Raw genomic sequence first — 89,215 nt, 5'->3', positions numbered from 1 at the left:
GCTGGCAATCGCTGCAGATCCCCTGGTACATGACGTCCGCAATCTGGATGGTCATGGGACGGGAATCCTCATTCCAGTGCGGGGTCAGGCAGGGCGCATGGCCGACGGCGCAATCGACGTCCTCCACCCTGCCGCAGCTGATGCAGACCGCGTGGTGGTGGTTGTCGCCCACGCGGGTCTCGTACAGTGCGGGCGAGTGCGGAGGCTCAAAGCGGCGCAGCATGTGCAGGTCGGTCAGGTCACCGAGCACGACGTAGACGGACTGCGCCGTCAGTTCCGGCAATTCCTCGCGGGCAGCCGCCAGGATGCTCTCAGCCGGGGAGTGCGGGTTGTGTTCGACGGCGGACAGCACGGCCAGCCGCTGTTTGGTCACCCGGCGGCCGTGGGCACGCAGGGCCGCGGCCCAGGCTTCGTGGCTTTCCGGGTGCTCGGTCATGACTCCATTGAAACACTTATTTTGACAAGATCACAATAAGGCAAAGCTAACTTCCGTCCGCGGCTAGAGTTGCCGGGTGGGGAAAATACTGGCCGACATCACTCCGCTGCGCGAGAGCCCGGACTTTCGGCGGCTTTGGCTGGGCGGCGCCGTCTCCAACGTGGGATCCCAGCTGACCCTGGTGGCCGTCAGCCTGGAGGTGTACAGGCTGACCCAGGACAGCCTCTACGTCGGACTCCTCAGCATTTTTGCCCTGGTGCCGCTGGTGCTCGGCGGCCTGCTGGGCGGTTCCATCGCCGATTCCCACGACCGCCGCACGGTGGCGCTCCTCTCATCCTCGGTGATGTGGGCGGCCGTGGCCGGTCTGGCACTCCAGGCGTGGCTCCAGACGGGGAACGTCTGGCTCCTGTACGCACTCGTGGCCGTGCAAAGCGGAGCGCAGGCGATCAACCAGCCGGCCCGCAGCGCCATCCTTCCCGTGCTGGTGCGGAAGGAGCTTCTTCCTGCGGCCAACGCACTCAGCATGATCACCTTCGGCCTGGCCATGACGGCCGGGCCCCTGCTGGCCGGGGTGCTCGTGGCCACGGTGGGATTCGGCTGGACCTACACGCTGGACCTGGTGAGTTTCGCCTTCGTGTTCTGGGCGCTGCTGAGGCTGCCGTCAATGCCGCCCGGCAAAGAGGCGGGCAGGGCAGGCCTGCGCTCCGTGGTGGAAGGCTTCCGGTTCCTGGGCACGCGGCCCAATGTGCGCATGACCTTCGTCATCGACCTCGTTGCCATGATCCTGGCGCAGCCACGTGCGCTGCTGCCCGCCGTCGGTGCCCTCATGATCGGCGGCGGCGAAACCACGGTTGGCATCCTGCTGGCATCCACAGCGGTCGGTGCGTTCCTGGCCGGTCTGTTTTCCGGGCCGCTGGGCTCCGTGAGGATGCAGGGAACTGCGGTGGTCTGGTCTGTCATGGGGTGGGGCGCGTCGATTGCCGGATTTGGCCTGGTGGTGGTGCTGGCCGGCCGGTCCGGTTCCGGGGGAGTGACGCTGTGGCTGCTGCCCGCCGCCCTGTGCTGCGCACTGGCCGGAATCTCCGACTCCGTCAGTGCGGTCTTCCGCACCACCATTCTTCAGGCGGCAACGCCGGACCACCTGCGCGGCCGGCTGCAGGGGGTCTTCATTGTGGTGGTCGCGGGCGGGCCGAGGATCGGGGACATGCTGGCCGGTGCCGGCACTAAAATTCTTAGTGAAGGCTGGGTCCTGCTGCTTGGCGGTGTCCTGTGCATTGGCGTGGCCTGGACAGTCGCCAAGTGGCAATCCGGCTTCCTGAAGTACGACGCGCGGAATCCTGTTCCGTAGCGGCGCTGCTGGAGTTCTACGTGGAGCTAAGAGCTGTGGAGGGAAGAGTGCATAAACACTACAACGGCCTGAAGACCGCGGCGCTTTTTGGCGTGCTCTGGGCGGTGCTGCTGGGCCTGGGAGCCCTGATTGCAGGCAATACCCGCAGCACGGCCCCGATCGTCATCATGGCGCTGATCGGAGTGGTCACCACCGCCTACGGATACTGGAACAGCGACAAGATCGCGCTGCGTTCCATGCAGGCTTATCCGGTGTCCGAGGCGCAGGCTCCCCAGCTGTATCAGATGGTCCGGGAGCTGTCCGTGCGCGCCAACCAGCCAATGCCGCGGATTTTCGTCTCGCCCACCATGGCCCCGAACGCGTTCGCGACCGGCCGGAATCCGCAGAACGCTGCAGTCTGCTGCACCGAGGGCATCCTGCAGCTGCTGAGCCCCCGCGAGCTCCGCGGAGTCCTGGGCCATGAGCTCATGCACGTGTACAACCGCGACATCCTCACCTCGTCCGTGGCCGCGGCCGTCGCCGGCGTCATCACCTCGGTGGGACAGATGCTGCTGATCTTCGGCGGCGGGGACCGGCGGAACTCGAATCCGCTCGCCCTCATCGCCATGGCCCTGCTGGCACCGTTCGCGGCGACCCTGATCCAGGTGGCCATTTCCCGCACCAGGGAGTACGACGCCGATGAGGACGGTTCACAGCTCACGGGAGATCCGCTGGCGCTCGCCTCGGCCCTGCGCAAGATCCATCAGGGAGTACAGGCGGCGCCGCTGCCGCAGGACCAGCGGCTCGTCAACGCCTCGCACCTGATGATCGCCAATCCCTTCCGCGGCGGGGCCATGACCAAGCTGTTCGCTACCCACCCGCCCATGCAGGACCGCATTGCCCGGCTGGAGCGGATGGCGGGCCGGCCGCTCGGCTGACGTCCGGCCGTCGTACTCCCCGAATGCCTGGCGACGCTCGAAATGCCTGGCGACGCGCGAAATGCCTGGCGCGGCCGGAATACCCGTAGCGGGCGGTAATTTGCGCGTCGCCGGACAAGTTGTGCAGCGTCAGAGCGTCCGGGCGTAGCAGACGGACAGCGGCTCGCCGGCGTAGGGTCCGAAGTTGTCGATGAGCCTATAGCCCTCGCGCTCATAGAACCGGATGGCGTCTGGCTGGGCTGTCCCTGTCTCGAGCTTGAGCTCGTTCAGTCCAAGACGGACGGCCTCGGCCTCGAGGCTGCGAAGCACGGCCGGGGCCACTCCGGTTCCCCGGTGGCCGGGCAGCACAAACATCCGTTTGATTTCTGCCGAGCCCACGTCCAGCTGCCGCAGCGCGCCGCAGGCCACAGCCGTGCCCTGGACGTCGCGGGCAACGACGAAGAAGGTGATGTCCTCGGCGGTGGGAGCTGTGCCGGGTTCGTGGTCGTCGGAGCCGTACCTCGCGTCCAGCTCGGCGCGCTGCAGGCTTCGCAGCCGGGCGCCGTCCTCGGTATCCCACGGCTCAGGCCTCACAGAGAAATTCACGGGACTTCCTGTCCTTTTGTTCAGGACGCGCAAAAGACCTGGCGACACCCGAATATGGGTGTCGCCAGTCGATATGCGTGTCGTGGAACCACTCGCGGTCTAGCTGCGGAAGTTGACGAACTGGAGGTCGGCCTCGTCAAAGTCCTTAAGCAGGGCCATTGTGGCCTGGAGGTCGTCGCGGGACTTGGAGGTCACGCGGAGTTCATCGCCCTGAATCTGGGATTTGACGGACTTGGGGGCCTCGTCCCGGATCAGCTTGTTGATCTTCTTGGCGAGATCCTGCGCGATGCCTTCCTTGATGGAGCATTCCAAACGGAATTCCTTGCCGGACGGGTACGGCTCGCCCTGCTCAAGGGACTTCAGGGAGATCCCGCGCTTGATGAGCTTGGACTGGAAGACGTCCAGCACTGCAAGGACACGGTCCTCGGAGTTGGCCTTCAGCAGGATCTTCTCCCCGCTGAAGTCGATCTCGGCGCCGACGCCCTTGAAGTCGTAGCGCTGGCCGATTTCCTTTTGGGATTGGTGCAGCGCGTTCGCCACTTCCTGCTTGTCTACTTTGCTTACGACGTCGAATGTGGACTCGCCGGCCATGACTCTCCTTTTGCTCGTGGTTGCTTCGCCCGGACGGGGCGTTGATATCTGCATTCCAGCGTAGTACGGATGGGCCTGTCGTGACGGTGAATCCGCTTTCACAGTTCTCTCATATCTGAGGCACGGCGGGAACGGAGCCTGGCCGTGGACAGTTGTAGGAGTTGGAAGACCCCGGAAGGAACGCAATGACCCACCAGGCAGTCCGCTATGTCAGCCGATCCACAGCAGCCGCCGCAGGAGCGATCGCCACCGCCGCCACCTCGGTGACAGCCGCGGCCGTGGCCGCATCGATCATCCTGAGCCCGGCACCCGACGCGTCCTCGAGGCTGGACGGTGTCCATGCCGACCTCCAGCGGGCGGTGCAGCTGAACCAGATCACGGAGGAGCAGGCACTCCGCTTCGAGGCGAAACTCGCAGGCCGCATCCTCGGGGAAGCCTGAATTTCCGCGGATTCTGAGCGGTTTTCCGCTCGATTCGATTCTTCGGCAGAAGTTCTGTAAAGTTGTCTTGCCCGCGGTTACTGGAAGCAATAACCCGGGTAACTTCTTTGAAGTTCGGCAGATTACCCGAGCGGCCAAAGGGGGCTGACTGTAAATCAGCTGGCAACGCCTACGGGGGTTCGAATCCCTCATCTGCCACCCTAGTGATGTAGCGGGACATCCTTTACGGATATGTCGGGACATCATTGACACCCCCGGTCTTCGGACCGGGGGTGTTTTGTTTTTTCTCGTAGCCGCGGGCCCGTGAACTGCACACCCCATCTGACACCCGCGTGATGAGTCGAGACATCCTTCACAGGTGAGTCGGGTCATCGGTAGCACCCGGTCTTCGGACCGGGTGTTGTTCTTTGTCTGGGTGACAGTCCCAAGACCCCCCATTTGGGGGGGTACTGCTGCATTAATTGCCCTATTCCAAGGTTTTCCAAAGGGAGGTGGGGCACCATGACTGTTCCGTGCTGTGGCGGTCATCGTCGGGGGAAAGCCGCGGCTAATCGTTCACCCGGCAGATAGGCCGCTGATAGGCCGGGCCCACGACATTTCACTCTGGGATTTGGCCAGCAGTGGGCCGAAGCTGCCCGATAGAAACGGGAATAAGGATGAAGAAAGCCCTCTGCTGGCTGAGCCGGCTGGTTGTCTTGTCCGTTGTTGTTGCGGGTTGTGCGTTGGGCGCCAACACCGCAGCCCACGCTGCCACTGTTGGAACCCGGAGCATTGCCTATTCGGGCGTGAGTAACCCGCCGACTGCGGATAAACCGCAGAGCAAGCTGTGGTGGAATGACGGGTCTTGGTGGGCGAACATGTGGAAGACCGGAAGCGGATGGAGCATTTACCGCCTGGACCGGGCCAGGGACAAGTGGGTTGACACCGGGGTCCGGACGGACAGCAGGGCGAGCACCTCCTCGGACACGCTGTGGGACGGCACCCACCTGTACATCGCCTCCAACGTCGTGGCCGCCGGGAATTCCGCCTCCGGGAAACCGGCCCGGTTGTACCGCTACAGCTATTCCGGCGGGAAATACACGCTCAGCAGCGGTTTCCCTGCGACGATTTCGAACAAGAGCAGCGAGTCACTGACCATCGCCAAGGATTCCACGGGCGTGATCTGGGCGACCTGGACCCATGTCTCCGGATCCTCCGGCACGGTCTATGTGAACAACTCCCTGCCCGGCGGCAAGGGTTGGGGGACGCCGTTCATCGTGCCGGGCGCGGCGGATCCGAAAACGACGGCCGATGACCTCCCGGCCGTCGTCGCCTTCAAGGGTGATCAAATCGGGATCATGTGGACCGACCAGGCCACCGGGACGGCGTGGTGGGCGACGCACAGGGATGGTGCGAGTGCCCGGAGCGTCTCATCTTGGAAGGTGCGGGAAGCCATCAAGGGGAAAAAACTGGTCGATGATCATCTGAACATCAAGACGCTGCAGGCCGATCCGTCCGGCCGCGTATATGCCGCGGTGAAGACCAGTCGCAATCAGGGCTCGTCGGACCCGAATCTGGCCCAGCTGGTACTGGTGGTGTTTAAACCGGCCACGGGCTCCTTTAGCCGCACCACGATTGCCAGGACCAGGGATTGTGTTTCCCGCCCGCAGGTCATGCTCGATACGCATAATAATCTGGTCCGCGTGTTCTATACGGCGCCCACAGCCTCTGTCAGCGGCTGCCCCTTTTCCGGGAAGGCCGGAAGCATCTACGAAAAAACCGCCCCGATGGACAACCCGGTCTTTGGGTCCGGCCGGGGTAAGGCAGTCATTGAAGATGCAGCGTCCCCCAACATGAACAACGTGACAACTTCCAAGCAGAGCGTGAACGCCAAGACCGGGATCGTCGTCATGGCCAGCAACCATGTCACCAAACGCTACTGGTTCTCGGATCGCAGCATCGGCTCGACGAAGCAGGCCGGAGGCGGCATCTGACCGGGGATAGCTGTCGGAAGTTCAGCGACAGCGTATGCATCAATGGCCTTTCATGGAGCAGAGCCCACCCATCGAGTGCCGATGATGAGTAGATTCCGAATCCTTGTAGCTTCACTGCTCGCAGTGGCGGCGGTCGTGGCCGTAATAGTTTTGCTTGTCAGCGGCGGCGGATCTGAGACGGGCGGGCCCCCGACGGCCACGCCTGATGCTCCGCCGACGACGCCGATTCCCACGTCCGCTCCTGTGTCACCCGCTCCCAGTCCATCCCCAACTCCCAGTCCATCCGCCACACAGCGTCCAACCACCTCGACCGTGTTACCGGCAGTCGAACAGGCCGGGTTTTCCGGTTCGGGGGACATTTCAGACGACTCTGCAATTTGGATCAACCCAACTGACCCTGCCAACAGCGTGGTGATTGCAGACAGCAAGGCGTCATCCGGTGGCGGCATAGGGGTATTTGGGATGGACGGAAGGCTAATACAGTTCAGGCCCGACGGAATGATAGGGAATGTTGACCTGAGATCCGGCTTTCCTTTAGCGGGGCAGTCGATTGTGTTGGTCGGGGCAAATAACAGGACCGACAACACCCTCGCACTGTGGTCATTGGATACGGGGAGCAGGACCCTGTCACCCGCTGCCGCCCGCAGCATCACAACATTCGCCCCCAGCTACGGATTCTGCATGTACCACAGCAAGGTGAGCGGCAAGTTCTACGCTTTTGTAACGCCAAATGGGCCGGGTTCCATCCAACAATTTGAATTGGCCGACAACGGAGCGGGCAAGGTTGATGCAACCCTGGTGAGGACGCTGGGGATCAGCAGTATCACCGAGAGCTGCGTCGCGGACGACGAGCTAGGCCACCTCTACGTTGGCCAGGAGGACGTGGCCGTCTGGAAGTACGCGGCCGAACCGGACGCCGGCGAGGCCCGCGTGTCTGTAGATGAGGCGGGAGGCGGGCGCCTCGTGGCCGACATCGAGGGGATGGCCATTGCGTACGGTATGAACGGTTCCGGCCACCTTTTCGTTTCCAGCCAGGGCGATTCCACCATCGTCGTCTATGAGCGGGCCGGCGACAACCGCTTCGTTAAGAAGTTCGATGTCAGTGCCAACGGGGCCATCGACGGTGTGACTGGTACCGATGGGGTTGACGTCACCAGCCTGAACGCCGGGCCTCCATTCGAGCAGGGGCTTCTGGTTGTCCATGATGAAGCCAATGAAGGAGGGAAAACGTCCAACTTGAAATACATACCCTTGAATGACGTATTCAAATGATGCTGCCAAGGCGAAGTGTCATGTCCACCGGCGGATGGCGGAACGCTAGTTCAGGGCTATGACCAGCATCTGGGTGGTCCCGGGGATGCAGGTCTGCAGGACCGCCCGCGGGAATCCGCCGAATACGGCCGCAACATCGTTCGTTGTGCCGCCGTTGGGTACCTGGCTGCGTGCCGCCACGGTATAGGATCCATATCCCGCGAGGTCGACGCGCTCACCGACCTGGATGCCCGAGAAGCGGGCCCAGCCGCCGCAGAAGTCGTGTTCCGTGATGAAGAGCGAGTAACCGTCGGTCGGTGTGAAATGGATGGGCCCAATGCAACGGTCCACCATGTCCTGGCCTCCTGCGCCTGCCACATAGATGGTCCGGACCAGCGGTGCCGGAGCAGGTGCAGGGGCCCGTGCGGGTGCCGGAGCAGGGGCGGGTGCCGGAGCAGGTGCGGGTGCCGGAGCCGGGGCCGCGGCCTTCACGGCAGGGGCGGGTGCCTTCGCCGCCGGAGCCACCGCCGGGCCCGCAGCGGACGCGGCGGATGCGGCGGCCGGGGCAGCAGAGGCGGGCGGCGCCTCTGCAGCAGACGCTTTGGCAGCCGGTGCCGACGCGGCCATGTCCGTCACGGTGCCCGGCAGTCCGGCCCACGGAATGGCATCGTCCCTGGCCGGGGCCGAAATCACCTGGCCTGCCGCTGCGGGGGAGTCGTGGTCCGGAGCCGCAGACCAAATGGGGGTGGCGACACTGAGCAGCAGCACTCCTGCGAGCACAAGCGCCCTGATGTCGAATCCCGTGGTCGTCGTTCCGGGCTGCGGCCCAAAAAGATAGACCGCCCCGCGGTGCCGGCTGGCTTTTTCCTGCTGATCCATGGCTGACCCTGAACCGTCGTGCGGCTGCAGAATCTGCGGCCGCTAGCTGGGCGGTCAAGCGCAGACAAGGTAGCGCGCCCGCGCGGAAATGGCGGGACCGCTTGACGTTACGCCTGACCATTAAATTGAGAGAGGGACGCGCTCACTAACGCGTCTGCCCAGCAGTGTTGAGTGTAGGAGGGGCGTTTCCGCCGGCGCACGGGTAGGCAATACCTGTCTTTCCGCGCAGCCCCTACTTGAATCCCGCAGGCCGCACCGGCGAGGAGATGTCACAAGTGGCATGTTTGTTACCCGCGGGTAACATGTAGGTCATGCACTTGCTTCTGCGCACACTCCTGCTGCTCGTTACGTCCTCCAGGCGCCCGCCGCTCAGCGTATGGGAGGCGTCCTCCCTCCCTCTCCGCGTGCTTCCGACCGATATAGACATCGCCATGCATGTGAACAACGGGATGTACTTCTCGCTGATGGACCTGGGGCGTTTCGATCTGATGGTCCGCAGCGGCACCTGGGCGAGGATGCGGCGGCGGGGCTGGAGTCCGGTGGCTGCGGGTGAGACCATCGCCTTCCGCCGCTCGCTGCAGCTGTGGCAGCGGTACACGATCGAGTCCAGGATCATTGGACTGGATGCCAAGGCCATCTACTTTGAGCAGCGGATGGTGGCGGACGGTGAAATCTATGCCCGGGCCTACATCGCCACCCGGCTGGTGAGCGGGGGAAGGCCAGTCAGCCAGGAGGAGATCATTGCAGAGTTTGGTGCGCCCCCGGAAGAACTGGAGCTTCCGGACTGGATCCATGAGTGGCGGGAAAACAACGCGCTGCCCGGCTCACGCAGGCCGGCGCCGCACGCCTGGGCCTGATGTATTCCCGGTGACGCGTGTAGCGAACAAGGAGTGCCTCGAAGGGACATCCGGAGCTGGCTCGCGTACCGTGGACACATGGCAACCGTAGACATTACAGGTGAACAGTTCGCATCAACCGTTGAGAACAACGATATTGTCCTCGTTGACTTCTGGGCCGAATGGTGTGGTCCCTGCAAGCAGTTTGGGCCCACATATTCCGCAGTTTCCGAGAAGCACGGCGACGTTGTCTTCGCCAAGGTGGATACTGAGGCTGAGCAGCAGCTGGCCGCGGAAGCCGGCATCACATCGATCCCCACGCTGATGGCCTTCCGCGAAAAAGTGCTCGTCTTCTCCCAGCCCGGCGCACTGAATGCCCCCCAGCTCGAACAGGTCATCGACGCCGTCAAGGCGCTCGACATGGCCGAAGTCCACGCCCACGTGGCGCGCTCGCAGGCCGAGGCCGCCGCGGCCGCAGGCACGAGCGCAGGCACCAGCGCCGGTAACGGCACGGGCAAGAACACAGGCACCCAGGACGGATCGCAGATTCCGGACTTCTAAGGTCCACTGAAGCCTTCCAAGCTCCATCAAGCGCAAAGGCGGGGTCATTCCGCGCCCGGGAATATCGGTTCCGGGTGCGGCGTGACCCCGCCTTTTTCTGCTTCTGCTGACTACAGGCGTTCGAGCCTGACCGGCTCGGCGAGCAGCGCGCTGAGGGATTCATTCAGGTCCTGCACGGCGGTGCCCTTGGAGTGCTTTTCCAGGTCCTCCTCGGAAGCCCACCGTTCGGTCAGGACCAGCTTTTCTTCGGTGGCTTCGGTGAGCTCGTAGCGGATGCAGCCGGGCTCGTTGACCACTTCGTCGATGGCGATTTCCAGGGCGAGCTTCACGCGGAAGAATTCGCCGTCGTTGGGGATGAACGTTGCCTGCAGGTCGATGGGTGCACTCATGGCTTTCACAATACCGGCCACCGCAGGAGCTCCCGGACCTGTTTACGCCGGACACCCGACTGTTGCGCTTCTTTTGCCCGGGGGCAGTTGGTAGCGTGCCACCATGCGCGCTTACACAGCCGGGGACACTGACGTTCCGCTGCTTGATGAAACCATCGGCGAGAATTTCGAGCGGATCGTGGCCCGGTTTCCTTTCCACGATGCTCTGATCGAGGCGGCCGCAGTGCCCGGCGCGGACGCCCGGCGCTGGAGCTACACCAAACTGAACGACGACGTCGACCGCCTCGCCCGCGCGCTTCTCGCGCTGGGCGTCGCGAAGGGGGAGCGGATCGGAATCTGGAGCCCCAACTGCGCCGAGTGGACCATCCTGCAGTACGCGACGGCCAAGATCGGCGCGATCCTCGTCAATGTGAACCCCGCCCACCGCAGCCATGAGCTGGCATTCGTGGTCAAACAGGGCGGCATGCGCATGCTGGTCACAGCTCCGACGGACCGGAACAGCGACTACGTGGGCATGGCACGGCAGGCGCTTGGCGAATGTCCGGAGCTGCGCGAGCTGGTGTTCCTGCCGGACATCGAATCGGAGGGGCTCGACGCCGGCGTCCCCCAAAGTGAGCAGGAACTGACGTACGCGGAGCTGCTCAAGCGGGCGGACGACGTCGGGCATTCCAGCCTGAAGGCGCGCATGTCCGAACTGGACCCGCACGATCCCGTCAACCTGCAGTACACGTCGGGGACCACCGGTTTCCCGAAGGGCGCCACTCTCACGCACCACAACATCCTCAACAACGCCTACTCGATCGGGGAGCTGCTGCGTTACACCGAACACGACCGGGTGGTCATTCCGGTGCCGTTCTACCACTGCTTCGGCATGGTGATCGGGAATCTCAATGCGCTCAGCCACGGCGCCGCCACCATCATTCCCGGACGCAGCTTCACGCCGGCGGCGGCCCTGGAGGCGGTGCAGGATTTCGGCGGGACGTCGCTCTACGGCGTACCCACCATGTTCATCGCCGAACTGGCGCTGCCGGACTTCCCCTCCTACGACCTGTCGACCCTGCGCACCGGTGTCATGGCCGGTTCACTGTGCCCCATCGAGGTGATGAAGCGGGTCATCTCGGAGATGAACATGCGGGATGTGGCCATCTGCTACGGCATGACCGAGACCTCGCCGGTGTCCACCATGACCCGCAGCGGCGACACCCTGGAGCACCGCACCCGGACCGTGGGGCGCACCATGCCGCAGCTGGAGAACAAGATCGTGGACCCGGCCACTGGGGAGGTCCTGGAGCGCGGGGACATCGGTGAACTGTGCACACGCGGCTACGCGGTGATGCAGGGTTACTGGAACCAGCCGGACAAGACGGCCGAGGCCATCGACGCCGACGGCTGGATGCACACCGGGGACCTGGCCCGGATGGACGAGGACGGGTACGTGGTGATCGAGGGCCGGATGAAGGACATGGTGATCCGCGGCGGCGAGAACATCTATCCGCGCGAAATCGAGGAGTACCTTTACACGCATCCTGCCATCCAGGATGTTCAGGTGATCGGCGTGCCGGACACCAAATACGGCGAGGAGCTGATGGCCTGCATCATCCTCAAACCCGGGGCGGAGCCGCTCGACGCGGCCGCCGTGGCCGACTTCTGCCGTGGCAAGCTGGCGCACTACAAGATCCCGAAATACGTCGAGGTCCGTGAGAGCTTCCCCATGACCGTTTCGGGCAAGGTCCGCAAGGTTGAGATGCGCGAGGAAGCGGTGGCCCGGCTGGGTCTCTGACGGGGACGGGCTCAGTGGCGCCGGTGGTCCTGGATGGTCATCCGCGGCCCGAACATGGGTTTCCGGAAGCTGCTGAGCCCGATCATCCGGACCACGCGCTGCCGGTGGCCACGCCACGGCTCCAGCAGGGCCAGCATTCCGGCGTCGTCGGTCCGCCTGCCGGTCAGTGCAGCGCCCACGTCGGCCGCGAGATGGTAATCGCCCACCGCGATCGAGTCGGGGCAGCCATGCGTCCGCTGCACCACCTCGGCGGCCGTCCACACCCCGATGCCCGGGATGGTCTGCATCTTGGCAGCAGCCTCCGCCGCCGGCAGCGCCGCCAGCCGTTCAAGCGCGACGGCGGAACGCAGCGCCCGCATGACAGTGGCCGACCGCTGCGGCCCCACGCCAGCCTTGTGCCACTCCCAGGACGGGATGCGGAGCCACTGTTCCGGAGTGGGCCGTACCAGCAGCCCGGCCGGCGCCACCGTCAACGCCCCGGGGGCGGGAGTGCCGTGGCGGTACATGAGGTAGCGGAATCCCCGCCGCGCCTCGATGACGGTGACCTTCTGCTCCAAAATGGTGGGCACGAGGGAGTCCACCATCCGCCCCGTGGAAGGGAGACGGATCGCAAGGTTCCGGCGTCGTGCTTCCCGGACCAGCCGCGGGAGCGTCGCGTGGAAGCCGGGCTCGTCAAAAGCGGACCAGTCGTCGCCGGCCCCCAGCAGGCGCGGCAAGGCGGCCACGGCCGCCTCCGAGCCGGGACCCCAGGCCTGTGCATCGACATAGGGGTCCGGGCCCTGTTCGGCGCTGGTGAGGCGCAGCGTGACCGGGCCATCCGGCGTCGTGAATGCCATCCACAGGCCGTCCGGGCGCGATGCGAAAGAGGGATCGCCGTTGCCGCGCATGAGCGTGCCCAGGGTCTGGCGCAGGCTGTAGGGGCCGCCGGCATACCATCGCACTGAGGCGTCCGCGGCAGCGGCAACGCTGGCGGGGACGTCCGTGATGGTCATGGAATCATCGTCCCACGGACGGCTGACATCAGGACCGCTGACAGCCGAACCGCTGACAACCCGGCCGGCCGGCATTGCGCAGCAGGCCTTATCCGCCGCAACGGGGGAGGACTACAATCCCAGGTGTGGCGCGGGGCGTCCGCGCGGATCAGCCAAACCCAGGAGGGCACCATGGCAGGCATTGTGCATTTCGAAATACCCGCCGACGATCAGGGCAGGGCCACGGACTTCTACCGGGAGGCTTTCCAGTGGACCATCAACGCCATGCCGGAGATGGACTACAACGTGGTGATCACCACGCCCAGCGACGAGCAAACCGGGATGCCGAAGAGTCCCGGGGCCATCAACGGCGGCCTGTTCGCCCGCGAAGGTGAACTGAAGACCCCCATCATCACCGTCGACGTGGAGAGCATCGACGAAACGCTGGCTCAGGTGGAGAAGCTCGGCGGCTCCGTGGTCAAGCCGAAGGACGCCATCCCGGGGATGGGCTTCTACGCCTACTTCAAGGACACCGAGGGGAACGTTCTGGGGCTGTGGGAGAACCTCCCCGCCGGGGGTGCAGAGGGAGCGGGAGGCTAAGGAGCCAACGTCATCCTGAACCTCCGGGCGGCCGCTGCCGCCCGGAACGCCGGCCTGCGGGCAAGACGGTAAGTTGGTACCCATGAAGTACGCCCAGTCCGTTCTGGACCTTATCGGCAATACCCCGCTGATCAAGCTCAACCACGTCACCGACGGCATCAAAGCCACCGTCCTCGTGAAGCTGGAATACGTGAACCCCGGCGGATCCGTCAAGGACCGCATCGCGGCCAGGATGATCGAGGAAGCGGAGCGGGACGGCAAGCTCCAACCAGGCGGCACCATCATCGAGCCGACCTCCGGCAACACCGGCGTCGGCCTGGCCCTTGTGGCCCAGCAAAAGGGCTACAAGTGCATTTTCGTGGTCCCGGACAAGGTGGGGGAGGACAAACGCGCCGTGCTTCAGGCCTACGGCGCGGAAGTGGTGGTGACTCCCTCCGCCGTCGCCCCGGACAGCCCGCAAAGCTACTACAGCGTCTCGGACCGCCTCGTCACCGAGATTCCCGGTGCCTACAAACCGGACCAGTTCTCCAACCCCGCCGCGCCCCGCAGCCACTATGAAACCACTGGCCCCGAAATCTGGCGCGACACCGACGGCAAGGTCACGCACTGCGTCATCGGTGCCGGCACCGGCGGCACCATCACCGGCACCGGCCGGTTCCTCAAGGAGGTCTCGGCGGACCGCCCGGAGTCCGACGGCGGCCGGGTCAGGATCATCGGGGCGGATCCCGCCGGTTCTGTGTACTCGGGCGGCACCGGCCGGCCGTACTTCGTCGAAGGCGTGGGCGAGGACATGTGGCCGGCCAACTACGACAAAGCCGTTCCGGACCAAGTCATCGCGGTCAGCGACGCCGACTCATTCGCCATGACCCGCCGGCTGGCGCGCGAGGAGGGCCTCCTCGTGGGCGGCTCTTCCGGCATGGCCGTCGTCGCCGGGCTCCAGACCGCCAAGGACCTCCCCGCGGACGCCGTGGTGGTGGTGATCCTGCCGGACTCCGGCCGCGGCTACCTCGCGAAGATCTTCAACGACCAGTGGATGCGCTCCTACGGCTTCCTCTCAGGGGGCGAGGAAGCCTCCGTGGGCGAGGTCATCAAGTCCAAGACCGGTGAACTGCCGGACCTGGTCCACATCCACCCCAACGAGACCGTCCGCGACGTCATCAACATCATGAACGAGTTCGGCGTCAGCCACATCCCGGTGCTGTCCCAGGAACCGCCGGTGGTGATGGGCGAGGTCCTCGGCGCCGTGGACGAACGCTCCCTGACCGCCAAGCTGTTCCGCGGCGAAGCGAATCTGACGGACAAGATCTCCGAACACATGGGAAAGCCGCTTCCGGTCATCGGCTCGCTGGAAACCATCTCCGCGGCCCGTGAACTGCTATCCGACGTCGACACCGTGATGGTGACGTTCGTCGGCGCCCCTGTGGGCATCCTGACCCGCCACGACCTCCTCGCGTACCTCAGCAACTAGCCCAAGGAGCCCCATGTCTGTCTCAGAGAACCAAGGATTCAACACCCGGGCCGTGCACGCCGGCCAGGCTTTTGAGCCCCGCACGGGTGCCGTCATACCGCCCCTGCACTTCAGCTCCACCTATGCCCAGGACGGCATCGGCGGCCTCCGCGACGGCTACGAGTACGGCCGTGGCGGCAACCCCACCCGGGACGCCCTGCAGGAACAGCTCGCGGCGCTCGAGGGCGGCACGCACGCCTACTCCTTCAGTTCGGGGCTCGCCGCCGAGGACTCGCTCATCCGGGCCCTGATGCGGCCGGGCGACCACATCGTGCTCGGCAACGACGCGTACGGCGGCACCTACCGTCTGATCAGCCGGGTACTCGGTGACTGGGGGATCGGCAACACCCCCGTGGACATGTCGGACCTGGACGCCGTGGCGGCTGCCGTGGCCGCGCACAAGACTCGCTTCGTGTGGGTGGAAACCCCCTCCAACCCGCTGATGAAGATCACCGACATCGAGGCGCTCGCCACAGTGGCGCACGACGCCGGGGCCCTCCTGATCGTCGACAACACCTTCGCGTCCCCCTACCTGCAGACCCCGCTCGCCCTGGGTGCCGACGTCGTGGTCCACTCCACCACGAAGTACATCGGCGGCCACTCCGACGTGGTGGGCGGTGCACTTGTGGTCAAGGACGCAGGCCTGGCAGAGAAGATCGGCTTCGTGCAGTTTGCCGTCGGTGCGGTCTCCGGGCCCATGGATGCATTCCTCACCACGCGCGGGCTGAAGACGCTGGGGATCCGCATGGACCGGCACAGCGACAACGCGCAGGCCGTGGCGGAATGGCTCCTGGAACGTCCCGAGGTTGAGGCGGTGCTTTACCCGGGGCTGCCCTCGCACCCGGGCCACGATCTGGCCAGGAAGCAGATGAAAAAGTTTGGCGGCATAGTCTCGGTCCAGTTCAAGGGCGGCGAGGCGGCGGCCCGCAAGGTGGCCGAATCCACGTCGGTCTTCACCCTGGCAGAGTCCCTGGGCGGCATCGAGTCACTGATGAACTACCCGTCCGAAATGACGCACGCCTCGGTGAAGGGCACCGAACTGGCGGTCCCCGTCGACCTCATCCGGTTGTCCTGCGGCATCGAGGACGTTGAGGACCTCATCGCGGACCTCGAGCAAGCCTTCGCGTTCATCCAGTGAAGGTGACCCCGGAGGCCCCCGACCAGACACTGGCAGCACCTTCCGAGGCGGCACCTTCCACACCGGCAGCGCCGAAGGCTGGCCGGACCATCTTCGGATGGCTGGCGACGGCGGCCGGCGCAATCGCCGTCGTCGCCGCCCTGGCGGTGCTCTACTCCCACTACGCCCCGGTGATGAACGACTTCGAGGTGTATTACTACGGCGGCACCAAAGTGCTGCAGTCCGGTGAGGGCGGAGTCAGTGAACTGTACGCGGCCCGTGACGGGCTGCCCTTTACGTACCCGCCCTTCGCCGCGCTGCTTTTCGCCGGCCTCGCAACCCTGACGTTCGGGGAGAGCAGCGCGCTCTTCATCGGTGCCGCGCTCGGCGGAGCCGCTGTGGTATCCGCCTGGCTCAGCCGCCATTACTTCGGCCTGGGCCGCTGGCGCGAGGCAGCAGCCGACTGGCGGTTCCGGACCGTGGCGCTGGCCGGGACGGGGGCGATCCTGCTCATGGGGCCATGGCGCGACACGTTTGTTTTCGGACAGATCAACATCATCCTGATGGGTGTGATCCTGACCGACTTCGCCCTGCACGGGAAGTCACGGGCCGGCGAAATCCGGTGGCCGGCCGGTCTGCTGATCGGCGTCGCCGCCGGCATCAAGCTGACCCCCTTGGCGTTCGGCCTCTACTTCCTGGTCCGCCGCGACTTCAAGGCACTGGCCTGGATGGCCGCCGGATTCTTCGGCTCCATCGCGCTCGCCTGGGCGGTGCTGCCGCATGCCTCGGCCGCCTTCTGGACCAGTATCCTGCCCGACACCGGCCGCATCGGCGGCCCCGGATACGTGGACAACTTGTCCCTTAAAGGCCTGCTGCTGCACTTCGGGATGCCGGATTCCGGCGTGACCACCCTGGTGTGGCTGGTTCTCTCGCTGGCCCTGGTGGCCGTGGCCGCGCTCGTGATCAAGTGGGCACATGCGGTCGAGGAAAACTTCGTGGCAGTGTCCGCAACGGCCGTGCTGATGCTCCTGATCAGCCCGGTTTCCTGGTCCCACCACTGGGTGTGGATGGCCGTGGCGCTGCCCTCCATGGCCTTTGCGATGCACCGGGTCCCCACACGGAGCGGAAGGATGCAGGTGGCCGGCTGGATCATCGTGGCGGCGTCCGCCGTGGCTTTCTACCTCGCGCCCAAAGACCTGGCCATGATGGCCGGAGCCGAAGAGTGGGGCAAGGACCCTTCGACCCAATGGCCGTTGATGGCGGCCAGCCTGGGCGTGCTCTGCGGCATCGCCCTTCTGGTGTACTGGGCGTTCGCTTACCGGCCGTCCCGGACCCTCTTCTCCCCGCCGAGATGACACTTCGCGGCAGTGTTTCCGACGCAACACTGCCGCGAAGTGCCTACTCGATCCAGACGCAACCGCCCTCCGGCTTGGGCGGAAGGACGCTTCGAAAGTGGGGGACACGGGGCGCATGGCTTCGAAGGACGCCGCAGGCCGTTAGTACAATGAGCGCGGGTGCCGACCCGGGCACCTGACCCGGACGGGCCCCGCGCGGCATTGGCGGCATCACACAACGGGGGACACTCAATGGCACTGCTCGACGCCCAAGCGAAGGACAGGCCGCGTTCCGGCGCCCCGCTCGCTGATGCCCCGCTCACTGAGGCCCTGCATATTGATGCCCCGCTCACCGAAGCCCTGCACGCCGACGCCCTGAGCCGCGGAGCCCCGGCGGAAACTACCGGCCCGGGAATGCTGCGCGATCCCCGGTTTGCGGTGGTCGCCGCGGAGCTCCTCACCGTGGCCGCCGTGCTGGCCGCCGCCGTCTTCATCTCCGCACGGCTCGGCGTCTGGAGCGAGAAGGGCGGCCTGGACTTCAGCGTCTACTGGCATGGCGGCAAGGTGCTCCACGAGACGGGCCTGGGCCCGTCGGGGCTCTACCGCCTGACGCTGGAGTGGGCAGGCGGTCCGCAGCTTCCCTTCACTTACCCGCCGTTTGCTGCGCTGCTCTTCAGCCTGCTGGCTCAGCTGCCGCAGGCAGCCGCCCTGATGTTGTTCAACGCGGCCGGAGTGGCCATAGCAGTCTGGGTTGCGGCGAGGGCTGTCCGCTACTGGAACGCCAAACCCGACTGGCGCAGCACCTTCGCCGCGGCCACGTGGCCCTCCCTGCGGAACCGGCTCGGGGCGGTGGTGCTGCTTCTGGCCGTCCTGAATCTCGGCCCGTGGCGGGAAACCTTGGCCTTCGGCCAGATCAACATCCTGCTCATGGGGATGATGGCGGCGGACCTGCTGGGTCGAAATGCCCGCTGGAGCCGGGGCCTGCCCGGGAGCGGCTTCCTCGTGGGTGTGGCGGCGGGCATCAAGCTGACGCCACTCGTGTTTGGCCTGTACTTCCTCATGCGCAAGGACTGGCGCGGACTCCTGAACATGGGCGCCGGCTTCGCCGCCACCGTTCTGCTCGGCTGGTTCCTCCGGCCCGCGGATTCCGTGCGGTTCTGGCTTGAGATCCTTCCTGACACCTCCCGGATCGGCGGGGCGGGGTATGTGGACAACCTTTCCATCAAGGGGGCGCTGCTCCACTTCGGTGTCCCTGCCGCCGGCGTCACCATCCCCTGGCTGGTCCTGAGCCTGCTCGTGGTGGCATTGGGCGCGGCGGTCATCAGGATTGCCAGTGAGCAGGGCGCCAAGGTGGTGGCCATATCGGCCACCGCCCTCACCATGCTGCTCATCAGCCCTGTGTCATGGTCCCACCACTGGGTCTGGATGGCAGCGGTGCTGCCGGCATTCGCCTGGACCCTTCGCGAAATGCCTGGACGGCATCATGCGACGCGCTGGCTCATGGGTGGCCTGCTGGGCGTCTCGACTGTGGTGTTCTTCTTTTCACCCAAGACCATCGGCACGGCACTGGGAGCAGAGAACCTCAACCTCCAAACCCCCGGGCTGTGGATCATGGTCTCCAGCGCAGGCGTATTCTGCGCGCTGGCGATCCTGGCCTGCTGGTTCGTGGTGCTGCGGCGGGGGAACCTTAAGAAGCTGCCGGCATGAGCCACGGCGGGGAGCACCAGGCTGGAGAATACCAGCCTGCAGAACACCAGGCTGGAGGACACCAGGCTGGAGAACACCAGCGCAGGACGGCCCTCGTCACCGGCGTCGGCCGGCTGGCCGGGATCGGCGCCGGCATCGCCCGGCAGCTCGCCGCCGACGGCTGGGACCTGGTCCTGACATACTGGCAGGACTATGACGCCAGGATGCCGTGGGGAATCCAGCCGGACGACGTCGAACGGCTCACCGCGGAGCTGGAGGCCATTGGCGCCAAGGTGGTGTCCCTGCCCGCGGACTTTCAGGATCCCCAGGCCGTGGACCGGCTGATGGCCGCTGCCGCGGAGCAGGCCGGAACGCTCCACGGCATGGTGCTGAGCCACGCCGAGTCGGTCGACTCGGGCGTCCTGGACACCTCGCTGGAAAGCTTCGACCGCCACTTCGCCGTGAACACCCGCGCCAGCTGGCAGCTGGTCGCTGCCTTTGCCCGGCAGGCAGCGCCCGACGGCGGCGCAATCGTTGCGCTGACCAGTGACCACACAGCGTTCAACCTTCCGTACGGCGCGTCCAAGGGTGCGCTGGACCGGATCGTCATAGCTGCGGCCCGGGAGCTCGGGCCGCTCGGCATCACCGCGAACGTGCTGAACCCCGGGCCCGTGGACACCGGCTGGATGAGCCGGGAAGTGCGTGAGGAAGTCACCCGGCACCAGCCGGGCGGGCGGCTGGGAACGCCGGCGGACGTGGCCGGTACGGTGGCCTTCCTGCTTTCCCCGGCGGGACGCTGGGTCTCCGGCCAGCTGATCAAGGCGGACGGCGGCTTCTCCGCCTGACTTCCGCCTGACCGAGCAGGCCAGTGCCCCTCAGCCGGTTGAGGCTGCCGAAACCGGTTATCAGCGGCTCTTGCCTACCGGAAGGCGGACAGCCCTGTGATGTGCTGGCCGAGGATCAGCATATGGACCTCATCCGTGCCCTCGTACGTGCGCACCGATTCCAGGTTCGCCGCATGCCGCAGGGGAGAGTAGTCCAGCGTGATGCCGTTGCCGCCCAGGATGGTCCGGGCCTCACGGGCGACCTTGATGGCCTCGCGGACATTGTTCAGCTTGACCAGGGAAATCTGTTCCGGCTGCAGCCTGCCGGAGTCCTTGAGCCTGCCCAGCTGCAGGGCAAGCATGGTGCCCTTCTGGACCTCCAGCAGCATGTTCACCAGCTTTTCCTGGGTGAGCTGGTAACCGGCCAGCGGTTTGCCGAACTGCTGCCGGTCCATCGCGTACTTCAGGGCGGCCTCGTAGGAGTCGCGGGCAGCGCCCATCGCGCCCCACGCGATGCCGTAGCGGGCCTCGTTGAGGCAGGAGAACGGTCCTCTGAGTCCGCGCGCACCCGGCAGCAGGGCCTCCGGTCCCAGCCGGACGCCGTCGAACGTGACGTCGCACTGGACCGAGGCGCGCATCGAGAGTTTCCGGTCGATCGGCGCGGCGGTGACCCCCGCGGTGCCGGACGGCACGAGGAAGCCGCGGACGCCGTCGTCGGTCCTGGCCCACACGACCATCACGTCGGCAATCGATGCGAACCCGATCCAGCGTTTGGTGCCGTCCAGGATCCAGCCGGCGTCCTCGACGGTGCCGTCCTGCCTGGCCACAGTGGTCATGGAGGACGGGTCCGACCCGGCGGACGGCTCCGTCAGCGCGAAGCAGCCGATCAGCTCGCCGGCGGCCATGCGGGGGAGCCATTCCTGCTTCTGGTTCTCCGAGCCCCACTTGTGGATGGCGGTCATGGCCAGCGAGCCCTGGACCGAGACGAACGTGCGGATCCCGGAATCGCCGGCCTCAAGCTCCATCGCCGCCAGCCCGTATTCCACCGCCGTGCGGCCGGGACATCCATAGCCCTCCAGATGCATGCCCAGCACACCCAGCTCGCCCAGCTGCGCGGGCAGGTGCCCGGGGAAGACGCCGCGGTCGTACCAGTCGGCGATGTCCGGCCGGATCTGCTGGTCGGTGAAGTCGCGGATCCGTTGCCGCAGCGCCAGTTCGTCCGGGGTCAGCAGCGAATCCAGGGCCAGGATGTCAGATGGGTCCGGAAGACCGTACTCGGCCGATGCTGCCGCGGGATCAAGGGCGTCGTTGCTCATGCCAGCATCCTACGGCCCGCATCGGGCCGCCTTATCCGTTGGGGCTGCCCTGGGGCCTGGCCGCGACGGGCTGCCTGCCCTGGAAATAGGCCCGCGTCGACGGCAGGAACCGGCACACCACGGCCAGGACCACGCCCAGGCCCAGCAGCACCACGCCGCTGACGAACGCGCCGCCAACCCCGAAGATCTCTGTGTCTCCGTACGCCGGGTCCCACATCTGGACCGCCGACACAAAGAACGCGCCGGTCAGGGTGAGGGCGCCCAGCAGTGGCAGGATGCCGCGGAACCAGAGGTTCCTTGCCGAGTCGCGGAGGGTCCCGCGGAAGTACCAGGCGCACGCGAAGCCGGTCAGGGCGTAATAGAACGCGATGAAGAGGCTGATGGAGCTGATGGAGTCGGAGAGCAGGTTCTCGCTGAGGAAACTCATCGCCACGTAGTATGCGATGGCCGCGGCGCCCATCACCTGCGTGGAGAACCCGGGCGTCTGGTTCCGGGCATGGACCTCGCCGAACTTCGGCGGCAACGCCCCATGGACACCCATGGACAGGGTGCCGCGAGCCGTCGGAAGGATGGTGGTCTGCGTCGAGGAGAGTACGGACGCCAGGACGGCGACGACGATCAGCCAGCCCCAGGGGCCCAGCACCACGTCCTTCATGGCAAGGAACACATCGTTCTGGTTCTCGCTGTTGCCGAGGCCGATGCCCTCGGACCCCACCGTGGCGTACATCATCACCAGCAGTGCCACGGACACGTAGATGGCCACCAGGACGAAGGCCGAGATCACGGCCCCACGCCCCGGGGTGGTGGACGGATTCTCTGTCTCCTCGTTCACCGCCAGGCAGGTGTCCCACCCCCAGTAGATGAACAGGGCCAGCAGGGCTCCATGGACCACCGCGCCCGGATCAGCGAACGCACCGGCAGGATTGAACCACTCAAAATCGAACGCCTGGCCCTCTGGTGCCCCGCCCGCGATCCTGACGACAATGGCTACCGCGAAGACGCCCAGGGAGATGTACTGGATGTACGTCAGCACGCGCTGGACATGCTCGCCGAGCCGGATCCCGCGGTAGTTCACCAGGGTCATGAAGGCGATGAACAGCACGCCCGTCGCGGTAACCAGCACCGTGTTCTCCGCCAGGGAACCGTCTCCCACCAGCAGCCACAGATACTGTCCGGCCACCTGGGCAAGGTTGGCCAGGACGACGATGCCGGCCAGCGCCAGCCCCCAACCGCCGAGCCAGCCCGCCCACGGACCGAATGCGCGGCGTGCCCAGATGAACGTGGTGCCGCAGTCCGGCAGGGCGCTGTTGAGCTCCCGGAATGCGTAGGCGATGAACAGCACGGGAATGAAACCCAGGACCAGGATCAGTGGTGTGTAGTTGCCGTTCACGGCAACGATCAGGCCCAGGGTCGCAGCCAGCGAGTAGACGGGCGCGGTGGAGGCCAGGCCCAGCATGACGGAGTCGCCCAGGTCCAGGATCCCGGCGTGCAGCCCTTTGGCGGGGACGGCGCTGCCTGGCTGCTTCCCGGCGCCTCCGCCCGCCGTCGTGGTTCCGATGCTCATAGTGCGATACCTGCCTTGTTGGAATGGGCCTGGGCCGAAAGGGGCGCCGGTGCGTCGATGGTGTTCGGCACGAACCGGCAGAAGTAGTCGGTGATGGGGCCGTCGGATTCGCGGATGCCGCAGCCGACGGATTCCCCGTCAACCACCCAGAGGCCAAGGACGGGGTGGTTGCCGTCGAAGTCGGGGAGCGGGTGGAACTGCTGGTAGCACCAGCCTTCGCGGCCGTACCCGCCGGGCTGCTCGAGGCTGATGCCTTCGGCGTGGATCTTGATGTTGTCGCCCTCGCGGCCATGGAGCGGCTTGGCCGCCCACTCCTTCAGCGGCCCTGGCTCGTTCAGGTAGGCCGGCAGCAGGTTGGGATGGTCCGGGTACAAATGCCAGAGCGCGGCCAGCAGCGCTTTGTTGGACAGCAGCATTTTCCAGGCTGGCTCCACCCAGCGCGGATTGTGGGCACGCTGCAGGAGGCGGTGGCCGAACGGCTCCTTCAGCATCAGCTCCCACGGGTAGAGCTTGAAGATGGTGCTGATCATGAAATTGTCCAGGTCCACGAAACGGTTCAGATTGGGGTCCCAGCCGATGTCCGACATGTTGATGCCGATGGTGGTCCACCCTGCCTGGCTGGCCACGTCCCGCATGTAGGCCGCGGTCATCCAGTCCTCGCCGGATTCCTCGGCCTCCGAGTGGGCGACGTGGAGCGTGCTCATGCCCGTGCGGTACTGGAGTTTCTTCCACTGCCGGATGAGGGCCTCGTGGATGCCGTTCCATTGGTCCTTGTCCGGAAAGACGTCCTGGAGCCAGAACCACTGGGCCACGGCGGCCTCGATCAGCCCGGTGGGTGTGTCCGCGTTGTACTCCAGCATCTTGGCTGGGCCGCCCTGGCCGTCATAGATGAAGTCGAAGCGGCCGTAGATGTCCATGTCGCCGGCCTGCAGCGACTCGGTCGCCAGCTCCAGGCCCTGCTGGCCGATGCCAATGGGTCCCATGGCGCCGGTGGCCAGGAACTTCGCGGCCTCCAGGCACATCGCGTGCATCTCCTCGGCCGTGACCTCGAGCGCTTCCACCTCGTCCATGGTGAATTCGTAGTACGCGGATTCGTTCCAGTACTCGATCTTTCTGCCGTCGGGCATGCTGGTGGTCGAGAAAACCAGGCCCTGCTCTTCGATTTTCTGCTTCCAGTCCGGCCGGGGCGCAGCGGTCAGTCTCTTCACCCCTAGCCTCCTGTGCTTCCGCCCTTGGAGCTGCTGCCGAAACCGCCCCTGCTGACCGTACCGCCCTTGGTGCTGTATCCCGTGGATGCCTTGGCGCCCTGCGGAACAGTCCTGGTGAAATTCGGATAGGCGTTCCGGCTCTGGCCCACGCCCGGAACGCTGGCGCCGCGGGCGTAGAAGTACCAGGCGTAAAGGGCGCCGCCGCGCCCTGCGGTGCTGGTGCACTGGGTGTCTTCGACGCGTTCGCCGGTTTCCTCGTTGAAGCACACCTGTGCGTAGTCGGGCTCCTGTTCGTTGCTGGCCACGATCGCCGTGATGGTGCCTGCCAGCAACGCGGTCACGCCCAGGCCCACCACTACGGTGCGGCGCTGCGAGCGCTTCTTCCTCGCCGCTGCCGAGCTCAGTTCGCGCTCGCGTTCCCGGGCGAACGGGTCAACGATGGGGCTGGGCTGCCCGGGCTGGTCTTTTCCCGCTCCGTCTTTCCTTGCTCCGGGGTTCAGCAGTTCGGGGTTTAGCAGTTCAGGGCGGAGCTCCGGCTTGGGCACCTGCCAGGGCGGCGGCTTGGGGCCGTCGGCGCCGGACGCGTCCCCGCGCGCACCGTCGTCGCGGTCTTTGGACTGGTCTTTCTCCGGGTCCATGGTTCCCCCTGCTGGTCCATGCCGATCTGTTCCTGGCCGATCTGTTCTTGGCTGATGCGTTCCCGGCCGGGCGGGCCTCGCCGTTGGCGCTGCCGTCCTTGGCGGGACGGAACCGCACGCAAATCCTGCAGCCAGCCTAGTGTCTGCGCCGCCACGCCGCGAACAAAAAATCCGGTGATAACCCGCCAGGATTCCGCCGGACGACCCGGTGGGCCCGAGAACCTAGACTGTTGCCATGGACACAGCCACTCTGCTCGCCGTCTGCCGGGTACACCAGCTCCTGCCTGATGAAGGGAACGTGGGCGTCACCGCAATCGACAAGCGCCCCGTCGACGGTCCGGTGAAGGTGCACAAACTCGGCCTGCACGGTGACGTCCAGGCCAGCCGGATCCACCACGGCGGGGAGGACCAGGCCCTGTACGCCTATTCCCAGGCCGATACCGACTACTGGGTCGGCGAGCTGGAGCGTGAACTGCCGCCGGGCATTTTCGGCGAGAACCTGAGGGTTTCCGGCATCGAAGCAACCGGTGCCGTCATCGGCGAGCGCTGGAAGATCGGGCTGGACGTGGAAGTCGAAGTCACCTCGCCGCGTGTGCCATGCGCTGCCTTCCAGCGGCGCATGGGGGAGAGCCAGTGGGTCAAGCGCTTCACCGAGGCAGGCCGTGTTGGCACCTACCTCCGCGTGATCCGCACCGGATCCATCCAGGCCGGTGACCACATCCACCGGCTCTTCGTGCCGAGGCATGGTGTGACCATCGGACGCTGGTTCAGCCAGCCCGACGTTGAAGCCATGGAGGCGCTCCGGGACGCCGAGGCAGACGGCGAGGTCAGGCTCCAGCCCGAGTACCACGACGAGTTCGAGAAGCTGCTCCGGCGCGTCGGCAGCTGACCTGCCTCCCATCTGCCTCGACCTGCTGGCCACCCGTGCATTTCTGCACCACTTTCAGCAGTCCGGGTGCGGCTGGCCCGTGGTGCGGGCGCGGAGGCGGGATCCTCTGGCGCTGGAAAGCGGTGCAGAAACGCCGGAGTGCAGCTGGAAGAGGGGCGGAAAAGGCAGGTTGGCTGCTGCGGGTGTGGCCAAGGTCACCGGTGCTGCAGGGGCCCCGGTTTATCGATGGACGGAACTATGCCCTACACTTGAAATATCCCCCACTCCGGAAATCCCTTATTCCTGCCCAATTTTTGAGGCAGGACTGGCAAGTGTTGGAGTCCGCAACTGTGATGCGGGCATTTTCATAGGGAGAGCCGGCTAAAGAAAACGCTGTACAGACTGCTGGGATAGCAGCCAAGAGATGCAGCGGGAAGTCCTGCCACGGGATTGCGAAAGCGCCGGACTTCTACGTGACCGGCCGGTCAATGTATGCCCGGCAACCACGGCACATGTACTGCGGCTCCGCTCACCTCGGGTTGTGCCGCCTGGCCCCCTATGGATGAGGAAACTTCCCTATGCCCGAAAATCACAACGACGCCATCGACACCGAGAACACGGTCAACCCCGAGGCCGCAGCACCTGAAGCTGCCGCCACGACCGAAGAAGAAGAAGGCGTCCGCTTCACCGACCTCGGCATCGACCCCCGCGTCCTCGCCGCCCTGCAGGACGTCGGTTACGAAAAGCCGTCCCCCATCCAGGCAGCAACCATCCCGCTGCTGCTCGAAGGCCGCGACGTCGTGGGCCTCGCCCAGACCGGCACCGGTAAGACTGCAGCATTCGCAGTACCGGCACTGTCCCGCCTGGCAGAGCTCCACGACCTCAACGGCCCGTCCCGCAAGACGCAGGCCCTGGTGCTGGCCCCGACCCGTGAGCTTGCCCTCCAGGTCGCCGAGGCATTCACCTCCTACGCCAAGCACATCGAAGACTTCACCGTCCTCCCCGTCTACGGCGGCTCCGCCTACGGCCCCCAGCTCGCAGGCCTGCGCCGCGGCGCCCAGGTTGTTGTCGGTACCCCCGGCCGCGTGATCGACCACATCTCCAAGGGTTCCCTGGACCTGTCCGAGCTTCAGTACCTCGTCCTGGATGAGGCCGACGAAATGCTGCGCATGGGCTTTGCTGAAGACGTGGAGCAGATCTTCCAGCAGACCCCCTCGGACCGCCAGGTTGCGCTGTTCTCGGCCACCATGCCGAGCCAGATCCGCCGGATGTCCAAGCAGTACCTGAACAACCCGGCCGAGATCTCGGTGAAGTCCAAGACCACCACCGGTGCCAACACCAAGCAGCGCTACCTGCAGGTCATGGGCCCGCACAAGCTCGACGCGCTGACCCGCATCCTCGAGGTTGAAGAGTTCGACGGCGTCATCGCGTTTGTGCGCACCAAGATGGCCACCGAGGACCTCGCCGACAAGCTGAAGTCCCGCGGTTTCCAGGCTGCCGCCATCAACGGCGACATCCCGCAGCAGCAGCGCGAACGCACCGTTGACGCGCTGAAGGAAGGCCGCATCGACATCCTGGTTGCCACCGACGTCGCAGCCCGTGGTCTTGACGTAGAACGCATCAGCCACGTGATCAACTACGACATTCCGCATGACACCGAGTCCTACGTGCACCGCATCGGCCGCACCGGCCGTGCGGGCCGTTCCGGCGACGCCATCCTTTTCATGACGCCGCGGGAGAAGTACCTGCTGCGCTCCATCGAAAAGGCCACCCGCCAGCCGGTCGAGCAGATGCACCTGCCCACCGCTGAGACCGTGAACACGCTGCGTCTGGGCAAGTTCGCCGAGCGCATCACCGAGACGCTGGAATCCGAGGATGTCTCGGCGTTCCGCGACCTCATCGCCTCCTACGAGGAAGAGCACAACGTTCCCGCCGCGGAGATCGCTGCAGCACTGGCTGTCATGGCCCAGGGCGGACAGCCGCTCCTGGTCAAGGAACTGCCTGCTGCTCCCGAGTTCCAGAAGCGTGAGCGCTCCAAGGACGGCTTCGGCTCGCGTGGCCCGACCCGCGCGCTGACCGAGGGCAACGCAACCTACCGGATCGCCGTCGGACGCCGTCAGCGCGTCATGCCGGGCTCCATCGTGGGCGCCATTGCCAACGAGGGTGGCATCTCCTCGGCCCAGATCGGCGGCATTGACATCCGCTCGGACCACTCCCTCGTGGAGCTCCCGGCGGACCTGAGCCCCGAGCAGCTGCGCGCCCTGTCCCGCACCCGGATCGGCGGCGAGCTGATCCACCTCGAGCTGGACAACGGCCGCAAGCCGTCCGGTGACCGCGGAAGCTACCAGGGAAGCCGTGGCGGCGACCGCGGCGGCAACTTCAAGGGCAACGGCGGCTTCAAGAAGGAATTCCGCAAGAACGACGGCGAGCGCTCCTCGGCGGACCGCGGCGGCCGCTCGTACAGCGAGCGTTCCGAGCGCAGCTTCGGCGCTGACAGCGGTGCAAGCCGCGGCCAGGCCAGCGATTCCCGCTTCGGCGGCCATGGCGACGGCGCACGCAAGCCCCGCCACGGCAGCGAAGGCGGCCACCGCGACTTCAACCGCAAGGGCAAATGGTAATCGCAGCCAAATGGTAAGCACCGCCGGGTAAACGCGGGCCCGGGGGAGTAGTTCCCAGGCGGTGGTTTCCTGCAACACTCAGGGACCGGCTTTCGAGCCGGTCCCTGAGTGCTTTAACGGACCCGCACCGCGTGAAGCGGCCAGCCACGGGAGGGCTCAAACGGCCGATTTGAAGGCCACAAAAACCGTTCATGCGCAACTGTTTCGATGGCACTGGCGCCGTCCTTCCGCCGATTTGTTGAGGATGAAATCTTCCGGTAGAGTATTTACTCGTTGCCCCCCTAGCTCAGTGGTAGAGCGCGTTCTTGGTAAGAACGAGGTCACCGGATCGATTCCGGTGGGGGGCTCTGAATGAGGGCCTGTGTCAGGGCGGTCTTGACCGGCTTGGCGCAGGTTTTTCTCATTCGTGGCGGTGTAGCTCAGTTGGTTAGAGCGCACGACTCATAATCGTGAGGTCGGGAGATCGAGCCTCCCCACCGCTACAGACTAAGATCCCCGGAATCCGCGAGATTCCGGGGTCTTTCTGTATTGGGAGGCGACTCACCTACGAGAGGCGTCTCTTAGATTCTCTCAAAAAGCACCACATTCTCTGAGGGGTGGCTGTTAAATGGCTGCTCTTGGCCGCGGGGGCGGGTCGTTGAACTCCTTCCGTCCTTGGCACCCACGGATAGTGAGCGCGCACAGACCCTAGGGGCACTGTTGAAATCCCTGAGCGCGGCCAACATGCCAGCGCTGGCCGCTTTTACTGACAGCGCAGACTCTCGGCTGGTCCTCGGTGTCGTTGAGGTTCTGTCATCCCTTTCAGTCACGGACAGTGAGCGGGCGCAGGCCTGCGCGGCTGCGCTGGAGGCCCTGATCGCCACCGACAGCTTGGGCCAAATCCGTAACCTCGTCGAGGTCCTGCCGTCCCTGGCACCCACGGAGAATGAACGGGCACAGGCCTGCGCGTTAGCGCTCCGGGCGCTGACCGCCACCGGCGACCCTAGCCAAGTCCTCGCAATGGTCACGGCCCTGGAAGCCCTGGCAACGACGGATGGTGAGCGGGCTCGGGCCTGCGCGTTAGCGCTCCGGGCGCTGACCGCCACCGGCGACCCTAGCGAAGTCCCCGCAATAGTCCAGATCTTGGAAGCCCTTACCACGACGGATGGTGAACGAGCGCAGGCCCGTACGGCCATTCTTCGAGCCTTTGCCAACAGTGACGATGATTATGGTACCTATCGCCTGACAAAAGCCCTGAGATCCATGTCGTCGACTGAGGCTTGGTCAGCGTGGTTGGCCGACAGCCGTTGACCGGATTCAGCCTGACTTCAGTAAGTTGGAAGGCAACAACAGCCGATACAACCCGTCACAAGAAGCTGGGGCAAGGGACCTGATGGTGCCGAGTTTCTTTTCAAATGGGCCGACTAGCTGCCTAGGTCAGAAACGGCGTGGATCGGCTGTCTGGTCGGCCTTGATGCACTTCCTGGGTAAGTAGGAGGACCAATTCCTGCAAGAGCCCGGTGCCAGGCCTGAGGCGTCTCGCGGGCTCGGACCTGACGAGAGGAACCAAAAGGAGCCCGATTCAGGCCTTGACAGTCACAAGCTTTTTCAGCTTCTCATTCTGGATGGAGTCGAGTAGGGCGTCGAACTGCTTCTTGAATACATTCTTCTTCGTATCATCCTTTTCGCTGTCGATCTTCTTCTGAAGCTCGGCAGCGCGGTTGAGCATTGTCACGTCCGAGTAGGCGGTGAACACCTTCTCGGTGAGCTCTGGAACCTCACCGTCTTTGCTGTGGTTCAGGAATTTTGCGGCGAGTTCCGCGGTCACTGCGGCGGGCTTCCACTTTTTCAGGTCCTCGTCCTCGGCTCCGTGCACTTTTACGAGCGCATAAGGCCATGGGCCACGAACCCTTTGGCCGGCTTTGAACGTCCAGCCGGCGTCGTTCCAGCTGCCGTCCTCCACATGCCGGAGGACCTGGTCCTGTCCATCGACATAGAATGCCTTACCATCAACTTCGAGGAAGTCCTTCGGTCCGTCCTGGGCGTTTTTATACCCATCGTTTGACGTGTAGCCGGCGACTACGTTATCCACCTGCCCCTGCATCATCACCTCGCGGTTGTCCTCCGTCAACAACACGAAGCCCGCCCTCTGGGCAACGCTGCCCGGGTCGGCAATAGAAAGCCCCCAGTCCAGACTCGTCAAGCCAGCGCCGTCGATACCCCTGTCGAGAAGCGCGATACCGAGGTTGGCTCCAGCTTCCGCGACCCCGACGATGGCTTGGGCGCCAGCCACGCCGACGGGGCCTCCAAGTGCCATGCCGCCGATCAGGATGGGGAGACTGGCGATGTTCTTAGCGGCTTTGACCCACGCCTGGACTACATCACGTGGGAAATAATCGAACTTCAGCTTGACTGAAATGGAAAGGAAGGTGGCGGACTCAGCCGGGGAGTAGTAGATAACGCGAGTGCCGGCCGTCCCGTTGTTGAGCGCGACCATCTCCTGTGACTTAACCTTCTCGCCCCACCAGTTCATTGCAACGACAGATGGGGCTGTGGCCGGCCCGTCAGGATCCCTCGCTGTCGACATAACGAGCAACTCTCCGTCGTCTCTGCGGATCCGCCCGACATAGACCGATACCAACTCGACCTTCAACGGATTCCCTATTCCGATCGGTTCGAATTTCACGGTGTCGCCGCGCAAATCAAAGATGGGATCTGCCTGAAACATCTCGTGCTCCTAGCCTCTGGCCCGTATTTTGATCAGGCTAGCCCCGGCCGAAGACCTCTGCAAGGTCTGGCGTTGACTCATGGGAAAGGTCCGCGTAGCGGGCTACGTTGCCTCAGTGGAAAAGGTCCGGAAAGAGGTGAGGCGCGGACATCCTTGAGGGATGGGACTGATGATGAGCCAGCGCAAGGCCGTCACGGTGGTCAAGGCCGGGCGTATGCCCGCGGGAGCCGGACGGAGAAGGTGAGGATCCTTGATGACCTTGTGGAACTGACGGGCTGGAACCGGGACTACGCACGGCGGGCTTTGCGGCAGGCTTTGGAGCTGCACCCGGTGCGTGCCCGTCCGCGGCCGCCCCGGTTTATGGTCAGTGGGTGATCGAAGCGCTTGTGGTCTGCTGGGCGGTGCTGCGGGCCCCGGCCGGCAAGAGGCTGGCGCCGATGCTGCCGGTGCTCGTGCCCTTGCTACGCCGGGACGGGGAACTGGACCTGAAGGACGCGGAGGCCGTACTGCTGATGGGGGATGAGCGCGGCGACGATCGACCGGAAGGTGGCTCGACACCGGCCGCACGCGTTCAGGATAGGAGAGAAGGCATTCGATAAAACGGGTTGCAGGCGAATGGGAAACGGCAGTGGTGCGTGTGTCAGACCTGACTGCGGACCGGGGATCGATAGTCCCCGAACCCAACGTTTACCCAACGAATACTCTGAAATGCTGTGGAAGCAGTCGAAGACTGGAGAAGGCTGGCGGAGGCGTTCTCCCCTACGAATGAAAGCCATACGGCATATGTTGGAAGCTGGGAAAACGTGTGGCCATCTAATCGTGAGGTCGGGAGATCGAGCCTCCCCACCGCTACAGGCTAAGACCCCCGGAATCCGCAAGGTTCCGGGGGTCTTTCTGTTTGAGGTATGACGGGTGCCGATGCCATCGGGGGGCCGTGACAACGGCCCCCATTCGCCGTAGCTTTGCAGCACCGCACGAATGGGGATATCAGTGGAATTCCTCGAAACAATCCTGTCTCCGTTCACCTGGCTTGTGTCCGTCATCATGGTGGGCTTCCATGAGGGCCTGGGCGCTATCGGCCTGCCGGCAGAAAGCGGCTGGACGTGGACGCTGTCCATCATCGGGCTGGTGCTGGTGATTCGAGCGGCCCTGATTCCCGTCTTCCTCAGGCAGGTCGAGGCCCAGCGCCGCATGCGGTTGCTGCAGCCAGACCTGAAGCAGCTGCAGGACAAGTACGAGGGCAGGAACGACCAGCTGTCCCGTCAGGCCATGGCCCAGGAACAGATGGCCATGTACAAGAAGCACGGCACCAACCCGTTCTCCGCGTGCCTGCCGCTCCTGATCCAGACGCCGTTCTTTTTCGCGCTGTTCACCGTGCTGTCCGGCATAAGCGCGGCCCGTGAGAAGGGCAGCGGCCTCGGTGCGATGAGCCATGACCAGGTGGTGCAGTTCGATGAGTCCACCATTTTCGGCGCGGTCTGGCCGCATCGCTGCTCCACGGAGAAGGCAACCCGGCAGCGGTCGCTATCCTGACCGTCGTCATGATCCTGACCATGACCGCAGCGCAGTTCATCACGCAGAAGCAGATCATGGCCAGGAGCATGCCTGAAGAGGCCGTGGCTTCCCCGTTCATGCGCCAGCAAAAGGTGCTGCTCTATATCCTCCCGGTCGTGTTTGGCGTGGGCGGCGTTCTCTTTCCCATCGGCGTCCTGATCTACTGGACAGTCAGCAACCTGTGGACCATGGTGCAGCACTGGTTTGTCACCGATCCCCTCAAAGACGGGCAGGGATGACAGAGTATTCATAGTGATGATCCGGCAACGGGAGGAGAACGGGCAGTGACGTCGGCTGAGGGGAACCGGCCAGCTCCGGCCGAACCGGACCATTCCCGGCCGGAGAGCCGGACGGAACGCAGGCAGAGCCGCTGGGCCACGATACTGGCGGTGCTTCAGCGACTGCTGTACGGGGCCATCACGGTGGCAGTGGGCTGGGCGGTGTACTACTTCCTGCTGGCACGCCTGACGCGGGGTCCCGAGCAGGTGTGGGTGTTCCTGCCCGTGTGGCTGATCCTGGCCTACGCGCTCCTGCCACGCATCCACAAGATTCTCAGCAGCCTGTACATTCCGGACTACTTCATCGGCCGTGCGCGCACCGGTGACGGGGTGCTCGGTGATCCGGTCAATCTGGCGGTCGTCGGTCCTGCGGAGGAACTACGGCACGCCATGACGACGGCGGGATGGGTTGAGGCTGACCCCGTTACGCCCCGCACCGCCTGGCGAACCCTGGAATCGACCGTCCTGGGCCGCAGCTATCCGGCCGCGCCGGTGAGTTCCCTCTACGTTTTCGGGAACCGGCAGGACATGGCGTTCCAGCGTGAGATCGAGGGGAACCCCCGCAAACGGCACCATGTCCGGTTCTGGAAATGTCCGGATGGCTGGATGCTGCCCGGAGGGCTCGCCGTGGACTGGGTGGGTGCCGGCACGTATGACAGAAGCGTGGGCCTGTCCCTTTTCACCTTCCAAATCACCCACAAGATCGCGGACCGGACCGACGAAGAGCGGGATTTCATCATCGAAACCCTCCGGGTGGCCAACGCGGTGGAATCAGTGCACGTGATCCGCAACTTCTCCTCCGGCTACCACCACCGCAACGGCGGCGGTGACGCCATCCGCACAGACGGCCACCTTCCGATCATCGACCTGAACCCGCCGTCCTGAACCCGCCGACGCCTGGAACCGCCGACGCTTGGAACTAACGCGCGCGCCTGCAACATCCGTCGGCGCCTGAACCCCGCCGGCGCCTGGCACAAGCGCAGGCGCCCGGCATGAAGCAGCCCTATACCCTGGTGACGCTGACGCGCACATTCGGGCAGGAGTCCGCATAGCGGACCAGCGCGGCCTTCTCCGCGCTGTCCACCCGCAGGCCCCACCGGATCTTTACCGCAACCCACTGGCCGATGTAGGCGCAGCGGTTTGCGGGGGGCATCCACGATTCCGGCCCCCTGGCCTGCTTTGCGGAGTTCAGCGCCGCTGTCAGCGCGTTCAGGGATCGGGAGTCGCCGAGGTCGTTGTAGAACGCCACCCTCCGCGCCTGCGACCAGTAGCGCGCCCCCGAGCCCCACGCCTCGTGGACCGGCACGGTGTGGTCGATCTCCACAGCCGATGCCGAGGTGTGGGTCCGGTTGTCCCAGGGGGATACCCAGCGGCCCGTGCGCAGGGTGCACCGCCGCGCCGTCGTGTAGGTCACGGCCGACTTTGTCTCCTGGAGGAGGACTTCGGCCCTGGTGTTCTGGCAGTCGCGGTTGGCGTCATTCCAGTAGCCGAAGTAGCGGTTCCTGTCGTACCCGGTGTTGTTCTCGGCCGCCACGGCAAGGGACCGGGCCGCGGTGCGCAGCGGCGCCGAGTAGTAGGACGCGGCCTCCGCGGGGACGGCCACGCCGGCGAGCAGCAGCCCGCCCGCCAGAGCCGATGCGGCAAGGGACCTGCCCCAGGCGGCGGGGCTGATGAGTGCGGCCAGTGCTGCCGCCCGCTTTCGGACATGCTTGAACCGGTTTGCCGGCATGATTCCCCCATTACAGGCTCGTGAAAAGTGGCGCAAAAGTTGACGCGGAATCCAGCATTACAGCCGAGGCTGCCCCGGACCGGATTCTTGATGAGGTCCTGATGGAATCCTGTGCCATTGCTGAGGCGGGCCGCCGGAAGCCCTGGAACGTTGCCATCCCGAGGCGGGCACTCTAGGGTCGGGAGCCTAGGCTCGGACCGGATCAGGCACACCACAGGAGGCCCGGCATGGCCAAACTGATCTACTCATTCATCATGTCCCTCGACGGCTACGTGGCGGACCGCGACGGCCGCTTCGACTGGGGCGAGCCGGACGAGGAAGTGCACACCTTCGTCAACGGGCTCCAGCGCGGGATCGGCACCTATCTGTTCGGGCGGCGCCTCTATGAGGTGATGGTGGCGTGGGAAGACCCCTCCGCCTTCGCCCAGGAACCTCCTTACATCCAGGACTTCGCTGAGCTCTGGAAGGCGGCAGACAAGGTGGTGTTCTCCCGGACGCTCGACCGTCCGTCCAGCGAGCGGACCCGCATCGAGCGGGAGTTCGACGCCGGCGCCGTCAGGCAGCTCAAGGCGGACGCCGGGCACGACCTGGCCGTGGGCGGTCCGGAGCTCGCCGCCGCCGCCATCCGGGCAGGACTGGTGGACGAATTCCAGATGTTCCTCTCGCCTGTGGCGGTGGGAGGCGGCAAAAAGTACCTCCCGGACGACGTCCGCCTGCGCCTTGAGCTGCTGGAAGAACGGCGCTTCGGCAACGGCGTCGTATTCCTTCGCTACGCCAACCGCACCTGACCCCAACTGGGACGCAGCCGCACGCTGGGACAGAATGAGTGCATGACCCGCATCGCGATTATCGGCGGCCACGGCAAAGTGGCCCTCCAGCTGTCCGCCCTGCTCACGGACGAGGGGCACAGCGTCACGTCCTTCATCCGTAACCCCGACCACACCGCCGACGTCGCTGCCACCGGCGCATCGCCGTCGGTCCTTGACGTGGAAAATTCGACGACGGCGGAAATCGCCGCCGCGCTCCGGAACCACGACGCCGTGGTCTGGTCAGCCGGCGCGGGGGGAGGGAACCCGCAGCGCACCTACGCGGTGGACCGCGACGCCGCCATCCGCTCCATGGACGCCGCCGTGGAAGCCGGCGTGAACCGGTATGTCATGGTCTCCTACTTCGGCGCCGGTCCGGACCACGGTGTGCCCGCGGGCCACAGCTTCCACGCCTACGCCGAGGCCAAGGCGGCGGCAGACGAATACCTCCGCGGCTCCGGGCTTTCCTGGACCATCCTGGGACCCGGTTCGCTGACGGACGGACCCGGCAACGGGCTGATCGACGTCAACCCGTCCGACGCTTCCTCGGGCACCGCGACGTCCCGTGCCAACGTGGCCATCGTCGCCGCCGCGGTGCTGGACCTGCCCGGCTGCGCCGGCAGGACCATTCGATTCCGGGACGGCACCCTGCCCGTTTCGGCTGCGCTGGAACCCGTCAAGTAAGGGGCCCATGGACCAGCTCGCACTCATCATCGGACTCCTGCTCGCCACCGTGGTGGCCGTGGGGCTGGGGGACCGGCTGCGCCTGCCGTACCCGGTGCTGATGCTCCTCCTGGCCGTGGCCCTGACGTTCATTCCTGGCTTCCCGGACTTGCAGATCCCGCCGGAGCTGATCCTGCCCCTCTTCCTGCCGCCGCTGCTGTTCGCCACGGCCCAGCGCAGCTCCTGGGCGGTCTTCCGCGTCCGGTGGCGCACACTCCTCATGCTGGCTGTGGCCCTCGTGGTCATCTCCACGGCGGCAGTGGCCGGCGCTGCGTGGCTCATGATCCCGGGGATCGGCATCCCCGCCGCCATCGCCCTGGGCGCCATGGTGGCCCCGCCGGATCCGGTGGCGGTGGAATCTGTTGCCGGCCGCGTCCACATGCCCCGGCGCCTGATCACGGTGCTCCAAAGCGAGGGCCTGTTCAACGACGCGGCCGCCATCGTCATCTTCCAGGCGGCCGTGGCGGCCGCCGTCTCCGGCACCAAATTGGGGCCCGACGTCGTCCTCAAGTTCCTCGTGGGAGCGGCACTTGCCGTCGTGGTGGGCATCGCCATGGGCTGGCTGACGTCGCTGATCACGCGGCTGGTGGCCTCCATGGTCGCGCGCAGCGCGGTCACCCTGGTGGTGCCGTTTGCCGCCTACATCCTGGCGGAAGAATTTCACGCATCCGGTGTGATCGCCGTCGTGGTCACCGCGCTGGAAATGCAGCGGCACGCCCGCCCGAAGGACGCCGCCGAGCGGGTCACGCGAACGGCGTTCTGGGACGTGGTGGAGCTCCTTGTCACCGGGCTGGCCTTTGGCCTCGTGGGGCTCGAAATCCAGGACGTGATCCACACGGAGGGCACCGCGGTCTTCGGCATGGTGGGAACGGCCGTGGTGGTCTGCATCCTGGTCTTTGCGGTGCGGTTCGGCTGGCTGGGGCTGCTGGCGGTGTCCGCCCGCAAGCGGAAGCACGTGCTGCAGCCGACGTCGGCAAAAGAGGTCCTGATCCTGACCTGGTGCGGCATGCGCGGCCTCGCCACGCTGGCTCTTGCGCTGGCGCTTCCGCTCACCCTCGCCGACGGCACACCGTTCCCGGCCCGCGACCAGCTGCTCGTCATCGCGTGTGCGGTGCTGCTGGCCACGCTGGTGCTGCCCGGGCTGACGCTGCCGTGGCTGATGAAGGTCCTGAAGGCCATCCAGGACGGGACCCAGGAGCGGGATGCGGCACGGCTGCTGGCGCGGCGTGCGCAGGCGGCAGCCGTGGCGGCCCTGAAGGACAACGAGCTCATGAAGGAGCTGCCGCCCGAGAAGGTGGCCCTGGTGAAGGAGAAGATGACCAGGCTCCATGCCGAGCTGCTGGACGGCAGCCTCCGCAATGAGAGCCTGGCCGAGAAGCGCGAGCGGGGGAGGGAACTGGCCATCACGGTCCAGACCATCGCCCTGGATGCGGCGCGCCAGGAGGTCATGGCGGCCCGCAATGAGCCGGATATGGATCCCGAGGTGGCCGACAGGGTGCTCCGGCAGCTCGACCTGCGCACCATGATCATGCCGGAGTAGAACACCGGCTGTTGGCGCTGCGCTGTTCAGGCGGGCAGGGACAGCTCCAGGTCCAGGCTGTTTTTTTCCACATAATCCAGGGCACACCTGACGGCGCCCACGGTCACGATCGAGTCCCCGAGGGGGGAAACGGCAACCCGCGGCGGGGTGACCGTGAACTCCTTCAGCCGCTCCGCGATCGAGTCGAGCAGCACGCCTGCGGAGTTTGCCACGGCACCGCCGATGACCACCAGCTCGGGGTTGATGATGGTGGCCACGGCGCCGATGACGCGGGCCATCCTGTCGGCCAGCCGGTCCAGGATCTTCAGGGCAACCGCATCGCCGGCAGCGGCGGCGGCAAAGACATGCTCTGCTTCGGCGCCCTCGGCAGCATGCTCCCGGAGTGAGGTCTTGGCCTTCCCCGCAAGGGCTTCGGCCGCCCAGATCCGCGCCAGGGTGGCGATGCCGAAGGTGTCGCCCACACCCTCCACCATGTCAAGGAACGCCAGTTCGCCGGCGCCGCCGCCGATGCCGTGCAGCAGCCGCCCGCCGTCGATCACTCCGGAACCAAAGCGTTCACTGGCCAGGATGACGACGACGTCGTCCACGCCGGCGGCAGCACCGCGCCAGCGGTCTCCCAGGGCGGCCAGGTTGGCGTCGTTTTCGAGGAGTACCGTCCATCCGCGGAGGTCCCGGAGCGCGGCCTTCAGACCGACGTCGAACAGTCCCCAGAAGTGCTGGGTGACGAGAACGTCCCCGTTGCGGTCCACCGGCGCAGCGATGCCGGCGCAGACAGCGAGCACCGAGTCGGGCGAGGCACCCACGCTGTTCAGGGCCATCATGGCCGTCCGGTCAATGACGGCGATGCGTTCCTCGGCAGGGATTTCCGCGCCGGCAAAGGGCTGGCTGGACCGCCCCAGCGCTTTTCCGCGGAGATCGGACACCACCACGGTGGCCTTGGAGATGCCCACGTCCATGCCAAGGACATAGCCGGCTCGCTCGTTGAGCTCGAACCGCCGCGCCGGCCGGCCCTTTTGGTAGCCGCCGAAGGCCCGCTGGTTTTCCAGTTCCCTGATCCAGCCGCGCTCCATGAGGTCTTCGCACACCGAGATGGCCGTGGCCCGCGTGAGCCCCGTGGCCTGCATGACTTCGGTGACGGTCACAGCCTGGGATGCGCGCATGAAGTCCAGGACAGCCCCGGCGCTGACCCGCCGCAACAGCTGGGGCGTTGCCGCCGTCATCTCAGACATGGTGTTGACCTCCCTGTGCTTTTCACCACATAATACTTGAGGAACTAAATTTAGATTCCATATAAACTTGCCCGGTGGGCCGGACGGCCGCCGACCACTGGCTTTTCCTCCAGTCCTTCACCCAGCCTTTTGCAAAGGAGCAACCGTGAACAGCATCCTGAAGCACTGTCCGCCCGGACCCCCGACCCGCCTGCCACATACCGCCCGCACATCGGTTTCCTCCCTGTGAAGGCCGCCGCACGCAGCACTGAACTGCGCAGCAGAACCGCACCGCTGAGCAGGCGCGCGCTGCTGAAGGCTGCCGGCCTCGCCGGCGCCGCCGCCATGTTTCCCCTGGCCGGCTGCGGCGCGACGCCCAGCACACAGAACGGCATCACCACGCTGCGGTTCATGCAGAACAAGCCAGAGGTCGTGGCCTACTTCAACCAGGTCATCAAGGATTTCGAAGCCCTGAACCCGGACATCCGCGTGATCCAGGACTTCAACGAGGGCAACTTCGTCCCCGGCCTCGTGCGCAACGATCCGCCGGACGTCGTGACCCGCGGCTTCGCGCAGGCAACCGCCGACTTCGTCCGCAAGGGCGTTTTTGCCGACCTGTCCGACATGCCTGTCGCAGCCACCATTGATCCCAAGATCCAGGAGCTGGTCAGCTCCTGGGGCCAGTACAAGGGCAACGAAACCAGCGCCCTGCCGTTCTCGCTGGCCGCGGCCGGCGTCATCTACAACCGGGACATCTTCGCGGCCAAGGGCGTGCAGGTTCCCACCACCTGGGACGGGTTCGTGGCCGCGTGCGAAACGTTCAAGGCAGCCGGCATCACCCCCATCTACGGAACGTTCAAGGACAACTGGACGCTGGGGCAGGGCATGTTCGACTACGTGGCCGGAGGCACGCTCGACGTGGCGGACTTCTTCTCCAAGCTCACCGCACGGGGCGCCGCCATAACCCAGGACGCTCCGGAGTCCTTCACCAGCAACTTCGCTCCAGCACTGCCCAAGATGCTGCAGCTGGCAGCCTTCTCACAAAACGGCGCAGTCAGCAAGAACTACGCGGACGGCAATGCCGCGTTCGCCAAGGGTCAGGCCGCCATGTACCTGCAGGGCCCCTGGGCGCTGTCCCAGCTGGTGGCAGCCAACAAGAACGTCAGGCTCGGTTCCTTCCCGCTGCCGGTCACCAATGACCCCGCCGACACCAAAGCCCGCGTGAACGTGGACATGGCGCTGTCCATCACCCGCAACACGCCCAACATGGCCGCGGCCCAGCGGTTCGTCAATTACCTCCTGGAACCGTCAGTGGTGAATACCTACAACGAGAAGAACGCCGCATTCTCGCCCCTCAAGGACGCACCCGCCGTCGAGAACCCGCAGATCACCGGCCTGAGCGACTCCGTCAACGAGGGGCGCTACTACCAGGGAGCCACCACCTACTTCCCGCCGTCGGTGCCGCTGTACAACTACGTCCAGTCCTTTGTGTACGGCAGGAACGGCAAGCAGTTCCTCGCCGCCCTCGACGACGAATGGCGCCGCGTCGCCGAGCGCACCGCGGTCTGACCCCACCCCGACTTCAGGAGCCCCAATGACTATCACTTCCCGGGTGGCCCAGACAGCCCGTCCCGCAGGACAGAAGACCCCGACATCCGCCGTGGAAAGACCCGGAGCGTTCCGGTCCAGGAACGGCATCGATCCCACGTACTACTGGATGGTGGTGCCTGTCCTGGCACTGTTCGCCTTCTTCATCACCCTGCCGGCGCTCGTCGGCGTCTTCTTCAGCCTCACGAACTATGCCGGCTACGGCGACTGGAAGTTCATCGGACTGTCCAACTACGTCAATATCTTCAAAGACCCGGCAGTACTGCAGTCTTACATTTTCACTTTCGTTTTCGCCCTGACCACAACGGTGGTGGTGAACGTTGTGGCACTCGCCATTGCCCTGGGCCTGAATGCCAAGATCAAGTGGCGGACCGGCATCCGCACCGTGTTCTTCATTCCCATGGTGCTGTCCGCGCTGATCGTGTCCTTCGTCTTCAACTACCTTTTCTCCAACACCCTGCCGGTGCTGATGGAACGGCTTGGTTACACACCCCTGGCCACGAGCATCCTGGCCAACGAGAACCTCGCCTGGATCGCCATTGTGCTGGTCACGGTGTGGCAGGCCGCCCCCGGCGCCACCATCATCTACCTGGCGGGTCTGCAGAGCGTGCCCTCCGAGGTGTATGAGGCGGCGGACCTGGACGGTGCCGGCAGCTTCCGGCAGTTCCTGAGCCTCACGCTTCCGCTGATCATGGGGTACCTGGTGATCAACGTGATCCTCGGGTTCAAGGGTTTCCTGGGCACCTACGAGATCATCGTCGGCCTCACGGGCGGCGGTCCCGGCATGGCAACACAGTCCGTGGCCATGCGCATCTTCTCCGGCTTCACGGGCGGGGACTACTCCTACCAGATGGCCAATGCCGTCATCTACTTCCTGATCACGTTGCTGATCTCCGTCATCCAGCTGCGCCTCATCCAGCGCCGGGGGGTTTCTCTCTAATGACCGCATCCACACTTTCCAGGCCCGTGAACCCTGCGGCACCGCCGGCCGGCAGGACCCGCAAGTCCAGCCGCGAGGGCTACAAGGTCAACTGGTGGCTCACCGCACTGATGCTGGTGGCCTCCCTGACCGTCCTGCTGCCGCTCTACTTCACCGTGGCCATGGCCCTCAAGTCCCCGGACCAGATCGGCGGAACGGGCCTGGCCTGGCCGAGCCCGATGAACTGGGAGAACTTCGCCGCCGCGTATGTGGCCACCAACTTCCCGCGGGCCTTCATGTCCACCGCCTTCGTCACGGTCTTCAGCGTCCTGGGATCCCTGGTCTGCAGTTCGCTCGTGGCCTACGCCATCGCCCGGAACTGGAACCGGAAGTTCTTCCGCGGCTCGTTCGTATACCTGCTGTCGGCCATGTTCATTCCGTTCCCGGTGATCATCCTGCCGCTGATCAAGCAGACGGCGCTCCTTGGCCTGGACAATCCCGCAGGCGTCGTGTTCCTGCACGTGCTGGGCGGCATCTCCTTCAACACGCTGCTCTACATCGCCTTTGTCCGCTCCATCCCGGTGGAACTGGAGGAATCGGCCCGCATGGACGGTGCCACCACGTGGCAGGTGTTCCGCAAGATCATCTTCCCGCTGCTGGCTCCCATGAACGCGACCGTGGGCATCTTCGCCTTCCTCGGCTCGTGGAACGACTTCCTGCTGCCGCAGATGATGATCGCCGACCCGGCCCTGCAGACGCTGCCCGTCGTGCAGATGCTTTTCCAGGGCGAATTCAACACCAACTACAGCCTCGCATTCGCGTCGTACCTCATGGCCATGGCGCCCACCCTGGTGGTTTACATCCTGGCCCAGCGGTGGGTACTGTCCGGAGTGATGCGTGGTGCAGTCAAGTAGATCCAACATTCCATCCAGCAACGAAACAAACCACAAGTAAAGGAAGCATCCCTTGTCCACCACCGCCACACTGGCAACCCTGTCCGATGACCACCAGCTCGCTGATCCGAACTGGTGGCGCCAGGCGTCCGTGTACCAGATCTACCCGCGCAGCTTCTCCGATTCCAATGGGGACGGACTGGGTGACATCAAGGGCATCACCGCCAAGGTCCCGTACCTGAAGTCGCTGGGAATCGACGCCGTCTGGCTGAGCCCGTTCTACCCCTCGGCGCTCGCCGACGGCGGCTACGACGTGGACGACTACCGCGACGTGGACCCGAAGCTGGGAACGCTGGAGGACTTCGACGAGATGTCAGCGGCACTTCACGCCGCCGGGATCAAGCTGATCGCCGACATCGTCCCGAACCACTCCTCGGACCGGCACCAATGGTTCCGGGAGGCCCTCGCCTCCCCGAAGGGATCACCTGCCCGCGACCGCTACATCTTCCGCGACGGCAAGGGCCCGAACGGTGAGTTCCCGCCGTCGGACTGGGACTCCGTATTCGGCGGTCCCGCCTGGGAGCGCATCACCGAACCGGACGGCACTCCGGGCCAGTGGTACATGCATATCTTTGCCAAGGAACAGCCGGACCTGAACTGGGCCAACCGGGAGATCCGCGACGATTTCCTCAAGACCCTGCGCTTTTGGTCCGACCGCGGCGTGGACGGCTTCCGCGTGGACGTCGCGCACGCCCTGACCAAGGACCTCACCGAGCCGCTGCTGTCCAAGCTGGAACTGAGCGCAGCAAACACCGGCACGGACGGCTTCGCCGACGGCTCCCACCCGTTCTGGGACCGGGACGAAGTCCACGAGGTCTACGCCGAGTGGCGCGAGGTCTTCAACGAATACAACCCGCCCCGCACCGCCGTCGCCGAGGCCTGGGTGCACGCCACACGCCGTCCCCGCTACGCGAGCCCCCGGGGACTGGGCCAGGCGTTCAACTTCGACCTGCTGCAGGCCGACTTCGACGCTGAGGAGTTCAAGGAAATCATCACCCGCAACCTGGCAGAGGCCGCCGCCACCGGAGCCTCCTCCACCTGGGTCTTCTCCAACCACGACGTCGTCCGGCACGCCACCCGCTATGGCCTGCCCAAGGGATCCAAAGGCAAGCACGCCAAGGGCCAGGACGGCAAGGAGTGGCTGCTGGCCGGCGGTCCCAAGGAGGATCTGGACCTTGAGCTCGGCGAGCGCCGTGCCCGTGCGGCCACCTTGCTGATGCTGGCGGTGCCCGGCTCGGCCTACCTGTACCAAGGCGAGGAACTGGGCCTGCAGGAAGTCGCGGAAATCCCGGAATCCGAGCGCCAGGACCCCTCGTTCTTCCGCAACAAGGGCGTGGAAGTGGGCCGGGACGGCTGCCGCGTGCCGCTGCCCTGGTCGGTCGAGGGCACGTCCTTCGGGTTCGGCGACGGCGGGGCGCACCTGCCGCAGCCGGAATGGTTCAGCAAGTACGCCGTCGAGGCACAGGACGGCAGGGAAGGCTCCACGCTCGAGATGTACCGCACGGCGCTGAAGCTGCGCCGCGAACTGCAGGCCGCGGAAGAGCTGGAATGGATCGAAACCGGCAACCCGGAGGTCCTGCACTTCAGCCGCCCCGGCGGCTGGCACTCCGTGACCAACTTCGGCGACACCGCCGTCGAGCTTCCTGCCGGAACCGTGCTGGTCAGCAGCACCCCGCTGGAAGGCGGCAGGCTGCCGGCCAACGCCACGGCCTGGCTGCGCTAACCGCGCAGCAGCGAGACGGGCAGCGAACCGCAGCAGTAGCGAGACGCGCAGCAGCGGACAGCAGTGAAACCGCGCCGGTGGCGGTGCCCTGTGCCAGGGTGCCGCCACCGGCGCATTTAAACGCTGGGCCTTCTCCGGCGGAAGTGAAAGAGTGATGCAATGACTGAAGAAACTGCAACGGCGTCCGGCCGGGGGACCGCCGGCCGGCTGATCTATGGGTGCATGGGCCTGGGCGGGAGCTGGTCGGGGGCCCCGTACACCGTCACCGACGTTGAAACCGCGGCTGCGGCGGTGGAGGCCGCGATGGACATCGGGGTCACGCTGTTCGATCATGCGGACATCTACCGGAACGGAAAATCCGAGGCAGTTTTCGGCGAAGTCCTTGCCGGGTCTCCCGGGCTGCGGGACCGCATCCAGCTGCAGACCAAATGCGGCATCCGGCTCAATGAGCGGGGCCTGGAGACACACTATGACCTGAGCCGTGATGCCATTATCGAACGGGTGAACGGCAGCCTCGAACGGCTGCGCACCGACCACGTCGACGTCCTCCTGCTGCACCGCCCCGACCCCCTGATGGACCCGGCAGAGGTGAGCGCCGCCGTCGGGAAGCTGATGGCGGACGGCAAGGTGCGCGCGCTGGGCGTGTCCAACATGTCCGCTGCCCAGATCGAGTTCCTTCAGGACAGCCTCGAGACGCCCGTGATCGCCAACCAGCTCGAGCTGAGCCTGCTCAAACGCGACTGGCTGGAGAGCACTGTGCTGGTCAACCACCCTGGCGCCGCTGACTACAGCTTCCCGCACGGCACCCTGGAATACTGTGCCCGGCGGGGCATCACCCTGCAGGCCTACGGTGCCCTGGCGCGCGGCCACTACACCGGCAATCCGCCCGAACGGCCCACGCTTGCCGAAGGGGCCACGGCCCAGCTGCTCTCCGACATGGCACGGGACAGGGACACCACCAGGGAGGCCGTGCTGCTGGGGTGGCTGATGAAGCACCCGGCAGGGATCGCTCCGGTGATCGGCACGGCGAACGCGGACCGGATCCGGGCCTGCGCAGGGGCATCCAGGGTGGCGGAGACCATGACCCGCGAGGAATGGTACCGGCTGTGGGTCACGGCCCGCGGGAGCACCATCCCTTAAACACGTAAACCCAACTGGCTCGCAGTTGCGGTCGTTCTGAACGTTCAAAACGACACCTGCTGCGAGCCAGTTGGGTGTGGGTGCGTCCCTGGAAGTGCCGACGGCGGTGCGTCAGCTCAGCGGGGCAACCTCCGAATACGTGGACGAGTCGCCCTTCAGCGCCTGGCTCGGCGTGCCGTCCACGCTCACCGGAATCTCCCCGGCGATGGTGACGCGGTTGAGCTTGCGCTGCTGGCCGTCGTAGTTGTCCGGAGCGTAGTGCTGGGTGATCCTGTTGTCGAAGAGCACCACCTGGTTGGGCTCCCAGTCCACGCGCACCACGTTCTCGGGCCGCGTGACATAGGCCTGGAGCAGCCGGATGATGTCCCGGGACTCCGTGTTGGACAGTCCAACGATCCGCAGACGCTGTGCGAAGCCCCCAATGAACAATCCGCGCTCGCCAGTCAGCGGGTGGACGCGCACTACGGGGTGCGCGGTCTCGAACTTGAGCCGGGTGAACTCCTTGCGGCGCTCCTCGGCGTTGGCGTGCTCCAGGTTCTTGGGCACTGAGTAGTCGTAGTCGTTGGTGTGGATGGCCCACAGGGTGTCGGCGAAGTTCCGCAGCTCATCCGGCAGGTCCCGGTACGCGGCGGCGGAGGACGCGATCAGTGTCTCGCCGCCGTACGCCGGCAGGTCGATGCTGCGCAGCGTGGACGCCTGCGGCGGGTTGACCACGAACGTGACGTCCGTGTGCCAGTTGTTGGCGGCGCCGTTCTCGCTGTCCACGGGCAGGACGTTTTCCTCGCCCTCCACGGAGGCCACTGTCGGGTGGGCCTTGGTGAGGGGCCCGAAGTGGCTGGCGAACTTCACCTGGGCCTCGTCGGAGAGGATGTTGGCCTCCCGGAAGACGAGCGCCTTGTGCTCGTTCAGGGCCGCGCGGATCTGCGCCACGGTTTCGGCGCTGAGGTCCCCGCTGAGGTCAAGGCCGCGGATTTCGGCGCCGATGCGGGATCCCAGCTTGGCGAATTCGAGTTTGGTTTCAGTGATGGCGGTCATGGTTCTTCCCTTACTGTTGTGTTCCTTGCGGTGATGGAGCGGCGGTTTACTTGGAGATGAGGCCGTTGAATTCGTTGGTGTAGAGCTTCTTGGGGTCGAAACCGTCCTTGATGTTGCCGGCGGACTTCAGATAGTCGTTCCAGCGGGTGAAGTCCTCATCCTTGATCTCGCCCTTGGCGGGAACGCCTACGCTCTTCCAGTACTGCAGGGCGGCCGGGTTCTCATTGCGGCCGCGCTCGTTCAGGATTTTGGTGAAGCGGGCAATCACTTCCTTGCGGGGAGTGGTGCGTTCCCACTCGATTGCCTTCGCCACGGCGGTGGTGAACGTCCGGGTGGTGTTCGGGTTCTGGGCGATGAAATCTTCCCGCAGCACATACGGTCCGCCGGCGAAGCTGCCGAACAGGTCAAAGTCGCTGAAAACGGAGCGCAGCCCGCCGTTGGCAATGGCCCTGTCCTGGAGGACGCTGCCGAGGGAGCCGGCGTCCACCTGTCCGCGGCGGATGGCTTCCTCGGTGTCGTTGGGCGGGACCACGACGAGCTGGACCTGCTTGATTTCCTCCGCGCTGAGCCCGTTCTTGCGGAGGTAGGTGTTGATCACGGCCTCCGAATGGGCGCCCAGGGTGTTCACCGCGATCTTCTTGCCGATGAAGTCCCTGGCGGATTTGATGGGGCTGTCCTCCTTGACGTAGAAGCCGTTGAAGGTCTTGCTGTCCTCGCCGTAGTAATTGATCACGGCCTTGACCGGCGCCCCGGCCTCGACGAGCTTCACCACGGCCCCGGCAAACGCTCCGCCGAAGTCCGTCTGGCCGGTCGCCGCCGACTGGATGTCCTGCGGGCCGCTGATGGTGTTGCCCACCCAGTTCAGCTTCACGTCGCCCAGATACCCCAGGTCTTCGGCCAGTTCAGGGAGTGTCACGGTGTTGGCCCAGCCCTGGTAGCGGAGTTCCTTGACCTCGTTGGCGCCCGGTGCGCCTGTGCCGGCCACCGAGGGACCGCCGCAGCCGGTCACTGTCAGGGCGATGACGACGGCGGCCGCAGCACTCAGGATGGTCAGGTGTCGTTTCATGGAGGTTCCTTCGGTTTCGTTGCAGGCGTTCAGGTGTAACAGGCGCTTCCAGCTGCCGGTGGTCAGGTGCGGGCGGCCGGGGGCCGTTCCTGCCGGCCTCCGCGGCGGCCGATGGATCGATGTAAGCGCACTTCGGGTGCCGGGAAAAGCGCCCGGTTCACGGATGGACACCCTTGGAAATCCGCGGAAACAGGGCGCAACGGAGGGTCATGAGACATCCGGTTGCGGCGGATTATCCCCTGTGACGGAAGGCTGGCGGAACGTCCCTGAGGGAGCCTAGGATTGGGCTCTTGGTCGTATTGATCACCGCGGAAGGCCGGTCATCTTCGCCTTAGCAGGTGCAGGCCCGATACGGTATATGTATGACGTCTACTTCCACCGCCGAGATCACCCGGCACGAACGCAACATCCCTGCCGAAATCGCCCGTTCGTGGCTGCTGGTCAACGCAATGAAAACCGAACTTTTCGACCAGTCGGCGGTGTCCCGAGCGGACTCCATCATTCTCGACATCGAAGACGCGGTGGACCCGTCACAGAAGAACACGGCCCGCGATAACGTGGTGAACTGGCTGACAGGCGGCGGCCAGGCCTGGGTCCGGATCAACGACGCCCTCAGCCCCTTCTGGGCCGACGACCTCGCTGGCCTCCGCGGCACTCCCGGCCTGCTGGGCATCATGCTGGCCAAGACGGAATCCGCCGACCAGGTCACGGAGAGCTTCCACCGCATGGACGGCAAGACGCCCGTCATCCCCCTCGTGGAGAGCGCCGTCGGCATCGAGGAAGCCAACAACATCGCCAAGGCACAGGGCGCGTTCCGCCTCGCCTTCGGATCCGGCGACTTCCGCCGCGACACCGGCATGGCCAACACCCAGGAAGCCATGGCATACCCGCGCGCCAAGCTCGTGGTGGCCAGCCGCGTCGGCAACCTGCCCGGGCCCATCGACGGCCCCACCGTCGGCACCAACCACCCGATCCTGCGCGAACAGACCGGCGTCACGGTGATGATGGGCATGACCGGCAAGCTCTGCCTGGCCATTGACCAGACAAGCGTCATCAACGAGGTCATCAGCCCCACGCCGTCCGACGTCGCCTGGGCCACCGACTTCATGGCCGACTTTGAAGCCAACGGCCGCGTTATCCGCGACGGTTCCGACCTGCCGCGACTCGGCCGTGCCGAGAAGATCATTAAGCTCGCGGTAGCCTTTGGGGTGCAGCCGGCGCTGTAGCCGGCCCCAGTACTGCCAGGAGACCCCGTGACCGATACCAGCTATCTGGTGCACGGGGTCTTTTGGGATGGCCCGCCTCCTGCATCTGCAGCGGCCGACGGCGGACGTCCCGTGCTGCGCCTGCAACCGCTTTCGCCGAAGCGCGGATTTCGCGGGTTAAAGCTCGACGCCGGCACGCGGCTCGGCTTCCGGGTCGCGGATGGTGGGAAGCACTGCCTCGGGCACACCAGGGTTTTCTCCGCTTCGGAGCGGGAACATGTGCCGTGCCCGGACCGGTTCCCGGCGGCACGGGGCAGCCAGTGTGAGCGCTGCTTTGTGGTGGACGACTTCCGGCTCATCCACGACTTCCACCGGGGCAGCCGGGTGCCGCCCGGGCTGCGCAGCTACCTCATGCAGCCGCACTGGCTGTACGTGGCCACTTTCGCCAACGGCGCCAGCAAAATCGGCACGGCGTCGCAGCCCCGGAAATGGAACCGGCTGGCCGAGCAGGGTGCCGTGGTGGGCCGCTATGTGGCGCACGCCGACGACGGGCGCGTGGTGCGCCTCCTGGAGGACAGGGTGACGCGGCATTTGCAGGGCCGCCGTGCGGCATGCGTATCCGCACGGCCTGGACGGCGGCAGCCACGGCTTCACCCTCGGGGCACTGTGCGGAAGCCACGCCCTGGCTGTCATCGACGGTTCGGATCTTGACTTCGTGGTCAGCCTGGGGCAGCTGAAGGCCCGGCACGTGGAGCTGGGGGAGTTCAGTTCCGGCGTTCCGGCAGTGCAGGAAGCGCTGTTCTAATGGCCGCCGCTCCGGGACTTCCGTCATGAACTCCAGTATTCGGGCGGCTTGTAGACTGGCATGGTGCTGAACGAATTCTGGGCCACGGCCCCCGCATCCTACAAAGTCCTGGTATTCAGCGCTATGGGCCTGATCGCTGCGGGCATCATCCTCAACCTCGCCGGGAACGGCATGCACAACCAGGGGCTGATGATCGCCTCGCTGCCCGTGATCGGCCTGGGCCTGGTCCTGCACGTCGTCGCCCTCGTGGTCCGCGGCCAGCAGATCCGCAAGTCCTACAAAAGGTAGCGGCAGCCGGCCCGACTGGGTGGTCCACGCCCACCCCCGATAGGGTTGAGGCCATGACTATCAATCCGGATCTGCAGGGCCGGAGCTACCCTGCCGCAGAGGTGTACGACGTCGGCCGCGAGAAAATCCGCGAGTTCGCCCGGGCCGTCAAGGCCACCCACCCCGCCCATTTCGACGTCGACGCCGCACAGGGCCTGGGGCACCGCGATCTCGTGGCTCCGCCGACGTTCGCCATCATCATTGCGCAGCGGGCCGACGCCCAGCTGATCGAGGACCCGGAAGCCGGCATCGACTTCTCACGCGTGGTCCACGCCGACCAGCGCTTCACCCACCACCGCCCCATCTTCGCCGGCGACCGGCTGGTGGCGGAGCTGCATGTGGACGGCGTCCGCGCCATGGGCGGCGGCGCCATGATCACCACCCGGGCAGAGATCTTCGCCCTCACCGACGGCGACGGCCGGGAGCCCGTTTCCACCACCAAGTCGTCCATCCTGGTCCGCGGAGAGGGACAGTAACCATGAATGCCGTTTTCGAAAATCTGACCGTCGGCCAGGACATCGGCAGCCGGAGCATCGGCGTCACCCGCCAGGACCTGGTCAAGTACGCCGGCGCGTCCGGTGACTTCAACCCCATCCACTGGAACGAGGCGTTCGCCACCGGTGTGGAACTCCCCGGCGTCATCGCCCACGGCATGTTCACCATGGGTGCCGCCGTGCAGCTGGTGACCGACTGGGCAGGCGACCCGGCCGCCGTCGTCGATTACCAGACCCGCTTCACGAAGCCGGTGCTGGTCACCGACACCACCGGATCCCCCGATCCCGGGGCGGTGTTCGACGTCAGCGGCACCATCGGTGCGCTCGACGCCGATGCGCGCACCGCGCGCGTGGACCTCGCCGTCGTCTTTGACGGACAGAAAGTCCTCGTGAAGGCCCAGGCGCTCGTCAAGCTGCCTTGAGTTCCACTGCCATCCAGGCACCGGAGGTCACGCACTGGCGCAACGCCGTGGTGGTGGCCTATGCAGCGAGCGGCCTCGCTTTCGCCTCATGGGTCGCACGGCTGCCCGCCATCCGCGACGGACTGGACCTTACACCGGCGACCATCGGGCTGCTGCTGCTGTGCATGTCGGCCGGGTCGTTCCTGTCTGTCTCCGCGTCGGGGCTGATCGTGCTGCGGCTCGGTTCCAAGCGCACCATCCGCATCGGCAGCATCATGGTGGGCGCCGGGCTGGTCCTGGCCGGATTCGGCACATCAGTGCTGGCCAGTCCGCCGGCGGTGGCTGCCGGGCTGGTCGTGATCGGCCTCGGGACCGCGAGCTGGAACACTGCGTCCAACGTTGAGGGCGCCGCCGTGGAGCGCGCCGTCGGACGCCACATCATGCCGCGGCTGCACGGCGCCTTCAGCCTGGGAACCGTGGCCGGTGCCGGGCTGGGGGCCTGGGCGGCGGGCGCGGACGTGCCCGTGTTCTGGCACCTCGCGGCGGCGGGCCTGGCGGTGGCGGGTTCGGTGACGACGGCGGCCCGCTGGTTCCGTGCGGACATCACGCCTGTTGAACGCTCGGCCCCCTACCGTCCGGACACCTTCGAGGACCCGTCCACGGGACCGATCCCCATCATCCGCCCGGGAACCGAAGACGCGGATGCCCCGCTGGACAACAAGCGCAAGATCGCGCAGGCCTGGCGGGACAAACGGACGCTGCTGCTGGGTGTCATGGTGCTCGGCCTGGCACTGGCCGAAGGCGCGGCGGGGGACTGGGTGGCGCTCGCACTCGCGGACGGCCACCACCAGTCGGACGCAGCCGGAGCAGCAGGCTACGGAATCTTCGTCACTTTCATGACCATCGGAAGGTTCGCCGGAACAGTCCTGCTCGACCGGTTCGGCAGGGTGCCCGTGATGCGCTGGTGCTCCGCGCTCGCCGTCGCGGGGCTGGCCCTGTTCGTGTTCGCACCGGTGCCGTGGCTCGCATTCGCTGCCCTGGCCATCTGGGGGCTCGGTGCCTCGCTGGGCTTCCCGGTGGGCATGTCCGCCGCCGCCGACGATCCCGCCAAAGCGGCTGCCCGTGTGTCGGTGGTCTCGACCATTGGCTACGGTGCCTTCCTGTGCGGGCCGCCGCTGCTGGGTCTCCTGGCCGAACACGTCGGAATCCTCCACTCCCTGCTCGCCGTCATGGCTGTCCTCGTGGTGAGCTTCCTGCTCTCTCCGGTGGCACGGAAGCTGCCGTAGCCTCACGCACGGAGGGCCCGATAACAGGCACACCGGCAATCCAAGTTAAGCTGGACAGGTGACTCCCACCATGCTTTACGACCTGACCACCGCTGCCGTCGGCGGCCCGGCCTCCAACTACATCGAGGCCCGCACGGAAGCGGAGATCATCGAGGCGGTGCGTTCGGCGGACGCTGCGGGGGAGCGGGTGCTGATCATCGGCGGCGGTTCCAACCTGCTGATTTCCGACGACGGGTTCCCCGGGACCGTCGTGAAGATCGCCTCGGAGGGGTTCACCGTCAGCGCGGAGGACTCCTGCGGCGGCGTGTCCGTGGTGGTCCAGGCCGGCCACAACTGGGATGCCCTCGTGGAGCACGCGGTGCTGAACGCCTGGTCCGGGATCGAGGCGCTCGCCGGCATCCCCGGTGCCACCGGCGCCACTCCGGTGCAGAACGTGGGCGCGTACGGGTCTGAGGTTTCCCAGACCATCGCCGCGGTCCGCACGTGGGACAGGGAACGCAACGCTGTGAAGACCTTCACCAACTCCGAGCTGAAGTTCGGCTACCGGGATTCGATCCTCAAACAGACCACGGTCAACGGGTCCCCCCGCTACGTTGTCCTCACCGTTGAGTTCCAGCTTCCGCTGGGGAGGATGAGCGCCCCCGTCCGCTACGCCGAGCTGGCCAGGATCCTCGGTGTTGACCAGGGGCAGCGGGCCTACTCCAACGATGTCCGCCGGGAGGTGCTCCGGCTGCGTGCGTCCAAGGGCATGGTCCTGGACCCCGCCGACCGCGACACCTACTCCACGGGATCGTTCTTCACCAATCCGATGGTGCCCGAGGACGTCGCGGCCGGCCTGCCGGGAAATGCGCCCCGGTACCCGGGCGGCTCGGACGGCCTCGTCAAGCTTTCTGCTGCGTGGTTGATCGACCAGTCCGGGTTCGGAAAGGGCTTCGGGCTGGACGCCGGCAGCGTGTCCGGCGGTCGGGCATCCCTGTCCACCAAACACACCCTCGCCATCACCAACCGCGGCTCCGCCAGCGCCGCCGATATGGTGGCAATCGCGCGCGAGGTGCGGGACGGCGTCGTCGGGCGTTTCGGCATTGAGCTGCACCCGGAGCCCCTGCTGATCGGCGTCGAGCTCTAGGCACTGCTCCTGCACTAGGCACTGCTTCTGTGCCAGCCGGTGCCGGTGCGGCCCGGCCAGCCGGCAGTTCTCCGGTCTTAGGATGGGGGAATGGCATCGCCGGCGCGGACACGGGTCACTCCCAGGATCATCGGGCGGCTGCGGCTGGCATCGCAAGGGTTGCTCGGTAAGGGGTTCGCCGGCGTGCCCGAGGCCGTCCGCGGAATGACTGCGCTGCAGGCGCAGGATCTTCAGGCGGCGCTGTGGGCAGTTGGCCTGCGCGTTCCCGGGGCCGGACTCAGCGACGTTCGGGCCGCCCTGAATGCGGGAACAGTGGTGCGGTCCTGGCCTATGCGCGGTACCCTCCACCTGCTCGCCCCGGAGGATCTGCGGTGGATCCTCAACATCACCACACCGCGCCTGGTCCAGGGCATGGCGAGCCGCCACCGCCAGCTGGAGATCGCTGCCGGGGACGTCGAAGTCTGCCGGAAGATCGCCCTGGACCTGGTTTCCGGGGCGGGCAGTGAATCCGGCAGGCCGGCCGGGGCCACCCGGAGTGAGCTGCTCGCAGCCTTCGAAGCAGGCGGCCAACCGACCACGGGGCAGCGCGGCGTCCACCTGCTGGGGTTGCTGTGTCAAAGCGCGTCGCTGGTGCCGGGGCCGCTGGAGGGCAACCAACAGAAGTTCGTGGCATTCGACGACTGGATCCCCACCTCCCGGGACCTCGGACGCGAGGAGGGTCTCGCCGAACTGCTGCTGCGGTACCTGCGAAGCCATGGACCGGCGACGGTGCGGGACTTCGCCTGGTGGTCCAACACCACCCTGACGGGGGCGCGGGCAGCCCTGGCCAGGGTGCGCGGGGAACTCGTGGAACTGGAGTTTGACGGAACGGGCTACTGGCTCTCACCCGGGACAGCCGCGCTGCTGGACGACGGTGTGCCCGGGCAGCGCACGGTGCTGGCGCTGCCAGGGTTCGACGAGTTCGTGCTCGGGTACACGGACCGCAGCCTGGTGCTGCCGCCGGAGCACGCCCAGAAGATCGTCCCGGGCGGCAACGGGGTGTTCAAGAAGGCGATCGTCGCGGGCGGCGAAGTGGTCGGGACATGGGGGCGGCAGGGGACAGGGCGCGCTGCACGGTTCGTTCCCGAGCCCTTCGACGATACCGTGCCCTTCGGCCCCTCGGCCCTGGCAGCGTTCACCAGGGCCGTTGAGCGGTACGAAAGGTTTCTCGCGGCCTGATCGACCCTGCCCCGCTTGACCGGGGGGCAAGGCCGGTTATGCGGCGCAGGGCGGGCTAAAGCGTCCCGGTGGCGATGTTCAGCATGCGGCGGAGCGGTTCGGCTGCTCCCCACAGGAGCTGGTCGCCGACGGTGAAGGCGCTGATGTACTCCGGGCCCATCTCGAGCTTGCGGATACGTCCCACCGGAATGTCCAGGGTGCCTGAGGCCGCAACCGGAGTGAGGTCTGCCATCGAGGCTTCCTTGGTGTTGGGCACCACCTTGACCCACTCGTTGTCCTTGGCGAGGATGTCTTCGATTTCGGTGACGGACAGGTCCTCGCGCAGCTTGAGGGTAAGCGCCTGGGAGTGGGAGCGCATGGCACCGATCCGGACGCACAGGCCGTCCACGACAACCCGGTTGTCGGCGGAGGTGCCGAGGATCTTGTTGGTCTCCACCCCTGCCTTCCACTCTTCCTTGGACTGGCCGTTGCCGAGGTCCGCGTCGATCCAGGGGATCAGGGAACCGGCGAGCGGCACGCCGAACTGGCTGGCGTCGATGTCGGTGCGCTGGTGGGCCAGGACCTTGCGGTCGATGTCCAGAATGGCCGACGCCGGGTCGTCCAGTTCGGTGCTGACCTCGGCGTTGAGCGTGCCGAACTGGCTGAGGAGCTCACGCATGTGCCGTGCACCGCCGCCGGAGGCGGCCTGGTAGGTCATGGAGGTGCCCCACTCGACGAGGCCGTTCTTGAAGAGCCCGCCGAGGCCCATGAGCATGCAGGAGACGGTGCAGTTGCCGCCGATGAAGTCCTTGGTGCCGTTGGCCAGGCCCTTGTCGATGACGTCGCGGTTGATCGGGTCCAGCACGATGATGGAGTCATCGTTCATCCGCAGGGTGGAGGCGGCGTCGATCCAGAGGCCATCCCAGCCGCGGCTGCGCAGTTCGCCGTGGACCTGTTTGGTGTAGTCGCCGCCCTGGGCGGTGACGATAATCGGCAGCTTCGCCAACGTGTCGACGTCGAACGCGTCCTCGAGCTTGCCGGCCGCACCTGCGGCCGCGCCGGCAAGAGTCGGGGCGGCGCCGCCTGCGTTTGAGGTGGAGAAAAATACCGGGTTGATGTTGGCGAAGTCGCCCTCATCCTGCATGCGCTGCATCAGGACAGAGCCGACCATGCCACGCCAACCGACCAGTCCAACGGACGGAGTAGCTGCTGTAGTCATTTGGCCAGTTTAGACTTTGCAGCGCCGGGGCGCAGTCGGTTACGTCACTCGATGGGCCGCGAAAGATTCCGGGCTTTGCGCAGCCGCTCGGCCCGGCGCTCCTTGAGATAGCTCATCCACGCAAAAGTGAAGGGATAGATGCATGCGGGAAAGACCCACCACACTTCGCCAAGCATGTGCCATGTACCCTGGATCGCGACCTGGACCACGAAGTAGACCAGGACGCCCATGCCTACGGTTAGGAGGAGTGCGAGAAAAAGGATACCGCCGGAGCTGTTGACGGGCTTGATCAGGCCGCCGCCGTCGTCCTTGCGCACACCGTATTCGGCAGGAGTGTAGCCCACCAGCTCGCCGTTCTCCGCCCTGCGATGGATCAGCTGGTCATCTGAACGGTCGGACGGCACGTAGCCGGGATCCTGCGGGACGCCCTGGCTACGCCGCGCCACGGGCATCCTCGATCGCAGTCAACAGCGCGGCATCGTCCAGGCCCGCGGTCTCAGCGACGTCGTCCTTATCGAAGTCCGGGACGCCTGTGGTCCAGGTTTCGTCTTCACGCCGGACCAGAAGGTGCTGCTCGGAGTCCAATGTCTTGAAGACGAAGTACGCAGAGCCTCCGGGATTCTCGGCAACATGCTGTTGAACGATGCGCAGGGTGGCTTCTGCCGAGGACAGGGCGGGGTCCTTCGCGAACACAAACCAGGTTCCCAGCAGCCGGGGCTGCAGCATGATGGCTACGTCGGGCGCCTCAATAAAGGCGACATTATCCATGGTTTCGGCGGTCAGGAGGGAAATCTCAGTCCAGCGGGTGGCCTGCCCCAGCGCCGTGGCCACGGCAGCGGCCACACCCTTAACCCCCAGATTGCCGTCGTGGTCAACGGTGGCCAGGTCCCGCGCCAGGAGCGACGACGCGCCGGCTGTGGACAGGCTGACGTCATCCACCATCTCCTCGGCACGGAAGACAGCGACGGATCGGTCCCGTGCGGGACCTTCGAAGACGTTCAGAAGATACGCAAACTCGCCCACACCGAAGCCGATGACGTCGATGCCGAGGCGCGGCTCCTGCTGGGTCTGGTCCTGAACAGTCATTCTTCTCTCCTAATCGCCGAACCCGAGGAACTTGCCCACGGACTTACCCGCATCCACGAGGGTATCTTTCGTATCACTGACGAACTTACCCGGGTCCTTCACCGCGTCAGCGATCCCCTCGCCGACGTTCTTGCCCACGCTGCTGATGGTGTCCCAGTTCTCGTAAACAGCAATGCCGACGCTGGCGACCTGGCAGACCGTCCCGGCCGGAGGCGGCAGGAAGCAGCCGACGCCCAACATTGTCTTTCCCAGGTTGGCGGCGCCGCCCGTCAGGTCGCCCTTGGAGAAGCTTTGGTAGCTGTCGTAGGCGCTGAAGCCGACGCCGGCCCAGCCGAGCGTCCGGCCGAGGCCCGACTTGCCTAGCCACTCAAGCTTGCCTCCCGCACCAATCAGGGGCTTTTCTTCCAGCAACGGGGCGAGCCTGGCAAGTCCCGGGTAATTATGCAGGTTCTTCAGCGAGGCAAGATCCGACGCCTTGTCAATGAAGCCCAGAGTCCGGTTGGCCTTCGAAGAGTTGCTCAGAAGGCCTTCGAGCGCGGCGGTCCCTTTGGTGGTCTGCAGCAGGTGGCGGCTGTCAAAAACCGGGCCGCCGAGCCGGTGCCGGCCCTTCGTCAGCAACGCCTGGGCCAGCTCCGCCCGGTGGTTCTTCAGCACCCATCCGTACTGCCCTGCGTGCTTGGCCAGTGTGAGCGGAGCTTTGATGTACTTCTGGAACGTCAGGAAGGAACGGAGTCCGCCGAGCCCGCCGAGCAGCACCCCGCCCACCACACCCGGCAGGGTGCCGCCGGGACCGCTGAGAGTGCCGGGTCCGCCGCCGGACCCGGGGGCAGCATCGCTGGCCTTCTCCTGCTCGTTGGCGTTGTCCAGCAGCCTTCTTGACTCGCTCTTGAGGGCGCGTGCGGTCTGCTGGATGAGTGCCCTGTGGTCGGCATTCCAGGCCGAGCGGAACTGGCTGGCATCGTTGCCCTTCCACGACGGGGTGCTGTTGATCTGGTTGGTCAGAAGTGATGACGTTTGCAGCAGGTTGTCGGATACTTTTCCAAACTGCTGTGCGAGTGTGCGGAGCTGCGCCACATCCGCGCCCCACAAATTGCCTGCCACTGTGGCATCATCCCCCGAAGTTTGAACGTTCTCTGTCTGAACGGCTGCTGAGTCCTGCAACACTGTAGTTGCAGCGCTGCGCCGTCGCGATGGGCAGCCCTCCCCATCGCGTGGTCCCTACTGCCGGTCGGTCTCTTCCAGCACTGCATTCTTGCGGGCGCGCAGGGCGAAGAAGGCCCCAAAGGCGAACGCCTGGGTGACCACGACCAGCACGATGATGCCGGCGATCTTGTTTCCGCCGAGGATCATGGTCAGGCCAACTATGGCTGACAACAGGGCCAGCAGCGGCAGCAGCATGTAGCCGAGCACGAAGAGTGTTTCGGGTTTCTTAAGCATTTGGTGTCTAACCTTCTCCGCGGTTCCATTTGGTGAACCGGTAACGGGTGCCGTTGGCTGCCGTCAGCCAGCCTTCACGGGGTACTGAGTCCTCAGCCTCCCAGGCTGGGCCCAGCTGCGGCGCGTGCGTGTCGCCGTCGGCCTCGAGGTCGATCGTGGTGACCACGGCAATGTTGGCGAGGTCCACGGACTGCCTGAAAATTTCGCCGCCGCCAAGGATCCAGATCGCCTCACAGCCGGGTGCGAACTGCGACTCCAGGAGCGCGTCGTCAAGGGATTTGACGACGACGGCGCCCTCCGCCTCGGGCGTCCCGCCCCAGTTTTCCTGCCGGGTGATGACAATGTTGGTCCGGTTGGGAAGCGGGCGGTATTGGTCCGGGAAGGACAGCCACGTCTTGCGGCCCATGATGACCGGATGACCGCTCGTTACCTTGTTGAAGTGCTTCAGGTCTTCCGGGAGGTGCCAGGGCATGTCGCCGTCCCTGCCGATGACTCCGGACGTGGTTTGCGCCCAGACCAGCCCGATCCCGGTCATGTTCGCAGCGATCCCGTCGCTGAAGGCCTGCGGATCCATGGTCTCCTCGGTGCTCATACGGCGATCGGTGCCTTAATCGTGGGATGGTGCCGGTAGCCGACGACTTCGAAGTCATCCAGCGTGTAATCGAAAATCGAGGCCGGCTTGCGGGTGATCTTCAGCTGCGGATACTCATACGGCTCACGGTCCAGCTGCTTCAGGACCTGGTCCATGTGATTGTCGTAAATGTGGACATCGCCGCCGGTCCAGACGAACTCACCCGGTTCCAGGCCGGTTTGCTGGGCAAGCATGCACGTCAACAGGGCGTAGGAGGCGATGTTGAACGGCACCCCCAGAAACATGTCCGCAGAACGCTGGTACAGCTGGCATGACAGCTTGCCGTCTGCCACGTAGAACTGGAAGAACGCGTGGCACGGCGGGAGCGCCATGTCCTTGAGCTCGGCCACGTTCCAGGCCGACACGATGTGCCGGCGGGAGTCGGGGTTGTCCTTCAGGTTCGCGACCAGCTCGGCGATCTGGTCGATGTGCCCGCCATCGGGTGTGGGCCAGCTGCGCCACTGAACGCCGTAGACCGGGCCGAGTTCGCCGTCGGCGTCTGCCCACTCGTTCCAGATGGTGACACCCTGGTCCTGCATCCACTTGACGTTGGTTTCGCCGCGCAGAAACCACAGCAGCTCGACGGCCACCGACTTGAAATGCACACGTTTGGTGGTGATGAGCGGGAAGCTCTTGCCGAGGTCAAAGCGCATCTGGCGCCCGAACACGCTGCTGGTGCCCGTTCCGGTGCGGTCGGATTTGTGCGTGCCATGGGCCATGACATCACGCAGGAGGTCTTCATAGGGAGTTGGGATGCTCACGCGTCCAGTCTAGTGGAGGCCGGCCCGCCGCCCGGGAGGGCTGGCGGCTCAGTCGTCGAATGGCTTGAACTGTTCCACTGCGACGATCCTGCTCTTGCTGCTGTGGGCGACGTGGCAGATGATCATCTCCCCGGGTGCCAGATAGGGATCGGCCACGGGAAGCACGCCCTGGAGCCTGGGGCTCATGGAGTTACTGAGCTGCTTCAGGACGGTGGGCAGGGCCGGGCGGTGCGTGCACAGCACCACGGCCCGCTGCTTGTCGAACAGCGCATCAACAGCGGCCGCCGTCTTCTTCGGGTTCCGCGCGTGCCGGTGCTCGGTCAGGGCGTCCACGAGTTTCACCTTGGCGTCCGAGGCCTTGGCATAGGGCGCGATGGTGGAGACGCAGCGCCGCCACGGACTGGTGACCACGCGCATCGGTTTCCAGACCCGGAGAAGCCTGCTGACAGCCTGGGCCTGCCGGATACCTGTGGCCGCGAGGGGACGTTCGCCTTCGGCTTTGGTCCAGGAGGACCTCGGCTTGGCCTTTGCGTGGCGCACGATGACCAGCGGCCACGTGTGCAGCTCCCTCTGTGCCTGCGCCTCCGCCAGGAACTTAAGCGGAGCAACGTCCGATGGATTGGACAGCATGGTGGCCGCCCTCTCGGGAGTGCACCACATGACGCTGTCCACTTCCCTGCCGTCGGGGCGCAGGGGAGCACCGTTGACGACTTCCACCGCCCAGTAATGGACCACCTTCAGTCCCGCAGGCACGTGGTAGTGGATCGGCGGGAGCGGGATGCCCAGGGGGGCCTGCAGCCCGATCTCTTCCATCACTTCCCGGACGGCGCACTCAGGGACTGTCTCGCCGGCGTCGAGCTTGCCCTTCGGCCACGACCAGTCGTCATACCGGGGCCGGTGGATCAGCAGGACTTCGAGCTGATCGTTCTTGACGCGCCAAGGTATGGCGCCGGCCGCGGTAACGGCAACGGGCTCGCCGGGGTGGTCGGTCTGGTCTGGTACCGGTGAATCGCTCTTCAAACTCTGGTCCTACCGCCGCGCTGTTGCGCGCTGGCGGGAACGGGAGGCCAGGAGCCAGGACTGGACGTCGTCGAGTTCCCTGCCGTCCTCGTCAAGGTGGTGCCGGGTCCAGTCCCCATTGCTGTCCAGGTGCCAGCTCGCGGTTTCGGGGTCCATGTAGCGGCGCAGCATGTCCAGGACATAGGTGGTGTCCTCGCCGCCGGAGAGCTGCACCAGCGCCTCAACCCGGCGGTCCAGGTTGCGGTGCATCATGTCGGCCGATCCGATGTAGACCACGGGATTGCCCGCGTTGGCGAAGGCGAAGACGCGGGAATGCTCAAGGAAACGGCCCAGCACGGAGCGCACCGTGATGTTCTCGCTCAGCCCGGGGATGCCCGGCCGGAGCGAGCAGATGCCGCGCACAATGACATCCACCTTCACGCCGGCCTGGGATGCCCTGTAGAGGGAGTCGATGATGGCTTCGTCCACCATGGAGTTGACCTTGATCTGCACGCGGGCGGCAATTCCGGCGCGGGCGTTGCGGATCTCGGCCTCGATCCTATCGATCAGCCCGGAGCGCACCGAGCGCGGTGCCACCAGGAGCCGTTTGAAGGTGGACTTCGGGGCGTAGCCGGAGAGCTGGTTGAAGAGCTTGGACAGGTCTTCGCCCACCTGCTCGTTGGCGGTCAGAAGGCCGAGGTCCTCGTAGTAGCGCGCCGTGCGGGGGTGGTAGTTGCCCGTTCCGATGTGGCAGTAGCGGCGCAGCCCGTCAACTTCCTGGCGCACCACCAATGACAGCTTGCAGTGCGTCTTCAGGCCCACGATGCCGTACACGACATGCACGCCGGCCTGTTCAAGCTTGCGCGCCCAGGAGATGTTGGCCTGTTCATCAAAGCGGGCCTTGATCTCCACAAGCGCCAGGACCTGCTTGCCTGCCTCCGCCGCATCGATCAGGGCATCCACAATGGGCGAGTCGCCGGAGGTACGGTACAGGGTTTGCTTGATGGCCTGGACCTTGGGGTCGGCGGCCGCCTGCTCCAGGAACGCCTGCACAGAGGTGGAGAAGGAGTCATAGGGGTGCTGCAGCAGGATGTCGCGGCGGCGCATGGCTGCGAAGACGTTCGCCGCCTTGGACGTTTCGGATTCGTTCAGGTACCGGGAGGTGTGCGGCACGTGCTTCGGGTAGTGCAGGTCTGCCCGGTCAATCCCCGCAATGACGGAGAGCCCGCGGAGGTCCAGCGGCGCAGGTACCGAGTAGACCTCGGATTCCTCCACTCCCAGTTCCCGGATCAGCAGGGCCCGGATGTTGGGGTTGATGTCGTGGGTGACTTCGAGGCGGACGGGAGGGCCGAACCGGCGGCGCAGGAGTTCCTTCTCAAGGGCCTGCAGGAGGTTCTCGGCGTCGTCTTCCTCCACCTCCACGTCCTCGTTGCGTGTGACGCGGAACGTGTGGTGCTCCAGGACTTCCATGCCGGCGAAGAGCTGGTCCAAGTGGACGGCGATGACTTCCTCAAGGGCGATGAACCGGGCAACGCGCCCAGGCACGGACCCGGCCCGCGGGCCGTCGATGGAGATCAGGCGCGGCAGCTGGTCCGGCACCTTGACACGTGCGAACAGCTCCTTGTCGCTCACGGGGTTCCGGACCACCACGGCCAGATTCAGGGACAGCCCCGAAATGTAGGGGAAGGGGTGGGCCGGGTCCACTGCGAGCGGGGTGAGGATGGGGAAGACCTTTTCCGCGAACATGACGCTGAGGCGGCGCTTGGCATCGTCGTCGAGCTCGTCCCAGTGCATGAGGTGGATGTGCTCGTAGGCGAGGGCGGGCCGGATCTGCTCGGCGTAGACCTTGGCGTGGCGTTCCTGCAGCTTGTGCGCCGCCTCGCCGATCTGCTCGAGGACCTGGACGGGGCTGAGGCCGGCGGGGGAGGGCACCGCGAGGCCGGTGGCAATCCGCCGCTTCAGGCCGGCTACCCGGACCATGAAGAACTCGTCGAGGTTGGAGGCGAAGATCGACAGGAAGCTGACCCGCTCGAGCAGGTAGAGGTTGGGATCCTCGGCCAGTTCAAGGACCCGGGCGTTGAAGGCAAGCCAGCTCAGTTCCCGGTCCAGGAACCGGTCAGGGCTGATTTCGCCTTCCGGCTCAAGGATTGCCGCGAATTCAGGGATGTCGATCCGGTCCTGCGTGGCACGGGACGCGGGCACCTCGGAGGAGCCGAAACGGGCACGCACGGGGGCCGCCTTGATTTCGGTCGTTGCTGATCCGGCGGATTCCGGTTGCATGCTCTCTCCTTGATACTGGGGGATTTAGCTTCAACCTTACAATCATCCGCCCCGGCGGGACCCGCAGATTTAGCCGGGACCGCGCTAAGCGTCGAACGGCCTGGCTAACGCCCGTCCAGCCGCCCGTACATGACGTCGACGTCCCACCGCGTGAAGCCCAGCCGGCGGTACAGCGACACAGCCGGGGCGTTGTCCGCATCCGTGTAAAGCATGACGGCGTGAAGGCCCTGCTGCTGCAGGTACCGGATGCCGGCGACCGTCAGCGCCTTGCCCAAGCCCATGCCCTGGGCTGCGGGCGTCACCCCGACGACGTAGACCTCGCCGATCGCGGGATGGTCGCCGTGCTGCGGGTGGATCTTGGTCCAGTGGAAGCCGAGCAGCCGGCCGTCCCTGTCCTCGGCCAGGAGGAAGCCTGCGGGATCGAACCACGGCTCCGCCATCCGCGCCTCAAGGTCTGCTCTGGTCATGGACCCCTGTTCCGGGTGGTGGGCGAACGCCTCGCGGTTCGCCGCCAGCCAGGCGTCCTCGTCCTTGCCCGGTTCAAAGGCGCGGAGCGCGACGCCGTCCGGAAGGCCGACGTCGGGCAGTTCAGCCGCCGCTGTCGCCAGCCGCATCTTCCACAGTTCCCGGACGGGGCCGTATCCGTAGCGGGCCGCGAGTTCCGCGGCGGCCTCGTGGTTGCCGTGGGACCAGGCTTTCAGCCCGTCGAATCCTCGGACGGACTTCAGGGAGCCCACGAGCCTGTCCGCCACACCCTGGTTCCGGTAGCTCGGGTGCACGGCGATCTCAAGGACGCCCGTGGCGTTCTCCTCCTCAACGACGACGGCGAAGCCCGCCAGATCCTGGGCGGTGGCGGGATCGGAATCCTCGTCCGGTGCGTAGAGGGCCAGGGTCAGCAGCGAGTGGGGGCCGGTGTCCGCGGCGCGCAGCGTCACCAAGGTCTGTTCCGAGATGGAAGGGTTGCCGTCCGACTCCTCGGCCGCTTCCAGCAGGCTCCTGATGTCCCGCAGCAGCTGTTCGTCAACACCGCCCTTGACGACGGTGACGGGCCAATTCTCCGGGTGCGCAGGGCTCATGGTGTCAAGGCTATACGCAGTGGCCGCAGAGATGCCCGATTTGGAGCGGCCGGGAGGGCCCGGTATAGTCGATATCTCGTTCGGCTTCTGAAGCTGAATGTGAGGGGGATCCACCACTGGGGTGGCCTCGATACGTTCGACCCGTATGTCCTCCACTGAAGCAACGCTAAAGGCCCGGACTCGAAAGAGCCCGGGCCTTTTGCGTTGCTTAGAGTTTGCGTTGCACTCAGTTTGCCTTGCACTCAGTTTGCCTTGCACAGGGTCTTGCGGCCGGCCGGTCAGGCCTCGGCGAGTTCCTCGTCCTCCTGTTGGCGCACCAGCGTGAGCCGGTACCCTACGTTGCGGACAGTGCTGATCAGGTTCTCGTGGTCCGCGCCCAGCTTGGCGCGCAGCCGGCGTACGTGCACATCGACGGTACGCGTGCCGCCGTAGTAGTCGTAGCCCCACACCTCGGTCAGCAGCTGCTGGCGCGTGAATACGCGGCCGGGGTGCTGCGCGAGGTACTTCAGGAGCTCGAATTCCTTGAACGTCAGGTTTAGCGCCGCGCCGTTGACCCGCGCCGTGTAGCTCGCCTCGTCGATAACGACGCCGGCAGCCCGGATCTCGGAGGGGGTGTCCTCCTCTTGGGGCACGGCCCGTGCCACGGAGAGGCGGATCCTGGCTTCCACTTCGGCGGGGCCGGCGGAATCCAGGACGATGTCATCGACCGCCCAAGCGGAAGACACGGCGGCCATGCCGCCTTCGGTGAGGATCAGCACCAGCGGTGCGCTGAGGCCTGTTGCTTTCAGGAGCTGGGTGAGGGACCGGGCCCCGACAAGGTCTTTGCGCGCGTCCAGGAGGACGATGTCGCAGGGGTCCGTTTCCAGCAGTGCAGTGGGCTCGGCCGGGAGGATGTGAACCCGGTGGTTCAGGAGCTCCAAGGCAGGCAGGATGTCCACCGAGGATCCGGTGCTGTTGGTCAGTAACAGGATGTGCGACATTGTTCCTCCAAGGGGCCGTCCGCGCATCATTGGGCGACTGAACCGGGCTTTCACCGGTCGGTACTGTGCTGGCCGCAGGAGGCTCGGACACGCTGGCGGGCCAGTGTCTCCGTTTCCCTGCGGGAAGCGTAGCTGAGCTTTGAGTATACCCAACGGCGCTCTGGCAGACACTGATTCGCGCAGGCAACTCGCCTCATTTGCGACATATGGCAGTCACATAGGGCAGGATTGAACCGTCAGGGCTCCAGCCCAGCCCGTCAACGGCCCAACCCGCCGACGGCACCGCCCGCCGACGGCCAGCCCGTCAAGGCACAGGCAGATGAGGACGCAGCGAAGTTGAGTGCAGAGTCAAGAGGAGGACGCGATGGCCGCGCCTGAGATGAGCGCCGCCGCGCCTTCCGGGGCCGCCGTGGGGTCCTGGAGCATCGGGGTCATCGGCCTCGCCGGACTTTCCGTCATCATCGGCAGTATTTACCGGACGCCGGATGTTCTGCTTGCTGTGGCCGTAGTCGTTGCCCTGGCCGTTGGCCTGGGCTGGCCGCATTACCTCGGCATACCGGCCAAGAAGACACTCGCGGCGGTGATCGGCCTCTCGGGCGCCGGTTCGGCCGTGGCGGCGGCCACCGTTCCCGCGCCCGGCTACCTTGACTGGACGCCCGGATTCATCGCCTTGGGGGTCATGTCCGTATTCCTCGTCCAAATCGTGCGCGGAACGGGCCAGGCGCAACGGCTGGAATCAACGCTGGGCTGCTGTGTGGGCGTTCTCCTGTCCTGCCTGGGCGCAGGGTGGATCGCCGGAGCCAGGTTCAACGGGGTCAAGGAAATGATGCTCGTGGCCGGCGTGAGCGCTGCGGTTGCCCTGCTGGCGGGCCTGATCCGCTGGCCTGACAGCATCGTCGCTCCGCTGGGGATCGTTCTGGCAGGACTTGCCGGGCCGCTGGCCGGGCTCGTTCTCTCCGACGTCGCCGTGCTGCCTGCCGCAGTTTTCGGTGTGGTGGTGGGGGCGGTGCTGGTCAGTTTCCGGCGGCTCGTGACGTTGCGGAGTGTCCCCCTGAACTTTCCGGCTGCCCTGGGGATGGGACTGGCGCCCGTTTCGGCGGTTGGATCACTTGCCTACTTCATAGACAAACTACTCATCTACTAACGCGTTAGGATGGCACCATGTCCGTACTTGCATATGAAATTTTCTTCCTTGTCCTGCTCGGCATCGCGAGCCTTGCCATGGCCTGGTTTGCCGGCTTTGTGGTCTACCGCCTGTTCAAGGGACAGAAGTAGAACCACTTCCCTGTTAGCTGCTTCAAGAGGTAACAGCTGTGCCTATCGAGATACCCACAGACCTGACTCCCGAACTGGTCCCGTTGTCCTGGCTCATTGGTGAGTGGGAGGGCCGCGGCCGGCTCGGATCAGGCGACGAAGGGTCTGAGCATTTTCTTCAGCACGTTTCGTTCACCCATAACGGGTTGCCGTACCTGCAGTACCGTGCAGAAAGCTGGCTGACCGACGAGGACGGCACCAAACTCCGGCCCCTTACGGTCGAGACGGGATTTTGGGCGCTGGAGCGCAAACAGCTGGATGCCGACGGCGGTCCCGGCCTTATTCCCGCGGATATCGTGCCGGCGCTGAAGAGCGCCGACGAGGTGGAGGCGCTGCGGAACAAGGACGGCGGATTCGACATCTCTGTCTCCATCTCGCATCCGGGCGGGATTTCCGAGCTGTACTACGGCCAGATCAAGGGGCCGCAGATCCAGCTGAGCACCGACATGGTGATGCGGGGGAGCCACTCGAAGGACTACAGCGCGGCCACCCGGATCTTCGGTTTGGTGGACGGAAACCTGCTGTGGCGGTGGGATGTTGCCACGGGCGGCGCCTCCCCGGCCAAATCGTCGGAGCCGGGCAACGGCCTGGAAGCACACGCCTCGGCGTTCCTGAAACGCGTCTCCTGATCCTCGGGCAGGCTGGCCGCCGCTGTTCGGAGCGCCTTCCGTCAGTTACGTTGGTCGGAGGTCTCTGACCCTCTGCCCGATGCAACCCAGGGAGCACGTCATGGATGAAGCCCGAGCCCCGGCGGACTACGGTGACCTCAAGGCGCTGTTCTTCAACGGCACCCTCAAACGCTCCCCGCAAAAGAGCAACACGGAGGGGCTGATCAGCCTCAGCCGCCGCATTATGGAAAAGCAGGGTGTGGCCACCCGCCTGATCCGGACCGTGGACCATGACATCGCCAGCGGCGTTTACCCCGACATGCGGGAGTACGGCTGGGAGACCGACGAATGGCCCGAGCTGTACCCGGCGGTGCAGGAGGCCGACATCGTGGTGGTCGCCGGGCCCATCTGGCTTGGTGACAACTCATCCCAGACCAAGAAGCTCATCGAGCGTCTCTACGCACACTCCGGGCAGCTCAATGACAAGGGGCAGTGGGCGTTCTATCCGAAAGTGGGCGGCTGCCTGATCACCGGGAACGAGGACGGCATCAAGCACTGCTCCATGAATGTTCTCTACAGCCTGCAGCACATCGGGTTCACGATTCCGCCGCAGGCTGATGCCGGCTGGATCGGCCCGGTCGGTCCCGGGCCCAGCTACCTTGATGAGGGGTCCGGCGGCCCGGAGAGTGACTTTACCAACAGAAACACCACATTCATGACGTGGAATCTCCTGCATCTGGCCCGGACGCTCAAGGACGCCGGCGGGATTCCTGCATATGGCAACCTTCCGGAAGAATGGAAGGCCGGATCGAAGTTCGGTTTCGAAAACCCGGAATACCGCTGAGCGGGCCGAGACGGCCGGACCTGACCGAGCCGGTGCATCGATTCGCTGCTCCGGAATACCCGCCAAGCCAAGGACGTTCCCTTCATATGACTATCAAGAGCCCTCTGTTGTCGCGCCCTGGAGCCGTTGAAGCGGGCGGCGCCGATTCCGGCGTCGCATCCCACTACGGTGAGCCGCTGCGCGAGCAGCGCGCCCTCGCTGCCGGGACCGCCGTCGTCGACCTTTTCCACCGCGGCGTGGTGACTGTCAGCGGGCCGGACCGCCTGAGCTGGCTCAATACGCTGTCCTCCCAGCAGGTCACCGACCTGCAGCCCGGTGAGTCCAGCGAGCTGCTGCTGCTGAGTGTGCAGGGCCGTATCGAATTCGACGCCCGGGTAGTGGACGACGGCGGGACCACCTGGCTCATTGTGGAAGCCGCCGAGGCTGCCCCGCTCGCGGAGTGGCTGAACAAGATGAAGTTCATGCTGCGCGTGGAAATCGCGGACGTCTCGGACGACTGGGCCGTGCTGGGATCCACCCGCGCCGTGCCGGAATGGTCCGCCCTGAAGGTCTGGCAGGACCCGTGGCCGCACGTCGGCGCCGGCGGGTACGCCTATTCGGTAGTGGACGAGGACGCCCATCCCGGCGCAGAGCGTCCGTGGTTCGAATACCTGGTCCCCGCCGCGGAGCTGGAGGCAACGCTGGCCGACCGGCCGCTGGCCGGAATCTCGGCATCCGAAGCCCTGCGCATCGCAGCCTGGCGGCCCCGGCTCGGGGCCGAAACGGACGACAAGACCATCCCGCACGAGCTGGACCTGCTCCGGACCGCCGTCCACCTGGCCAAAGGCTGCTACAAGGGCCAGGAAACCATTGCCCGTGTACACAATCTGGGCCACCCGCCGCGCAGGCTCGTGTTCCTGCAGCTCGACGGCTCCCAGCACACCATGCCGGAGGCCGGGAGCCCCGTGCTCGTGGGGGAGCGCAAGGTGGGCAACGTCACGTCAGTGGCCCAGCACTACGAGATGGGTCCCATTGCATTGGCGGTCATAAAGCGTTCTGTCGGACCGGATGAAATACTGACTGTCATGGACGGCGAAGAGCCGTACACAGCCGCGCAGGAAGTAATCGTGGCTCCCGACGCCGGGCAGGTGATTGGCCGGCAGACCGGATTCCTGAGGGGGACCCACAAATGACAGACCAGACCGACCCTAACGCCCCGGGCGGCGCCGCCGCCGGAATGGACGAGGAGACGCTCGAACTGGCGCACCGGCTCTTTGACGCCGCACGCACGGGCGAAACCGAGATGCTCCGGAGCTACCTCAACGCCGGTGCCCCGGCCACGCTCACCAACGCCGCCGGGGACTCGCTGCTCATGCTCGCGGCCTATCACGGGCATGCCGAGACTGTACAGCTGATCCTGTACCACGGCGGCGACGCGAACCAGGCCAACGGGCGCGGACAGACGCCCCTGGCGGGCGCGGTCTTCAAGGGCTACACGGACGTGGCCCGGGTACTGCTCGACGCCGGCGCCGATCCCGACGCCGGAACCCCCTCGGCGCGCGCAGCGGCGGACATGTTCGCCCGCAAGGACATCCAGGACCTGCTGGCTTAGTTTCTTGGAAAACGTCAGCAGGCCGTGGCCTGCCCTCTGGTCTCTGGTCATCGGATTCTTCATGATCCTGATCGACACCACCATCGTTTCCGTGGCCAATCCGCGGATCATGGAGGGGCTGGGGACGGACATCACCGCCGTCATCTGGGTCACGAGCGCCTACCTGCTGGCGTATGCCGTGCCGCTGCTCATCACCGGCAGGCTGGGGGACCGCTTCGGCCCCAAACGCCTTTACCTGTCCGGACTCGTCGTTTTCACCGTGGCCTCGCTGTGGTGCGGGTTGTCCGGCAGTGTCCAGATGCTGATCGCTGCCCGTGTCCTTCAAGGCCTCGGCGCTGCACTCATGACGCCACAGACCATGGCCGTGATAACCCGGATCTTTCCGCCGGACCGGCGTGGGGCCGCCATGGGGCTGTGGGGTGCCACCGCAGGCATGGCCACGCTGGTGGGTCCGATCCTCGGAGGTGTGCTGGTGGACGGGCTGGGCTGGGAGTGGATCTTCTTCATCAATGTCCCTATCGGGATCGTGGGATTCATACTCGCCTGGCGTTTCGTGCCGTCCCTGACCACCCACCCGCACAGGTTCGACGTTCCCGGCGTGGTGCTCAGCGCCGTCGGGCTTTTCCTGTTGGTGTTTGGCCTCCAGGAGGGCGAGACCTACAGCTGGGGCACCATTGCCGGGCCTGTGACGGTCTGGGGACTGATCATCAGCGGAATCGTTGTGCTGGCGCTTTTCGTCGGCTGGCAGGCCGTGAACAAAGGCGAACCGCTCTTGCCGCTGCGCCTCTTCAAGGACCGCAATTTCTCGCTCGCAAACATCGGGATCACCACGGTGGGGTTCACCGTTACGGCCTTCGGGCTGCCTCTGGTCTTCTACTACCAGATGGTGCGCGGCATGACGCCCACGCAGTCGGCGCTGATGATGGTGCCGATGGCGCTGATTTCCGGCGGCCTGGCCCCGGTGGTCGGCAGGATCATTGACCGGGTGAACCCGAAGTACCTCACCTCCGCCGGGCTGCTGCTCATGGCCGTGGCGCTGTTCTGGAACTCTGCCCTCATGCATCCGGAGACCCCCGTGTGGCTGTTCCTGCTGCCGAGTGCCCTGCTTGGCTTCGCGAACGCGGGCATCTGGGCTCCGCTGAGTTCCACGGCCACCCGCAACCTGCCGCCGCGGCAGGCCGGTGCCGGGGCCGGCGTGTACAACACCGCCAGGCAGATCGGTGCCGTCCTCGGCAGTGCGGCCATTGCTGTCCTGATGCAGGCCCGGCTCGCGGCCGAGCTTCCGGCCGCCGGCGCGCCAGGGGAGGCCGGGCCGGGCGGCGAGGCCATGAGCTTCGGCGGCCAGCTTCCGGAGGCGCTCCATGAGGGATTCTCGACGGCGATGGGCCAGTCGATCATGCTGCCTGCGGCCGTGATCGTGCTGGGCGCCGCTGTGGCCCTTTTCTTCGCCCGGCCGAATCCCGTCCACGGCTGGGACGGGCAGCAGCCGGCGGCTGCGGAAACGGCAGCGGCCAAGTCGCCCTAGCCGCGCTGCCTCAGCCCAGCAGCACGCTGGTCTCGATGCCGCCCGTGGCGAAGCCCAGGCTCCGCGCAATGGCCAGCGAGCCCTTGTTGCTGACGTCGGTGCGCCACTGCAGCGTCAGCCCCGATGCGAGCGCCTCGTGGGCTGCGATCGACGCTGCCAGCGACCCCACGCCGCGGCGGCGCCACCGCGGTGCCACGAGCACGCCCATGTGCGCCAGAATCCCTTCCCACTCGGAGTACGCGCCGCAGGCCACAGGCATGTTGCGGCCATCCTCATGGTGCAGGATCGTGTAGCGGTTTTCGAGGTCCGAGAGCCCCACTTCGTTGACGTCGTCAGGCGGGCACAGCCCCTCCAGTTCGATGGCCTCCGGATTCCCGTGGGAGACGGTCAGTTCCCCGGAGAGCTGCAGCAGCGGCAGGTCGTCGGCGAAGAACAGTGCGGCAGAGCCCTGGCCGTGCCCGCCGTGCTGCCGTGTGATGGTCAGCAGCGTCACGTGCTGAGCCATTTCCTCATCGGCGATGCCGGCGGCGGCGTCCAGGGCCCACTGCGGCCCAACCAGCGCGGAGCTGCCGAACAGGCGGACGAACTCCACGGAGCGCGCCGAATCGTCCGCCCGGGTGATACGCTCGCCGGTTTCCAGTGCGCTGGTGAAAGCGCCGTCGTCGAGCCCCAGCCGGCGTGCCCAGGCCAGCTGAATGACGGCGGCGGAGTGGGACTCAAGGCTCATGACTCCAGCCTACCGACCCCCGCCGCCCACGAAGCGCGAACGGACACTTAGGCCCCTCCGGGGAAGCGCGAACAGGCAGATAATGCCCTCAAAAGTCAGGGAAGAGGGCATTATCTGCCGGTTCGCGCCGCGGGCGGGAGCGGGAAGGAGCGGGGCGCAGGAGCGGCGGGTTAGCCGAAGAGGACCGCGGCTTCGTCGTAGCGGTGCTGCGGGACGGTCTTCAGCTTGCCGAGGGCCGCTTCGAAGCCGACGTGGTCGATGTCGGTGCCGTTCAGGGAAACCATGGTGCCCCAGCGGCCTTCGACCACGGAGTCGATGGCGGCCATGCCGAGCCGGGTCGCGAGCACGCGGTCGAAGGCGGACGGAACCCCGCCGCGCTGGATGTGGCCGAGGATGGTGGCGCGGGTCTCGATGCCGGTGCGGGCTTCGATTTCCGGGGCAAGCTGGTCGGCGATGCCGCCCAGCCGCGGCCGGCCAAACGTGTCCAGGCCGCGTTCGGAGTGCGGGGATTCCATGTGTTCCGGCACGAAGCCCTCGGCTACCACCACCAGCGGCGCACGGCCACGGTCATGGGCCTCGGTCACCCATTTGGTGATCTGCTCGATGCTGACCTTCTGCTCCGGTATCAGAATGGCGTGCGCGCCCGAGGCCATGCCGGCATGCAATGCGATCCACCCAACGTGGCGGCCCATGACCTCCGCGATCATGCAGCGGTGGTGTGATTCTCCGGTGGTGCGCAGGCGGTCGATGGCTTCGGTGGCGATCTGCACGGCGGTGTCGAAACCGAATGTGTAGTCCGTGGCGTCGAGGTCGTTGTCCACGGTCTTGGGAACGCCCACGATTTTCAGGCCGGCGTCTGTGAGGCGCTTGGCGGCGGCGAGCGTGCCTTCGCCGCCGATGGCGATGATGGCGTCAATGCCGAGCCGGTCCATGTGGGCCTTGATGACTTCCGGTCCGCCGCCGTTCTCGAACGGGTTGGTGCGGGAGGTACCAAGGATGGTGCCGCCCTGCTTGGCAATGCCTCGGACCAGCGTGCGGGGGATCGGGATGATGTCCCCCTCGACCACGCCGCGCCATCCGTCGAGGAACCCCACGAATTCGTGGCCGTGGATGGCGATGCCTTTGAGGACCGCACCGCGGATCACGGCATTCAGTCCGGGGCAGTCGCCGCCGCTGGTGAGGATTCCAATTTTCATTATTTCGGCTCAAATCCTGGTTCGAAGGTATACAGGCAGAGCGCCACGCTGAGCTCACCTAGATTCTAGTGGGCAGTGTGGTCGAGGACACAAACGATTACATGCAGTGCCTGCCGGGGTGTGCGGCTTAAGCAGCAGTGCCCCTGCTCCGTGGAGCAGGGGCACTGAGTTGGCCGGCCGCCGTCGTCCGTCAGGAGCGGTTGCCGCGCTTCTCGAGGAAGGATTCGAGGGCGATGACGTTGTTCTGGTTCGGCAGGACCAGCCATGCCGCCAGATAGAACACCACAGCCGGACCGGGCAGGAGGCAGAAGATGAGGAAACCGATCCGGACGTAGGCGACGTCCACATTGAATTTGTCGGCGATCCCGCCGCAGACTCCGCCGAGCCAGCGCTGCGGACCGCGTTTCAGGCCGAGGCCCCTGACGATGCTATAGAACTTTTCCATGCCTCAAGCCTTCCCGGTTGTGGGGCCGTTGTCACGTCGGCGGGCGGAAAGCAGTCCGCCGATGACCAAGGCGGCGCCGGCGCCGATCATGAGGCCGATCAGGACGTACGTGCCGTTCAGGACCACGATCCCCAGCTGGGAGATGATGATCAGGACGGCCAGCGCGAGAACCACGAGCCCCCAGACGATGGTCCCGACGCGTGCCGAAGCGGGCGCTGGCTCAGCCGGCTCGGCCGTCAGCGGATCGGGTGCCTTGGAGGTGTCGGGCGTGGAAGAGGAGTCCGGTGCGGGGTCGAAGCTGCTCATGTCAGTTTCCTTCCTGGATGGTGATGGTGCTGACCGTGCCGTCGATCTGCAGGATCAGCCGGGCGCCGGGCCTGTCAGTGTTGTAGCTGCTCTGCCTGGAGGTGATGCCGCCGCGCTGGTTCGTGCCTTCATGCAGGTTTCCCAGCGTCATGTCGGCCCGGACGTCCACCGGCACTGTCCTCGGCAGGATGACCGTGACGTTGCTGGCGGTCACGTCCATGGGGACGACGACGTCGGCGGGCAGCGGCGCGGCCGGGTTCAGTCCGGTGAGGTCAACGGTTCCCCGGCCTCCAGTGATCTGGAACCCGTCGCGGGCCTGCTCGATGCTCGCGGGGTTCCAGTCTGCGTTCTGGAAGCGGAATCGTTCACCGTTCGGAACTGCATTGAAGATGCCGCCAATGATCAGGGCAACCACTGCGAAGAAGCCGAGGACCCCGGAGGTCCTGCCCCGGAGGCCGGCCAGCAGGATTCCCAGGCCGAGGACGGCAGCACCGCTGGCCCAAACTATTGCGTTCGCGGAATCGCCCAGATCAATCACGTTTCCGGCGTCGAGCGCTTTGAGCGAGCCGCCGACCAGCAGCGCAAGGCCTGCGGTGATGGCGACGGCGGGGGCGCCAGGCCCTGCCGGCTTTGACTTCGGTGCCGGAACGGGTGTCGGCACCGGCGCCGGTCCGCGCGGCGGTACGCTGCCGAAGCCGCCGCCATACGGCGGGACGTGGCCCTGGCCGGTGCCGCCGTACGGTGTTTGGGTGCCGTACGGGGTGTTGGGGGCGTAAGGGCTGTTGGGCGCGTACGGCGGGTGGGGTTCCGACGCCGGCCCGGCACCGTACGTCGTCGACGCCGCTGGCGTGCCCGCAGCGAACGCGGCTGCAGAGCCGTCGGCGGGGGAGCCGCCTGTGGCTGTGTATCCATAAGCGGAGCTGCTGTCCGCCGGTGTGTGGTTCATGGCTGCTCCAGTGCGCTTTCTGTTGCGCTGGGTGAGGAAGTAGATGAGGTAAACGAGGCCTCCGATCCAGAACAGCGCCCAGAAGAAGCCGAAGCCGTCGCGGCCCCAGCCCCAGTAACCGCCGCCCATGCCCGTGAAGCCGATAACCGTGGTGACCAGGGCTCCCGTCATGCCGCCGGTCCAGCGGCCGGCCCCTGCCTCCTGCGTATGGATCCGGCCGTCCGGCTCCGGGAGGAGCGCCCAGCCGATGCCGTAAAGCACCACCCCGATGCCGGCAAACAGGGTCAGCACGATGAAGATGCCCCGCACGATCAGTGGATCGATGCCCATCCGCTCGGCAATGCCGCTCGAGACGCCCCCGATCCAGCGGTCCCGTCCGCGGTATACGCCGTGGCTGCGGATCCAGTCGAAGAAGTCCAGTTGCCGGGGCGCCTGGCCATAGCCCGTGCCGAAGGCAGGACCGGCGGCGGCTTCGTGCCGGCGTTCGGCGGGACCCTCGGCGGGATGGTCGGCGGGACCGTCAGTGGACGGCTCCGGCGGGGATGGCTGGGATGCCTCGAGGGGACGGGTCTGGTCGTCCGACCTGTCGGAGGGCTGCTGCCCATCAGAGGGATTTGGGTTTTGCGAGTTCATACTTCGATACTGCCGTTCCATGCTCTCCGCCTCTATTGGGGAGTACCCTGGGCCGCCCCTGACTGGCCCCTGGTCCGGGCCGGAATGCGGTCCCCGAAACCCTGATCCGTGTTTGGATTGATGCATGGCCACCGTTCCCGTCCGCCCGCCGCTCGTCCGCAGCAGCGACCGCGTGATTGCCGGGGTCTGCTCCGGCCTGTCAGCGCACCTCGGCTGGCCGGTCCGCATGGTGCGCCTCGGGATGGCCGTGGCCGCGCTCGCCGGCGGCGCGGGGCTCGTTTTCTATGCGTGGCTCTGGATCATGGTTCCAACCGCAGACGAAGCCGCCCGGCGGAACGCCAGGCGCCCGGCGTCGCCCATTGCGCCCGCAGTGAGTGGGCCGGCAGTGAGCGGCCCCGCAGTGAGTGGCCTTGGGGTGACCAGCCCCACGGCGGGCGGTCCTCCAGTCCAGTCCGCCGTCCCCCAGCCTTTTGCAGCCGCCTTCCCCTCCGCAACGTACGACGCCGGAACCTCCTTCCAGCCGACGCCGGCCGGCCAGCGACCCGGGACCGCCGGCCCGGGGCCCCGGACCACCGGCCCAGCCGCCGGTCCGGCTGCCGAGGGCATCGCCTCCGACAGCACGGGTCCCTGGTTCCGGGTGCGCAGCATGCGCTATGGCAAGGAAATCCTGCTTGGTTCGGGCCTGCTGCTCGTGGCGGGGATCCTGATTGCCAGGCTGCTCGGTGCGGACGTCCCGCTGGGGACGCTCATCCCCGCCGCGGCCATCCTCGGCGGTGCCGCCATCGCCTGGATGCAGCTCGACGAGACACGCCGCGCCGGCCTGGTGGACAAGACCAAGGCGGACCAGGCAGGCGGCTGGGCACGGCTGGCCGCCGGGCTGGCGCTCGTAGTGGCCGGTGTGCTCGTGATGGTCTCTGGCTCCGGCTCCTGGGAACAGACCTGGCTGGCGCTGCTGGCGTCCGTGGCGGTGCTGGGCGGTGTGGCGCTGGTGCTGCTGCCGTGGGGCCTGAAGTTCTGGCGCGACCTCGAGACCGAACGCGCCGGCAGGGTGCGCGAGAGCGAGCGCGCGGAAATCGCCGCCCACCTGCACGACTCGGTACTGCAGACCCTCGCCCTGATCCAGCGCCGCGCCGGCAACGAGCACGACGTCGTGCGGCTGGCCCGGGCACAGGAGCGGGAACTTCGCGGCTGGCTCTTCAAGGACCCGGCCAAGGAGTCCGGTCAGCTCTCTGACCGGATCAAGGCGGCCGCTGCCGAGGTCGAGGACGGCCTTGGCAATGCGGTGGATGTGGTGAGCGTGGGCGACACGGCGATGACCGACCGGCACGAGGCCCTGGTCCAGGCCAGCCGCGAGGCCATGCTCAACGCCTCCCGGCACGGCGGCGGCCCCGTCTCCGTGTACCTTGAGGTGTCCGACGGCGGCGTTGAAGTCTTCGTGAAGGACCGCGGCGCAGGATTCGAACTGCAGGCCGTTCCGGAAGACAGGCTGGGCGTCCGCGAATCAATCATTGGCCGGATGAAACGGCACGGCGGCACCGCCGACATCAACAGCAGCCCGGACGGCACGGAGGTTCGCCTGAAGCTTCCTGCCGCCGCGGCTGAAGACGGGGAAGGAAAGCCATGAGCACGTCGGCACTGAACGGGCCACAGGCAGGAGGCCACGACGGAACCGTGAGGGTGGTGATCGTGGACGACCACGCAATCTTCCGCTCTGGCCTGAAGGCCGACCTCGATCCGCGGGTGGTCGTCGTGGGGGAGGCGGGAACGGTGGAGCAGGCCATCGAGGTCATCGCCCGCACCCGGCCCGAGGTGGTGCTGCTCGACGTTCACCTCCCCGGCGGCCTGGGCGGGGGCGGGCGGGAGGTCATCGCCGGCTCAGCTTCGATGCTGGGCACCACGAAGTTCCTGGCGCTCAGTGTGTCGGACGCCGCCGAGGACGTGGTCGCCGTGATCCGTGCCGGAGCCCGCGGCTATGTGACCAAGACGATTTCCGGGGCGGAGATCACGGACGCTGTCTTCCGGGTGGCCGGCGGCGACGCCGTGTTTTCGCCCCGGCTCGCCGGCTTCGTCCTGGACGCATTCGGTACCGCCCCCGCCGACATTGCCGATGACGAACTGGACAAGCTCTCAGCCCGCGAACTCGAGGTCATGAGGCTCATCGCGCGCGGCTACAGCTACAAGGAGGTGGCGAAGGAGCTGTTCATCTCCATCAAGACCGTGGAAACGCACGTCTCGGCGGTGCTGCGGAAGCTGCAGCTCTCCAGCCGGCACGAACTGACCAAGTGGGCCGCGGAGCGCCGGCTGCTCTAACCGCTGGAACGCTCCCGCACTTCCGGCCGCTTAACCCCAAGCGCGGCGGGAAGTGCGGGAGCATCTGCTGCTACTGGGCCTTGCCCAGGAAGTCCTGCAGACGGGCAACACCGGTGGCCAGGTCGTCGTCGCCGAGGGCGTAGGACAGGCGCAGGTAGCCGGAGGGGCCGAAGGCCTCGCCGGGAACCACGGCCACCTCAACCTCGTCCAGGATCAGCGCCGCGAGTTCGGCGGACGTTGCAGGGCGGACGGGACCATTCGCCGTCGGGAACTCCTTGCCGAGCAGGGCGCGAACGTCCGCGTAGACGTAGAAGGCGCCCTTCGGCGTCGGGCATTCGATGCCCTCGATGGCGTTGAGGCCGGCGACGATAGCCTTGCGGCGGCGGTCGAAGGCCACCTTCATCTCGTCGACGGCGGTCAGCGGACCGGAGACGGCGGCGAGGGCCGCGATCTGCGGGATGTTGGACACGTTGGACGTGGCATGGGACTGGAGGTTGGTGGCGGCCTTGATGACGTCGGCCGGGCCGATCATCCAGCCCACGCGCCAGCCGGTCATGGCGTAGGTCTTGGCCACACCATTGAGGATGACCACCTTGTCGCCGAGCTCGGGGGCCGCGGTCGCGATCGAGGTGAAGGGGACGCCGTCGTAAGTCAGGTGCTCGTAGATCTCGTCGGTGACCACCCAGAGGCCCTTGGCAGCGGCCCACTTGCCAATTTCGGCGACCTGCTCGGGGGAGTAAACGGAGCCGGTGGGGTTGGAAGGGGAGACGAAGAGCAGGATCTTCGTGCGGTCCGTCACGGCCGCCTCCAGCTGCTCCACGGTGACGAGGTAGTCCTGCTCGGGTCCGGCGAAGACCTCCACGGGCACACCGCCGGCCAGCCGGATGGCTTCCGGGTACGTGGTCCAGAAAGGCGTGGGGACAATCACTTCGTCGCCCGGGTCCACCAGCGTGGCGAAGGTGTTGTAGACGGCCTGCTTGCCGCCGTTGGTGACCAGTACCTGGGAGGGATCGGCCTTGTAACCGGAGTCCCGGAAGGTCTTCTCCGCAATGGCTTTCTTCAGCTCCGGCAGGCCGGCGGCAGGGGAGTAGCGGTGGTACTTCGGCTGGCTTGCGGCTTCGATGGCGGCCTTGACGATGTAATCCGGTGTGGGGAAGTCCGGCTCGCCTGCACCGAAGCCAATCACGGGCCGGCCGGCCGCCTTTAGCGCCTTGGCCTTGGCATCGACAGCCAGGGTGGCGGATTCGGCAATGGCGGAAATGCGCTGGGAAACGCGGGCGGCAGACATGGCGGGTCCGTTCTTCGATTGCAGCTCGGTAGCTGAATGGTGGAATTCGACGGAATCTACTCTATGCTGTTCACCGGATCGTTCGAGGTGGGGCCGCGGTTTGTGACTGCCTGGCAGTGGGATTCCGCCGCCGAAGAACGGACCGAAACGAGGCTGGTTCGACGTGAGCGAAGTTGTTGCGTAGACTAGTTCTCCGGTGTTGAAAACACGATGATGACGTGCGCCTCAGGAAATTTCTGGGATCGACTGCGGCCTGAATCAGTTTTCGACCCCACGGATCAGTGTTGGTCCATAGGGTAGTGGCGCAATTGGTAGCGCAGCGGTCTCCAAAACCGCAGGTTGCAGGTTCGAGTCCTGTCTGCCCTGCGCAAGCTGTTCCGGCGGAAGCCGGAGCAAGCGCAGCAACCATGGTTCAGTTCAGAGCCGGGTAATCCGACATTGCGAGGATGAGTGAGGACCAGGTGACCGAAACAGCTGCAAGCAGCTCCAAGGGCCGCCCCGCAAAGAACGCCGACAAGGCCGGCTTCTTCGCTCGAATCGCACTCTTCATCCGCCAGGTCATCGGCGAATTGAAGAAGGTCGTTGCACCGACCCGCAGGGAACTGATCAACTACACACTCGTGGTGCTGGTATTCGTGGCCATCATGATGGTCATCGTCACCTTGCTGGACCTGGGCTTCGGCACCGCGGTGAGCTGGGTCTTCGGCGGTACGGCCCCCTCGGACCGCTAAGGCGATCGGTCCGCAGACTGCGTGGACTCTTCCGAATTTTCGGAGGAGCTGCGGAGTGTGCGGAATTGAGCCATTTAAATAGGCAAGTTAGGCAATGAGGAAGCAGGAGACCAAGTGTCTGAGCACAAGCTCGAGGTAACTGAGACTGAGCTGGATGAAACCCAGAATCCGGCGGCGGAGTCCGCCGAAGGGTCTGAGGTTGAGTCTGCTGCACCCGATTTCGACGGCGCTGCTGACGCCGACTCCGCCGCAGAGGATGAGGACGGCGTTGCTGACGCCGCTGACTCGGACGCCGAGGAAGCTGACTCCAACGACGCCGCCGAGGGCGACGAGGAGCCGGCCGCCGAGTCGGACGCCCTGGCAGCAGCCGCCGCCAAGGCCACGGACCCCGCCGAAGAGTTCAAGGCGAAACTGCGCCGCCAGGAGGGTGACTGGTACGTCATCCACTCCTACGCAGGCTACGAGAACCGCGTGAAGGCCAACCTCGAGACCCGCATCCAGACCCTGGACATGGAAGATTACATCTTCGAAATCCAGGTGCCGATGGAAGAAGTCGTTGAGATCAAGAACGCCCAGCGCAAGGTCATCAACCGCGTCCGCATCCCCGGCTACGTCCTGGTCCGCATGGACCTGACCGACGCCTCCTGGGGCGCCGTCCGCCACACGCCCGGTGTCACCGGCTTTGTGGGCAACGCCCACAACCCCGTGCCGCTGCGCCTCGACGAGGTCTTCTCCATGCTCGCCCCGGTCTTCGAGGAAGAGCAGGCCGAGAAGGGCAAGCCGGTTAAGCACGCCGCTGCCCCGGTCGACGTCGACTTCGAGGTCGGCGAATCGGTCATCGTCAAGGAAGGTCCGTTCGAGACCCTCCCCGCCACGATCTCCGAGATCAAGGTGGAGTCCCAGACCCTGGTGGTGCTGGTTTCCATCTTCGAACGCGAAACCCCGGTTACCCTGGCGTTCAACCAGGTCTCCAAGATCTAGCAACACCCATAGATTTCGTCCCGGAACTGCCCGCTTTAGCAGTACCGGGACGGCAGGCCGCCTCGCCATGGCGGTCAACCACCTGAGGCACGCTCCTGTGTCCCAGGACGTATTTGAGAGAAGGACCCTACATTGGCTCCCAAGAAGAAGGTCACCGGCCTCATCAAGCTGCAGATCCAGGCAGGTGCCGCCAACCCGGCCCCGCCGATCGGTCCTGCGCTTGGCCAGCACGGTGTCAACATCATGGAATTCTGCAAGGCGTACAACGCTGCAACGGAAGCCCAGCGCGGAAACGTTATTCCCGTTGAAATCACGGTCTACGAAGACCGTTCTTTCACGTTCATCACCAAGACCCCGCCGGCTGCAGAGCTCATCAAGAAGGCTGCAGGCGTCGCCAAGGGTTCAGCTACCCCGCACACCGTCAAGGTTGCCAAGCTGACCCAGGCTCAGGTCAACGAGATCGCCTCCACCAAGATGGAAGACCTCAACGCCACGAGCCTTGAAGGCGCAGCGAAGATCATCGCCGGCACCGCCCGCTCCATGGGTATCACCGTCGAGGGTTAGGCCCACCGCTGCCTGATATTGGGTTCGGGAAACCGACGACGACGGGCAGCACCGCCGGGAAACCGGCACCACCAAACATAAAAAGCGGATTCCACGCCGGAATCCGACTGTGGCAGGGCCCAGCGCGGTCCGCAGACCACAACTGCACAAGGAGAAATAAGCAGCATGGCAAAGCGCAGCAAAGCATATGAGGCAGCCGTAGCCAAGATCGAGGCAGACAAGGTTTACGCCCCGTTCGAGGCCATCAGCCTGGCGAAGGAAATCAACCCTTCGAAGTTCGACGCGACCGTTGAGGTCGCTTTCCGCCTGGGTGTTGACCCGCGTAAGGCTGACCAGATGGTCCGTGGCACCGTCAACCTGCCGCACGGCACCGGTAAGACCGCCCGCGTTCTCGTTTTCGCAACCGGCGACAAGGCTGAAGCAGCAATCGCTGCCGGCGCCGACTTCGTTGGTTCCGACGACCTGATCGAGAAGATCTCCGGCGGCTGGACCGACTTCGACGCAGCCGTTGCCACCCCTGACCTCATGGGCAAGGTTGGCCGCCTCGGTAAGGTCCTCGGCCCGCGTAACCTCATGCCGAACCCGAAGACCGGCACCGTGACCGCTGACGTCGCCAAGGCCGTCAACGACATCAAGGGTGGAAAGATCGACTTCCGCGTCGACAAGCACTCCAACCTGCACTTCATCATCGGCAAGGTTTCGTTCGACGCCGTCAAGCTGGCTGAGAACTACGCAGCCGCTCTCGAAGAGGTGCTTCGCCTGAAGCCGTCCGCTTCCAAGGGCCGCTACATCCAGAAGGCAACGGTTGCCACCACGTTCGGTCCCGGCATCACGGTTGACCCCAACGTCACCAAGGTGCTGATCGAGGCTTAATCCTCGCGAACGCCCGCCGGGTTTCCGGCAGACACGAAAGAACCGCCCGGCACTGCGCCGGGCGGTTCTTTCGTTGCACGGATTCGCTGCGGGCAGCCATAGCCGTCCTCTGGAGCGCGCACGGCCGTGAAGCTAGGCTGAACCGGTGACGACGATGTCCTACCGCATAGAACCTTTGGTACTTCCCGCCTCCCTCGAAGCGCCGGACGCTGCAGACTTCCTGGAGTACAGCGAGCTCAGCGATGCCCTGGTGCTGGAAACGTGGGGAAACCTTGACCGCGCCATGCCCCGCGAAGCCCGTCTGGAGGCCTGGCGGGACGACGAGTACCAGCAGATGCGCCTGTTCTTCGTGCGCCTTGACGGGCGCTTGGCCGCCAGATCGTGGATCAGGCTGCCGCTGGAAGAGAACCTGCAGGACGCCATGGTCCGGGTTGATGTGCTGAACGGGTTCACCGGCCGCGGCATCGGGCGGGCGCTGCTGGAGCACGCCGAGGGTGTTGCCGCGAACAGCGGCCGGACCACCCTGCAGAGCTTCACCGAGCACCCTCCCGGCTTCGATCCGGACGGATCCGGCATCCTGAAGCCGGGAACAGGCGCCGGCGGGGTTCCCGCGGAGTCCCGCGCGGTCAGGTTTGCACTGGCCGCCGGCTACATACTGGAGCAGGTGACGCGGTTCAGCGCCCTGGACATGCCGCCGTCGGACGGGATGCTGGACGCGCTGGAACGCGAGGCGTCCGCCGTCGCCGGCAACCGCTATGAACTCCTCAGCTGGACGGACCGCTGCCCGGACGAATATGTGTCCCAGATGGCAGTGCTCATGTCCCGGATGAGCATCGACAGCCCGGCAGGGGCGCTCCACTACGATCCGGAAACATGGGATGCCAAACGGGTCCGGCACGTCGAGGATGAGTGGAAGGCAACCGGACAGGAGTCCCTCGTTGCCGTGGCACGGCACACCGCCAGCGGTGAGCTCGCCGCCTATTCGGTCCTGCAGTACTCCGCGTCGAAACCCTGGATCGCGGAGCAGGAGGACACCCTCGTGGCCGCGAAGCACCGGGGCAACCGCCTGGGCATGCTGGTCAAGATCCTCAATCTGCGGCGCATGGCAGCGGAACATCCATCGGTGGAGCGGGTCCTCACGTTCAACGCCGCGGAGAACGGCCATATGCTCGCCATTAATGTGGCGCTCGGCTTCCGGCCCGCCGGGTACGACGGTGAGTGGCAGCGCCGCCGCTAACCGGCATATGCTGGCGATGGATGCTCCGCGTGGACTTAAACCCGTCCCCTGAGACGGCAAGAGGCAGAAACGGCTGGGAAGATGCCCCATGGCAAGTGAAGTGCGGATAGAGCAGTTGTTCATCCCGAGTTCCATCGATGCGCCCGACGCTGCGGACTTTCTGGCCGCAGTGGAAGTGGGCCGCAAGGTCAGGATGCAGACGTGGGGGAGCGACGACCTCGCGTACGCCCCGCTGGAGAAGCTCCTGGAACTGGACGATCCCTACGAGCGGCAGGTCATCCTCGTTGCCAAGATTGACGGCGAGATCGTGGGCACCGTGGACATTGCCCTGCCCCTGGCGGACAACCTTGACCTGGCCGAGTTCACGCTGGACATTCTGCCCGAATACCAGGGCCAAGGGGTCGGCCGGCAGCTGCTGGAGGCCGCGGAAGGATTTGCCCGCGACGAGGGCAGGTCCATGATCCTGATCGACACGAACCACCCCGGGGCGTCGCTGCATGAATTTGCAGAGGAGCAGCTGGTGCCGGAATCCGGGCAGGGTTTCGTGCCGCTCGGGAGCAGGGAAGTCGACTTCGCCCGCCGTACCGGCTACACCCTCCAGCACATCGAGCAGTTCAGTTCCTGCTCCCTGCCGCTCGACACCAAGCTCGTGGCGGAACTCGAGGCTGAGGCGCAGGAAACCAACAACGGCCGGTACCGCCTGCACCATTGGACCGACCGGTGTCCGGAACGCTGGCTGGAAGCCGTCGCAGTCCTGGAGAACCAGGCCGGCGGGGATGCTTTGCCTGCCCCGGGTGCCGAGGGCGACGGGATGGTGTTCGATGCCCGCATCCTGCGGGAAACGGAGGACGTGACCATCGCCCAGGGACGGCGCACGGTGGTGACCGCCGTCGAACATATTGCCTCCGGAATGCTGGTGGGGCTGACCACCATCAGCGTCCTGGCGCAGCGGCAGGACGTTGTCTTCCAGGATGACACTGTTGTGCTGCAGGAACACCGCGGGAACAAGCTGGGCCTGCTGATCAAGGTGGCCAATATGGAGCGGCTCACGGAGCAGTTCCCCGATGCGCGCGTGATTTACACGTGGAACGCTCCGGAGAACCGGTACCTCCTGACGGTAAACCGCCAGCTGGGGTTCACGACGGCGGGCGTCACCGGGATCTGGCAGAAGGAACTGCCGGACACGGGGCCCAGCAACAGCTAGGCCGATTTGGCGGTCCGGTACCGTGTCCCGTAAGCTTGAACTACCAAAGACCGTCGGTTGTTGGAAATCCACTCTTTCGAGCTCAGCTCAACTCTGCAGTTACGCGCGGAAGAACCAGTGGGTTTCCGGACGAAGGACCCTGACATAGGGCGGCCAACGCAGGTGAACGAAGCAAAGCTCCGCAGTTCTTACTGCGTTGAGCCCAGCCCCGTGCATCTGCGCGGGGCGTTTTTAGTTTTAGCTCACCTGAGCGGGGACCCGGAATACCGGCACTATCCCCGGAAGGAGGGTTATGGCAACGCCTACCAAGGTTTCAGCAGTAGCTGAGATCACTAACGATTTCAAGGAATCGAACGCCGCTGTCCTGACCGAATACCGTGGGCTCACCGTTGCACAGCTCAAGCAGCTGCGTGTTTCTCTCGGCCAGGACACCAAGTTCGCGGTCGTCAAGAACACCCTGACCGCCATTGCAGCCAAGGAAGCCGGTGTCGAAGCATTCGACGGCCAGCTTGCCGGCCCCACTGCAATTGCGTTCATCAAGGGTGACGCAGTTGCAGCTGCCAAGAGCCTGACGGATTTTGCCAAGACCAACAAGCAGCTGGTCATCAAGACCGGTTACTTCGAGGGCAAGGCACTGAACGCCAGCGAAGTTGCTGCCCTGGCAGCACTCGAGTCCCGCGAGCTGCAGCTCGCCAAGGTTGCAGGCGTCCTCAAGGCCCCTGCCGCCGCTGCTGCACGCATCATCGACGCCCTGCGCCTCAAGCTTGAAGAAGAGAACGGTGCTCCGGCTGAAGCCGCTGCTCCCGCCGCTGAAGAAGCACCCGCCGCAGAAGCAGCAGAGGCCGAAGCTCCGGCTGAAGCCGCCGCAGAAGAGAAGTAATTTCTCTTTTCAAACCAGACTCCGGTGAAAGGCGCGGCATGCCGCCGCCGATCACCACTATAGGAAGGACGCCAACCATGGCGAAGCTCACCAACGAAGAGCTCATTGAAGCTTTCAAGGAACTGACCATCATCGAGCTCTCCGAGTTCGTCAAGCTCTTCGAAGAGACCTTCGAAGTTACCGCTGCTGCTGTTGCTGTTGCCGGCCCCGCTGCCGGTGGCGCTGCAGAAGAGGCTGAAGAGAAGACCGACTTCGACGTCGTTCTCGAAGCTGCTGGCGACAAGAAGATCGCAGTGATCAAGGAAGTTCGCGCCATCACTTCCCTGGGCCTCAAGGAAGCCAAGGACCTGGTTGACAGCGCTCCCAAGGCTGTTCTCGAAGGCGCCACCAAGGAAGCTGCCGAGAAGGCAAAGGAGCAGCTCGAGGCTGCCGGTGCCACCGTTACCCTCAAGTAACGACTGCTTTGAAGGAATCCCCGTCCACTCCGGTGGGCGGGGATTCCTGCGTTTAAGGAGATGCCTGCATTTAACCCGTCTGGTTCGGGTCGCTGATGTCCGCCACCACAGCGCCGAGCGCGGCCACCAGGGCATCGGCTTCGACGAAAGCGCTGTAGCCGTGCTGGCCGGCGCCCATCGAGATGCGGCGGCCCGCAATGGTCTCGTCTGCATACACGGGCCAGGCCCTCGTGCTGCCCAGCGGGGTGATGGTTCCGCGCTCGTAGCCCGTGGCTTCCAGGGCAACGTCCGCTGTGGGCATGGACAATTTGTTGACGCCCACGAGGTTCCTGAGCTTGGGCCAGGAAATCTGGCGGTCCCCGGGAATAAGGGCGAACAGGAAGCTGCCGTCCTTGTGTTTCACCACGAGGGACTTCACGATGTCGGCCGGCGTGATCCCGAGGATCTGCGCGGCCTCCTCGAGGCTGTGGGCGGCGAGCCGCTCCACGATTTCGACGTCGAGGCCGCGGGCGGCGGCGTCGGCGAGGAAGCGCTCCCTTCCGGCGCCGGTCGCGCCGGAGCCATCAGCCCCGGCCGCCGACAAGGCCTCCATCAGTCGCGGTACAGCAGCAGGGCTTCGCCCTGGCCGCCGCCGCCGCACAGGGAAACCGCCGCCTTGCCGTGGCCGCGCCGTTTCAGCTCGTGCGCCGCATGGAGGGCAAGCCGGGCACCCGAGGCGCCGATGGGGTGGCCCAGGGCGATGGCCCCGCCGTGGATGTTGCACTGTTCCAGCGGGTAGTCGAGGTCCTTGAGGGACTGCACGGCGACCGAACCGAACGCCTCATTGATCTCAATGAAGTCCAGGTCGGCCATGGTCCAGCCGGCGCGGTCCAGTGCGTTACGGATCGCGTTGGAGGGCTGCGAGTGCAGGGAGTTGTCGGGGCCGGCCACCTGGCCCGGCTTGCCCACGACGGCGAGGTATTCCAGGCCGTTCTCCTCCGCAAACCTGCGGGACGTCAGGACCAGTGCGGAGGCGCCGTCGGACAAGGGGGAGGAGTTGCCCGCAGTGATGGTGCCGTCCGTGACAAACGCGGCGCGGAGTCCTGCCAGGGATTCGACCGACGTATTGGGGCGGACGCCTTCGTCGGAGGTGACAACCACCGGATCACCCTTGCGCTGCTTGACGCTGATGGGCGCGATCTCGTCGTCGAAGACCCCGTTTTTCGCGGCGAGGGCCGCCCGCTGGTGCGATTGGGCGGCGACGTTGTCCTGCGAGGCACGGTCGATGCCGAGCACGAGGTTCTTGCTTTCGGTGGAGAGACCCATCGACTGCCCGTCGAATGCATCCGTCAGGCCGTCGTGCGCTGCGACGTCCAGTGCCTGGATGGCGCCGTAATTCCAGCCCTGCCGTGAACCGGGAAGTACGTGCGGCGCCCGGGTCATGGACTCCTGGCCTCCCGCAACGACGACGGCGGCATCGCCACTGCGGATCATCCTCGCCGCATCGATCACGGCGGTCAGTCCGGAGAGGCATACCTTGTTGATGGTCACGGTGGGCACGTTCCAGCCGATTCCAGCACCGATCGCACTCTGCCTAGCCGGGTTCTGCCCCGCGCCCGCCTGCAGCACCTGCCCCATGATGACCGCGTCCACCTGGTCGGCGCGGACACCGCTGGCTGCGACCGCCGCCTTGATGGCGTGCGTCCCGAGTTCGACGGCGGTGAAGCTCGCCAGTTGGCCGTTGAGACGGCCCTGCGGTGTCCGTGCGCCGGACAGTACGACAACATCGTTGTTGTCTGCGGAGTTGTTCATGGTAATCTCTCCCGATTTGTGGCGATATAAGCCTAGGTTAGCGTGCACATGGTCACCTATCCATTCAAACGTTGTACGGCCGGACGGAATTCCGGGGTGCCGGCCGGCGGGCAGATCCTGCCTGACAAACAGGTGCCTCCGGCCGATGAATAGGTGCCTCCGGCTGGCTAATAGGTGCCTCCGCCCTGATGAATAGGTGCCTCCGGCAACAGTGCTTGCATTACCAACCGAAGTGGGGTAGACACGCGTAGGGTTTTGCCGTATCGTAGATATTTGCGTCTTCCCTGTTTACCTTCAGCCTTCATATAGCGGTGGGCTTCTCCTGGCAGCTGCTCCATCAATGTGCCGTGTACAACGTCACCAGCATGGGCAGGCCAGGTCCGGGTCATATAGCGGAACCGGTTGGTAGCACTGCGGAGTCACTTTCGCAGGGTACATAGCGGGGGAGATCTGAAAACGCCTGAAGGTCTGTGGAAGGATCCCTCTTGGTCGCCTCGAGCACCTCTAATAACGAAACCGCTAACACGGCAAGCACCGATGGTGCAACTCGCCGGCTCTCATTCGCAAAGATTCACGAACCTCTTGACGTTCCGAATCTGCTTGCCCTCCAGACGGACAGCTTCGACTGGCTGGTTGGAAACGAACGCTGGCAGGCACGCGTAGCGAAGGCCGTCGAAGAAGGCGACCTCAGCGTCGCCACCACCTCCGGACTTTCCGACATCTTCGAAGAGATCTCCCCGATTGAGGACTTCCAGGGCACCATGTCCCTGAGCTTCTCCGATCCGGAGTTCGCTGACCCGAAGTACACCATGGCCGAATGCAAGGACCGGGACGCAACGTACTCGGCACCGCTGTACGTCAAGGCCGAATTCATGAACAACAACACGGGCGAAATCAAGCAGCAGACCGTGTTCATGGGTGACTTCCCGCTGATGACCGAGAAGGGCACCTTCGTCGTCAACGGCACTGAGCGTGTCGTCGTTTCCCAGCTGGTCCGTTCGCCGGGCGCCTACTTCGAGCGCACCGCCGACAAGACCAGCGACAAGGACATCTTCACCGCAAAGATCATCCCGTCCCGCGGTGCATGGTTCGAGCTTGAGATCGACAAGCGCGACCAGGTCGGCGTGCGCCTCGACCGCAAGCGCAAGCAGTCCGTCACCGTGCTGCTGAAGGCCCTCGGCTGGACCGAAGGCCAGATCCTCGAAGAGTTCGGCCAGTACGACTCCATGCGCGCCACGCTGGAGAAGGACGCCACCGAAACCCGCGAAGACGCCCTGCTGGACATCTACCGCAAGCTGCGTCCGGGCGAGCCGCCCACCGTCGAGGCTGCCCAGTCCCTGCTGGACAACCTGTACTTCAACTCCAAGCGCTACGATCTGGCCAAGGTCGGCCGTTACAAGATCAACCGCAAGCTTGGCATCGACCGCTCCCTTGGCGACAAGGAAGCCTCGGTCCTGCACGTTGAAGACATCGTCGCCATGATCAAGTTCCTGGTTGCGCTGCACGCCGGTGAGAAGACCCTCATGGGCAAGCGCGACGGCGAAGACCACGAGCTGCGCGTCGAAATCGATGACATCGACCACTTCGGCAACCGCCGCATCCGCGCCGTCGGCGAGCTCATCGAGAACCAGGTCCGCACCGGCCTGTCCCGTATGGAGCGCGTCGTCCGCGAGCGTATGACCACCCAGGACGTCGAGGCGATCACGCCGCAGACCCTGATCAACATCCGCCCGGTGGTGGCAGCCATCAAGGAGTTCTTCGGAACGTCCCAGCTGTCCCAGTTCATGGACCAGAACAACCCGCTGTCGGGTCTGACCCACAAGCGCCGCCTGTCCGCACTTGGCCCGGGCGGTCTGTCCCGTGACCGTGCAGGCATGGAAGTCCGAGACGTTCACCCGTCCCACTACGGACGTATGTGCCCCATCGAAACGCCTGAAGGCCCGAACATTGGTCTGATCGGTTCGCTGGCATCCTACGGCCGCATCAACCCCTTCGGCTTCATCGAAACCCCGTACCGCCTTGTGAAGGACGGCGTGGTTTCCGACGATGTCCAGTACCTCACGGCCGATGACGAAGCCGAGGTCCTGATCGCACAGGCCAACGCTCCGCTGGACGCCACCAAGAAGTTCGCTGAAGAGACCGTCCTGGTCCGTGCCCGCGGTGGTGGAGGCGAGCCTGTTCTCGTTCCCGCAGCCGACGTGCAGTTCATGGACGTTTCCCCGCGCCAGAT

Annotated in this window: 85 protein-coding genes, 4 tRNA genes and 2 pseudogenes (1 of these 91 cut by a window edge); 57 read left to right on the top strand and 34 right to left on the bottom strand. The window is 65.6% G+C overall.

Annotated elements, in window-relative coordinates:
- A partial coding sequence (locus tag AC6CH3_RS15195; protein ID WP_498133202.1) for a Fur family transcriptional regulator occupies positions 1–436 on the bottom strand: 436 nt, incomplete at its 3' end.
- 76 nt (positions 437–512) lie between these two features.
- Here AC6CH3_RS15195 and AC6CH3_RS15190 point away from each other — a divergent pair.
- Both AC6CH3_RS15190 and htpX read left to right on the top strand, forming a co-directional pair.
- Positions 513–1,784, top strand: coding sequence for an MFS transporter (locus AC6CH3_RS15190; RefSeq protein WP_498133201.1), 1,272 nt, complete (start codon positions 513–515; stop codon positions 1,782–1,784).
- A gap of 47 nt (positions 1,785–1,831) precedes the next feature.
- Positions 1,832–2,701 carry a zinc metalloprotease HtpX gene (gene htpX / locus AC6CH3_RS15185; RefSeq protein ID WP_494034705.1) on the top strand — a complete coding sequence of 290 codons (870 nt, stop codon included), beginning with the start codon at positions 1,832–1,834 and terminating at the stop codon, positions 2,699–2,701.
- A gap of 129 nt (positions 2,702–2,830) precedes the next feature.
- Here the strand turns inward: htpX and AC6CH3_RS15180 are convergent, their stop codons facing one another.
- A complete protein-coding gene (locus AC6CH3_RS15180; protein WP_498133200.1) occupies positions 2,831–3,286 on the bottom strand; it encodes a GNAT family N-acetyltransferase in 456 nt (151 codons plus the stop codon).
- Positions 3,287–3,385: 99 nt separating this feature from the next.
- On the bottom strand, positions 3,386–3,877 hold the full coding sequence (locus tag AC6CH3_RS15175; RefSeq protein ID WP_400580448.1) for a YajQ family cyclic di-GMP-binding protein: 492 nt from the start codon (positions 3,875–3,877) through the stop codon (positions 3,386–3,388).
- Between the two features lie 185 nt (positions 3,878–4,062).
- Between AC6CH3_RS15175 and AC6CH3_RS15170 the strand changes: the two genes are divergently transcribed.
- From AC6CH3_RS15170 to AC6CH3_RS15155, 4 genes are all read left to right on the top strand, one after another.
- Entirely contained in the window at positions 4,063–4,317 is a 255-nt protein-coding gene (locus AC6CH3_RS15170) for a hypothetical protein (RefSeq protein WP_494034703.1), read from the top strand.
- A 116-nt stretch (positions 4,318–4,433) separates the two neighbouring features.
- Positions 4,434–4,515: transfer RNA gene (locus AC6CH3_RS15165), tRNA-Tyr, on the top strand.
- Positions 4,516–4,973: 458 nt separating this feature from the next.
- Positions 4,974–6,290: a hypothetical protein gene (locus AC6CH3_RS15160; RefSeq protein ID WP_498133199.1), complete on the top strand. Its 1,317-nt coding sequence runs from the start codon at positions 4,974–4,976 to the stop codon at positions 6,288–6,290.
- 42 nt (positions 6,291–6,332) lie between these two features.
- On the top strand, positions 6,333–7,562 hold the full coding sequence (locus AC6CH3_RS15155; RefSeq protein ID WP_498133198.1) for a phytase: 1,230 nt from the start codon (positions 6,333–6,335) through the stop codon (positions 7,560–7,562).
- A 45-nt stretch (positions 7,563–7,607) separates the two neighbouring features.
- Here AC6CH3_RS15155 and AC6CH3_RS15150 read toward each other — a convergent pair whose 3' ends face one another.
- Positions 7,608–8,420, bottom strand: coding sequence for a LysM peptidoglycan-binding domain-containing protein (locus AC6CH3_RS15150; RefSeq protein WP_498133197.1), 813 nt, complete (start codon positions 8,418–8,420; stop codon positions 7,608–7,610).
- 311 nt (positions 8,421–8,731) lie between these two features.
- On the opposite strand from AC6CH3_RS15150, the gene AC6CH3_RS15145 reads away from it, so the two are divergent.
- Positions 8,732–9,277, top strand: a complete 546-nt coding sequence (locus AC6CH3_RS15145) for an acyl-CoA thioesterase (protein ID WP_498133196.1) — start codon at positions 8,732–8,734, stop codon at positions 9,275–9,277.
- A gap of 78 nt (positions 9,278–9,355) precedes the next feature.
- Complete coding sequence (trxA, locus tag AC6CH3_RS15140; protein WP_498133195.1) at positions 9,356–9,817, top strand: thioredoxin; 462 nt, start codon at positions 9,356–9,358, stop codon at positions 9,815–9,817.
- A gap of 110 nt (positions 9,818–9,927) precedes the next feature.
- Here trxA and AC6CH3_RS15135 read toward each other — a convergent pair whose 3' ends face one another.
- Positions 9,928–10,206, bottom strand: a complete 279-nt coding sequence (locus AC6CH3_RS15135; protein WP_494034695.1) for an antibiotic biosynthesis monooxygenase — start codon at positions 10,204–10,206, stop codon at positions 9,928–9,930.
- Between the two features lie 103 nt (positions 10,207–10,309).
- Here AC6CH3_RS15135 and AC6CH3_RS15130 point away from each other — a divergent pair, with 103 nt between their 5' ends.
- Positions 10,310–11,986, top strand: a complete 1,677-nt coding sequence (locus tag AC6CH3_RS15130) for an AMP-binding protein (RefSeq protein ID WP_498133194.1) — start codon at positions 10,310–10,312, stop codon at positions 11,984–11,986.
- An 11-nt stretch (positions 11,987–11,997) separates the two neighbouring features.
- Here AC6CH3_RS15130 and AC6CH3_RS15125 read toward each other — a convergent pair whose 3' ends face one another.
- The gene (locus AC6CH3_RS15125; protein WP_498133193.1) at positions 11,998–12,978 is read right to left on the bottom strand and encodes a DNA-3-methyladenine glycosylase family protein; all 981 of its coding nucleotides are present in this window, start codon (positions 12,976–12,978) and stop codon (positions 11,998–12,000) included.
- A 171-nt stretch (positions 12,979–13,149) separates the two neighbouring features.
- Here AC6CH3_RS15125 and AC6CH3_RS15120 point away from each other — a divergent pair, with 171 nt between their 5' ends.
- The 6 genes from AC6CH3_RS15120 (at position 13,150) to AC6CH3_RS15095 (ending at position 20,046) form a co-directional block, all read left to right on the top strand.
- Positions 13,150–13,557, top strand: a complete 408-nt coding sequence (locus tag AC6CH3_RS15120; protein ID WP_400580424.1) for a VOC family protein — start codon at positions 13,150–13,152, stop codon at positions 13,555–13,557.
- An 82-nt stretch (positions 13,558–13,639) separates the two neighbouring features.
- A complete protein-coding gene (locus tag AC6CH3_RS15115; RefSeq protein WP_498133192.1) occupies positions 13,640–15,025 on the top strand; it encodes a cystathionine beta-synthase in 1,386 nt (461 codons plus the stop codon).
- A gap of 13 nt (positions 15,026–15,038) precedes the next feature.
- A complete protein-coding gene (locus AC6CH3_RS15110; protein ID WP_498133191.1) occupies positions 15,039–16,202 on the top strand; it encodes a cystathionine gamma-synthase in 1,164 nt (387 codons plus the stop codon).
- Positions 16,199–17,536: a glycosyltransferase 87 family protein gene (locus AC6CH3_RS15105; RefSeq protein WP_498133190.1), complete on the top strand. Its 1,338-nt coding sequence runs from the start codon at positions 16,199–16,201 to the stop codon at positions 17,534–17,536. The genes AC6CH3_RS15110 and AC6CH3_RS15105 overlap by 4 nt, the downstream gene beginning before the upstream one ends.
- Positions 17,537–17,767: 231 nt before the next feature.
- Positions 17,768–19,222: a glycosyltransferase 87 family protein gene (locus AC6CH3_RS15100; protein ID WP_498133189.1), complete on the top strand. Its 1,455-nt coding sequence runs from the start codon at positions 17,768–17,770 to the stop codon at positions 19,220–19,222.
- Positions 19,219–20,046, top strand: a complete 828-nt coding sequence (locus tag AC6CH3_RS15095) for an SDR family oxidoreductase (RefSeq protein ID WP_498133188.1) — start codon at positions 19,219–19,221, stop codon at positions 20,044–20,046. Before AC6CH3_RS15100 ends, AC6CH3_RS15095 begins: the two co-directional genes overlap by 4 nt.
- Before the next feature lie 74 nt (positions 20,047–20,120).
- Here AC6CH3_RS15095 and AC6CH3_RS15090 read toward each other — a convergent pair whose 3' ends face one another.
- Genes AC6CH3_RS15090 through AC6CH3_RS15075 form a run of 4 tightly spaced genes read right to left on the bottom strand, consistent with a single transcriptional unit; the run spans position 20,121 to position 24,751 of the window.
- Positions 20,121–21,341: an acyl-CoA dehydrogenase family protein gene (locus AC6CH3_RS15090; protein ID WP_498133187.1), complete on the bottom strand. Its 1,221-nt coding sequence runs from the start codon at positions 21,339–21,341 to the stop codon at positions 20,121–20,123.
- Positions 21,342–21,372: 31 nt separating this feature from the next.
- A complete protein-coding gene (locus AC6CH3_RS15085) occupies positions 21,373–22,905 on the bottom strand; it encodes an APC family permease (RefSeq protein WP_498133186.1) in 1,533 nt (510 codons plus the stop codon).
- Positions 22,902–24,113, bottom strand: coding sequence for a glutathionylspermidine synthase family protein (locus tag AC6CH3_RS15080; RefSeq protein WP_498133185.1), 1,212 nt, complete (start codon positions 24,111–24,113; stop codon positions 22,902–22,904). Before AC6CH3_RS15080 ends, AC6CH3_RS15085 begins: the two co-directional genes overlap by 4 nt.
- A 2-nt stretch (positions 24,114–24,115) precedes the next feature.
- Positions 24,116–24,751, bottom strand: coding sequence for a Tat pathway signal protein (locus AC6CH3_RS15075; protein ID WP_498133184.1), 636 nt, complete (start codon positions 24,749–24,751; stop codon positions 24,116–24,118).
- A gap of 235 nt (positions 24,752–24,986) precedes the next feature.
- Here AC6CH3_RS15075 and AC6CH3_RS15070 point away from each other — a divergent pair, with 235 nt between their 5' ends.
- The 5 genes from AC6CH3_RS15070 (at position 24,987) to AC6CH3_RS15050 (ending at position 29,527) form a co-directional block, all read left to right on the top strand.
- Complete coding sequence (locus tag AC6CH3_RS15070) at positions 24,987–25,640, top strand: MOSC domain-containing protein (RefSeq protein WP_498133183.1); 654 nt, start codon at positions 24,987–24,989, stop codon at positions 25,638–25,640.
- Between the two features lie 557 nt (positions 25,641–26,197).
- The gene (locus AC6CH3_RS15065; protein ID WP_498133182.1) at positions 26,198–28,237 is read left to right on the top strand and encodes a DEAD/DEAH box helicase; all 2,040 of its coding nucleotides are present in this window, start codon (positions 26,198–26,200) and stop codon (positions 28,235–28,237) included.
- A gap of 275 nt (positions 28,238–28,512) precedes the next feature.
- Positions 28,513–28,584: transfer RNA gene (locus AC6CH3_RS15060), tRNA-Thr, on the top strand.
- Positions 28,585–28,645: 61 nt separating this feature from the next.
- Positions 28,646–28,719 (top strand) — tRNA-Met (locus tag AC6CH3_RS15055).
- A gap of 217 nt (positions 28,720–28,936) precedes the next feature.
- Positions 28,937–29,527 carry a hypothetical protein gene (locus AC6CH3_RS15050; protein WP_498133181.1) on the top strand — a complete coding sequence of 197 codons (591 nt, stop codon included), beginning with the start codon at positions 28,937–28,939 and terminating at the stop codon, positions 29,525–29,527.
- A gap of 271 nt (positions 29,528–29,798) precedes the next feature.
- Here the strand turns inward: AC6CH3_RS15050 and AC6CH3_RS15045 are convergent, their stop codons facing one another.
- A complete protein-coding gene (locus AC6CH3_RS15045) occupies positions 29,799–30,944 on the bottom strand; it encodes a hypothetical protein (protein WP_498133180.1) in 1,146 nt (381 codons plus the stop codon).
- Between the two features lie 371 nt (positions 30,945–31,315).
- On the opposite strand from AC6CH3_RS15045, the gene AC6CH3_RS15040 reads away from it, so the two are divergent.
- From AC6CH3_RS15040 to AC6CH3_RS15030, 3 genes and pseudogenes are all read left to right on the top strand, one after another.
- On the top strand, positions 31,316–31,543 hold the full coding sequence (locus AC6CH3_RS15040; RefSeq protein WP_498133179.1) for a hypothetical protein: 228 nt from the start codon (positions 31,316–31,318) through the stop codon (positions 31,541–31,543).
- A 391-nt stretch (positions 31,544–31,934) separates the two neighbouring features.
- Positions 31,935–32,707, top strand: a pseudogene (gene yidC, locus AC6CH3_RS15035) (membrane protein insertase YidC); the annotation flags it as partial.
- A gap of 75 nt (positions 32,708–32,782) precedes the next feature.
- Positions 32,783–33,661 (top strand): LssY C-terminal domain-containing protein, encoded by an 879-nt coding sequence (locus AC6CH3_RS15030; RefSeq protein WP_498133178.1) that lies wholly within the window; start codon positions 32,783–32,785, stop codon positions 33,659–33,661.
- A 118-nt stretch (positions 33,662–33,779) separates the two neighbouring features.
- On the opposite strand, the gene AC6CH3_RS15025 is transcribed toward AC6CH3_RS15030, so the two are convergent.
- Positions 33,780–34,505 (bottom strand): HNH endonuclease family protein, encoded by a 726-nt coding sequence (locus AC6CH3_RS15025; RefSeq protein ID WP_498133177.1) that lies wholly within the window; start codon positions 34,503–34,505, stop codon positions 33,780–33,782.
- A 227-nt stretch (positions 34,506–34,732) separates the two neighbouring features.
- Here AC6CH3_RS15025 and AC6CH3_RS15020 point away from each other — a divergent pair, with 227 nt between their 5' ends.
- Genes AC6CH3_RS15020 through AC6CH3_RS15010 form a run of 3 tightly spaced genes read left to right on the top strand, consistent with a single transcriptional unit; the run spans position 34,733 to position 37,574 of the window.
- Entirely contained in the window at positions 34,733–35,293 is a 561-nt protein-coding gene (locus AC6CH3_RS15020; RefSeq protein WP_498133176.1) for a dihydrofolate reductase family protein, read from the top strand.
- A 42-nt stretch (positions 35,294–35,335) separates the two neighbouring features.
- A complete protein-coding gene (locus AC6CH3_RS15015) occupies positions 35,336–35,995 on the top strand; it encodes an NAD(P)H-binding protein (RefSeq protein ID WP_498133175.1) in 660 nt (219 codons plus the stop codon).
- Positions 35,996–36,002: 7 nt separating this feature from the next.
- Positions 36,003–37,574, top strand: a complete 1,572-nt coding sequence (locus AC6CH3_RS15010; protein ID WP_498133174.1) for a Na+/H+ antiporter — start codon at positions 36,003–36,005, stop codon at positions 37,572–37,574.
- A gap of 26 nt (positions 37,575–37,600) precedes the next feature.
- Here the strand turns inward: AC6CH3_RS15010 and AC6CH3_RS15005 are convergent, their stop codons facing one another.
- Complete coding sequence (locus tag AC6CH3_RS15005; protein ID WP_498133173.1) at positions 37,601–38,803, bottom strand: ROK family transcriptional regulator; 1,203 nt, start codon at positions 38,801–38,803, stop codon at positions 37,601–37,603.
- A gap of 129 nt (positions 38,804–38,932) precedes the next feature.
- Here AC6CH3_RS15005 and AC6CH3_RS15000 point away from each other — a divergent pair, with 129 nt between their 5' ends.
- From AC6CH3_RS15000 to AC6CH3_RS14980, 5 genes are all read left to right on the top strand, one after another.
- The gene (locus AC6CH3_RS15000) at positions 38,933–40,351 is read left to right on the top strand and encodes an ABC transporter substrate-binding protein (protein WP_498133172.1); all 1,419 of its coding nucleotides are present in this window, start codon (positions 38,933–38,935) and stop codon (positions 40,349–40,351) included.
- Between the two features lie 25 nt (positions 40,352–40,376).
- Positions 40,377–41,330: a carbohydrate ABC transporter permease gene (locus AC6CH3_RS14995; RefSeq protein ID WP_498133171.1), complete on the top strand. Its 954-nt coding sequence runs from the start codon at positions 40,377–40,379 to the stop codon at positions 41,328–41,330.
- Positions 41,330–42,223: a carbohydrate ABC transporter permease gene (locus tag AC6CH3_RS14990; protein ID WP_498133170.1), complete on the top strand. Its 894-nt coding sequence runs from the start codon at positions 41,330–41,332 to the stop codon at positions 42,221–42,223. The genes AC6CH3_RS14995 and AC6CH3_RS14990 overlap by 1 nt, the downstream gene beginning before the upstream one ends.
- A gap of 52 nt (positions 42,224–42,275) precedes the next feature.
- A complete protein-coding gene (locus tag AC6CH3_RS14985) occupies positions 42,276–43,985 on the top strand; it encodes a glycoside hydrolase family 13 protein (RefSeq protein ID WP_498133169.1) in 1,710 nt (569 codons plus the stop codon).
- A 159-nt stretch (positions 43,986–44,144) separates the two neighbouring features.
- A complete protein-coding gene (locus AC6CH3_RS14980; RefSeq protein WP_498133168.1) occupies positions 44,145–45,125 on the top strand; it encodes an aldo/keto reductase in 981 nt (326 codons plus the stop codon).
- A 111-nt stretch (positions 45,126–45,236) separates the two neighbouring features.
- Here the strand turns inward: AC6CH3_RS14980 and AC6CH3_RS14975 are convergent, their stop codons facing one another.
- On the bottom strand, positions 45,237–46,160 hold the full coding sequence (locus AC6CH3_RS14975) for a TauD/TfdA dioxygenase family protein (protein WP_498133167.1): 924 nt from the start codon (positions 46,158–46,160) through the stop codon (positions 45,237–45,239).
- A 46-nt stretch (positions 46,161–46,206) separates the two neighbouring features.
- Entirely contained in the window at positions 46,207–47,226 is a 1,020-nt protein-coding gene (locus tag AC6CH3_RS14970; RefSeq protein WP_498133166.1) for an ABC transporter substrate-binding protein, read from the bottom strand.
- Between the two features lie 362 nt (positions 47,227–47,588).
- On the opposite strand from AC6CH3_RS14970, the gene AC6CH3_RS14965 reads away from it, so the two are divergent.
- The 8 genes and pseudogenes from AC6CH3_RS14965 (at position 47,589) to AC6CH3_RS14930 (ending at position 54,088) form a co-directional block, all read left to right on the top strand.
- The gene (locus AC6CH3_RS14965; protein ID WP_498133165.1) at positions 47,589–48,452 is read left to right on the top strand and encodes an HpcH/HpaI aldolase/citrate lyase family protein; all 864 of its coding nucleotides are present in this window, start codon (positions 47,589–47,591) and stop codon (positions 48,450–48,452) included.
- A gap of 27 nt (positions 48,453–48,479) precedes the next feature.
- Positions 48,480–49,236, top strand: a pseudogene (locus tag AC6CH3_RS14960) (DUF2797 domain-containing protein).
- A 63-nt stretch (positions 49,237–49,299) separates the two neighbouring features.
- Entirely contained in the window at positions 49,300–49,524 is a 225-nt protein-coding gene (locus AC6CH3_RS14955) for a DUF3188 domain-containing protein (RefSeq protein ID WP_498133207.1), read from the top strand.
- 53 nt (positions 49,525–49,577) lie between these two features.
- Positions 49,578–50,039, top strand: coding sequence for an FAS1-like dehydratase domain-containing protein (locus AC6CH3_RS14950; RefSeq protein ID WP_400580374.1), 462 nt, complete (start codon positions 49,578–49,580; stop codon positions 50,037–50,039).
- 2 nt (positions 50,040–50,041) lie between these two features.
- On the top strand, positions 50,042–50,479 hold the full coding sequence (locus tag AC6CH3_RS14945) for a MaoC family dehydratase (RefSeq protein WP_498133164.1): 438 nt from the start codon (positions 50,042–50,044) through the stop codon (positions 50,477–50,479).
- The gene (locus AC6CH3_RS14940) at positions 50,476–51,744 is read left to right on the top strand and encodes an MFS transporter (protein WP_498133163.1); all 1,269 of its coding nucleotides are present in this window, start codon (positions 50,476–50,478) and stop codon (positions 51,742–51,744) included. Before AC6CH3_RS14945 ends, AC6CH3_RS14940 begins: the two co-directional genes overlap by 4 nt.
- Before the next feature lie 58 nt (positions 51,745–51,802).
- Positions 51,803–52,870 carry a UDP-N-acetylmuramate dehydrogenase gene (locus AC6CH3_RS14935; protein ID WP_498133162.1) on the top strand — a complete coding sequence of 356 codons (1,068 nt, stop codon included), beginning with the start codon at positions 51,803–51,805 and terminating at the stop codon, positions 52,868–52,870.
- Between the two features lie 90 nt (positions 52,871–52,960).
- Positions 52,961–54,088, top strand: coding sequence for a winged helix DNA-binding domain-containing protein (locus tag AC6CH3_RS14930; RefSeq protein WP_498133161.1), 1,128 nt, complete (start codon positions 52,961–52,963; stop codon positions 54,086–54,088).
- A gap of 55 nt (positions 54,089–54,143) precedes the next feature.
- On the opposite strand, the gene asd is transcribed toward AC6CH3_RS14930, so the two are convergent.
- The 11 genes from asd to AC6CH3_RS14875 form a co-directional block, all read right to left on the bottom strand.
- Positions 54,144–55,286 (bottom strand): aspartate-semialdehyde dehydrogenase, encoded by a 1,143-nt coding sequence (gene asd, locus AC6CH3_RS14925; protein ID WP_498133160.1) that lies wholly within the window; start codon positions 55,284–55,286, stop codon positions 54,144–54,146.
- 44 nt (positions 55,287–55,330) lie between these two features.
- Positions 55,331–55,732, bottom strand: coding sequence for a hypothetical protein (locus tag AC6CH3_RS14920; protein ID WP_498133159.1), 402 nt, complete (start codon positions 55,730–55,732; stop codon positions 55,331–55,333).
- Positions 55,719–56,372 (bottom strand): hypothetical protein, encoded by a 654-nt coding sequence (locus tag AC6CH3_RS14915; RefSeq protein ID WP_498133158.1) that lies wholly within the window; start codon positions 56,370–56,372, stop codon positions 55,719–55,721. The genes AC6CH3_RS14920 and AC6CH3_RS14915 overlap by 14 nt, the downstream gene beginning before the upstream one ends.
- A 9-nt stretch (positions 56,373–56,381) precedes the next feature.
- Positions 56,382–57,473: a WXG100 family type VII secretion target gene (locus AC6CH3_RS14910; protein ID WP_498133157.1), complete on the bottom strand. Its 1,092-nt coding sequence runs from the start codon at positions 57,471–57,473 to the stop codon at positions 56,382–56,384.
- A 117-nt stretch (positions 57,474–57,590) separates the two neighbouring features.
- Entirely contained in the window at positions 57,591–57,809 is a 219-nt protein-coding gene (locus AC6CH3_RS14905) for an NF038396 family protein (RefSeq protein ID WP_205652827.1), read from the bottom strand.
- Positions 57,810–57,816: 7 nt separating this feature from the next.
- Entirely contained in the window at positions 57,817–58,401 is a 585-nt protein-coding gene (locus tag AC6CH3_RS14900; protein WP_498133156.1) for a dihydrofolate reductase, read from the bottom strand.
- Complete coding sequence (locus AC6CH3_RS14895) at positions 58,398–59,201, bottom strand: thymidylate synthase (RefSeq protein WP_400580347.1); 804 nt, start codon at positions 59,199–59,201, stop codon at positions 58,398–58,400. Before AC6CH3_RS14895 ends, AC6CH3_RS14900 begins: the two co-directional genes overlap by 4 nt.
- A 48-nt stretch (positions 59,202–59,249) precedes the next feature.
- Positions 59,250–60,221, bottom strand: coding sequence for an NUDIX hydrolase (locus AC6CH3_RS14890; RefSeq protein ID WP_498133155.1), 972 nt, complete (start codon positions 60,219–60,221; stop codon positions 59,250–59,252).
- A gap of 9 nt (positions 60,222–60,230) precedes the next feature.
- A complete protein-coding gene (locus AC6CH3_RS14885; protein ID WP_498133154.1) occupies positions 60,231–62,480 on the bottom strand; it encodes an RNA degradosome polyphosphate kinase in 2,250 nt (749 codons plus the stop codon).
- Between the two features lie 104 nt (positions 62,481–62,584).
- Entirely contained in the window at positions 62,585–63,556 is a 972-nt protein-coding gene (gene mshD, locus AC6CH3_RS14880; protein WP_498133153.1) for a mycothiol synthase, read from the bottom strand.
- A gap of 278 nt (positions 63,557–63,834) precedes the next feature.
- Positions 63,835–64,536, bottom strand: coding sequence for a winged helix-turn-helix transcriptional regulator (locus tag AC6CH3_RS14875; protein WP_498133152.1), 702 nt, complete (start codon positions 64,534–64,536; stop codon positions 63,835–63,837).
- A 364-nt stretch (positions 64,537–64,900) separates the two neighbouring features.
- On the opposite strand from AC6CH3_RS14875, the gene AC6CH3_RS14870 reads away from it, so the two are divergent.
- From AC6CH3_RS14870 to AC6CH3_RS14845, 6 genes are all read left to right on the top strand, one after another.
- On the top strand, positions 64,901–65,680 hold the full coding sequence (locus AC6CH3_RS14870; protein ID WP_498133151.1) for a permease: 780 nt from the start codon (positions 64,901–64,903) through the stop codon (positions 65,678–65,680).
- A gap of 169 nt (positions 65,681–65,849) precedes the next feature.
- Complete coding sequence (locus tag AC6CH3_RS14865) at positions 65,850–66,479, top strand: nitrobindin family protein (protein WP_498133150.1); 630 nt, start codon at positions 65,850–65,852, stop codon at positions 66,477–66,479.
- 100 nt (positions 66,480–66,579) lie between these two features.
- Entirely contained in the window at positions 66,580–67,302 is a 723-nt protein-coding gene (locus AC6CH3_RS14860) for a flavodoxin family protein (RefSeq protein ID WP_498133149.1), read from the top strand.
- 86 nt (positions 67,303–67,388) lie between these two features.
- Positions 67,389–68,474, top strand: coding sequence for a CAF17-like 4Fe-4S cluster assembly/insertion protein YgfZ (gene ygfZ / locus AC6CH3_RS14855; protein WP_498133148.1), 1,086 nt, complete (start codon positions 67,389–67,391; stop codon positions 68,472–68,474).
- Positions 68,471–68,893, top strand: a complete 423-nt coding sequence (locus tag AC6CH3_RS14850) for an ankyrin repeat domain-containing protein (protein WP_498133147.1) — start codon at positions 68,471–68,473, stop codon at positions 68,891–68,893. Before ygfZ ends, AC6CH3_RS14850 begins: the two co-directional genes overlap by 4 nt.
- 4 nt (positions 68,894–68,897) lie before the next feature.
- Positions 68,898–70,418: a DHA2 family efflux MFS transporter permease subunit gene (locus tag AC6CH3_RS14845; RefSeq protein ID WP_498133146.1), complete on the top strand. Its 1,521-nt coding sequence runs from the start codon at positions 68,898–68,900 to the stop codon at positions 70,416–70,418.
- A 10-nt stretch (positions 70,419–70,428) separates the two neighbouring features.
- Here the strand turns inward: AC6CH3_RS14845 and AC6CH3_RS14840 are convergent, their stop codons facing one another.
- The 5 genes from AC6CH3_RS14840 to AC6CH3_RS14820 all read right to left on the bottom strand — a co-directional run bounded on the left by AC6CH3_RS14840 (position 70,429) and on the right by AC6CH3_RS14820 (position 74,671).
- On the bottom strand, positions 70,429–71,145 hold the full coding sequence (locus AC6CH3_RS14840) for a GNAT family N-acetyltransferase (protein ID WP_498133145.1): 717 nt from the start codon (positions 71,143–71,145) through the stop codon (positions 70,429–70,431).
- A gap of 170 nt (positions 71,146–71,315) precedes the next feature.
- Complete coding sequence (locus AC6CH3_RS14835; RefSeq protein WP_400580328.1) at positions 71,316–72,341, bottom strand: 6-phosphofructokinase; 1,026 nt, start codon at positions 72,339–72,341, stop codon at positions 71,316–71,318.
- A gap of 190 nt (positions 72,342–72,531) precedes the next feature.
- A complete protein-coding gene (locus AC6CH3_RS14830; protein WP_494034637.1) occupies positions 72,532–72,786 on the bottom strand; it encodes a PspC domain-containing protein in 255 nt (84 codons plus the stop codon).
- Positions 72,787–72,789: 3 nt separating this feature from the next.
- Entirely contained in the window at positions 72,790–73,092 is a 303-nt protein-coding gene (locus AC6CH3_RS14825) for a hypothetical protein (protein WP_498133144.1), read from the bottom strand.
- Position 73,093: 1 nt separating this feature from the next.
- The gene (locus AC6CH3_RS14820) at positions 73,094–74,671 is read right to left on the bottom strand and encodes a PspC domain-containing protein (RefSeq protein ID WP_498133143.1); all 1,578 of its coding nucleotides are present in this window, start codon (positions 74,669–74,671) and stop codon (positions 73,094–73,096) included.
- Between the two features lie 124 nt (positions 74,672–74,795).
- Here AC6CH3_RS14820 and AC6CH3_RS14815 point away from each other — a divergent pair, with 124 nt between their 5' ends.
- Positions 74,796–76,295: a PspC domain-containing protein gene (locus tag AC6CH3_RS14815; protein ID WP_498133142.1), complete on the top strand. Its 1,500-nt coding sequence runs from the start codon at positions 74,796–74,798 to the stop codon at positions 76,293–76,295.
- Positions 76,292–76,981, top strand: a complete 690-nt coding sequence (locus tag AC6CH3_RS14810; RefSeq protein ID WP_498133141.1) for a LuxR C-terminal-related transcriptional regulator — start codon at positions 76,292–76,294, stop codon at positions 76,979–76,981. The genes AC6CH3_RS14815 and AC6CH3_RS14810 overlap by 4 nt, the downstream gene beginning before the upstream one ends.
- Before the next feature lie 70 nt (positions 76,982–77,051).
- Here AC6CH3_RS14810 and AC6CH3_RS14805 read toward each other — a convergent pair whose 3' ends face one another.
- Entirely contained in the window at positions 77,052–78,269 is a 1,218-nt protein-coding gene (locus AC6CH3_RS14805; protein ID WP_498133140.1) for a pyridoxal phosphate-dependent aminotransferase, read from the bottom strand.
- A gap of 293 nt (positions 78,270–78,562) precedes the next feature.
- On the opposite strand from AC6CH3_RS14805, the gene AC6CH3_RS14800 reads away from it, so the two are divergent.
- The 9 genes from AC6CH3_RS14800 to rplL all read left to right on the top strand — a co-directional run bounded on the left by AC6CH3_RS14800 (position 78,563) and on the right by rplL (position 85,194).
- A tRNA-Trp gene (locus AC6CH3_RS14800) sits at positions 78,563–78,635 on the top strand.
- An 80-nt stretch (positions 78,636–78,715) separates the two neighbouring features.
- Positions 78,716–79,000 carry a preprotein translocase subunit SecE gene (secE, locus tag AC6CH3_RS14795; protein WP_498133139.1) on the top strand — a complete coding sequence of 95 codons (285 nt, stop codon included), beginning with the start codon at positions 78,716–78,718 and terminating at the stop codon, positions 78,998–79,000.
- A gap of 114 nt (positions 79,001–79,114) precedes the next feature.
- Positions 79,115–79,981 carry a transcription termination/antitermination protein NusG gene (gene nusG, locus AC6CH3_RS14790; RefSeq protein ID WP_498133138.1) on the top strand — a complete coding sequence of 289 codons (867 nt, stop codon included), beginning with the start codon at positions 79,115–79,117 and terminating at the stop codon, positions 79,979–79,981.
- Positions 79,982–80,113: 132 nt separating this feature from the next.
- Complete coding sequence (gene rplK / locus AC6CH3_RS14785; protein ID WP_003803853.1) at positions 80,114–80,545, top strand: 50S ribosomal protein L11; 432 nt, start codon at positions 80,114–80,116, stop codon at positions 80,543–80,545.
- Positions 80,546–80,710: 165 nt separating this feature from the next.
- Positions 80,711–81,418, top strand: a complete 708-nt coding sequence (gene rplA, locus AC6CH3_RS14780; protein ID WP_400580313.1) for a 50S ribosomal protein L1 — start codon at positions 80,711–80,713, stop codon at positions 81,416–81,418.
- A 154-nt stretch (positions 81,419–81,572) separates the two neighbouring features.
- Positions 81,573–82,655, top strand: coding sequence for a GNAT family N-acetyltransferase (locus tag AC6CH3_RS14775; protein ID WP_498133206.1), 1,083 nt, complete (start codon positions 81,573–81,575; stop codon positions 82,653–82,655).
- Positions 82,656–82,743: 88 nt separating this feature from the next.
- Positions 82,744–83,859 (top strand): GNAT family N-acetyltransferase, encoded by a 1,116-nt coding sequence (locus AC6CH3_RS14770; protein ID WP_498133137.1) that lies wholly within the window; start codon positions 82,744–82,746, stop codon positions 83,857–83,859.
- 292 nt (positions 83,860–84,151) lie between these two features.
- Positions 84,152–84,739, top strand: a complete 588-nt coding sequence (rplJ, locus tag AC6CH3_RS14765; RefSeq protein WP_400580309.1) for a 50S ribosomal protein L10 — start codon at positions 84,152–84,154, stop codon at positions 84,737–84,739.
- A 77-nt stretch (positions 84,740–84,816) separates the two neighbouring features.
- Positions 84,817–85,194, top strand: coding sequence for a 50S ribosomal protein L7/L12 (rplL, locus tag AC6CH3_RS14760; RefSeq protein ID WP_494034628.1), 378 nt, complete (start codon positions 84,817–84,819; stop codon positions 85,192–85,194).
- Positions 85,195–85,264: 70 nt separating this feature from the next.
- Here the strand turns inward: rplL and AC6CH3_RS14755 are convergent, their stop codons facing one another.
- Together AC6CH3_RS14755 and AC6CH3_RS14750 are read right to left on the bottom strand one after the other, a co-directional pair.
- The gene (locus AC6CH3_RS14755) at positions 85,265–85,786 is read right to left on the bottom strand and encodes an aminoacyl-tRNA deacylase (protein ID WP_498133136.1); all 522 of its coding nucleotides are present in this window, start codon (positions 85,784–85,786) and stop codon (positions 85,265–85,267) included.
- Positions 85,786–86,985, bottom strand: coding sequence for an acetyl-CoA C-acetyltransferase (locus tag AC6CH3_RS14750; RefSeq protein ID WP_498133135.1), 1,200 nt, complete (start codon positions 86,983–86,985; stop codon positions 85,786–85,788). Before AC6CH3_RS14750 ends, AC6CH3_RS14755 begins: the two co-directional genes overlap by 1 nt.
- Positions 86,986–87,470: 485 nt before the next feature.
- On the opposite strand from AC6CH3_RS14750, the gene rpoB reads away from it, so the two are divergent.
- Positions 87,471–89,215: the start of a DNA-directed RNA polymerase subunit beta gene (gene rpoB / locus AC6CH3_RS14745; RefSeq protein WP_498133134.1), read on the top strand. It continues 1,762 nt past the right edge of the window; 1,745 of the gene's 3,507 nt are visible here — the first part of the coding sequence; it begins with the start codon at positions 87,471–87,473; the stop codon falls past the right edge of the window.

It is taken from the genome of Arthrobacter sp. GQ119, assembly GCF_059759125.1.
The sequence above is the reverse complement of the archived record's forward strand: the minus strand, read 5'-3'. Positions and strand labels throughout refer to the sequence as shown.

Bases quoted from the DNA above. Each gene is read 5' to 3' on its own strand.
- AC6CH3_RS15175 (WP_400580448.1), bottom strand. From the start codon at position 3,877: ATGGCCGGCGAGTCCACATTCGACGTCGTAAGCAAAGTAGACAAGCAG.
- AC6CH3_RS15170 (WP_494034703.1), top strand. From the start codon at position 4,063: ATGACCCACCAGGCAGTCCGCTATGTCAGCCGATCCACAGCAGCCGCC.
- AC6CH3_RS15160 (WP_498133199.1), top strand. From the start codon at position 4,974: ATGAAGAAAGCCCTCTGCTGGCTGAGCCGGCTGGTTGTCTTGTCCGTT.
- AC6CH3_RS15155 (WP_498133198.1), top strand. From the start codon at position 6,333: ATGGCCTTTCATGGAGCAGAGCCCACCCATCGAGTGCCGATGATGAGT.
- AC6CH3_RS15150 (WP_498133197.1), bottom strand. From the start codon at position 8,420: ATGGATCAGCAGGAAAAAGCCAGCCGGCACCGCGGGGCGGTCTATCTT.
- AC6CH3_RS15145 (WP_498133196.1), top strand. From the start codon at position 8,732: ATGCACTTGCTTCTGCGCACACTCCTGCTGCTCGTTACGTCCTCCAGG.
- trxA (WP_498133195.1), top strand. From the start codon at position 9,356: ATGGCAACCGTAGACATTACAGGTGAACAGTTCGCATCAACCGTTGAG.
- AC6CH3_RS15135 (WP_494034695.1), bottom strand. From the start codon at position 10,206: ATGAGTGCACCCATCGACCTGCAGGCAACGTTCATCCCCAACGACGGC.
- AC6CH3_RS15130 (WP_498133194.1), top strand. From the start codon at position 10,310: ATGCGCGCTTACACAGCCGGGGACACTGACGTTCCGCTGCTTGATGAA.
- AC6CH3_RS15125 (WP_498133193.1), bottom strand. From the start codon at position 12,978: ATGACCATCACGGACGTCCCCGCCAGCGTTGCCGCTGCCGCGGACGCC.
- AC6CH3_RS15120 (WP_400580424.1), top strand. From the start codon at position 13,150: ATGGCAGGCATTGTGCATTTCGAAATACCCGCCGACGATCAGGGCAGG.
- AC6CH3_RS15115 (WP_498133192.1), top strand. From the start codon at position 13,640: ATGAAGTACGCCCAGTCCGTTCTGGACCTTATCGGCAATACCCCGCTG.
- AC6CH3_RS15110 (WP_498133191.1), top strand. From the start codon at position 15,039: ATGTCTGTCTCAGAGAACCAAGGATTCAACACCCGGGCCGTGCACGCC.
- AC6CH3_RS15100 (WP_498133189.1), top strand. From the start codon at position 17,768: ATGGCACTGCTCGACGCCCAAGCGAAGGACAGGCCGCGTTCCGGCGCC.
- AC6CH3_RS15095 (WP_498133188.1), top strand. From the start codon at position 19,219: ATGAGCCACGGCGGGGAGCACCAGGCTGGAGAATACCAGCCTGCAGAA.
- AC6CH3_RS15090 (WP_498133187.1), bottom strand. From the start codon at position 21,341: ATGAGCAACGACGCCCTTGATCCCGCGGCAGCATCGGCCGAGTACGGT.
- AC6CH3_RS15085 (WP_498133186.1), bottom strand. From the start codon at position 22,905: ATGAGCATCGGAACCACGACGGCGGGCGGAGGCGCCGGGAAGCAGCCA.
- AC6CH3_RS15075 (WP_498133184.1), bottom strand. From the start codon at position 24,751: ATGGACCCGGAGAAAGACCAGTCCAAAGACCGCGACGACGGTGCGCGC.
- AC6CH3_RS15070 (WP_498133183.1), top strand. From the start codon at position 24,987: ATGGACACAGCCACTCTGCTCGCCGTCTGCCGGGTACACCAGCTCCTG.
- AC6CH3_RS15065 (WP_498133182.1), top strand. From the start codon at position 26,198: ATGCCCGAAAATCACAACGACGCCATCGACACCGAGAACACGGTCAAC.
- AC6CH3_RS15045 (WP_498133180.1), bottom strand. From the start codon at position 30,944: ATGTTTCAGGCAGATCCCATCTTTGATTTGCGCGGCGACACCGTGAAA.
- AC6CH3_RS15025 (WP_498133177.1), bottom strand. From the start codon at position 34,505: ATGCCGGCAAACCGGTTCAAGCATGTCCGAAAGCGGGCGGCAGCACTG.
- AC6CH3_RS15020 (WP_498133176.1), top strand. From the start codon at position 34,733: ATGGCCAAACTGATCTACTCATTCATCATGTCCCTCGACGGCTACGTG.
- AC6CH3_RS15015 (WP_498133175.1), top strand. From the start codon at position 35,336: ATGACCCGCATCGCGATTATCGGCGGCCACGGCAAAGTGGCCCTCCAG.
- AC6CH3_RS15010 (WP_498133174.1), top strand. From the start codon at position 36,003: ATGGACCAGCTCGCACTCATCATCGGACTCCTGCTCGCCACCGTGGTG.
- AC6CH3_RS15005 (WP_498133173.1), bottom strand. From the start codon at position 38,803: ATGTCTGAGATGACGGCGGCAACGCCCCAGCTGTTGCGGCGGGTCAGC.
- AC6CH3_RS14995 (WP_498133171.1), top strand. From the start codon at position 40,377: ATGACTATCACTTCCCGGGTGGCCCAGACAGCCCGTCCCGCAGGACAG.
- AC6CH3_RS14990 (WP_498133170.1), top strand. From the start codon at position 41,330: ATGACCGCATCCACACTTTCCAGGCCCGTGAACCCTGCGGCACCGCCG.
- AC6CH3_RS14980 (WP_498133168.1), top strand. From the start codon at position 44,145: ATGACTGAAGAAACTGCAACGGCGTCCGGCCGGGGGACCGCCGGCCGG.
- AC6CH3_RS14975 (WP_498133167.1), bottom strand. From the start codon at position 46,160: ATGACCGCCATCACTGAAACCAAACTCGAATTCGCCAAGCTGGGATCC.
- AC6CH3_RS14970 (WP_498133166.1), bottom strand. From the start codon at position 47,226: ATGAAACGACACCTGACCATCCTGAGTGCTGCGGCCGCCGTCGTCATC.
- AC6CH3_RS14965 (WP_498133165.1), top strand. From the start codon at position 47,589: ATGACGTCTACTTCCACCGCCGAGATCACCCGGCACGAACGCAACATC.
- AC6CH3_RS14950 (WP_400580374.1), top strand. From the start codon at position 49,578: ATGACTATCAATCCGGATCTGCAGGGCCGGAGCTACCCTGCCGCAGAG.
- AC6CH3_RS14945 (WP_498133164.1), top strand. From the start codon at position 50,042: ATGAATGCCGTTTTCGAAAATCTGACCGTCGGCCAGGACATCGGCAGC.
- AC6CH3_RS14930 (WP_498133161.1), top strand. From the start codon at position 52,961: ATGGCATCGCCGGCGCGGACACGGGTCACTCCCAGGATCATCGGGCGG.
- asd (WP_498133160.1), bottom strand. From the start codon at position 55,286: ATGACTACAGCAGCTACTCCGTCCGTTGGACTGGTCGGTTGGCGTGGC.
- AC6CH3_RS14915 (WP_498133158.1), bottom strand. From the start codon at position 56,372: ATGACTGTTCAGGACCAGACCCAGCAGGAGCCGCGCCTCGGCATCGAC.
- AC6CH3_RS14905 (WP_205652827.1), bottom strand. From the start codon at position 57,809: ATGCTTAAGAAACCCGAAACACTCTTCGTGCTCGGCTACATGCTGCTG.
- AC6CH3_RS14900 (WP_498133156.1), bottom strand. From the start codon at position 58,401: ATGAGCACCGAGGAGACCATGGATCCGCAGGCCTTCAGCGACGGGATC.
- AC6CH3_RS14885 (WP_498133154.1), bottom strand. From the start codon at position 62,480: ATGCAACCGGAATCCGCCGGATCAGCAACGACCGAAATCAAGGCGGCC.
- mshD (WP_498133153.1), bottom strand. From the start codon at position 63,556: ATGAGCCCTGCGCACCCGGAGAATTGGCCCGTCACCGTCGTCAAGGGC.
- AC6CH3_RS14875 (WP_498133152.1), bottom strand. From the start codon at position 64,536: ATGTCGCACATCCTGTTACTGACCAACAGCACCGGATCCTCGGTGGAC.
- AC6CH3_RS14870 (WP_498133151.1), top strand. From the start codon at position 64,901: ATGGCCGCGCCTGAGATGAGCGCCGCCGCGCCTTCCGGGGCCGCCGTG.
- AC6CH3_RS14860 (WP_498133149.1), top strand. From the start codon at position 66,580: ATGGATGAAGCCCGAGCCCCGGCGGACTACGGTGACCTCAAGGCGCTG.
- ygfZ (WP_498133148.1), top strand. From the start codon at position 67,389: ATGACTATCAAGAGCCCTCTGTTGTCGCGCCCTGGAGCCGTTGAAGCG.
- AC6CH3_RS14850 (WP_498133147.1), top strand. From the start codon at position 68,471: ATGACAGACCAGACCGACCCTAACGCCCCGGGCGGCGCCGCCGCCGGA.
- AC6CH3_RS14840 (WP_498133145.1), bottom strand. From the start codon at position 71,145: ATGAGCCTTGAGTCCCACTCCGCCGCCGTCATTCAGCTGGCCTGGGCA.
- AC6CH3_RS14835 (WP_400580328.1), bottom strand. From the start codon at position 72,341: ATGAAAATTGGAATCCTCACCAGCGGCGGCGACTGCCCCGGACTGAAT.
- AC6CH3_RS14830 (WP_494034637.1), bottom strand. From the start codon at position 72,786: ATGGAAAAGTTCTATAGCATCGTCAGGGGCCTCGGCCTGAAACGCGGT.
- AC6CH3_RS14825 (WP_498133144.1), bottom strand. From the start codon at position 73,092: ATGAGCAGCTTCGACCCCGCACCGGACTCCTCTTCCACGCCCGACACC.
- AC6CH3_RS14820 (WP_498133143.1), bottom strand. From the start codon at position 74,671: ATGAACTCGCAAAACCCAAATCCCTCTGATGGGCAGCAGCCCTCCGAC.
- AC6CH3_RS14815 (WP_498133142.1), top strand. From the start codon at position 74,796: ATGGCCACCGTTCCCGTCCGCCCGCCGCTCGTCCGCAGCAGCGACCGC.
- AC6CH3_RS14810 (WP_498133141.1), top strand. From the start codon at position 76,292: ATGAGCACGTCGGCACTGAACGGGCCACAGGCAGGAGGCCACGACGGA.
- AC6CH3_RS14805 (WP_498133140.1), bottom strand. From the start codon at position 78,269: ATGTCTGCCGCCCGCGTTTCCCAGCGCATTTCCGCCATTGCCGAATCC.
- secE (WP_498133139.1), top strand. From the start codon at position 78,716: ATGAGTGAGGACCAGGTGACCGAAACAGCTGCAAGCAGCTCCAAGGGC.
- rplA (WP_400580313.1), top strand. From the start codon at position 80,711: ATGGCAAAGCGCAGCAAAGCATATGAGGCAGCCGTAGCCAAGATCGAG.
- AC6CH3_RS14775 (WP_498133206.1), top strand. From the start codon at position 81,573: ATGTCCTACCGCATAGAACCTTTGGTACTTCCCGCCTCCCTCGAAGCG.
- AC6CH3_RS14770 (WP_498133137.1), top strand. From the start codon at position 82,744: ATGGCAAGTGAAGTGCGGATAGAGCAGTTGTTCATCCCGAGTTCCATC.
- rplJ (WP_400580309.1), top strand. From the start codon at position 84,152: ATGGCAACGCCTACCAAGGTTTCAGCAGTAGCTGAGATCACTAACGAT.
- rplL (WP_494034628.1), top strand. From the start codon at position 84,817: ATGGCGAAGCTCACCAACGAAGAGCTCATTGAAGCTTTCAAGGAACTG.
- AC6CH3_RS14755 (WP_498133136.1), bottom strand. From the start codon at position 85,786: ATGGAGGCCTTGTCGGCGGCCGGGGCTGATGGCTCCGGCGCGACCGGC.
- AC6CH3_RS14750 (WP_498133135.1), bottom strand. From the start codon at position 86,985: ATGAACAACTCCGCAGACAACAACGATGTTGTCGTACTGTCCGGCGCA.